The sequence below is a fragment of the Sporosarcina thermotolerans genome, assembly GCF_042658975.1.
GTDB lineage: Bacteria > Bacillota > Bacilli > Bacillales_A > Planococcaceae > Sporosarcina > Sporosarcina thermotolerans.
On record NZ_JBHSRM010000014.1, the window covers coordinates 173,015 to 288,357 of the forward strand.

The window sequence follows — 115,343 nt, forward strand, 5'->3', positions numbered from 1 at the left end:
AAGGAACTGGATTGAATTCGATAATTGAAAAACATCCCCTGCAGGTGAGTGAAGGGGATGTTTTTTGTTTACCAATTTTAATTAATGTAGAGTTGCCGGATATCCTCCGAAAACAAGCGTAGCAATTGTGAAACCGCCAAAGATAACAGCAGCCGCCAAATTGAACACGATGCTTAGGATATTGCGCTCTTTAAAACCTTGTACAGTTCCGACAACGGAAAGAATCGCTACTAAGCCGAAGATTACCATTAAAATCAAACTTGCGTTCATAATGAAGACACTCCTTTCAAATAGAGAAAAAATGAATGCCGATTTAGCAATATTCCTCTCTTATTGTACTGTTTAAAAAAGATTTTGTCGAGGCATATTAGTGACGTTTGTTTGAAAATGGTATCCGAGTTCATTATTATTACTTAAAGGAGGGTGAAAAATGTTGAAAATACGTACATATCCATTAGGTCCGATTCAAACAAATTGCTATATTGTAAAAGACAGTGAAGGCCAATGTCTGGTGGTAGATCCTGGGGAAGAGGGAAGCAGGATTATACAGAAAATCGAAAACATGAATGGTAAACCTTTGGCTATTCTTTTGACGCATGCACATTTTGATCATATTGGAGCTGTAGATGAGGTTAGAGACCACTTTTCCATTCCGGTTTATATTCATCGGGAGGAGCAATATTGGCTGATGAATCCGGATCTTAACGGTTCGTCGAGATATCCCGGACTACCGCTCGTTTCCAATAAGGCGGCCGATCATTTTTTACAGGAAGGCCAAATAACGATAGGACCGTTTCAATTTGAAATCCGACATACACCCGGCCATTCCCCTGGAAGTGTATCATTTATCTTTAAAGATGCACAATTCGCTATCGTTGGGGATACACTTTTCAAACAAAGTATAGGACGAACCGATTTGCCTAACGGCGACACAAATATGCTCCTTAATTCAATTCAAGGGAAGCTTTTGTCATTGCCTGATGATTGCAAAGTATATCCGGGGCACGGCCCATCGACAACGCCGGGCGCCGAAAAAGTATCCAATCCATTTCTGAAATAAAAAAACAGCCATTAGGCTGTTTTTTTTGATGGACGATTAATTAATGTCCGCCTTGTACATGAATGAATGTTGAGTAGTAGCTGAAACCCACCATGAAAATCATTAGGTAAGCTCCGAACATGTACATATACATACGCTCTGTAAGATTCAAATATCCAAGCAATAGGAAGAAAATAGTGCTGGCTACGAAAATGACGGTTGCTGGCATCATTCCACCGATGAAGAACATAACAGCGAAGATACCCGTCCAAAAACCGCATAGCTTGAACATATTATCCATAAGTGCGTCCCTCCTTAACATGAAACAGTTCAAAGATCTCCTATTCATTATAATGGATAGCAACTTGAAAAGTAAACTCTTATCAAGTCAACATTGTGACAAATGGATGGATTGGAGTTGTTTGGAAAGACAGTAAAATTTAAATTTACTATGGAAAAAGCGGTTTAATATTTCTAATGGGCCGAAAACGGCATGTAAACTTCGAGTTTGCTTCAAACTATTCCTTTATAAATAATTTCATCGTATACTCACGATAAGGTGAAAAGCGGTCTTTCACCCCTAAATTCGAAAAAGGGGTGTTCAATGGAAATGCGTACTAACCTCATTGAAATAAAATGCTTTGAACTTTTGGAACGTGCAATATTCAATGATGCGACTGATATCCATCTTGTTCCAATGCGTGAAGGTTATGATGTGCGTTTCAAAAAGAATTCGAAATTAGAGCGGGCTGGCACATATCCCCCACAGTTGGCCACCCGTATGATCTCCTTTTACAAATTCCTTTCATCATTAGATATTAGCGATAAACGTAAACCTCAAAGTGGCTCATTTCATAAAAAAGTTCAGGATAAAAATTATTCATTTCGCGTATCAACTATTCCCTCTGTCCATATGAAAGAAAGTGTCGTAATACGATTGCAAAGGCATGATAGAATCTTGCCCCTTGAAAAACTATGTATCGACCCAATATGGGAACAAAAATTTCGATACGCAACTCAGGAACAGCAGGGGCTGATCATCGTCACGGGGCCTACTGGTAGTGGAAAAACGACTACTATTTATTCACTAACCGCACATTGTGTCAATCATCTTGAAAGGCATGTCATTACATTGGAAGATCCAGTAGAAAATAATCATGCTCATTTGCTGCAAATCGAAGTGAATGAAAGATCCGGCATGACTTATGCCGCTGGTCTGAAAGCAATTCTTAGACATTCACCAGATGTCATTATGATTGGTGAAATTAGAGATGCTGAAACCGCGAAAACAGCCGTGGCGGCGGCTTTGACGGGCCATCTTGTTTTGACGACGGTCCATTCAAAGGATCCGGAAGGTTGTTTTTACAGATTAATGGATTTTGGAATCACTTCGGAAGAGCTACGACAGACAATCGTCTGCATTTCCGCACAGCGGTTGATACAGAAAAAAGATGGTAGTGCAGGCGTGGTGTTTGAAATTGTTCAAGGCAATCTTTTGGAGACTATCGCCGAATCGATCAGTAAAGGCGAAAAGGTATCCATCCCAAGGGAGATAAAAATAGAATCAGTTTTAAAGAAATACAGCAGACAAACCGAAAAGACATATGGCTAAGAAAGGATTTAAGGTTTTCGTCGGTACATCGCAAAATATTGAAAACCGTCCTGCCTTTTTAGAAAGGCTATCGATTTTATTACAGGAAGGTTATACATTTCATGAGAGTCTGGTTCTATTGCTGCCTCATCATTCAAAAAGTTATTCAGAACTACTTGAACGGGTGGAAACTGATCTGAAAAGTGGACAAGGGGTTACGTCAATTCTTGAAAGGCTTGGATTTTCTCAGAGCGTCCTTTTGCCGGTTGTTGTTTCGGAAGTAGATGGGCGATTAGCAGAAACATTGAAGGGGATAGCGGAACGGTTGAAAAAGACCGATGAGAGAAGAAAGAAATTAAGAAATCTCCTTCTTTATCCTCTCGTCCTTTTTTTCTTCATGACCATCTTGCTCCTTGCCTATCGAAACTATTTCCTTCCGAATTTACAGGCATTATCGATATCAAGAAATGAAGAGGGGTCTGGGTTTGTCGATATGTTACCCCTTATCGTCTCCAAAATTCCAGATGTCGTTGTAGGTTCGGTTTTAGTGGTTATTATAGTGGCAACTGCCGGGCTGATATTCTACCGGAAGCTTATGCCGTCGTCAAAAATCAGTTTTTTATTGAAACTGCCTTTAATTCGGTGGTTTTTTACAAAGCTTAAAACACGAGATTTCGCTGGTGAGATAGGAAGCCTGTTGCAATCAGGACTATCCATGCAAGATGCCCTTGAAGTTTTGGTAGTACAAAAAGTAGACCCCATCATGAGTGAAGTTGCAAGCACGATTAAGAAACATGTCGTTTACGGTGAATCTTTCGATCAGGCGATCTATTTGACGAGTGGGTTGCTTGATGAATTAGGTGCATACGCCAAGCATGGTTCTGATACTGGTCACCTTGCGAAAGAACTTATTATCTATAGCGAAAAACTGAATGAGGTGGTAGAAGAAGAGATAGGAAAATGGCTTGCAATGTTGCAGCCGATCCTGTTTACAATACTTGCCATCTGCATTTTATCAGCGTATTTGGCGTTACTTTTACCTGTATATGGCATGTTCGATAAAATTTAGGGGGAGGATAAATTGAAATTTATTAAAGGGGAGAAAGGCTTTACATTAATTGAAATGATGATAGTTTTGTTGATAATCTCTGTTTTAGTATTGATAGCATTACCGAATGTGATGAAGCATGCGGAAAAAATAGATGAAATGGGTTGTGATGCGTATATATCAATGGTTCAGGGGCAAGTTGCGGCGTATATGATGGAGAACCATGAATTACCAGAGTCAGTAAGTGATCTCATCCCCGATTTACTACCTGATCCTGCTGAAGAAGCCATAGAAGCAAAGTGTCCTGATGGAACAGAAATTGAGATAGATAGTAATGGAATTGTAAGTCGAAAAGATGAAAGCAAATAATCAATCAGGCTACACATTCCTTGAAATGCTATTAGTATTAAGTGTAGTTATCATCCTTACGGTCGTCATCATTCCGATTGGCGACCGTTGGATTCAAAAACAAAGTGAGGAAGAGGCACTTCAAATGCTCATAGCAACAATTCACCATGCCCAAGCATATGCGTTAGCTCACGAAGTGCACACTTCTATTTCGTTTCGGAATTCGGGAAGATCCTACAGCCTATTTACCCCCATCAATGTAACGTATTCTACAATTGACTTTCCGGAAGGCATGAGATGGGTTGCTGGTAATAGGTTGAGGGCGGTTGAGTTTCATCCGAATGGCCATATTATTAACCCAGGGACCCTTGTTATCCAGACATCTACTGGGAACAAAGTTATCACCTTGCAGTTACAACATGGGAGGATGCTTGTCTATGATCAATGAAAATGGCTATTCATGGCCTGAATCGATTCTTTCCCTTGGTATTGTAATGGTTATCTTCGGGACGCTTTTTCCTTTTTACTCCCATATGTCAGCGAGGCTCGAGATGAAACGACTGGAAATGCATGCTGCCGAAACCGTATATCATGCCGCTATCCTTCACAAGTCATACGGTTTAAGTGAAGGAGTAAATCGTATAGAAGAGGTTACTTATATATGGACAGTTAACGCTGATTCCATTTGTGTCATGTATAAATCTATCGAAACGGAAGTTATCAAGTGCATAAACTTTTAAAAAATGAAAAAGGATTCACGTTTTTAGAGTCAATCTTTCATTTACTGATTGCTGCTATTTTTCTTCAATTTGTTGTCCTTTTTTTCTACTGGAAATCACCTATTGAACGCCAATTGGAAGATTATTTCGCTACCGAATGGGAGTTATTTGCAATCGATCTTCAAACGTTATTATTGGAAGTTGAGGATTTTAATGTAGCTGCAGGGAATCAATCTATATCGTTTATCAACAAAAGGGGAAAGATTCAAGTTGGGCAAGCGGGTACTTTAATCCGGAAAACGACCCATGATAGTGGCTACATCCCACTTTTCACTAATGTGGCTAACACGACCTTCATAGTAGACGGGCATGAATTGCTCTTGAAGGTAAAGATGCTAGACGGTAGTGTAAGGGAGAGGAGATTTGCAATTGGCTCGTATTCGGAATGAAGAAGGCATAATCCTTGTCGCTGCACTTATTTTACTATTTATCGTAAGCCTCTTTCTTTTTACCCTCGTTTCATGGCATAGTAATTTATACAGAACATTCGATTCAATTGAAACGTATTACGAAAAGGAAACAAAAAAGATTATGGGGCAAGGCGGTTAAAATAATGAAGAAAGTTTACTTGGTCGGTTTCATGGGGAGTGGAAAGAGTGCAATTGGCAAACGGTTAAGCACTTTATTGAATATACCCTTTTATGATATGGATGCTGAGATTTCCGAACAAACCGGGATGACGATACACCAAATATTCGAAACGTATGGGGAAGAGAGTTTTCGGGAAATGGAAACGAATTTTTTACGGAGTTTTCATGATGAGTTTTGTATTATTGCCACAGGCGGGGGAGTGGCGATGCGTGAGGAAAATAGAAGTATTATGAGAAAGACAGGCCTTGTCTTTTATTTGAATGCTAATTTCCGTGATATTTGGCGCAGGGTGTCCACGGATATCAACCGTCCAATCGTTCAACGGTCATCAAGGGGTGAGTTGGAGTCTATTTTCAATCAAAGGATGCCGCTCTATCTCAAAAGTGCTCATATTAAAGTTGAGACTGCGGATCGAACATTGAAAGAAATTACACAGTATATAGCGTTTCAGATTGAACGATTGAAAAATTAATAGCCTATTGATGAATTTTATAGTTATTTGACGAAAATGGACGTAGAAAAATAATTTGAACAAGTTAAACACGAACGTTTTACAATGTTTTATAAAAAATGTTCGTGAAATCACCGTTACATTAAAAAGGATTGCGCTTCCACCTATGAAATGTTAAGATATAAGGCGAAAGGGCATGTAGTTGCCAGAATTTTTTCAGATACCTAACACTTAACAGCATATCGCGGATGATTGGATTGGGGAGAGCACGCATCGGGCGTCGCCGAAGGAGCAAGTAACTAAGGTTATGAATCTCTCAGGTAAAAAGACCCATCCATGACGCATCTCTGGAGAGCGCCATATTAACGGCCACCAACGAGGAAAGCCGCAAGGTCAAACTTTCAGGTACATGGACAGAGGTTCTCTTATTATTAAGGGGACTTCTGTCTTTTTTTATCAATTATCTAAGGGGGAATATGGCTGTGACAGAAACTTTAAAACGTACCGCGCTTTTTGATAGCTATAAGGAGTATGGCGGTAAAACAATCGATTTCGGCGGTTGGGAATTGCCAGTTCAATTCTCAAGCATTAAAGCTGAACATGAAGCGGTTCGAACAAAAGCAGGTCTATTTGATGTATCGCATATGGGTGAAGTCTTCGTATCCGGAGATCGTGCTCTAAATTACTTGCAAAAGCTTGTTACGAATGATGTTTCAAAACTGAAGGACGGTCAGGCGCAATATACTGCAATGTGCTATGAGAACGGCGGAACCGTAGATGATCTATTAATCTATAAAAGAAAAGATAATGACTATTTATTGGTCGTAAATGCTTCAAACATTGAAAAAGACGTTGAGTGGATGAAGAAATATGTAACTGATGATGTAGTTATTGAAGACCGTTCAGACGAATTTGGTTTGATCGCTTTACAAGGACCAAAAGCGCAGGAAGTCCTGCAGAAATTGACATCTCAACCTTTAGATGAAATCAAATTCTTCCGTTTTAAAGAGAATGTCGATGTTTCTGGACACAATGTCCTTATTTCCCGTACAGGTTATACAGGTGAAGATGGCTTTGAAATTTATGGGTCTCCAGAATCCATTGTTGCCCTTTGGCCGATCATCCTGAACGCAGGCAATGAAGAAGGCGTTGTACCTGCTGGATTAGGTTCACGTGATACTCTTCGTTTTGAGGCTGGGTTACCTCTTTATGGTCAGGAATTATCGAAAGATATTTCACCACTTGAAGCAGGCTTAGGCTTTGTTGTGAAGTTGAATAAAGAAGTCGATTTCATAGGAAAAGAAGAACTTGCAAGACAAAAAGAAGAAGGCGTATCAAGAAAACTTGTCGGCCTTGAAATGATTGATAAAGGAATTCCACGTACTGGCTATAAAGTGTATGTCGGTGATCAGGAAATCGGTGAAGTTACTACTGGTACACAATCGCCTACATTGAAAAAGAATATCGGTTTCGCACTACTTGCAACTGAACATACTGCTGTTGGAACAGAAGTAGAGGTTGAAATTCGAGGAAAACGTTTGAAAGCAGTATTAATTGCAACACCATTTTATAAACGATAATTGAATGAAGAGGAGATATGTGGACATGAAGCTCAAGCATCGTTATATTCCTATGACGGATAAAGATCGCGAAGAAATGCTGTCAACAATCGGCGTTGCGACGGTTGATGAACTTTTTGAAGATATTCCCGAAAAAGCCCGTTTTAAGGGTGAATTGAATATTAAGAAGGCAAAATCTGAATCGGCATTGACGAAGGAACTTGCTCAACTTGCGGCTAAGAATGCTGATGCTCGTACATATGCATCATTCCTTGGAGCTGGTGTTTATGATCATTACAAGCCAATCATCGTTGACCATGTAATTTCACGTTCCGAGTTTTACACGGCTTATACACCATATCAGCCTGAAATTTCACAAGGTGAATTGCAAGCGATTTTCGAATTCCAAACAATGATTTGTGAATTGACTGGCATGGACATTGCGAACTCCTCCATGTATGACGGCGGAACTGCACTTGCAGAAGCCGGGACTATGGCAGCAGGTCATACACGCCGCAAGAAAATTCTTGTTTCTGAAACAGTGCATCCTGAATCTCGTGACGTAGTTACGGCTTATGCGGCTGGACAATATATCGAAGTTGTGACTATCCCGCAAAAAGACGGTGTGACGGATATGGCGCAGCTTGAAGAATTACTCGATGACAATACAGCGGGTGTACTCGTACAATATCCTAACTTCTTTGGACAAGTTGAAGATATTCAAAAAATCGGTGAAATGGCTCATGACAAAGGTGGATTGCTCGTCGTCTCAGCGAACCCTCTTGCTCTTGGTGTGTTGACGCCTCCAGGAAAATTGGGTGCAGACATTACTGTAGGGGACGCTCAACCATTCGGCATTGCTGAACAATTTGGCGGACCGCATTGTGGTTATTTCGCATCAACGAAAAAGTTGATGAGAAAAATGCCGGGCCGATTAGTAGGGGAAACGACTGACGAAGAAGGTAGACGCGGTTATGTATTGACGCTTCAAGCAAGGGAGCAGCATATCCGTCGTGACAAAGCGACATCCAATATCTGTTCGAACCAAGCATTGAATGCTCTTGCAGCTTCTGTTGCGATGACTGCTTTAGGTAAAGTCGGTACGAAAGAAATCGCCTACCAAAATATCGCGAAAACGGCTTATGCGAAAAGTGCATTTGAAAAAGCAGGTTTTGAAGTGAAATTCGGTGGAGCGCATTTCAATGAAATTGTTGTTGCAGTTAACAAGTCTGTAAAAGAGATGAACGCTAAACTTCTTGATAAAGGAATCATCGGTGGATATGATCTTGGTTTGACATATCCTGAGCTATCCAACCATTGTTTGATCGCAGTCACTGAACAGCGTACAAAAGAAGAAATCGATGCACTTGTGCAGGAAATGGAGGCCCTTCATGCATAAAGATAACCAACCGCTAATTTTTGAAATTACAAAAGAAGGTCGAATCGGATATAGTCTGACTGAACTTGATGTGCCGGAAATCGATTTGTCCAGCCATTTGCCAAATGGATTTCTAAGGGAGGAATCGGCTGATCTTCCTGAAGTTTCTGAGCTTGATATTATGCGCCATTACACAGCCTTATCCAACCGTAACCATGGTGTTGACACAGGTTTCTATCCGCTTGGATCATGTACAATGAAATATAACCCTAAAATTAATGAAGCTGTTGCACGTATCCCTGGATTCGCGAACATTCACCCTTTACAAGATGAATCGACGGTCCAAGGTGCAATGGAAATGATGTATGACCTTCAACAGCATCTTTCTGAAATTACTGGTATGGATGAAGTGACACTTCAACCAGCAGCAGGTGCACATGGTGAGTGGACTGCATTAATGATGATCCGTGCATTCCATGAAGCAAACGGAGAAGGCAACCGTACAAAAGTTCTTGTGCCGGATTCCGCTCACGGAACGAATCCTGCTTCTGCAACTGTTGCTGGATTTGATACAGTTACGATTAAGACGAATGAATTCGGATTAGTAGATATTGAAGATTTGAAAACGAAGGTTGATCAAGACACAGCAGCATTTATGTTGACGAACCCAAATACACTTGGGCTTTTCGAAAGAGATGTTCTTGAAATTGCTGAAATCGTACATGGAGTTGGCGGTAAGATGTACTATGACGGCGCTAACCTGAATGCGATCATGGCAAAAGTACGCCCGGGAGATATGGGCTTTGATGCTGTTCACTTGAACTTGCATAAGACGTTCACTGGTCCTCACGGTGGCGGTGGCCCAGGTTCAGGCCCTGTCGGTGTAACAAGTGAATTAGCACCATTCCTACCGAAACCGGTACTTGTGAAGAAAGACGATAAATATACATTCGAATTTGACCGTCCACAGTCAATCGGACGAGTTAAACCGTTTTACGGCAACTTCGGCATCTATTTACGTGCATACACATATATCCGTTCCATGGGTCCAGATGGTTTGAAGGCCGTTACGGAATATGCGGTATTAAACGCGAACTATATGATGCGCAAGTTACAGCCTTATTTCGATCTGCCGTATACACAACATTGTATGCATGAGTTTGTTCTTTCCGGCCGTCGTCAAAAGAAATTGGGTGTCCGTACTTTGGATATGGCAAAACGTCTGTTAGACTTCGGTTTCCATCCACCAACAATCTACTTCCCGTTGAATGTTGAAGAAGGAATGATGATCGAGCCGACTGAAACAGAATCGAAGGAAACGCTTGATTCATTCATCGATGCAATGATTCAAATTGCGAAGGAAGTTGAAGAGACTCCTGAAATCGTTCAGGAAGCTCCACATACGACTGTCATCAACCGTCTTGACGAAACGAAAGCAGCTCGTCAACCGGTATTGCGCTACATCAAAGAAGAAGATCTTGTAAATGCATAATAAGTGAAATGCAAAAGGAGAGTCCCGAAAATGGGGCTCTCCTTTCCTTTTAACTCACAGATTAAAATCCGATGGATCCACCATTTTGATCCCATTCTCCTTTTGAAGACCGTCTGTGTTGTTTTTGAAGATCTTCAATTCTGCGCTGATAGACAATCATTCCATCGTAGTGGAAGCTTATCGCGATTGACATGTATAACTCGTTCAATTGGGAAATCGATAACCCTCTTGTTCGGTTTGCCATATCGTCAAGTTGTTCATCATTGAAAAGGTTTTTGATGTCGAGTTGTTTTAAATAGGCCCTTCTTACTTCTGCAGTAGGGGACGGGATTTCGTATGTGCTATCAAAGCGTCCTGCGCGATTGATAAGGGCTGGGTCAATTCGTTCAGGATAATTGGTCGTCCCGATGATGAAAAGTCCATCACGCACCCGTGCGCCATCCAATGTATTCAGGAATGTGCTTCGCGTATGCTCCGGCATTGAATCGATATCTTCAATGACAAGAATCGCAGGCGCCATCCTCGCTACAGTATTGAACACTTCTTCAACTGAATAACTACCCGTATGTTCTGTAATCTGCCAATAGATGACAGGGGCTGACGTTGAACCGGTGATTGAGCGGACGAGAGTCGTTTTTCCGTTGCCTGGAGCACCGTGTAAAAGAATACCGCGTTTATATGGGAGACCGTATTCTTTATAGAAGTTCCCATCGTTTTTGAAGAATTCATCCACGGAACGATATATATCGTTTTTGATTGTTTCCTCAAGAAATACGTCAGCTCGATCAATCGTATTATCTTGCGCAAAGCTCTTTTTCACAACACCACTATCCGTATCGACCAAATAAGTGATTGTCGTTTTCATCAGTTCACGCTGTAATCGGTTTACATCATTTATGAAATTCAGCACTTTTGCAGGTGTTGGGGCAATGATATGGTGCTCCGGCCAGGTGGTCCCGCTGTCTACATAATAGAGAAATTGTGCAAAGGCCACTTCGTATTCGGGGAAATAGAGCAGCTGATTTTCGATTGTTTCAGAAACGCGTAATTCGAAAGCCCGATCTGATTCGGTTTTTTCGACTTTCCCAGACGGACGTGTGCCATATATATGCCCCAATGATTCGAAATGCAATTTCCCTTTTTTCATTAATTCATCAATGACGGATTCCGCATGTGAAATAAGCTCTTCTGCCTGAATGATTTTCCAGTCTTGCATTTTCCGTGCATTAAGGCGTTCAATGACTTTCCTCATAACGAATGCGTAGTTTTCAAAGTTAGGATGCGAGTCATTAAATAATTTCTCGATTGGTAATAAAGTAAAGGATTGTTGGTTATCCATTAAGGTCTCCATTCATTTTTTAGTTATAGAAAAAGTTCCTCCAAAGGAAGAACTTAAACTGGTTGTATTTTGTATTTAGTTACTTGCTTTTCACTTTTCCTGTCCAAGTGCGGAACCCGCCTTGCAATTGGTAAAGTTGAGTATAATCCTTTTTCTTAAGGAATAAAGCAGCACGGGAACTTTTCCCAGTGTTTTGGTCATACAAGTAAACAGGCTTGTCCGGACGGATCTCTTTGTAGCGCTGACGAAATTGGGAATAAGGGATATTACGTGCACCTAAAATATGTCCCGCTTCATAATCCTTGGGCTCTCTAACATCAACCAATTGGGCTTTACGGTACCCTTCGATAAATTGCTCTTGCGTTAAATTGGTAACAGCTTTTCGTAAACGGACCATTGTGATTACGATATATAATATCAAAATTAGTAAAACTGCACCTGAAACATAATAATTACTCACAACCGCTTTCCCCCTTCTATATATAGTTTTATTATATAGAATGACTGTCACTTGTTCAATGGAAATAAAACAATGGTAATTTATAAAACCGCCATTTGTCGAAGTTTGTAAAAATCAATACTTATACGTATGAAGACTTCATGGTATTATAGAAATATTGTTTTGAAAAATGAATGGTGTAAAACTCCGTGTGTAAGCGGGCGATAGTTTAGTCCTTAATGAGGTGTTGTTCAGATTCAGAACGGCGAATAGACTGGAACTTTCGGATTATTTTTCAATGCAAACTGCATGATATCAACTTTTTTATTTCTCATGTCGAAATGTTTTTATTGCAGCGTGTTTCAATATGTAGTAGATTAGGGAATAGATTCAACACAACATGTTGTGTTGCTATAAAATATATCACCAGAAGGAGGATGCGTTAATGGTAATTGTTTCAAAGCATCAAGAACCGATTCTGGACAAGACGCGGTTGAATGCAGATATTGTCGAATTCCCGCAAGTACATCCAATTACAGAAGATATGAAAATCGAACACAGTGGGGTATCCCGACTTGTCATGATTGACCGGTATTCCTTCAAGGATATCGAAAAGAAAACACTTAAAGTTGGTGATTTCGTTGTTCTGACAGTGAAGGAAGATCCGAAATTTCCAGCAAGAGGGCTTGGCTTCATCACAGCACTTGATGAAAAGAATCGAAAAGCAGATATTTGGATCGAAAAAGAATACCGTAGTGCAATCGACAATCCCGAAAGCATGGAAACCGGAATTATTACAAGACCAATCGATGTGATTGAAAAACCACTTGAAGTGTTCTACGAACAGATTGCTAAACGGAATGCAACAGGGCTTGCATCTGTTGAAAAGACAGAAGAACAACGTAAAGCATCTTTCGACAAGTTTTACGGACAATTGTCGAATTTGAATTTTATCCCTGCAGGCCGTGTATTATATGGAGCCGGTTCGGGTACTGAAGTAACGTTTTTCAACTGTTATGTAATGCCGTTTGTTGCGGATTCACGCGAAGGCATTTCTGATCACCGTAAGCAAGTAATGGAAATAATGAGCCGTGGCGGCGGTGTTGGAACGAATGGTTCGACATTACGTCCAAGAAATACATTAGCACGCGGCGTCAACGGAAAATCATCCGGGTCAGTATCATGGCTCGATGACATCGCAAAATTGACACATCTTGTCGAACAAGGTGGATCAAGACGTGGTGCCCAGATGATTATGTTGGCGGACTGGCACCCTGACATTTACGAATTCATCATTTCGAAAATGCAAAATCCAAGGATTCTGCGGTATCTTATTGAAAATACAGAAGACGAATTGATTAAGAAACTTGCAAATGAAAAACTGAAATTCAAACCGCTTACTACACAAGAAGAAGCGATGTACCAAGGAATCCTTAATTATCGGACAATCCCTGGTATGGGCGGTTTCAACGAAGCAATCTTAAGAGACGCTGAAACAAAATTACGTGACGGAGGAACTTATTCCGTTAACAATCCAGAGTTCCTAACTGGTGCTAATATTTCAGTTACATTGACAGATGACTTCATGAAAGCTGTGGAACAGGACGCTTATTATGAGCTTCGTTTCCCAGCGGTTGAGAAATATTCTCCTGAAGAAATGGCAACGTATAATGAAGAATGGCATAAAGTTGGAGATGTAAGAGAATGGGAGCGCCAAGGATATGAAGTCCGTGTATACCGGACGATTAAAGCACGCGCACTTTGGGATCTTATCAACATTTGTGCAACGTACTCTGCAGAACCGGGAATTTTCTTTATCGACAATGCGAACAGCGAAACGAATGCAAAAGCTTACGGCCAGCAAGTCGTAGCGACAAACCCGTGTGGTGGACTTCGCCTCACGTTAAAAATTGCGGGATGAAGCGGGGAAGCTGAGAATGCCAATCCGAACCGAAGGCTGAAGGTAAAGCTTCAGTCAGGGGCAACGCATACCTGGTGATCCTGTTTTACATAGTAAAACAGACTATAATCCAGGCACGAGACCGCAAGGCTGTATTAAACAGTCAAAATGTATGCTGAACTTACAGGAAAACGAACTGTAAGAACTGAATGGATAAAAAACCTTCAGGATAACAAAATTGGAACAACCATTAGCACCATATTCGGTTTGTAACCTTGCTGCTGTAAACCTTGCAGAATTCGCTGATAAAGAAACGAAGACAGTAAACTACGATAAATTGAAAGAAACTGTTCGTGTCGGTGTCCGCATGCAGGACAACGTAATTGACGCAACACCTTATTTCCTTGAAGAAAACAAAGTACAAGCCCTTGGTGAACGCCGTGTAGGACTTGGCGTTATGGGACTTGCCGATCTTCTTATCTACTGTGAAAAAGAATATGGTTCAGAAGAGGGCAACGAACTTGTCGATAAAGTTTTCGAAACGATTGCGACAACCGCTTACCGGGAATCAATTGAACTTGCAAAAGAGAAGGGAAGTTTCCCATTCCTTATTGGCAAGACAGACGAGGAAACAAAAGCGCTTCGTGAAGCATACATCAACACAGGTTTCATGAAAAAAATGCCGGAAGATATCCGTGAGGCAATTCTTCAACATGGAATCAGAAACTCCCACTTATTGACAGTTGCACCAACTGGATCCACTGGAACCATGGTTGGCGTTTCTACCGGCTTAGAACCATACTTCTCCTTCACTTATTACCGTAGCGGACGTCTCGGGAAATTCATCGAGGTGAAAGCGGGTATCGTCGAAGAATATTTAAAACGTAATCCAGAAGCAGATCCGGACAATCTTCCTCATTGGTTCATTTCATCAATGAGTTTGGCACCGGAAGCGCATGCTGATGTACAATGCATTATCCAGCGTTGGATTGACAGCTCGATCTCGAAGACTGTTAACGCACCACGCGGTTATACAGTCGAACAGGTAGAAAGCGTATATGAGCGTCTTTATAAAGGCGGAGCGAAAGGCGGTACTGTGTATGTCGATGGCAGCCGTGACTCGCAAGTACTAACGCTGAAAGCTGAAGAAAACGAAATGGATTCCGATTATGTTGAAGAAGTTGTCGAACAACGTAAAGTCGTACTCGTTAATACGATTCAGGACCTACGTTCAACGAATGTCACAATCGGCTCTGAAGTGGGCGATACATGCCCTGTATGTAGACAAGGCACCGTTGAGGAAATGGGCGGCTGTAATACATGCACGAACTGTAATGCACAGTTGAAATGTGGATTATAATCACAGGAACTAAAAGCATCCCAGTTCCTTTTTACAATTAAATAAAGAAATTGAATTAAATGTAAAAATCGTCCTTTCTAATATGGGTTGGCTGACTCCATTATAAGATAGGACGATTTTTTTGCGTTTTTTAAGTTAGTTTCTACGCTACCTTCATCAAACAAGCCTGATTGCAAACAACTAAGAAACTTATTTAATCTTAATCCGTCTAACCATTCAAGAGGAATTATGTGAGAATAAATACTAATCGGAAAAATAGAGTCCAACTTGAAAGGATTGGTTACATTGAAAAGTAGATATTTGGGCTGGAAAAGTATCCCGATACTAGTTATGGTATTCATACTTACTGCTTGTACGGGAGAAATAAGGCCTTCCGATAATACGAAAAAGGAGGCCGTAAAAGTTGACGCGGTTTCGTCTACTTCATCGGGTCAGAATACGACCGATGTTGAAATTCGCCCTGCTGTAAAAGATGTTGAGCTGCTAACATCTAAGGGGAATCAGTCCCTAACGGCTACTCTACAACATGGGAAAGGATTTTCTTTGTATGTTTTTGAGAACTTTACATTTAATGAAGCGACAGGTCGTCTATCATTGAGTAGTAACCCAGAATATTACGTTGATATTGAGTCACTGCCATCCGAAGATGATTTAGCTCAACTTGAAGTAGCAGGTGAGGAAGAGTTAAGTCAGATCGGTGAGGTGTTTAATTACAGCGGTGAGTTGGTTGAACATCCCCTTGGTTTCGCGGATCTCTACCTTCAAACCTCCGGAGAGGGTGGCATTAGCGATTATATTGTGTGGAAATCGGAATCGGGCGCTGCATTCTTATTCCGTCTTCACAATCCGAAAGGGGTGGAGGCATCTGATTTTGCTGGACCAATTCTCGTTTCCCTTTCAACCGTACAAAGCGAATAAAACATTGCACTTTCTGTACTATTTGAAGAAAATCGACCCTTGAACTAACGAGTATATCAGAAAAGTGAATCGTCAAATAACTAATGAGGGGGGATGGTATGAGAAGATTATTTATTTTAGTAGCAGTACTTAGTTTTGCGCTATTTGGATGTAACCAAGGTTCTTCAAATCAAATTGAGGAAGTTGTAAATAGTCATAATGACATTAAAAACTTGGAGGGTTTAGATAAATTTGTTGAAAGTGTAGAAAATCAAAGTGATGCAAAAATAAACTATATTCAGTATGGTATAGGGACAACGTGGCGTCAAGACATTGGCGTTTGACGGAAAGAGCATTAATGTTTCACAAAGTGTAGATGGTGAATTTATTGAGGAATATGATTGCCAAGGGTTAACAATTGAAATAGAGAAAGATATAAAACAATATATTCTCAGAGATTGTAGTGGAAGTTTTAATGGTGATTCTGTATTGTTATCAATCCCAAATAAATAAATGGCGCTTTACTTAAACAAACAAAATGAAGTAATTGGTAAGTCGGGTTATACTTCAATTATCTTAAAGGCAATGAAGAGCAACCACAGTAATTCATATCTGTTCGATATAAAAAGGAAGTGTCCATTTATCGGGACACTTCCTTTTATTAATTGACCGGAACTGTAGAATTTTGCACTTTTGCATCCGTCGATTTTAAAATCTCGACATTTTCAATTCCTTGCTCTTCAATTTCCAATAACTTATTAAAAGAAGCGATTGCCACTTCTACTTGATTATCCTCGGGTTCTTTTGTAGTCAATAACTGAAGCCACAAACCAGGGTATCCCAAATACTTCAGTACTGGAATATTCCGGAGGCTATTCGTAAATTGTAACACTTCGAAAGATACACCAATCACGACTGGGATTAATAAAATTCGATTGACAATCCGTAGCCAGAATGGATCTGTTGGAACAAGGAAATAGATGAACATCCCGACAATAACGGTGAATAATAAAAAGCTACTTCCGCAACGGAAATGCAGGCGTGACTGCGACTGTACATTTTCCACAGTCAACGGTAATCCGTTTTCATAAGTATTGATTACTTTATGCTCCGCACCATGATATTGAAACACGCGTTTGATAAGAGGTGTCATCGATATAAGAGAAATGTATATCAATAACAACGCAAGCTTGAAGAAGCTTTCCAATAGAATCTGTGCTGTTTTACCGGGAGCTATAAAATCTAACATTTGTGCCAAAAACACGGGAACTAAAGTAAAAGCGAACTTTCCGAACAAGAATGATAGAACACCCACTGCCGCTACACCTAAAACCATAGCCAACTTTGAAGATTCCTGTTCTTCCACAACCTCTTCTCCAGGCATCACGTCATACCGTTCATTTGCGAACGTTAAGTGTCTGGATCCAATGCCTGCTGATTCGACCAATGCTACAATTCCTCTGATAAAAGGTATTTTTTTAAGCTTCGTAGAGATTGGCTTCTGTTCTTTCGGAACATAAAAGTAATCCAGTGAATCATCTTTACGTCTAATTGCTGTCACCGTATGGTTCTTGCTGCCAAACATTACACCTTCTATAAGGGCTTGGCCACCATATGTAGGCGGCTGTTGCTTTTTGGTCATAATTTACCCAACACCTTCTTTTTTTAAATGAGAATCGCATGTACCGCAATCATTGCGATTGAAATTTTAATCGAATCGGAAAGCCTTATCCGCTATTGTGATAACAACTATCTTATCATATTATTGTACAAAAAATCGCATCATTACACCACCTTTTAGGTTTAAAAAACCTAATCTTTCCCGACACTTCTTTTAAGGAGGAATTACAAAATATGAGCAGAACTATGGTATGGACAACTTTATTTGCAGCTTTATTTACATTAATCTCTTTAAAATCATTGCATTTTTTCAATTTCATAAAATGGTCACCTGTTGGTTGGGCGGAAAAATGGTTAATTTTTGGTTCCAAACATGAAGCGCCGAAATGGGCACTATTATTTGTTATTCTACTAATCGCTTTCGGTATTTTTTATTTGGTTTCAAAATTAACAGTCAGCATTTCGCCAGCCATTACAGCTATAGTTATAAGTGTGATTTGCGCAGTAGCCCTCGAGTGGGTCATTTTCTCACCAACATCTCTATCGGAAGGTGTCAAGTCGATTTCAATTCCATTCCTTTCAATTATTGCGGTTGTCAGCAGATTCGTAACAGGTACGGCCGTTTACGAGGTGAAATCTTCAAATAACGACTAAAAATAGGTTGCGACAATGTAGCGATGTGATAAAATGGGAAAGAAAATGGTGAGAGGAATGGTGCGGCGGTGAAACTGCTAGTTCTGAATGGACCGAACTTGAATAGGCTTGGAAAAAGGGAACCGGATATTTATGGAGCAGAGACGTTGGCGGATGTCGAACAAAAACTGCAAACAATTGCTTCAGAGAGCTTCGTTGAACTTTTCTTTTATCAATCTAACAGCGAAGGCGCCTTAATTGATAAAATCCATGAGGCATATGACTTCGGTTACGACGGAATTATTTTTAATCCAGGTGCTTACACACATACAAGCATTGCAATAAGGGATGCTATTGCTTCGGTGGATATTCCGGTTATCGAAATCCATATTTCAAATATACATAGTCGGGAGCCATTCAGACATACTTCTTTAATCGCTCCAGTGTGTATCGGACAGTTATCCGGTTTTGGCACAAGCGGTTATGAGCTTGCACTCCAAGCTTTCCTTCTCCGTAGAAAAGGGGTAAAGCTATGAAACTGTCAAAATTACGTGAATCACTGAAGAAAAGTGGAATCGATGCATTATTGGTAACAAATCCTTATAACCGACGTTATATTACCGGATTTACAGGCAGTGCTGGGGTGGCTGTCATATCTGCTGAAGACGCTGTATTTATCACGGATTTCCGGTATACAGAACAGGCGGCTAAGCAGGTGCAAGGGTTCCGTATCCTGAAACACGAAAAGACACTCATTGAAGAGGTTGCTGTGCAAGTTAAAGAAATGAATGTTAACACGCTTGGATTTGAAAAAGATAATCTTACATTTGGTATGTATGACACGTACAATGAAAAAGTAGATGCGGAATTAAAACCGGTATCCGGTATCATCGAAGAGCTTCGGATGGTAAAAACTACAGAAGAAATTGAAATTCTCAAGCAAGCAGCGAAAATTGCAGATGACGCATTTGCGCATATTTGCACGTTCATAAAACCAGGTGTAACAGAGCTTGAAGTATCTAACGAACTTGAAATGTTCATGAGAAAACAAGGTGCTACATCATCATCTTTCGATACGATTGTAGCTTCAGGTGAGCGGGGAGCTTTACCACATGGTGTCGCTTCCGATAAAGTCATTGAGTCTGGTGACATGGTCACTTTAGATTTTGGGGCTATTTACAACGGTTATATTTCAGACATTACTCGAACAGTTGCAGTTGGAGAACCGTCTGAAAAAATGAAAGAAATCTACGAAGTGACACGTGCCGCACAACAAATGGCTTTAGAACAGATCAAACCGGGTATGACTGGTATAGAAGCTGATGCAGTGGCGCGAGACTACATCAAGTCAAAAGGTTATGGCGATGCATTCGGACATTCGACTGGACATGGTATTGGTTTAGAGGTCCATGAAGGACCAGGATTATCATTCAGATCGGAAACTGTTCTTGTTCCGAATATGGCAGTAACTGTTGAGCCAGGGATTTACCTACCAGGAATTGGCGGTGTCCGTATTGAGGATGATATAATTATCACCGAAGAAGGAAATGTCCGTTTGACACATTCACCAAAAGAATTAATCATCCTATAACGAACATAATGGAGGAAACAGAATGATTTCAGTAAACGAATTTAAAACAGGTCTTACCATCGAAGTGGACGGGGATATTTGGCGCGTCATTGATTTCCAACACGTTAAGCCAGGAAAAGGTGCTGCATTTGTCCGTTCAAAACTACGTAACCTGCGTTCCGGAAACGTGAATGAAAAGACATTCCGTGCGGGTGAAAAAGTGGCAAAGGCACAAATCGACAACCGTCGCATGCAATACTTATATGCAAACGGTGACGACCATGTTTTCATGGATAATGAATCATATGAGCAAATCGAATTGCCTTCAGGACAAATCGAAGAAGAATTGAAATTCTTAAGAGAAAACATGGAAGTTCATATCATTTCCTACAAAGATGAAATCCTTGGGGTTGAACTACCTGCAACAGTAACTCTTGAAGTAACTGAAACTGAACCGGGCATCAAAGGCGACACTGCAAGCGGCGGCTCCAAGCCTGCAACACTCGAAACAGGTCTCATCGTACAAGTACCATTCTTCGTCAACGTTGGTGACAAACTAATCATCAACACAGAAGAAAGTGAATACGTATCAAGAGCATAATTAATTTTAAAAAACACTTCGTTTCCTAAATTAGGAAGCGAAGTGTTTTTGCGTTTATGCTTATCATATTTCACCACGCCCTTTCATAAGTTGTTACATGAAGGGGGAACCCGAATTGGAATTGAATGATTTACTGAGAATAGCCGGTATTGGATTGGTCATTGGATTTTTACACGTTTTCTTCGAACAGACCGGTAAGAAGGAGTTCTCATTCTTTCTTTTCTTCGTAGCCTATATTTACATTGCCGCTGAAATGATCCGTTTCCTCAGAATTTTCTTCTTAGAAATCGCTGAGTTCTTTCAATGGCTTTCTCTGGCATTCTAAATATGGTTACACTCTTTCAACTGATTGTCATTTATCTCCTTCTACTAACCGTGTCATTTGTCACCAAAAGTTTACAACCGATCATTTACGCAGCCATTTTTTTCATCTTCCTGTCGTATGTCGGTATGACAGTCATCGTACCTTTCGGAAAAACTTTTATGCAGCTATTCGCCCCAATACCGGGTCCATTTGTGAAGTTACTGATCGGAAGTGTCCTTCTATTCTACTTCTCGGAAATAATTGTAAAACATGTATCAGAAGCAGGGTACGACTCAATAGCAAAAGTAGCTCATTTCGCTGTCAAAATCGTAATTTTATCACTTTGGCTACCACAATTATCAGCGTTAATTGAATCACTATCCAAATTTATTATTAAATGATCGGATGAAGAATCCATGATAGCTATGCTTGAATCCGTAATCGGAACTGTACTTTCCAGTTTTATCGTCGTTATTATTTCCTCTTTTATGGTATTAGTATTGGATTTTCTATTTCCTTCGTTCAGTAAATGGACGAGAATGTTTCTTTTTTTCATTGTGCTCACAGTTGTCCTTCAACCGGCATTCGAGCATTTTCAAATGATAAGGTCCATTACACAAAATATCGCATCCATGTTCATCTCAATCTATCCATTATTGACGGCAAGCATAATTGCTTCTGGAGGTTCATTCAGTATGTTGAATTTCCAGCCAGCTATGTTGTTATTCGCGAATGGCGCAGTCATACTGGCAGATAAAATCCTGATTCCATTATTGTCCGCTACGATGCTGTTTGACATCCTGTCGAGACTAAATCCTTCAATCCCTTTTACGAAGATGGCCGACTTGTTACGGACATCCCTTATTAGCCTTGTATCTGCAATGGTTGCTGCTTATTCAATCTTCATCACAGCAGGAGGAACAATATCATGGGCATTGACAGGTGTAACAAGCGAACCGATAAAGGAGTTGATCCGTCAAAACATTCCACTAATTGGTTCGTTCATGACGGATAGTTTGGGGGCTATCGGACGTTATTCCTCAGGAGCAAGTGTGTTCATCGGGGCGTGGCTAATTATTACAATCTGGTCTGTTGCCCTATTGCCGACGCTAAAGACCTTGCTGACAGGCTTTCTTTATCGATGGACGGCAGCAATCATTGAACCATTTGCGAACGAAGAAATCACAGGCATACTCGATGACATCGGCAAGACATTGTTTGTACTTTGCGCCGTCTCTTTCTTGGTCGCATTCGCGTTCATCTATACCGCGCTATTTACAGTCATCCTTGTCAAATTAATAACAGTTGTGAAATGAAATGAGGGGTGGCTTGCAGGGGTTTTTAAGCGGATTACTATTACTCTGCATTTTATCTTCCGTCTTGTCACTTATATTGCCCGGGGAGCTGGAAGATGAATTTCTACCTTTAATGAAGATGGCTATAGGAATTTGGATCATTCATTCTATCACCACAATTTTTGGTCATAGCCTCTTCTGAACAAGCATATCATGCAACATAGATGACACGAACCATATCCGGCTCGAAGAATGAAATGGTGATTATATGCAAAAACCAAAACGAAAACTTCATATGCTCTTCATCGGAACGCTACTCGCGATCCTCATAATTTTCATCAATTCTACAATTGGTTCGATGGGAGGGGGAAATAAGAAAGGGGAGGAGAGTCGAGAGGTTTCTGCACTTGAACAAGCGTTGATGAAAATTGAAGGAATTGGGGAAGTGTTCATCTACACACATTCTGAACCGAAAGATGAGTCAAGCCCATTAACAGATTACTTTTCAGTATCCGGCACCAAGTCTGAAAAACAGAACCCGTTGCAAGGGATCCTCGTCGTTGCGGAAGGTGCGGACAATCCCATGACGAAAAACAAAATCAAACGAATCTTATCGGCGGTTCTCCAATTGCCAGAACATCGGATTGTCGTCGAGGAAATGAATAAAAGGGGGATATATATTGAAAGCGAATAAACGAACTGTCTGGTTCCTAACTCTACTAAGTCTCGTAGCGGTGATCTCAATCTATTATTTGAAAAAGGAAGCACCGATGGATTTAGATGCAATGGCAATTTTTGGAGATAATGATAAAGTTACAGTTTCTAAGCCGGATGTCGAAAGTGCAATAAAACCTGTCTATGCGGACGCCATGCAATTTGAGGAAATGAGAATGAATTTGATGAATGAAAGAAGCACGGAGAAAGCCCTGTTGACGACAAAAATGTTAGATTCAGCTTTGTCAGCAGAAGATAAAATAGCGGCATATGAGGAATTAAATGAACTCAACAAACAGACATCTGCGGAAGAAATGATGGAGATTCAAATAAGAAACCTTGGCTTTCCTGATGCATTTGTAAAAATGGAAAAGGGCAAAGTAACTGTTACTGTCATTGCTGAAGATGGACATTCATCTAAAATGGCGGCAGAAATCACACAATATGTAATGACGAGCTGGGAAAATGCACGTACTGTCCAGGTTGAATTTATGGAATAATTCTAAGACTAGGCCCTAAAAGGGTCTTTTTCTTATTAACCGACTCTTTTTCGAAGTAAATCGACTATATCTATTTCAATATGTATGAAAAACGTCTAAAATAGATGTAGTATAGAAAAAAATTAGAGTCAGGAGAATTGTCAATGTTGAAAATTCAAGAAATCCGAGAAATCATTAAATTAATCGACCAATCCTCAATTGAGAAATTTACATTTGAATCAGAAGGCACGAAGATAAAATTGGAAAAAGGTAATTCGAATGCACATGTGCAAACGGAACAAAAAAATGCGGAACCAGTTAAACAAGAAACACCGGCAACGCAAGAAGTTAAACAAGATGAGCCTAAACAAGAAAAAGTTGAAACAACAAACAACGAGAATATATCGAACTCATCTGCCGCAGCAGTTGATCCTTCTTTACACAAAATCACATCTCCGATGGTCGGCACATTCTACCAGTCTTCATCACCGGATACACCTTCATATGTTAAAAAAGGGGACTCCGTCAGCCCAGAGAAAATCGTTTGTATCGTAGAAGCGATGAAGCTCTTCAATGAAATCGAAGCTGAAGTGTCCGGAGAAATCGTGGAGATTCTTGTGGAAGACGGTCAATTGGTTGAATACGGACAACCTCTCTTCCTCGTCAAACAAAACTGAGGGGGGTTACAGAAATGAAAAAAGTATTGATAGCTAACCGCGGGGAAATTGCAGTAAGAATTATCCGCGCATGCAAAGAGATGGATATTAAAACTGTGGCAGTCTATTCAGAAGCTGACCGAGAAGCTCTACACGTTGAGCTTGCAGACGAAGCATATTGCATTGGTCCGAAACTTTCTAAAGACAGCTACTTGAACTTTTCCAATATTATTAGCGTAGCCAAATTGACTGGCTGTGATGGAATTCATCCGGGTTATGGTTTCCTCGCAGAAAATGCAAGTTTCGCTGAACTATGCGAAGAAGTGAATATCGAATTCATTGGCCCAACCTCGGATGCAATTTCGAAAATGGGAACGAAAGATGTCGCGAGAGAAACGATGAAACAAGCCGGAGTTCCGATTGTACCAGGATCCGACGGCCTTGTTGAAGATGAAATCGAAGGGCTTAAAGTAGCTAAAGAAATCGGTTTCCCAGTCATCATTAAAGCAACTGCAGGTGGTGGTGGAAAAGGGATCCGTGTTGCAAGGGATGAAGATGAGTTAGTTAAAGGCATCAAGATCACCCAAAAAGAAGCTGCTGCTGCATTCGGTAATCCAGGAGTATATCTTGAAAAATATATAGAGGTTTTCCGCCACGTAGAAGTACAAGTTCTTGCGGATAAGTATGGCAATACCATTCATTTAGGTGAACGTGATTGCTCAATCCAACGACGAATGCAGAAGCTTGTAGAGGAAGCTCCATCCCCAGCATTAACTCCTAAAATCAGGGAGCAGATGGGTGACGCGGCAGTTAAGGCTGCTAAGGCAGTTAATTACCGTGGAGCGGGAACTGTTGAATTCATATTCGATCATATTAATCAAAAGTTCTATTTCATGGAAATGAACACACGTATCCAGGTAGAACATCCTGTCACAGAGATGATTACTGGAATAGATTTAATCCAACAGCAATTAAAAGTTGCTGCGGGTGAGAAGTTAGCCTTCCGTCAAAAAGATATTAAAATCAATGGATGGTCAATCGAATGCCGTATAAATGCAGAAAACCCATCGAAGAATTTCATGCCGTCCCCAGGTAAAGTTACAATGTATATGCCTCCAGGTGGATACGGAGTAAGGGTTGACTCAGCGGTTTATACTGGATATTCAATCCCGCCTTTCTATGATTCAATGGTCGCAAAACTCATCGTCCATGCCGATACTCGTGAAGAAGCGGTAGCAAGGATGAAACGTGCACTTGACGAATTCATTATTGAAGGCGTGGAAACTACTGTACCGTTCCATTACAACCTAATGAACAACGAAGTGTTCAAATCCGGCGACTTTGATACAAAGTTTCTTGAGAAATACTCCGTAATGGAATAAAAGTAATTTTAGATAGTAGGAGGAGAAGTGGAATGGCTGATAAGACAAATCCTTCATTTGCTGGAAAGAGTTCAAATGGAGACGCGGTTTTAGGACGCGTCCAGTTAGCTCCTGAAGTCCTCGAAGTAATAATTGGCATCGCTACAAACGAAGTAGAAGGTGTCGCAACAACAAAAGGCAATTTTGCAACAGGGGTAGCAGAAAAGTTCGGAAAAGTATTTCATGGTAAAGGTGTTAAGATCGATTGGATCGAAGATAAGCTTATTGTCGATGTTTATTGTGTTGTCCAATACGGCTACCCAATACCTGAAGTAGCTACGGAAATTCAAAAACAGATCCGTCACACCGTACTCAATATGACTTCACTTGAGACTAAAGAAATAAATATCCATGTAACAGGTATCGATTTTGATGTAACAGAGGATAACGAATAAGAAGAAAAGCATCGTCCATCGGATGGTGCTTTTCAACTTGTCCTGCTATATCTTCATCAACCGAATATGCTATGATATAGCCCAAGAGATATAGTAGCGAAGGAGACAAATTTATGAAACGAAGAGAAGCACGTGAAAAAGCGGTACAAACCCTTTTTCAGCTGGATAACACAGAAATGTCAATAGAGGAAGCGATAACGTATATAACAGATGGCCCTATCGACCCTTTCTATGAATCACTTGTCAAAGGAACTACTGAATATCGTGATGAAATCGATGCGGTACTCGCAGACAAACTTGAAAATTGGTCACTTGACCGGTTGCCGAAAATTGAAAGAACGGTCCTCAGACTTGCTGTTTATGAACTTCTTCACCATGTAGATGTACCACATCGAGTAGTACTAAACGAAGCGATTGAACTTTGTAAACAATTTGGGGATGAAAAATCCGGCCGCTTTGTTAATGGCGTCCTATCTAAATTCGAAGAAAAATAACAAACTTATGTGGAGGGGAAATAGATGACTGCTCAATTAATCAATGGTGTAGCAATCGGAAAAGAACTCAGGGAGGAAATTAAGCAAGGTGTCAGCAATTTGAAATCATCTGGCACGACGCCGGGCCTCGCAGTAATACTCGTTGGAGAAAATCCCGCTTCAAAAACATATGTTAGAAATAAAGAGAAATCAAGTGCTGAAGTCGGAATAAGGTCCGAAGTGATCAATTTGCCGGCAACTGTTTCTGAAAAGGAACTTTTGGACCAAGTTGAAAAGTTGAATCAAGACGACTCCATCCATGGCATTTTAGTTCAATTGCCTTTACCAGAACATATCAATGAAGATTTAGTCATCCAAAAGATAGACCCTAATAAGGATGTAGATGGTTTCCACCCTCAAAATGTCGGTAAAATGATGATTGGACAAGTGGCATACCTTCCATGCACGCCCCATGGGATTATGGAAATGCTTGAGCGTACTGGTGTTGAAATTGCAGGAAAACATGTAGTCGTTATTGGAAGAAGTAATATAGTCGGCAAACCGATGGGACAATTGCTGCTTCAAAAAGATGCAACGGTCACATATTGCCATTCGAAAACGAAGGATCTTGCGTCCTACACAAAACAAGCGGATATTCTCATTGTTGCTATCGGCCGCGCTAAATTTGTCACGGACGAGCATATTAAAGAAGGTTCGGTTGTCATTGACGTAGGTATGAACCGAGATGAGAATGGTAAATTATGCGGAGATGTAGATTTTGAAAAAGCGAAAGAGGTAGCTTCCGCTATTACCCCTGTACCTGGTGGAGTAGGTCCGATGACGATTACAATGCTTTTGAAAAACACACTTCAAAGCGCGGAAATTGCAAGTGAAAAGAAGATGAGTAATCTTCAGGTTTGAAGATGCGTGAAGCAATTAAAATACTTATAAAGTAATGGTGTCTGGACGCTGTTTTTCGCAGGAAAGACAGCGTTTATATCGTCGGTGAACTGGAGGTGAAAAGATGACTGAAAATCCCTATCTCTCTGTATTTACATTAACAAAATACATAAAACGGAAATTCGAGGCGGATCCTTACCTTAGGAATGTTTTCGTAAAAGGCGAATTATCCAATGTTAAGATTCATCCAAGTGGGCATATTTATTTTACATTAAAGGATGATAAAAGCAGGATACAATCCGCCATGTTCCGTTCTGCAGCAAATTCACTAAAATTCAAACCTGAAGAAGGGATGAACGTCCTTATTACTGGTGACGTGAATGTTTTCGAATCAAGTGGCCAATATCAACTTTACGTTCAATCTATGCAACCTGATGGTGTCGGTGCTCTTTACCTTGCATTCGAGCAACTAAAGAAAGCGTTAGCAAAAGAAGGACTTTTCGACGAAAGATGGAAGCAAAGATTACCTTCACTTCCAAGGCGAATTGGTGTAATTACTGCACAATCTGGGGCTGCAATTCGGGATATCTGCTCCACCATACAACGACGTTATCCTTTGGCGGAGATCTGTTTATTCCCTGCTATCGTGCAAGGTCCTCAAGCTGCGCCCTCTATTGTCAAGGCAATCAGTTCAGCAGAGTCTTATGGTTCAGTAGATGTACTGATCATAGGTCGTGGTGGTGGCTCTATAGAGGATTTATGGGCATTTAATGAAGAGATAGTAGCGAGGGCGATCTTTTCATGTCGCATACCAATTATTAGTGCAGTTGGTCATGAGACGGATACGACAATTGCGGATTTTGTCGCTGACATGAGAGCCCCGACTCCTACCGCAGCGGCTGAATTAGCCGTCCCTTCGCGTGAGGAATTGTTTGAAAGGATATTGGATCGGAAACGTTCAATTTATAGGTCATTTTCACATCAAATTAAACATGAACGTAAACGACTGACAACTACTCAGCAATCATACCCGTTACAATTCCCAGAGAGACTTTATCGTCCTTTCACTGAAAAAATGGCTAACTTGGACGACAGGTTACTAAGAAACAAAAATGACATAACTGCGAATCGTAAGCACAACCATGAGCGATTGGATAGAATGCTTTCATATTATTCACCACTGCAGCGAATAAAAGAGGAAAGCAGAAATATGGACTTGTTAGTTGAAAGAATGACACGTTCAATTCAAAGCGATATGTGCAAGAATCAGGATAATTTCAATTCCATCATCAGAATGTTAAGGGCCCTAAACCCTTTGGACGTCATGGAACGCGGTTTTTCAATTGTTTATAAAGAGGGAAATGTCGTCAATTCAGTTAATAGCCTTAAAGTGGGTTCAACTGTACAAGTCCGGCTGCCAGATGGAACGGTAGAGGCGGACATCAAGTCAATCAAGATGAAGGACAAGGAGGAAGATTCAAATGAGCAATGAAACACTCCGATTTGAAGAGGCGATGTCTAAATTGGAAGATATCGTTCAAAAGTTGGAATCAGGTGATGTTCCCTTGGAAGATGCCATTACACTTTATAAAAAGGGAATGGAGCTATCTGCATATTGCCATGGGAAATTGCAGGATGCTGAAGAGCAGCTAATTACTATAATTGATAAAGAAGGGAAGCCTACTTCGTTCAATCCGGCGAAAGGACAAGATTCCGATGAATAACTATTTACAACAATTTATCTCAGAAAAGACACCCCTGATTGATGCGGAGATGAATCAATTAATCCAATCGAAAAATTCTCCGATCAATTTGAAAGACTCGATGCTTTATTCTGTCAATGCTGGCGGAAAACGGATAAGACCACTCCTTGTCCTTGCGGTTTTGGCCGATTTCGGAAAGACTACTTCGGAAGATGCTCTGAAAGTTGCTTGTGCAGCCGAACTTATTCATACATATTCCCTTATTCATGACGACTTACCTTGCATGGATGATGACGATTTCAGAAGAGGTAAACCTACGAATCACAAAGTGTATGGGGAAGCTACAGCAGTCCTTGCTGGTGATGCCTTGCAAACGGTTGCTTTTGGGATTTTAGCGTCTTTACAACATACAAGTCCTGAAAAGGTGGTTAAACTAATTGCTCTACTTGCCAATGCTTCAGGTGCAGATGGAATGGTTGGTGGCCAAATACTCGATATGGAAGGCGAAAGCTCAACTTTGACGCTTGATGAGCTTGAAGAAGTGCACCGAAATAAGACGGGCGCATTATTATCATTCTGTATTGAAGCTGGTGCAATTCTTGCTGGTGCGGATGAAGAGGAGTTGAACCAACTCCGGGAATATGCGACAAACATTGGGCTGGCTTTTCAAATCCAAGATGATATTCTTGACGTCACTTCAACTACCGAGCAGCTTGGTAAAACTGCAAACAGTGATACTGCAAGTGATAAGTCTACTTATCCATCGCTTCTTGGTCTTGAGGGTGCTAAGCAACAACTTGAAAAATATCACCAAGACGCAATTGAGTGCCTTTCCTTTATAAAAAAGGAAAACTCTATGTTAAAACATTTCGCCGACTATATCGTGCAAAGAAATGCTTGACCGTTAAAAGTTAAAATAGCCTGTTATGCTGATTTTCGCCAAAAAGTTTCTATTGAAGAGCCTTCTTGATATAATGAAAACATTACTGACGCAAACGTGGCAATCAAATTATGAAGGTGTGTGATAGTAGTGGATCTCACTCAAATAGCGAATCCGTCGTTCTTGAAAAAATTTAATAAAGAACAAATGACGGAATTGGCAAAGGAAATTCGGAAATTCCTTATTCATAACCTGTCGACGACGGGTGGTCATATTGGACCGAATTTAGGCGTTGTTGAATTGACAATCGCATTGCATAAACTGTTTGATAGCCCTCAAGATAAGATTATCTGGGATGTTGGACATCAAGCGTATGTGCATAAGATATTAACAGGCCGAGCGGGACAATTTGATACATTACGTCAATATAAGGGATTATGCGGGTTCCCGAAAATGTCCGAAAGCGCACATGATGTATGGGAAACAGGCCATAGCTCAACATCACTTTCCGCAGCGATGGGTATGGCAGCCGCAAGGGATATGCAAAGCGGCTCGAACTATGTTGTACCGGTCATAGGAGATGGGGCATTGACAGGCGGTATGGCCTTAGAAGCCTTAAATCATATTGGCCATCTTAAAACGAATATGATTGTTGTCCTAAATGACAACGAAATGTCAATTGCGCCTAACGTAGGTGCACTTCACGCTGTACTTGGAAAATTGAGGACAGCTGGGAAGTATAACAGTGCCAAGGATGAACTTGAATATCTTCTCAAAAGAATTCCAGCTGTTGGCGGGAAGGTTGCAGCCGCTGCTGAACGAGTGAAAGATAGCTTGAAATATTTGCTCGTATCAGGAGTGTTTTTTGAGGAGCTTGGATTTACTTATCTTGGTCCAATCGACGGACATGACTTTACTGATTTGGAACGAAACATCCAATACGCTAAAAAAATGGATGGTCCAGTCCTCCTTCATGTAATTACGAAAAAGGGTAAGGGATTTAGACCTGCCGAGGACGATAAAATCGGAACGTGGCATGGAACTGGCCCATATAAGATTGAAACAGGAGATTTTGTGAAATCACCGACAACTGCACCATCTTGGAGTGGACTCGTTTCTGAAACGGTTAGGAAGATTGCTCGAGAGGATAAACGTGTGGCAGCTATCACACCTGCGATGCCTGTAGGTTCGAAACTCGAATCGTTCGCAGCTGAATTCCCGGAACGCTTCTTTGATGTTGGTATTGCGGAACAGCATGCTGCAACAATGGCAGCAGGCCTGGCAACCCAAGGTATGAAGCCGTTTTTGGCAATTTATTCGACATTCTTGCAACGAGCATACGACCAAGTTTTACATGATATAACTCGTCAAAAACTAAATGTATTCATTGGAATTGATCGTGCGGGACTTGTAGGAGCTGACGGAGAAACCCATCAGGGCGTATTCGATATTGCGTTTTTACGGCATATGCCAAACATTGTTATTATGATGCCGAAAGATGAAAACGAAGGTCAGCATATGGTGAAGACTGCATTAAGTTATGATGATGGTCCGATTGCAATGCGCTATCCGCGAGGCAATGGACTTGGAGTCGTAATGGATGAAAAACTGAAAACCATTCCAATCGGGACATGGGAAGTACTTCGTGAAGGTGCAGACGGGACAATTTTGACATTCGGAACAACGATTCCAATGGCTATCGAGGCGGCTGAAACACTTTCTAAAAAAGGCATTGAAGTAAAAGTGGTAAATGCAAGGTTCATCAAACCCCTTGACACAGAAATGCTTGATGAGATATTTAAGGATGGGAAACCAATCATTACGGTTGAAGAGGCCGTATTGGCAGGTGGATTTGGAAGCGCTGTTCTTGAATATGCACATGATGTATCAATGGGGCATATTTCGATTAATAGGTTAGGCATTCCTGACGAATTCATCGAGCACGGAAGTGTTGATAGATTGCTCGAGGAAATAGACTTGACTTGCGAAAACGTTGTGAAAACTATGGAAAAATCAGTTGCCAAGACTAGTGTTGCGAGGGAAATTGTATGACAAACGGCCAACAGAAGGAGCGGGTCGATATCCTGCTTGTCCAAAGAGGGTTAGTGGAAACAAGGGAACAAGCGAAACGCTCGATAATGGCGGGAATCGTATTCTCTGCCGAAACAAGGTTGGATAAACCTGGAGAAAAGATTAAGATTGACGCCCCTTTAATCGTAAAAGGGGCGGTTTTGAAATATGTAAGCCGTGGCGGTTTGAAACTGGAAAAGGCTTTGGAATTATTTGATATGACCGTTGATGGTAAAATCGTTTTGGACATCGGTTCATCCACCGGCGGATTTACCGACTGCGCACTTCAGAATGGAGCTAAGCATTGTTATGCTTTAGACGTGGGCACCAATCAGCTTGCCTGGAAGATACGAAGTGATGATCGGGTTACGGTAATGGAGAAAACAAACTTCAGGCATGCTACTCCTGAACTGTTTAAAGACGGTGTTCCAGAAGTCGCGACCATTGATGTTTCATTCATCTCTTTGAAATTAATCCTACCTCCATTAAAACAAATTCTTGCTCACGGCGGAGATGTAGTTGCACTTGTTAAACCACAGTTCGAAGCAGGAAAGGACAAAGTAGGGAAAAAGGGAATTGTTAGGGACAAATCCGTGCATTTGGAAGTACTGCAGAAAATTGCGGAGGCTTCCTTACGGGAGGGTTTTTTACTTCAAGGCATCTCATATTCACCAGTTACTGGTGGAGAAGGGAACATTGAATTCCTTTACCATTTAAAATCGGTAAGTGAGCCGGCTATAACTTACGCTCAATCTGAATTTGAATCATTGATCGACGAGGCGCATAAAGCCTTTCAGTAACTTACAGTGATAATTAAGCAATGGAGTGATTGAAATGAATAAGGGACAACGGCATTTACGGATTCGTGAGATTATCACCAATAATGAAGTGGAAACTCAGGATCAACTTGTTGATATGTTAAAAAGTTCGGGTGTGGATGTTACACAGGCGACAGTATCCCGTGATATTAAGGAATTACATCTTATTAAAGTCCCTCTTCCTGACGGCCGTTACAAATATAATATCCCGACTGTCAATAAGTTCAATACCGAAGAAAAACTTGGACGGATGTTAAACGACGCATTCGTCAGTGTGGATAGCGCAAGTCATTTTATCATTCTGAAAACCTTGCCAGGAAACGCCCATGCTGTAGGTTCCCTTATCGATAATTTAGGCTGGGATGAAATGCTTGGAACTATTTGTGGGGATGATACTTGCATGATTATTTGCAGGGATGAGTCGCTAACTATTGAAGTGAAGTCCAGGTTATTAGCACTAATATAAGCCTGATTTTCAATAAAGGAGGCTCGTATTTACATGTTAAGTGAACTATCCATTCGTAATTTCGCTATTATCGAACAACTTGAAGTATCGTTTGAAGAAGGTTTAACTGTTTTAACAGGTGAAACAGGTGCCGGAAAGTCTATAATTATTGATGCAATTCAGCTTCTAGTCGGGGGAAGAGGTTCCCAAGAATTTATTCGCCATGGTGCAAATAAAGCGGAGTTGGAAGGCATGTTCATCATCGAAGAAGAAAATCATCCTGTTTTTGAAAAGTTAAATGACTTTGGAATAGATTTCGAGGATGGCAATATTATACTTAGGCGCGATATCAATTCAAATGGTAAGACGTCTTGCAGGGTTAATGGCAAGCTTGTGACTATTGCAAGTTTACGTGAAATAGGTTCTCAGTTAATCGATATCCATGGCCAACATGATAATCAGGAACTTATGCATGAGAGAAGGCATATTCACCTGCTTGATCAATTTGCAGGACAGCCCTTATTTGAAGCCCATAAAAATTACCATGATATTTATGAACGTTATGTAAAACTAAAGCGAAGACTTGAAACAGCTAATGAGAATGAACAACAGGTTGCACAGCGTATAGACCTTTATTCTTTCCAGTTAAAAGAGATTGATGCAGCAGGTCTACAGGTTGGTGAAGAGGAAGAACTTGAGGAGGAAAAGCTAAAACTCCAACATTTTAATCGGCTTTTCGAACGGTTGAATACTGCATTTGAATCCATTGGCGGAGATAATCACGCTTTGGATTGGGTTGGATCGGCAATGAGCGATCTGGAAGATGCCGCTTCAATTGATAAAGAGCTTTCTTCACAGGCTGAAATCATTTCGTCATGTTTCTATTCCCTTCAGGATGTATCTCATGAGCTTAAAAGTATAATTGACAGTATGGAATTCGACCCTATGAGGTTATCTTTTGTAGAAGACCGTCTTGCTTTGCTTCTATCATTAAAAAGAAAATATGGTACAACGATAGAGGATATCCTAATTTATCGGGAAAAGATTTCTGATGAGCTGGATCAGTTGCTGAATCGAGATGCGCGTATTGTGGAAGAACAAGAAAAGCTTGATCAGTTAAAAAAGGACTTGGAGATCGAAGCAAACGAGTTATCCATAATAAGGAAGAAATCTGCTAGTGTGTTGGAAAAAGCGATTATGCAGCAATTAAAAGAACTACATATGGAAAAATCCGATTTTAAGGTTTCTGTTACAAGAAAACCAGCAAATGTATTTGACAGTAACGGAATTGATGATATTGTTTTCCTAATTTCAACAAATGTCGGTGAGCCATTAAAACAACTTGTTAAAATAGCGTCCGGCGGTGAACTATCACGGATTATGTTGGCGTTAAAAACAATTTTTTCAAAACATCAAGGAATTACTTCAATTATTTTTGATGAGGTAGATACTGGTGTAAGTGGACGGGTCGCACAGGCAATCGCTGACAAAATTTCCATGATTGCAGTAAATTCCCAAGTGCTTTGCATTTCCCATCTTCCACAAGTGGCGGCAATGGCCGATCATCATCTTCTTATTAAAAAAGAAGTAACTGATAATCGGACAACAACAGCCGTTGCTGAAATATTTGAAATAGAGCGAACGAAGGAATTATCGAGGATGCTTTCCGGAGCCGAAATTACTTCGTTAACTTTACAGCATGCGGAAGAGCTACTTTCAATGGCTGAAACAAGAAAAGCTACATTTCATTGATATTTAACAATAAAAAACATTATAGGAAACGATTATTTACGCATACTTAATGTATGCGTTTTTTCTTGTTTTACCCTTTCATAAGTTCCGTCAGAACGGACATACCAATAGTATCTTTCAGCTGAGGAGGTGAACCATGGGATGGAGTAGGCGACTGTTGTCCGTTTCGTTTGCCACGCTTTTGTTATTACTGCCTTTCCACGAGAAAGTATCGGCAACTTCAAGAGATCATGTCATTCCAATGGGACATTCCATTGGTATTCAAATGGATTTGTCCGGTGTTTATATTACGAATGACGTACTCGTTCAGGAAGATTATTGGTTGAAGGCAGGCGATTCCATTATCAAAATGGAGGGGATACCTGTCGTTAATCTGAGGGACTTTGAAAAAGTCGTCGGCAAGGCAAAAAAAGATCGAATCCACATGAATATCAATCGGAAAGGAACACCGATTGAAATACTTGCGGATAGGGATGCGGTAAAACGTCTCCTGCCATTCCTCAAAGACCGAACAGAGGGAACAGGAACTTTAACATATGTTGACCCGAATAGTGGAACATATGGCGCCCTCGGCCATCAGATTGTCGATAGTTCCTTAAAATCACCACCATCATTCAAAAAAGGCGCGATTTACCTCTCTGAAATTGAGCAGATTAAGAAAAGTATACCAGGCACTCCGGGTTACAAGATATCTTCCATCATAGATGGTGAAGATTACCTTGGCACAATTAAAACAAATGGCGTATATGGAATTTTCGGCAACTGGAATGCTGCCTATAAGAAAGTTTTATCCGAGCCGCTTGAAATCATGCAGCCCACGGAATTAAAGACTGGGGCAGCGGAAATTTTTACAACCGTAAAAGGGACTGAAGTCGAGACATTCTCCATCCGAATTACGCATATTGAAGAAGAACAATTCCAGTTCATTCTAACGGATCCTGTCTTGTTAGAAGCAACGGGTGGAATTTTGCAGGGGATGAGTGGAAGTCCCGTTATCCAAAATGGAAAGTTTGTTGGTGCCATAACGCATATGTTTGTGGATGAACCAAAGAAAGGTGCCGGTTTATTCTTAGTGACAATGCGTGACGGCGAAGGAAAGTAATTCCATTTTAAAAGGTCAATCCATTGGGGATTGACCTTTTTTTTCTTTATAATCCACCGCCTGTCGAAGCTAAACGCCGCCTTCCACACTTTAATGTCCTGTCAAAGTCCGTCGAAATTTAGGGAAACCCTAATTCATTAGACGCATTTTCAAATTTCTTAAAGGAATGTTAAATCGTTTGTCGAATTTTTACTATACATAAGTTTGCTTAAAGCGAAAAATGTAAAAGGGATAACCAATGGAAAAATACGGGGGGAATTGTGGGATGACGAAAGTGAAAATTGCAATTGCGGATGATAATAAAGAGCTTGTTAAAACGATGACCGCTTATTTTAAACAACATCCGGACCTTGAGGTGATTTGGTCTGCTCATAACGGCAAAGTTTGTCTTTCCATGCTTGAGGAAAACAAACCGGATTTGTTGCTTCTTGATATAATTATGCCCCATTTGGATGGTATAGCTGTTTTGGAAACGATTAAAGGGAATCCAGAAATGTCAGCTATGCATATAATAATGCTAACCGCTTTTGGTCAAGAGGATGTAATGGCTCAAGCTGGAGGCCTTGGTGCATCATATTTCATGTTGAAGCCTTTTGAATTCGATCGATTAATCACACAAATACACCAAGTTGCTGGAACACAAAAACCAGTTAGACCAACGATGCAAGCACCGAAAGAAGAAGTTGAGGATACTGGTATGACACAGCGAGCACTTGATACAACAATAACGACCATCATAAAAGAAATTGGCGTTCCAGCACATATTAAGGGATACGCTTTTTTACGGGAAGCCATTCAAATGGTTTACACAGATAATGATTTACTTGGTTCAGTTACAAAAGTTCTTTATCCGGATATTGCAGAAAGATACAAAACAACCCCGTCACGAGTAGAAAGAGCAATACGGCATGCAATTGAAGTTGCATGGAACAGGGGAAATTATGATACAATTTCCAAAATATTCGGTTATACAGTACATCATTTAAAAAGTAAGCCAACGAATAGTGAATTCATTGCAATGATTGCAGATAAAATTAGACTTGAAAACGTGGCAAGTTGAAATCATACTAAAATTCTTAATCGGACACAGGCCATAGCTTGTGTCCTTTTCATTCGGAAGATCCAATAAAATCTTTTAGGGAGTTCCTTGTTCGATTGGAGTATAATAGTAAAAACTCGAAAGGTGTTTTGAAATTGTCAATTGAATCCCCAAATTATAAACCGCTTGTTTTTGCGCATAGAGGAGCCTCTGGAGTTTGTTTTGAAAATACGATGAGTGCATTCAAGGAAGCATTGAGGCAAGGAGCAGACGGCATTGAGTTGGATGTACAGCTTACTGCCGATGGGATACCTGTAGTTGTTCATGATAAGGATCTATCGAGGGTTGCTGGCATTCGGAAACCCATTTCGTCACTAAGCCTCAGTGAATTGAAAGGAATTAAAGTTGGCAGGAAGTTTATTAGAAATTTTGCCGGTCATGAAATTCCTACATTGAGTGAGGTTGTTTCATTTTGCGCATTGAATCATCTTGCATTGAATATCGAATTGAAAGAAACAGTATCGGAAAGACCCGAATACCTAAGGGATATCCTTAATATGGCTCTTCTTTTGGATCAAGTGCATATATCATCATTTGATGCAGGAATTCTCGAAAGGGTAAAAATGATGGAATCTTCACTTGAAATTGCCTTTTTAGTGAAAAAGAAAACGACTGACTGGGATGATTTAGGGAAATATCATTTCGCGGATGGATTCCATTTATCTAAAAGTCTCATGCAGGAGCCTTATTTGAGTAAGATGGTAGATAGCGGGAAGATATTAAGAGTATACGGAGTGACGGGAAAGGAAGAAAACATACGCAATCCTGCTCCGTCAATAACGGGCTGGATAACCGATTATCCAGGAAGGTTCAAATAATATAAAAAGGGACATCAGCATAACTTGCCGATGTCCCTTTTTATTTGGTTGCATTAATATTTTTTGTTGATTATAGTTGCTCCGTTGATTGGAGCGAAAGGCGGCGACTCCTGCGGGAATAGCATGAGCTGAAGACCCCGCAACGAAGCGTAGTGAAGTGAGGAGGCTGAAGCCATGCCCGCGGAAAGCGTCCGCCTGTAGCGTAAATCAACAGTATCTGCATATTATTTAAATCTTTCCTGAACTCTTCCTTTACGACGGTCGCGGCGTAAAAGGAAGCCTGCGAAAAATGCAAGACCTGCACCAAACATAAGTAAACCGATTACAAATTGTAGCCAAATGAACGGAAGTGGGCTGAATAGAATGCCGAAAAGCGAATCACGCATCAATTTAATGCCACCAGCCGTTATTAAAATGGGTATCAAAAGAACGATGAAAGCTGCCATTCGTGCCATATTATCAATCTCCTTAACATTTTTTATTTTACCTGCTCAACAAATATTGTCAAGAACTGTGCAATCGTGTATGATGAAAATAGATTTGCAAAAGATTGCATGGTGCTAAAAGGAGAATGAATATCCTTGCAAAGTGTTCTTTTAATTGACCTGTTGAAAACTAATGATCAATTCTTTCGAAGGATTCAAACAGAGATGGATAGGCAGCGTTTGATACTCAACTCAATTGATGAAGGTATGATTGGGATTGATCAAAAGGGGATTGTCGATTTCATAAATGAAAGCGCTTGCACAATGTTAGAAGTTTCTGATTTCAACACAATTGGCAAATCGATTTTCGAGATAATTCCCGATAGTAAGTTAGTTAGGGTTCTTAATTCTGGAAAACCTGAACTGAATGACGAATTGGTTCTTCCGAATGGTCTGGCAATAATCAGCTCTCGTTACCCACTTATTTCAGCAACTGGGGAAAGATTTGGTGCGTTTGCAGTTTTCAAGGATGTATCCGAAGTAGTCAAATTAGCTGAGGAAGTTACAGACTTGAAATCAATAAAAACGATGCTCGAAGCCATAATTCAATCAAGTGATGACGCAATTTCAGTCGTAGATGAAAAAGGAAATGGCGTACTTGTCAATCGGGCATATACAAGAATCACAGGCTTGTCTGAAGATGAAGTGATTGGAAAACCCGCCACCGTAGATATTAACGAGGGTGAAAGTATCCATATGAAAGTCTTAGAGACACAAAAACCAATTCGCGGAGTTAATATGCGAATAGGTGAGGAGAATAGGGATGTTATTGTAAATGTAGCTCCTATTATAGTCAACAAGCAGATGAAAGGCAGTGTTGGTGTCATCCATGACATCACAGAAATGCGAAATCTGATGAAAGAGCTTGATTGGGCTAAGCAAATCATTCGGAAATTGGAGTCGACTTTTACATTTTCCGATATTCACGGGAATTCTCCAGATATACGTCTATCAATTGATCAAGCAAAAATTGCTGCGAAGTCGGATATACCTGTTTTATTAAGAGGTGAACCTGGCTCGGGGAAAGAGCTCTTTGCAAATGCTATTCATAGTGAGAGTAGTAGAAAATCCTATAAATTTATACGTGTGAACTGCAGTGCGATTGACCCTTCCGTCATTGAAAGGGAGTTATTTGGGGAATATGACCAAGATAGTTCCAAGCCTGTTAAATCGGGATTATTTGATGAGGCCTTTAGCGGCAGTATTTTTCTTGATGAAGTAACTGACTTGCCTTTAGGCGTTCAACTTAGGTTATTGGATCACTTAAAAGAAAGAACAATTCAAATGAATGAACAGCGTGAATTTAATCCGGTGCGTATCATCGCAGCAACCTCCAAAAACTTGGAGAAAGCCATTCATGAAGGTTCATTCAATATCGATTTGTATTATGCATTAAACCGTATTACCATTCAAATTCCTTCATTGCGAAATAGGAAGGCGGACATTCCTGAAATTGCAGTTCAATTACTGAAGAAATTAAATCAAGAATTTGGGATGAATGTTGGAGAAATATCTGATGAAGCAATGAATAGATTGCAACGATATGAATGGCCAGGAAATGTTCGGGAACTTGAAAATGTACTCAGTCGGGCGATGATTTACATAGGGCCAGGTTCGTCAATTATTCAAGTCGAGGATATTAGAAGGTCACTTTTTACAAACGAAGTTAAAACGACTGAAGAGATTCTTCCAGAGAAGAGTACTCTTGCGTCAGTTATGGATGATTACGAACGATCAGTCCTTGAAAAAGCTCTGGACGAGCATAATGGAAATAAATCATTGACAGCGAATCGTCTCGGTATTTCATTGCGCTCCTTATATTACAAACTAGAGAAATTTAAACTTATCTAATGGTGGAGGGCTGAAATGACGACACTAAATGCACTAGTAGAAAAAACTGCGGCCTCCGGTTTTAGGACAGTAGCTGTGGCAAGTGCGGCGGACCCGGAAGTCCTCCAAGCGGTGGAGATGGCAATGATGAGAGGGATTGCCTCCTTTATTTTAGTTGATAATGAGGAGCTATTAAAGAGACTTATTAAATCGCGTTTCCCGGAATTAGAAAGCAATCCTTATATTTCGATTGAGCATGCCGATACTATTCAGGAGGCAGCTGAGAAAGCTGTCCGTTTCGTTTCGACTGGGGAAGCGCAAGTCTTAATGAAGGGGAATTTGCCCACAGCAATTGTCTTAAAAGCTGTGTTAAACTCTGAATATGGATTGCGAACAGGAAAGGTGCTTTCCCATGTAGCGGCTTTTGAAGTTGATGGATACAATCGCTTGCTATTTGTAACGGACGCCGGGATGAATATTGCCCCTAACCTTGAAGAGAAAGCACAAATCATCCGGAATTCAGTAGCGGTTGCTAAAGCTTGTGGAGTTGCTGTACCAATTGTTGCACCCCTCGCAGCCATTGAGACCATCAATCCTGTCATGATACCTACGACGGATGCTGCGGCGCTTGTCGTTATGAATCAGAGGGGGCAAATCAAAGACTGCATTGTCGATGGACCGCTTGCATTAGATAATGCTGTGTCTGTCAAATCGGCCCAACACAAAGGAATTGTTAGCGATACGGCTGGGAAAGCCGATATCCTTGTCGTTCCGTCCATAGAAGCGGGAAATATTTTGTATAAATCACTTATGTACTTCGCCAATGCTAAAGTCGGAGGAATTATACAAGGAGCAAGAGCGCCAATTGTTCTCACTTCAAGATCTGATAGTGCAGAAACAAAGTTGTATTCTTTGGCGTTAGCTATACAAACTTCAAAAAAATAATACGGATTATCCCAAGGAGGAAATGCATCATGGAATTATTTAAATATATGGAAACTCACGATTATGAACAACTTGTTATCTGTCAGGATAAAACTTCCGGCCTTAAAGCAATCATCGCGATTCATGACACAACACTTGGACCAGCATTGGGTGGAACTCGCATGTGGACTTATGCAAGTGAAGAAGAAGCAATTGAAGATGCACTACGACTTGCAAAAGGTATGACATATAAAAATGCAGCTGCCGGATTGAATCTTGGAGGCGGGAAAACAGTTATCATCGGAAATCCAAGAACGGATAAGAATGATGAAATGTTCCGCGCGTTTGGTCGCTTCATTGAAGGTTTAAATGGTAGATACATTACTGCCGAGGATGTTGGTACAACTGAAGAAGATATGGATTTAATCCATTTAGAAACTGATTATGTTACAGGAGTTTCCGCGGAATTCGGTTCATCAGGAAATCCATCACCAGTTACAGCTTACGGCGTTTACAAAGGAATGAAAGCTGCAGCAAAAGAAGCATTCGGTAGCGATTCCCTTGAAGGCAAGACGATTGCTGTACAAGGCGTCGGTAACGTAGCCTATACACTTTGTGAGTATCTCCATGAAGAAGGCGCTAAATTGATCGTAACGGACATAAACAATGAGGCCGTACAACGTGCTGTTGATGCATTCGGTGCAATTGCTGTCGGAATTGATGAAATCTATTCACAAGACGCAGATATTTTTGCACCATGTGCACTTGGAGCAATCATCAATGACGAAACGATTCCACAATTTAAATGCAAAGTTATCGCTGGCTCTGCAAACAACCAATTGAAAAATCCTGAACATGGCGACATCATTCATGAAATGGGAATCGTTTACGCTCCAGACTACGTCATCAACTCAGGCGGTGTTATCAATGTGGCTGATGAGCTTGCAGGCTATAACCGTGAACGTGCGATGAAACGCGTGGCAGGAATTTACGACACAATCGAACAAATCTTTGCGATTTCAAAACGTGATAATATCCCAACATACGTAGCTGCCGACCGCCTTGCAGAAGAAAGAATTGCAAGAGTTGCCAAATCTCGTAGCCAATTTTTGCAAAATGAAAAAAGTGTTCTTTCAAATAAAAAATAAAAGACGGCGCATCTCAGAAGAGTAGGAGGGATGTTCGTGCATAATGAGATCTTTAGGATCCTTGTTATCAATACGGGGTCAACATCAACGAAAATCGGTGTGTACGATAATGAGCATCTTGTATTTGAAGACACATTGAGACATTCAGCAGAGGAACTTGCACAATATCCTTCGGTTATCGATCAATACGTTTTCAGGAAAGATTCTATTATCGCATCGTTAGAGCGCGGAGGAGTCGCCTTGGATGAACTGCATGCAGTTTGTGGTCGGGGTGGACTTCTCCGTCCAATTGCGGGCGGAACATATATTGTCAATGCCCCAATGATCGAAGACTTGAAAAAGGGCTATTCCGGACAACATGCATCCAATCTTGGTGGCATCATAGCCGAGAAACTCGCAAATGCCACTAAGATTCCGGCATATATTGTAGATCCAGTAGTTGTTGATGAAATGCATCCGCTTGCCCGTATTTCAGGATTTTCATTAATCAATCGAAAATCGATTTTTCATGCTTTAAATCAAAAAGCAGTTGCAAGACGGTATGCCAAACAAATTGGTAAACGTTATAAAGATTTGCGTCTCATTGTCACTCATATGGGTGGAGGCATAACAGTTGGCGCACATCGTTTTGGAAAAGTGATTGATGTTAATAACGGCTTGCACGGAGACGGACCATTCAGCCCGGAACGAGCGGGAACAGTTCCAATCGGTGAATTAGTCGATCTTTGCTATTCAGGAACTTATTTCAGAACAGAAATCATGTCGAAATTGGTAGGAAAAGGCGGACTCGTAGGATACCTTGGAACAAATGATGCTGTCACTGTAGAAAAACGGATTGATGCAGGCGATGAAGAAGCGGCTCTTGTCTACGAAGCGATGGCATACCAGGTGGCAAAGGAAATTGGAAGTGCCGCAACTGTCCTTGAAGGGAAAGTAGATGCCATCATTCTAACCGGAGGGCTTGCTTACGGGAAACAATACGTGGAAATGATAAACTCCCGAGTTCAATGGATTGCAGATGTAGTTGTCTATCCCGGAGAAGATGAATTACAAGCACTTGCAGAAGGTGCTTTACGCGTCTTGAACGGTGAGGAGAAAGCAAAAACCTATCCCGCGTGATGGATAGCAAAGAGGAGGCCATAAACAGATGGCAGTCGAATATGATGTAGTTATTTTAGGCGGCGGAACAGGCGGGTATGTAGCAGCTATTCGTGCAGCACAATTAGGGCTTAAAACAGCTTTAGTTGAAAAGGAGCTACTTGGCGGAACTTGCTTGCATAAAGGATGCATTCCAAGCAAGGCTTTGCTGAAAAGCGCTGAAGTCTACAAAATTGCTAAAACGGATGCTGCGCATTTCGGTGTCGAAACAGCCGGTGCCACGCTAAACTTTACCCGTGTCCAAGCAAGGAAAGAAGAAATCGTCCAACAGCTTCATAAAGGTGTTACTGCCTTGATGAAGAAAGGCAAAATAGATGTCTATGAAGGATTTGGCAGAATGTTAGGCCCATCCATCTTCTCTCCAATGCCGGGCACCATTTCTGTTGAAATGAATAATGGTGAAGAAAATGAAATGCTCATCTTAAAAAACCTTATTTTAGCTACCGGATCAAGACCCCGCACTTTACCGGGACTAGAACTGGATGAAATCCAAGTTCTTTCTTCAGATGGTGCGTTGAAAATGACTAAATTACCGAAGTCGATGTTAATCGTCGGCGGTGGAGTAATCGGAATCGAATGGGCTTCCATGTTATGTGATTTTGGAGTGGAAGTTACAGTAATTGAATACGCTGACAGAATCATCCCAACTGAAGACGAAGATATATCAAAAGAAATGAAAAAACTTCTTTCGAAAAGAGGAGTCACTTTCATCACAGGTGCAAAAGTATTGCCTGAAACGCTTTCAAAATCAGAAGAAGCAGTTACCATTTCAGCTGAAATTGCTGGTGAAACGAAAGAGTTTACTGCGGAGAAATTGCTTGTATCCGTAGGAAGGCAGGCCAATACTGAAGGAATCGGCATCGACAACACCGAAATCCAGTTAGAAAAAGGCTACATACAGACTAAATCGACGTTCCAAACGAAAGAAAGCCATATCTACGCAATCGGCGACGCAATCGGCGGACTTCAATTGGCACATGTTGCCTCACATGAAGGGATAGCTGCTGTTGAACATATTGCTGGACTTTCAACGGAACCGATTAATTATACAAACATTTCCCGATGCATCTATTCAAGCCCTGAAGCTGCAAGTGTCGGGTTGACTGAAGCACAAGCGAAAGAGCAAGGATACAATATAAAAGTAGGTAAATTCCAATTTGCAGCAATCGGCAAAGCACTCGTCAATGGTAACGCAGATGGATTTGTAAAAATTATCGCCGACAAAGATACAAACGACCTATTAGGCATCCATATGATCGGAGCTCATGTTACAGATTTAATATCCGAAGCTGGCCTTGCGATGGTTCTTGACGCCACTCCATGGGAAGTAGCATCTACAATCCACCCACACCCATCCCTTTCCGAAGTAATGGGCGAAGCAGCACTTGCAGTAGACGGAAAAGCTATTCATATGTAATTTTCAATATATCATATCAGATTATATTTATTTCTTGTGATTTCTGTTGCTTGTAGTGGAAGGCGGCGACTCCTGCGGGAATAGCATGAGCTGAAGCCATGCCCGCGGAAAGCGTCCGCCTGGAACGGAAAGCAACAGTTTTATTAATATGACAACCGAAACGAAGGGGGATTCATACAATGGCGAAATTGCGTCATGAAGAATTAGGATTGACGAACGAAAATGTTCTAGAAATCTACGAAACAATGGTAATGGCTAGACGTTTGGACGAACGCATGTGGCTATTAAACCGTGCCGGAAAAATTCCATTCGTCATCTCCTGCCAAGGGCAAGAAGCCGCTCAAGCCGGAGCAGCATACGCACTTGACAAAAACAAAGACTGGATTGCACCATATTACCGCGACATGGGAGTCGTCCTCCACTTCGGAATGACACCAAAAGAACTAATGCTCTCAGCATTCGCAAAAGCAGAAGATCCGAACTCTGGAGGCCGTCAAATGCCTGGTCACTTCGGACAACGAAAAAACCGTATCCTAACAGGATCTTCCCCTGTTACAACACAACTTCCGCACGCTGTCGGAGTTGCACTTGCGGCTAAAATGAAAAAAGAAGACTTCATCACATTTGTCACATTAGGTGAAGGTTCATCCAACCAAGGGGACTTCCACGAAGGGATGAACTTTGCAGGAGTCCATAAATTACCGACTGTAGTAATGGTCGAAAACAATAAATATGCAATTTCAGTGCCTCTTGAAAAACAATTGGCTTGTGAAAACGTTTCGGACCGTGCAGTTGGATACGGCATGCCCGGCGTAACAGTTGATGGTACAGATCCACTCGAAGTCTACCGTGTAGTAAAGGAAGCTGCTGACCGTGCTCGTAGCGGAGAAGGACCAAGCCTTGTTGAAGCAATTTGTTACCGCTTGACTGCTCACTCTTCAGACGATGACCATCGTCTATACCGAGATGCAGAAGAGCTTGAAGCTGAACGAAAAAATGATCCAATCCCTAAATTTGCAGCTTACTTGAAAGAAGCCGGTGTCATGGATGACACGCTTGAGAAAGATATTGACGAACGCATCAAGAGAATCGTCAATGAAGCGACTGACTATGCGGAGAAGGCTCCTTACGCTGAACCGGAATATGCACTTCGCCATGTCTATAAAGAGGAAGGGGGAGACCAATAATGGCTGTACTTTCATATATTGATGCAATTACACTTGCGATGAAGGAAGAAATGGAACGGGATGAAAATGTATTCGTTCTTGGAGAGGACGTTGGTAGAAAGGGTGGCGTATTTAAAGCGACAACTGGCCTTTATGACCAATTTGGTGAATACCGTGCACTCGACACGCCACTCGCAGAATCTGCGATTGCCGGTGTTGGAATTGGAGCTGCAATGTACGGAATGCGTCCAATTGCCGAAATGCAATTCGCGGATTTCATAATGCCTGCGGTGAACCAGATTGTTTCTGAAGCAGCGAAAATCCGTTACCGTTCAAACAATGATTGGTCTTGTCCGATTGTTATCCGCGCTCCATTTGGTGGTGGAATTCATGGTGCGTTATACCATTCCCAATCAGTCGAGTCCATGTTCGCAAGTACACCAGGATTGAAAATCGTTATTCCTTCTACTCCTTACGATGCAAAAGGTCTCTTGAAGGCGGCTATCAGAGATGATGATCCGGTACTTTTCTTTGAGCATAAGCGTGCATACCGTTTGATAAAAGGCGAAGTTCCTGAAGAGGAATACGTTTTGCCGATAGGTAAGGCCGATGTGAAGCGTGAAGGTGATGATATTACGATCATCACATACGGACTATGTGTACATTTTGCACTACAAGCAGCTGAAAGGCTTGCTGAAGATGGAATATCTGCACATATCTTAGACTTGCGTACAATTTATCCACTCGATAAAGAAGCAATCATTGAAGCTGCTTCAAAAACGGGTAAGGTATTGTTAGTGACGGAAGACAACCTGGAAGGTAGCGTAATGAGTGAAGTTTCTGCGATAATCGCAGAGAACTGCCTCTTTGACCTTGATGCACCTATCAAACGTCTTGCGGGACCTGATATTCCTGCTATGCCATATGCTCCAACAATGGAAAAGTTCTTCATGGTCAACCCGGATAAAGTTGAAAAAGCAGCGCGTGAATTAGCAGAATTTTAATCGGAAAGGAGGATTTCGAAGTGGCAATTGAAAAAATCGAAATGCCTAAACTTGGCGAAAGCGTTACAGAAGGAACGATTGAAAAGTGGCTTGTTAAACCCGGCGACACGGTTAATAAATACGATCCATTGGCAGAAGTGAATACGGATAAAGTTACTGCGGAAATCCCTTCATCTTTCGCTGGTGTAATTAAAGAAATTACCGTGCAAGAGGGCGAAACGGTGGAAGTGGGAGTCGTCGTCTGTACGATTGAAACGGAAGGCGGAGCGGAAGGGAATGCTGAACAGGTTAGTCAACCTGCAGCAGTGCCTGCAAAAGAGGAACCTGCGAACGAAATGCCAGCTGCTGGATCTCAAAAACCGGCCTCGCCTCTTAAACGCGGAGCAGGAGCAGCCCGCTTTTCACCAGCAGTTATGAGAATGGCGCAAGAAAACAATATCGACCTTTCGCTCGTTGAAGGATCCGGAAAAGAAGGGCGCATAACGCGTAAAGACCTTCAAGCGATTATCGACAGTGGCGAAATTCCAACAGCGGCTGCACAGAAAGTTGAACCGGTTGCTGAAGTTGTTCAGGCGGCACCCTCCCAAGAGGCGCGTCCAGTTAACAAACCTGCTGCCCCTGAGGCAATTCCTACTGCTGCTGGTGATATCGAAATTCCAATCACTGGTGTGCGCCGAGCAATTGCGACTAACATGCTCCGTTCTAAGCATGAAGCACCTCATGCGTGGACTATGATTGAAGTCGATGTGACGAATCTTGTCCAATACCGTGATTCATTGAAAAATGATTTCAAACAAAAGGAAGGCTTCAATCTGACATACTTCGCTTTCTTCGTGAAGGCTGTATCACAGGCATTGAAAGAATTCCCTATGATGAATTCCATGTGGGCCGGGGACAAAATCATCCAAAAGAAAGACATCAATATTTCCATCGCAGTAGCAACGGAAGATGCTTTGTTTGTACCTGTCATCAAACATGCAGATGAAAAAACAATTAAAGGAATCGGAAGGGAAATCAATGAATTGGCTTCAAAAGTCCGTTCAGGAAAACTCAAATCCGACGAAATGCAAGGCGGTACATTCACTGTAAACAACACAGGATCTTTCGGATCTATCCAATCGATGGGTATTATCAATTATCCGCAAGCTGCCATCCTACAGGTCGAATCCATCGTGAAACGTCCTGTCGTCATGAATGGTGGCATGATCGCTGTAAGAGATATGGTAAACCTTTGCCTATCACTTGATCACCGTGTATTGGACGGACTCGTAGCGGGACGTTTCCTTGCACGCGTTAAAGAAATACTCGAAAATATAACAGCAGATAACACATCTGTCTATTGATGAAATTTCAGCTGTCTCTCTTTTAGGGGGACAGCTTTTTTGTGTATGAAGAGAGTAAATTTGCCATTCTGACTTTCAAAGAAATTGCATGTCAGGTACACTATAAATAGGCTTTAAAGAATTATAAAATAATTTCTACATAGTTTTCACGACTCCTCATGAATAACGAAAGGAGCAATTCCATTGACAGTTGAAAATATGAAAAAAACAACATTTAATAAAGCGGACTTTAAGCAGTGGAAAGAGATTGCTATACAATCACTTAAAGGAAAGCCATATGAAAGTCTAATTGCAAAAACATGGGAGGGCATTAACCTCCAGCCCCTTTATTTCGAAAAAACAGATTATAAAAAAACAAACAATGAAAACACGACAACCATTCAGTCAATGAAAGAAAACCGAGGTTGGACAATTGCACAACAAACCATTGCTGATCATGCATCTTCTTTTATTGCCGAACTGAAAAATTCACTTGATAGAGGAAATGAATCAATCGTTTACGATGGCTCGTTTTCATTTGACTGGGAAGAGGATGAATTACTGCAGTTAGCCTCATTGCTGTCGGAATATCCCGTGTTTTTTATGAACATTAAGAATGATGATCCTATTTTAAGAGCTTTTGATTTTGTTCATCATGAAATTAGGGAAAACGTGAAGGGGGTCGTTCAGTCGGAAGATTGGATAATTTCTGTCGGTTATAAAAATTTAAGGACAATCGGTGCGGATCTTTGGAAAGTACATCATGATGGTGCCGATGCTGTTTTAGAACTTGCCATCGCCCTTTCTGAAGCTGCCCGAATTGCTGAAGGGACAGAATCATTCCAATCGTTTGCGGATAATTTCTTCGTCCGGTTTGCAATTGACACGCATTTTTTCATGGAAATTGCTAAACTACGAGCATTCCGGATTCTATGGAAAGCTTTTTCAAAAGCATATGAAATTGACGATGCACCATATATACCAATAATGGCTGTAACTTCAGTACGATCCTACTCAAAACTGGATCCCTATGTAAATTTGCTGCGTGCAGGAAATGAAACATTTGCAGCAATTTTGGGCGGCTCTGACTTTATAACAGTTCATCCTCATGATTGTTTGACTGGGCCAAATGCAAGTTCGATACGATATGCAAGGAATATTCAACTTGTTTTAAAGGAAGAAACTCATGTAGAAAAAGTGCTTGACCCTGCTGGCGGTTCATACTTCATCGAGGAATTAACTGATGAACTTGTCGAAAAGGCTTGGGATTTATTTTTGGAAATCGAAAATAAGGGTGGACTTGACGTCTTTCTTCAAGGTGGCGAATTGAAGGAACTCTTGTCAAAACGTCAAACAGAAGTGAATACTGGCAAAAGATCACTTACCGGCACAAATGTATATGCCGAACTTGGAACTACAAATTTTGATGATTGGGATGGGTTCAAGCAACTGAATAGGCTAGCGAAACCATTCGAGGATTTTCGGAAATTAGCGAGTGAAAACCAGCCTAAAACAGTGTTAGTTACATTCGGCGAGTTAAAAAACTTCAAGCCTCGTGCAGATTTCGTTACAGGATTCTTGGCTTCAGGCGGTATAAAAAGTGAATGGAGTCCTTCATTCCAAACAGCCGAACAAGCTATTGAATGGTTGAATACAGCGAAACCTGACTACGCAATTATTTGTGCTACGGATGAGGAACTGTCTAATATCGTTGAATCAATCCTTGAAAAAATGCCTGAAGGTCTACTATTGGATGTCGCAGGTAAAGTCGATAAGGAAACTGAACGAAAATGGTGTGCGAAAGGGTTGAACGGCACAATTTTCAGTGGTCAAAACAAAATTGAAAAACTCCATACCATTTTTGATTCATGGCAAGGGGGGGCTACAAATGATGAAACCAGATTTCAATAAAGTTGATATCAACGCGCTGAAAATCACAAATCATTCCGTAAGTAATGAAAAGCCGTTCCTTACGAATGAAGGAATTGAAATTAAAAAAAGCTATTCAATTGAGGATGTTGCGGGAATTTCGCATTTGGATGATCTACCGGGCATCGCACCGAATACGCGTGGGCCTTATCCAACAATGTATGTAGCTCGTCCATGGACTGTTAGGCAGTATGCAGGATTCTCAACTGCAGAAGAGAGTAATGCCTTTTATCGACGGAACTTGGCGATGGGGCAAAAAGGATTATCTGTCGCCTTTGACCTCGCGACACACCGTGGCTATGACTCCGATCATCCACGTGTAACAGGCGATGTTGGAAAGGCCGGTGTCGCAATCGATTCGGTCGAAGATATGAAAATCCTTTTTGACGGGATTCCACTCGATCAAATGTCGGTATCAATGACAATGAATGGTGCGGTTCTTCCAATCATGGCTTTTTATATCGTTGCTGCTGAGGAGCAAGGTGTTTCGCCATCAAAACTCTCTGGGACGATTCAAAATGATATTTTGAAAGAATATATGGTTCGCAATACGTATATTTTCCCGCCTGAAATGTCGATGCGGATTATTGCGGATATTTTTGAGTATACATCAAAGAATATGCCGAAATTCAATTCCATTTCAATCTCTGGCTACCATATGCAAGAAGCCGGGGCAACAGCGGATATCGAGCTTGCTTATACATTGGCGGATGGGTTGGAATATGTCCGGACTGGACTTAAAGCAGGCATTGATATCGATTCATTCGCCCCACGCCTATCTTTCTTCTGGGCAATTGGCATGAATTACTTCATGGAAATCGCCAAGATGCGCGCAGCTCGAAAAATTTGGGCACAAATGATGCAATCATTCAATCCATCAAACCCGAAATCACTCGCCTTACGAACTCATTCCCAAACCTCGGGATGGAGTTTGACAGAGCAGGATCCGTTTAATAACGTAACCCGAACATTGATTGAGGCAAATGCTGCAGCAATGGGCCATACGCAGTCATTACACACAAATGCACTTGACGAAGCGATTGCACTACCGACTGATTTCTCAGCAAGAATAGCGCGTAATACGCAATTATTCCTTCAGGAAGAAACATATATGACGAAAACGATTGACCCATGGGGCGGCTCATATTATGTCGAAAAGCTAACCGCTGAACTAACGGAAAAGGCTTGGGCTTTAATCGAAGAAATCGAAGAATTGGGCGGTATGGCGAAGGCAATCGAAACTGGTTTGCCGAAAATGAAAATCGAGGAAGCAGCTGCAAAACGTCAAGCGAAAATTGACTCGCGTGCAGAAACAATTGTCGGGGTGAATAAATACCGACTTGAAAAAGAAGAGCCGATTGATATTTTGGATATCGACAATTCGCTTGTTCGCCAAAAACAAATCGATCGTATTCATGAAGTGAAAAAGAATCGCAATGAAAATGCAGTCGAAAAAGCGTTGGAAGCACTTACTCATGCCGCACAGGACGGAGAAGGTAATCTTCTTTCGTTATCGGTGGAAGCAGCAAGGGCAAGGGCAACGATAGGGGAAATCTCGGATGCAATCGAGAAAGTGTCGGGCAGACATAAGGCGGTGATTCGTTCGGTGAGTGGCGTATACAGCTCGAACTTCACGAATGCTGAAGAAATCGAAGAAGTGAAAAGAATGTCTGAAGAGTTTTTAGAAAATGAAGGCCGTCGACCGCGGATTCTTATTGCAAAAATGGGACAAGACGGACATGACCGTGGCGCGAAAGTAATTGCCTCATCATTTGCCGACCTCGGATTCGACGTGGATATCGGTCCTTTATTTCAAACTCCGGAAGAGACTGCGTTGCAGGCTGCTGAAAATGATGTGCATGTCATCGGAGTAAGTTCACTTGCGGCAGGACATAAAACACTTGTGCCTACATTGCATAACGAACTGAAGAAAATCGGCCGTGAAGACATCCTGATTGTCGTTGGCGGGGTCATTCCTGCCCAGGACTATGACTTCCTAAGAAGTAATGGCGCGACGGCAATATTCGGTCCTGGAACGGTCATCCCTGTAGCGGCACAGAAAGTGATAGAAGATATTTACAAAGCGCTCGGTTATGAGGAAGTGACAGAGTGAATAAAAAGAATCGTTTACAGGACGACAGCGCATTGCATGTAATGAACGGCATTGAGTCCTCGCATGATGGCATGGTTGCCCCAACTCGCAAACGATTTGTTAAAAAAGAAAGAGCAATTGAGATCGAGGATCTTTACGCAGAAATCTGTAACGGGTCAAGACTTCATTTATCCAAAGCAATCACTCTATTGGAAAGCATAAATGTAACGGATAAGAAGGCGGGTCAAGATCTATTGAAAAAACTGCTTCCTCAGACAGGAAACAGTATTCGAATCGGCATAACGGGAGTACCGGGGGCTGGGAAAAGCACATTCATCGAAGCGTTCGGCCTTCAGTTGGCTGAGCGTGGGTCTAAGGTGGCTGTGCTCGCTATTGACCCAAGCTCAACTGTGACAGGCGGAAGCATATTAGGCGATAAAACAAGAATGGAGACGCTCGCGAGGCATAAGAACGCCTTCATCCGGCCGTCCCCCTCTTCCGGAACACTTGGCGGAGTCCACAGAAAGACACGGGAAACAATGCTCTTATGTGAAGCAGCGGGATACGACATCATCCTCATCGAAACAGTCGGTGTTGGCCAAAGTGAAACCGTCGTAAGGGGAATGGTCGACTTCTTCATGCTTCTTGTTTTAACTGGTGCCGGAGACGAATTACAAGGTATGAAAAAAGGGATAATGGAACTCGCAGACGCCATCATCGTCCATAAAGCGGATGGCGATAACTTGAAGCTTGCTAAAAAGACAGTAAGAGAATACAGTCAATTGCTTCATTTCCTCCAACCCGCAACATTAGGATGGACAACCATCGCCATGCCTGTTTCATCGCTACAAAAAACAGGACTCGACAAAGTCTGGGAAACCATCACCAACTTTCAAGATCAAATGATAGTAAGCGGGGTATGGAACGAACGCAGACAATCCCAAACAAAAGACTGGTTCCACTCCATGATCCGCGACCGACTAATCGACAACTTCTTCTCCGAAAAAGGGAAGAGAGAACTTGTAACTGATCTGGAAGGCCAGTTGTTGTCAGGCGATATCACAGTCGCAAACGCAGTAGACAGGATTTTCTCTAATGAATAACACTATTAGGATTGTAGCGGAAGGTGGCGACTCCAGCAACCCCTGCCTTAATTTCTGCAAAAGGAGCGCAGAAATACGGCAAATCGAACTCTTCGTAGTTCGATTGGAAAGCGTCCACCCGAAGCGAAAATCCGTTTTTTAGAAATTATTCATTTCCAATCTATCTTTTTTGCAACTAAATGTACCACCTGCTATGATAAACTCATACAAAGAAAGGGGACGACTAAAATGACAATGGACTTTAATTTTTATATGGATGACATCACAAAAACAGCACGCAACGAAATGGAAACAAGCGGCTACGAACAACTAACAACACCTGAAGAAGTAGACGCGGCATTCAAACGTTCCGGAACTACTCTAGTAATGGTTAACTCCGTATGTGGTTGTGCAGGAGGCATCGCACGTCCAGCAGCAGCACACGCCGTCCATTACGACAAACGCCCTGATCACCTTGTCACAGTTTTTGCAGGACAAGATAAAGAAGCAACTGCATACGCGCGTATGATTTTCGGCGAAGACCACCTTCCTTCATCGCCATCCTTCGCACTATTAAAAGATGGCAAACTTGTAGCAGAAGTAGGGCGCTATGAAATAGAAGGACATGACCCAATGTCGGTTGTAACAAACCTACAAGGTTATTTCGAAGAATATTGCGAAGAAGTATAATAAAGAAACAGTCCTATGCAGGTGAGGGCACTGAAAAATTCCTCTAAGGCAGATTATCGCGAGAATGGAAACGACTTGTCGTTTTCCATTCTCGCTTTTTTCATCTTGGAAGCCATGGGAACAAGGGGGATGTACTAAAATAGATTAGAAGATGGCGGCGTATACAGCAAGCTGGTCATTTAACGGGCTAAGATTATCGATGTTGTTCATTGTTGCGCGCATTTCCATGTAAGGGAATGCGCCCAGTATCACAATCGGGCCAGATTGGTGGTAGAATAGTATATAAAAAATTATTGGTTCATTTAAAGTTGTTTGGGATTAATCATAGTGAACCGTATCACAAATAGTGGTAAAACAGAGGAGAGAAATAGTCATAAGTAAGAATATTTTAGGAAATTTATAAGTGGACTCACTAATAAACAATGTTATAATTTAGGTAAAATTCATGAGAAACAGACTCCATAAAATCTTTAGGGGTCTGTTTTTTATAAATGAAATGAGGGGGAATCTAAGATAAGAACTCAAACATTTAGACTATTACTGTGTGCTTCAATTTTTGTAGTCTTCTTTTTAGCCTATTCTACTGAGGCTTCCGCAACTATTGATAATTTAGAAGAAAAAATTAAAATGATTGACGAAGAAATTGAATATAACATGAGGACACATAATATTCCGAGTATGGCATTTTCATTAGTGGACAGGAATGGTGTTGTATATTCTAAAGGCTACGGCACTTTAAATGTAGGAGATAAATCTGAACTAATAAACGAAAGCACTAATTTTCATTTAGGTTCAGTATCGAAAGTATTCGTTTCACTTGGTATCCTAAAACTCCAAGAGGAAGGTTACATAGATATTGAACAGCCTGTGGTTGATTATCTTCCTTGGTTTTCTACAAAAGATACTTTGCTTTCTAATGAAATCAAAATTGAGCATTTACTAAACCACTCCAGTGGATTACCTGGTAGGTTAAATGTACATGAGATTAGTAGTTTAGAAAGCAGAGAAATTATAAATAAAATTAAACACAAACTAAAGAATGTTACGTTAGTGGGAAAACCGGGGACTGTTAATGAATACACCAATATGAATACGGACTTACTACAGTTAGTAATAGAAGAGGTAACAGGCAAATCATTCATACAATATATGGAAGAAAACCTCTTTACTCCGCTTCAAATGAACCGGACAGGATATTTCATTTTTGATGATAGTCAATTGTCGAATACCGCAATGGGTCATCGATATCACTGGGGAAAGATAAAGCCTTTTAAAGAAGAATTAGTGTATGCAACATCCGCATCTGCTGGGCTATCATCAAATGTTGATGACTTATCAAAGTTTTTATGTTTACTATTAAACGATGGGCAAGGGGCACAAGGCAAATTACTGGATCGTAGTAGCATAGATCAAATGTTCAAACCCAATCAATACGGTGCAGGATACAACTGGAATGTGTACCCACATAATATTTCTATGGATGGTGGTTTACCAGGCTTTACGTCAACCATTGTACTTTCATCAGACAAAACCTTTGGACTTATCCTTTTAGCAAATTCTAAACAGGATATAACGTATCACTCTGGTTTTAACCTTTATAGAATAATAGATGGTGGAACACCCACGAAATTGTTGGAGAAGGACTTTCCAAAAATCCATTTACTTGTGCAGATAATCCTTTTTATTGTAATTATCTTTAGTATTTTAATCTTATATATAGTGGGATTAACTATTTTTCAACTATTTAAAGGTACGAAAGAGATTTCTTTTAGGAAGCCCAGTTTCAAGAAGATTAGGATCATTAGTTTCATTTTAATAATCTATTTAGGTATCATGTACTTCATATATATCCAAATGCCTTTTTACATTGGAGTACCAGCGTTACAGAATTTTAAAATGGAACCCGACACTGTGGGTTTGTTGTACATCATATCGGTAGTATGGTCGATTTTCACTATCCTGTTATGTGGAAAAATAATATTCATCCAAAAGACATGGCAATCAAGCGCTGGTCAATTAACTTCACCATTAAGAAAAAGTGAACCGTATCACAAGTAATAAGATAAAATGGGTCATCTTTGATAAAGTATTAATAGAGTACTCTACAATAAGGAAAATAAGAGAGATATAATGTATTTACTTAGGGAGGGTGGAGAGGGTGTTATTAAATGAGAGTGCGTGTTTATGATAAAGAAAAGGATACTTATTTTAAATCTGAAGTTTATGCAATAATTAACACTGGATACTATGAAAAGTTATTAGTGTTGACTCCTGAAGATATGGGGAATTGCTTAATGTTTTATGATTATTTGGATAAAACGCACAATGAACTTTCCGCACTTATTAATTCAATCAATTTAGCAAGACCAAGTGACTGGATTTATCTAAAATCACAATCTGTAGATGAGCAACTAGATAGATATAAGGGATTATTAAAATCAAATATCAAATTTTTTGATTATATTGGTTTTCCATGGTTGTGGAATAATACTGATTCCTTAATTAAGTTATTAAATGGCGAAGCAATTCCTCTAAGAGGTAGTATTTTTGAAAAAAATTTATATAGTGATATAAACCATACAGAATGGCATTTTATCGAGACGCAAGATGATGTGAATATGCTTATGAAACAGACGTGCTTTTTTCATGATTCTATTATTAATGAAATCAACTATGTTAGTGGGGGTTTTGTTGATTCCGATAAAATTATGAATTTAACTAATTTAAGAAAAGTAACGGTTAAAGTAGATAGCCAACAGTGTAGTAGTATTGAAATGATTTTTGAAGGAGTCACGGCTCTGAATCTAAGACCACCTTTAGATAATTACTCTGGTGATATTTATGAAGCATCAGTAATTGTAAAAGATGCTTCAGTTTTCTTTTGCGATGGCCAGTCGGAACAGATTGATACTAATTATAATGGGACATGGATTTATGCATATAGCTTGAAATGGCGTTTTTTTGATAGTGAAAATACTAATTAAATACAGATGAATTTAAGCCTGATAAATTACAAGATTTCGCAGTAAAACATTGATGTTAAATAAATTAAAAACCTCATTTGGAAATAATCTGAGGAATCTTATCATAAATCATGTTAATAAACAATAGAGCGCTTTTCCCCGCATAAGGGTGTGCTGTTTTAGGATTAGAATAAATAAGCAGATTCTTAGTTGATTGGAGTGGAAGCCGGCGACTCCGGGAGGATCAGCGGGACAGGTGAAACAACCAACGGAAGCGAAGCGAACGGGTTGGTTCACCGCACGCCCTCCGGAAAGCGTCCGGCTGGAATGCAAATCAACGGTTATTAAAGCAATTCCAGATAAGGGCGCGTTTTCGGATTAAAGGTTAGGACAAAAAAATGCACAGGCATTATAACCTGGGCATTTTTTTTTATTAAAGAAACATGCTTAATCCGAATAAAATACTAGAAGCAACCATTGCCAGAACCATCATATATACAACGAACTTTTGTACTTTTTTATTACTCATTAGGCAATCTCCTCACGATTCGATATACATACATTTTAACAGAAATACAGAATTTCTCAAGGTGTAGCGGAATTATTCACAAAACGTTACAATGAAATAGGGAGGGGGATGCGAGATGAAAAAAGTAGATCATATCGGTATAGCTGTCAGAGATATAACGAATGCGCTTCCACATTACATAGATACGTTGGGGCTTACTTTGCTTGGAATTGAAGAGGTAGAAAATCAGAAAGTGAAAGTGGCATTCATAGATGCTGGCAACGTCAAGCTTGAATTGTTAGAGCCTATTGGTGAAGAAGGCGCAATTGCTAAGTTCATCGAAAAGCGTGGAGAGGGAATCCATCATATTGCTTTCGGTGTAACGGATATTAGAAAACGAATGCTTGAATTGAAGGAAAAAGGTGTTCACCTACTTCAGGAGGAGCCGAATGTTGGTGCAGGAGGTGCCGACGTAGCCTTCCTACATCCGAAATCTTCCTTCGGCGTGCTTTATGAATTATGTGACAAAGGGGACAAGCCAAATGGACATTTATGATAAAATCAATGAATTATATGATAAGAAAAGAGAAATAGAGTTAGGCGGCGGTGACGAGCGAATTGCAAAACAGCATGAAAAGGGAAAATTGACAGCTCGGGAACGCATCAATCTGTTGTTAGATGAAGGGTCTTTTGTTGAATTGAATCCATTTGTCGTCCATCGAACACGCGATTTTGGCATGGATAAACAGACGGGTCCTGGTGACGGGGTAGTTACCGGTTACGGAAAAATCGACGGACGACCAGTCTACCTGTTTTCTCAAGACTTCACTGTGTTTGGTGGAGCACTTGGTGAAATGCATGCCATGAAAATTGCGAACGTCATGGATCTTGCTGCGAAAAACGGAGCACCATTCATCGGATTGAATGATTCGGGCGGAGCGCGTATTCAGGAAGGCGTCGTTTCATTGGATGGATATGGTGAGATTTTTTACCGGAATGCTATCTATTCGGGCGTCATCCCACAAATTTCGGTCATCTTAGGCCCATGCGCGGGCGGAGCTGTTTATTCACCAGCCATCACTGATTTTGTTCTTATGACAGATGAAACGAGCCAAATGTTTATCACAGGGCCTAAAGTGATAGAGACTGTAACAGGTGAAAAAATTTCTTCAGAAGACTTAGGTGGGTCAAAAGTACATAATTCAATTAGTGGAAATGCTCATTTCCGTGGGAAGGATGAAAAGACGGTTTTAGAGCAAGTTCGTCATCTGCTTTCCTATCTTCCACAAAATAATAACGAAAAAACACCGGAGTTGAAGGCGGATTCGAATGACGATTATCGAAATGATTTGGCAGACGTTGTGCCATTTGAAACGATTCGCCCTTATGACATTCGAAAAGTTATTGAGCAGGTTGTCGATGAAGGATCATTCCTTGAAGTACAGGCGGAGTTCGCGAAAAATGCAGTTGTTGGATTTGCGAGGATGAATGGTGAATCGGTCGGCTTGATTTGTAATCAGCCTAAAGTGATGGCAGGGGGGTTAGATATCAACTCTTCCGATAAAATTGCCCGGTTCATCCGGACTTGTGATTCATTCAATATCCCGTTAATCACATTTGAAGATGTGACTGGATTCTTCCCAGGTGTCAAACAGGAGCACGGGGGCATTATTCGTCATGGAGCTAAAATCCTTTATGCCTATTCTGAAGCTACCGTTCCTAAGATTACGGTCATCCTTCGCAAAGCATTTGGTGGAGCATATGTAGCATTGAATTCAAAAGCAATTGGCGCAGATGTCGTCTATGCTTGGCCGAACGCTGAAATTGCAGTGATGGGGGCGGAAGGTGCAGCTAACATTATTTTCGCACGTGAAATCATGAACAGTGAGAATCCGGAAGGTACAAGGGCTGAAAAGATTGAGGAATATCGAACGAAATTCTCGAATCCATATGTGGCAGCCTCGCACGGAATGGTCGACGATGTTATCGACCCAAGAGAAACTCGCATTAAATTATTGCAGGCGCTTGAAATGATGAGAAATAAACAGGAAACCCGACCTCGTAAAAAGCATGGAAATATTCCATTATAATTAAGAATTTAGAAGGAGAGAAACAAAATGAATGAGCAAAGATTATTAGAAGAGTTTTTTGAACTTGTACAAATCGACTCAGAAACAAAACACGAAGAAGTTATCGTAACTGTATTAAAAGAGAAAATGGAGGCGCTTGGTTTCTCCGTTTTTGAAGACGATTCCAAAGAAATTACGGGCCACGGGGCTGGAAACCTAATTGCGACTTTAAAAGGTACTGTCGAAACCGCGGATCCGATTTATTTCACTTGTCATATGGATACGGTAGTGCCAGGGAAGGGCATTAAACCAGAGTTACGAGAAGATGGCTATATTTATTCTGATGGAACGACGATTTTAGGGGCAGATGATAAAGCAGGCCTTGCAGCTTTATTTGAAATGGTAAGAGTTTTGAAAGAAAGTGGCCAGCCACATGGTGATATCCAATTTATCATAACAGCAGGTGAAGAAAGTGGACTTGTTGGGGCAAAAGCAATGGACCCTTCACATTTAAAAGCAAAATATGGCTATGCTGTAGACAGCGACGGTAAAGTTGGAGGCATTGTAACAGCTGCACCTTACCAAGCTAAACTTCATACAACCATTTATGGAAAGACTGCACATGCAGGAGTAGCGCCTGAAAAGGGAATCTCAGCTATTAATATTGCTGCGAAATCGGTTGCCGCAATGACACTTGGCAGAATTGACTCCGAGACGACAGCAAATATTGGTCGATTCGAAGGTGGACAGGCTACCAATATTGTATGCGATGAAGTTCGAATTTTAGCGGAAGCGCGTTCTATCAATCCGGAAAAACTGGATAAACAAACTGCGCATATGGTTGAGACTTTCGAAAAGACTGCAGCTGCAATGGGAGGAAGAGCCGAAACGGAAGTGAAGTTGGCGTATCCTGGCTTTAGTTTTGGAGAAGAGGCAGAAGTCGTTCAGACGGCGATGGAGGCAATCCGTAATATTGGTAGGACTCCAGAATTGATGACAAGTGGAGGCGGAAGTGACGGTAACGTATTTAATGGTACAGGTGTCCCAACTGTCACTTTATCTGTCGGCTATGAAGAAATCCATACGAAGAATGAGCGCATGCCGGTAGCGGAATTGAATAAGCTTACAGAGTTATTGATTGAAATTGTTCGGATTGCAGCTACGAAAGAGGCTTGACGATGGGCAATCTGAAGGCGGTCATCGTTCAATGTGGGCAAGAAGAATACGCCCTGCCCGTGGATATTGTCATTTCCGTTGAAAAGTTGCAGCAGGTGAACCCGATTCCGCATCTACCAGAATATATGCTTGGTTTGATGAAAATAAGGGGAGAACTAGTTCCCATTTTGGATTTTCAATGGATATTATATGATAATTCGGCTAAGGATCATAAAAATGCGAAAGTTGTAGTCGTCCAAACAGAAGGTCTTGATATCGGTTTACTCGTTCTCGATGCAAAGGAAATTCTCGATATATCTGAGGATACATTTACATCATCCGAATTATTAGCCCATTCAAAAACACCTTATTTTACAACGATTGTTAATTTGGAAGAACGGATGATCACAGTTGTTGATCCGCAAATTCTTTCAGAGAGACTTACTGGAATGGAAGTAATTGGAGACTATATTCGTTCGCTAAAAACACAGGAAACGTAAAATACTACCGGATGGTTTGCATCCATCCGGTTTATTTATTTAAATGGAGAGAGGCAAATGACAGAGACCAGAGTGTCACATACTAGAGTCATCCTACATCTTGATATGAATAGTTTTTTTGCTTCGGTCGAACAAGCCCATGACCCGAAATTGAAAGGAGTACCGATGGCGGTAGCAGGGAATCCGAAGGAAAGACGTGGCATCCTTGTCACTTGCTCGTATGAGGCTAGGGCGCTTGGGATTTATACAACGATGTCTGTAGGTGAAGCTAAAAGAATTTGCCCTGAACTTGTCCTTGTCCCACCTGATCACGAGAAATACCGGATCGCTTCTGATGCGGTTTTTTCGATTTTACGGACTTATACCGATCTTGTCGAACCCGTTTCAATCGATGAAGCTTTTATCGATATTACCAATATAGGCGGCTTGACGAATGCTGTACAAATTGCGACGCATATGCAACAGCGCATCTTGTCTGAATTGGATCTGCCTTGCTCCATAGGAATTTCTCCGAATAAATTTCTTGCAAAGACCGCATCTGATATGAAAAAACCGATGGGTATCACTATTTTGCGGAAAAGACAGGTACCTGATATTCTATGGCCACTTCCGGTTATTGAAATGCATGGCGTTGGGCAGAGTACAGAAAAGCGGTTGAATGAAATTGGCATTACGACGATTGGGGATCTTGCTAAAGTTGATGAAGTGCTTATTAAAGCTACGTTAGGTAAAAATGGGTTGCGCCTTCGAAACCGTGCCAACGGTATAGATCATCGACCCGTAGATCCGGAAGCTGCGGAAGAGCGTAAAAGTGTTGGGAGTTCTACAACATTACCAATTGACGAGACTGAATTGGATTCTTGCCTTGAAATATTCAAGCAATTAGCCGTTAAAGTTTCCAAACGGTTGGAGAGGAATGGATTAGCAGGAAATGTTGTTATGATTCAAATCCGTACGTCTGATTGGCGTAACCAAACAAGGAGCCGTACAGTATTGAACCCATTGTATAAATCAAATGATATTTACAAGGAAGCGGCAGATTTATTCAAACGACATTGGGACGGGGAACCCGTTCGGTTATTAGGCATTACCGTTTCAAATACCATTCCGATGAACGAGTTGTATGAACAATTATCTATTGATAATTTTGAGATGCATGCGAAAGATGCTAAAGTGGATGAACTCGTAGCGAAAATTGAGAAGAAATTTGGTCCAAACTCAGTTAAACGAGGAATTTAAGAAGGGAGCGACTCAAATGGAAATCTTTTTTTTAGGGACAGGTGCGGGCATGCCCTCCAAGATACGCAATACTTCTTCATTAATCCTGAACCTTTCAGCTGAACAGGAAGGGTACTGGATGTTTGATTGTGGCGAAGCGACCCAGCATCAGTTGCTTAGAACGTCAATTAAACCAAGGAAAATTAATAAGATTTTCATAACCCATTTACACGGAGATCATATTTTCGGTTTGCCGGGCTTCCTTGGTTCTCGTTCGTTTTTAGGTGGTGAAGAAGAGTTGACTATTTATGGTCCAGTTGGAATAAAGGAATGGGTAATCACCTCGCTAAGAATTACAAAGACTCATTTAACCTATCCGTTAACCATTAATGAGATAGATTCAAGTATACTTTTTGAGGATGATCAATTTAAGGTCACAACGAAGGAACTTGAACACGTAATTGAATGCTTTGGTTTTAGGATTGAACAAAAGTCACTGCCCGGAAAACTGCTCATTGAAAAAGCGGTGGAGGCTGGTGTGCCGAAAGGTCCTTTACTAAAAAGGCTAAAGGATGGGGAAGACGTTCAGTTGGACAATGGACAATACGTCTATAGCAAAGATGTAACTGGCGACCCTCAAAAAGGATTTATTGTTACAATCCTTGGGGATACACGATATTGTGAAGCATCGCTTGAGTTGGCAATGGATGCAGATATTTTAGTTCATGAAGCGACTTTTGATAGTGAAACTGGCGAACTTGCGAAAGAATACGGGCATTCTACAATCGCTGATGCCGCAAGGACTGCAAAAGCTACCAACGTCAAAGCGTTAATCGCAAATCATATCAGTGCCCGTTTCATGCCAAGTGATCTTGCGAAATTAAAAGAACAAGGCTCTACCATCTTCCCGAATCTTTTTATCGCTGAAGATTTCAGCCATTTTGAATGGAAAGATGAACAATTGATGAAAAAATAAGCTGTCGCAGAGTCATAAAAATGACCGCGACAGCTTTTATATATTGAAAAACGTTTAAAAACTCCAACCACGCACGTATTGAACTGGTGGCTCAATCTCTACATCTAATTCCTTTGCAGCTGAATAAGCCCAATACGGATTCCTCAACAATTCGCGCGCCAGTAAGACCAAATCAGCCCGTTCGTTTTTCAAAATTTCTTCCGCTTGAATTCCCGATGTTATTAATCCCACTGCTCCTGTTGCAATTCCTGCACCCTTTTTGATTTCTTCAGCAAAAGGTACTTGATAACCTGGAAATGCATCGATTTTGGCAGGAACGACTGCACCTGAACTCACATCAATCAAATCAACACCTTGTGTTTTCATCCACTTCACCATCTCGACGTATAGAGTTGGTGACATACCGCCTTCTACATAATCCTTTGCAGAAATACGGACGAATAATGGACCGTCCCATACTGAACGGACTGCATCAATAATTTCACGTAAGATGCGGTACCGATTTTCGGATGAACCACCATAAGCGTCATCTCGCTTATTTGATAAAGGGGATAGGAATTCATTGATAAGATAACCGTGTGCGCCATGCAATTCGATTACATCAAAACCAGCCTGTTTCGCTCGGATTGCACCATCTTTGAATGCATTAACCACTGTTTTAATATCTTCCACTGTCATTTCAACAGGAGTTTTATAGTGTTCATTGAATTGAATTGCACTTGGTGCATAAATGTCACCATCTACAGTCGCTTTTCTACCAGCATGGGCAAGTTGAATTCCTGTCTTTGCACCATGCTGTTTCATAAGACGTACAATTTCAGAAAGTCCTTCAAGATGGTCATCATTCCAAATTCCAAGATCCTGGGCTGAAATGCGACCTTCCTGTAAAACTGCTGTTGCTTCGACAATTATCAAACCAACTTGTCCGACAGCGCGGGTGGCATAATGGATTTTATGCCAATCTTCCACTTTCCCGTCCATATTATGAGAAGAGTACATGCACATCGGTGCCATAACAATCCGATTTTTGAACTCCACACCACGAATTGAATATGGTGAAAATAATTTTGCCATTTCCTGACCTCCTTCCGTTACAATAACCAAATTATAGCAAACTGCCTGACAGAATGCGTTTTGTTTGCTCTACTAATGCCAATGCTCACATATAATCTTTGAAGAAATAAACGACGCCTACTACAAGAGCTAACAACATCACTATAATAGATATTTTCCATACACTGACAGGGGCGTGACCACTAACTTTACCTGTTTGGCCATTAACTAAAAAGCGATAAACCTTATTATTATAATTAAATGAAGAAATCCACATTGGCAGTAAAATATGTTTAAATGTGATTCCATCGTAGTTTGTTTGGACATTAACAATCCGAACTTCATCACCGGTTTCCTTGCGAAGAATTCCGTTTCGGATTCGGGAGTCAATTATGTCCCTGGCCGAATACCATCCGTTTTTTAGCGAAATCGAGTACCGTTCAGCAAGAAAACCCGAAAGGTATTCCGTGCGATAGTCAAGAAGGCCAGAGAGTTGGAAAGGCTCAACCCGGTCGATTAATCCGGAAGCGACATTTTTTGATGCCTTTACAAGGACATCATCATAGAATTTCTGGTAATTGCCGCGTTTTGTACGCCATCTGATCTTTCGGACTTGTTCTGTAATCTGTTCGGTCTTACCGTCGCGATGTACCGTCCTGGTTTCCATTACGTAATAATAGGTGCCGATTTTTACAGTGTAGTCGGAATCAGTGTCCGAATCGAAGGTCCAATATGGAATATAAGCACCATTTATCTTCTGTAGTTCATAATTATGTTTTAATTTTGAAGGGGCGAAATATCGTTTTGCAATCCATTTTTTGAATTTATTTACGGCTTCATCTTTTGAAATATGAAACGGAATGACAAGTGCCGGTTTTATGCCGGCATCGTTTTCGGTTACCGTAATATGGGATGACCCACAAAATGTACAGAAATCAGCGACTTTATCCTTATCCAATAAAGTTTCCGCACCGCAGTTGTCACATTTGAATACCCTTTTTTCATCTCCCCAGCTATGATCAGCCTTATCAAGAGCATCCAAGTAATCATGCTCGGTCGTATTTTCCCTCGTTGCTTCGATTTCAACTTCCGTTCCACAAAAAGGGCATTTCAATCCCCGTGTATCTGGATCATAAACCGCATTCCCTCCGCAAGAGGCACACTGGTTCACTTCAGTGTCTTCGTGTTTATTTTCATCCATGAAGTCATCGGCATTATCCAATTTAGTCACCCGGTTTCACCTCTTTACCCTTCAAGTCCCTCTCCACAATCACCGCAAAACTTGGCTGTAGGCCCATTTACCGTACCGCAAGAATTGCATATTTTCTCGGTTACTTGTTTTGTTCCGCATTCACCACAAAATTTTGAGCCTTCTTTAATTTCCGCTTTACAATTAATGCATGGGATCGTCTTCTGTTGTACGGATTTCCCGCAGTCAGGACAGAACTTCGCACTAACTCTAATCTGAGCCTGGCAATGAGGACAGGCCATTTTTGCTGGTTCAGCCGGCGGAGTGGCTTGTTGCTGATTTTGATTTAATGCATTAGCCATCACATTTCCGATTGCGGCTCCTGCGCCAATGCCTGCACCTGTTGCAGCCATTCCACCACCTTCATTGCGCGCAGCATCGCGTAGTGCTTCGGCGGCTTGATATTGCGTGTACGTATTCAAGTTTCCAAGCACACCCATTGTCGTCCGCTTGTCCATAGCTTGCTCGACTTCTTTTGGTAAAGACAAATTCTCAATATATAAGGAAGTGATTTCAAAACCGAATTTTGCAAATCGTTCCTGCATCTTATCTTTACCTTCGTTGCTAAGTTCGTCATAATGCATGGCAAGATCAAGCGCTGGGATTTGTGATTCAGCAAATAGATCCGTCAACCCTGATAAGATCATCTTTTTCAAATGGCCTTCAATGCTGCTTGTATCATACGAAGCATTAGTTCCAAATAACTCTTTTAGAAAGATGACAGGTTCTGATACTCTATAGGAATAGATCCCATACCCACGTAAGCGAATTATCCCGAAATCAGGATCACGCATCATAATAGGATTCGAAGTTCCCCATTTTTGATCAACAAATTGCTTTGTATTAATGAAATAGACTTCCGCCTTGAAAGGGGAGTTGAATCCTGTTTTCCAAGACTTCAGCTTTGTTAAAATCGGCATGTTTTGGGTATATAAAACATGGTGGCCGGGAGTGAATACGTCAGCGATTTCACCTTCATTCACAAAAATCGCTACTTGCGACTCCCTGACAATCAGACTTGCCCCCATTTTGATTTCATTATTTTGCACTGGAAAACGATATACCATTGTATTAGAACTTTGATCTGTCCATTCAATAACTTCGATAAATTGGCTCTTAAAAAAATTGAAAAATCCCATATCGATCCCCCTTGAAAAAAGTTATGGTCATTATATCATATACGTATAAGGGGATAGAAAGTTTCAACGGTTTTATAGGGGATGACATAGGTTTCTAAAAGAGGTAGAATGGACTGAATACCGATTCAGTATGTGAAAATCTGTTGTTAGTTGAGGGAGTTAAAAATATGATACATAAAATTGCTATTCCGACACCATTCGCAGTTGGCGATGTAAATGCATTTGTCGTAAAAGGAGATGCGTTATCACTTGTCGATGCCGGACCGAAAACGCCGAAAGCTTATGAAGCACTAAAACAAGGACTGAATGAAATCGGCTATACATTCAAGGATATCGAACAGGTGATTTTAACCCATCATCATCCTGATCATGCGGGTTGGATGGACGCCTTTGACAAGGCAGAGGTTATCGGTCACCCATATAATGATCTTTGGTTAAAAAGAGATGCAGAATTCATGAAGTACCACGATAAGTTTTATTTGGAACGTCTGATAGAAGAAGGAGTTCCCGAGTCCAAATTCCACTGGCTTGAAAAGATGAAACGTCCAATTAGGTTGATGGGGGAACGGACGCTGGATCGAATAATTGGGGAAGGCGACGAATGGACAGGGCATCCTAACTGGATTGTGATGGAAACACTTGGACACGCCCAAAGTCATATTGCCTTATTTAATGAAAAGACGGGTGAGATGATTGGAGGGGATCTTGTTTTGGAGAAAGTATCTTCCAATCCATTGATCGAACCTCCTGCAAATCCTGAAGCGGATCGACCGAAGTCGTTGTTACAATACAATGCTTCATTGACACGATTATTAGATCTTCCTATAGACATCGTATACGGTGGCCATGGGAATGAAGTGCATAATGTACATGCCCTAGTCGAAACAAGACTACAAAAACAGCATGATCGCGCAATAAAAGTGCATGGCATGCTGAAAGAAGGGCGCAAAACGATTTATGAGCTTACGCAACAATTGTTCCCGGCTGTTTATGAAAAGGAATTAGGACTCACTTTATCCGAAACGATTGGACAAGTGGATTATTTATTATCAAAAGGGCTTATCCGGGAAAATCTCGGAGAAGGCGGCGTCTTGTATTATGACCAAGCGTAAGGTTTTGATTACAGGTGCAACGAGCGGAGTCGGTTTTGCAGTGGCAATGCGCTTACTGGCGGACACGGATAATTTTACGGTCATTGGTACGGGAAGGGCTCCGGATAAGCTATGGGAATTGCAAAACGAAGGGGCAGAAGCTGTACCTGCAGATGTGACGAACATGGAGGACATGGAAAGGGTTTTGGATAAGATCGGCCCTCCGGATATTGTTATCTTTTCCGCAGGTGTCGGCTTTTTCGAGTCAGCCCACCTAATGCCCGAGGAATCAATCCGTGCTATGATGGAAACGAATGTCATAGCTCCGTTTTTATTAACCAAACGCATCTTGCCGCAAATGATGGGACGTCAAAAAGGTCATCTTATCTACATCGGTTCCCAGGCTGGAAAAGTAGCTACGCCCAAAGCGTCAGTTTACGCAGCGACAAAGCATGCATTGATCGGCTATACGAATGCGTTACGCATGGAAGTTGCTGAATTCGGCATTGATGTTAGCGTCATTCATCCCGGGCCGATCGATACTCCATTTATTGATGGGGCAGATCGTACGGGGAGGTATAGGTCATCATTAGGCAAGCATTTGTTGCAAGTAGGTACTGTAGCAGATGCAGTTTTGAAAACGATTGAAAAGCCTGTTCGGGAAGTCAATCTACCTGGGGTTATGGGGTTGACGAGTAAACTATATTCGATTGCACCTAAATTGGTTGAAAAGGTTGGACGTAAATATTTCATGAAAAAATAGCTGTCTTAGAGACAGCTATTTTCATTGAGGTTATTCGTGCAAACGCTCGTTTTTCTACGGAAGCGCTCGTTTAATCGTGAAACCGCTCGTTTACTCGTGAATCCGCTCGTTTATTTCGAAAAGCGCTCGTTTACTTGTGAATCCGCTCGTTTATTCCGAAAAGCGCTCATTAATTCGCAAATCCGCTCGTTTATCCTCACAAGCCCTCGTTTTTCGCCATCTGTTCCTGCGCCAGCCTCACCATTTCTTTCACCATATTTCCTCCAATCGGACCACCGATTTTTCCGGCTTGCTCCGATGTCAATTTTCCATTATATCCATCCGATAACGGAATACCTAATTCCTTTGCGACTTCATATTTCACCGCATCCGGACGCCTATCATCAACATCGTACCCTTTAGCCCGCATGACATCTGCTTTCAATCGATCCAGCTGTTCACGTGCTTGAGGAACTAATATTTTATTTTTTCTTGCCATCTTAACCGCTCCTTTCTTTCATAGTCTTAACCGATCCACTAAAAACATGTAAATAACTATGTAGAATAAGCTAAAATATTCCTTTCCATGTTATACTATTGTCAAATTATACAAGCAGGGAAGTGTGGGAATGAACACAGTTACGATTGCTGACATCGTGAAACGTTTTAAATTGGAAGTGCTGATTGGGCATAACCAACTAAATAAAGTTTTGAAAAAAACAAAAGTGAGAAGGCCAGGATTAGAATTCATGGATAAGTTCGATTTCATCGCTACAGAACATGTGCAAATCCTTGGCAAAAATGAAATTAATTATTTGCATACATTATCGGACGAGGAGTGCAAATTGCGAATCGCTAATATTGTCCAGTATGACCCGCCTTGTATTATTATCACCTCCAATCAGGAAGAGCCGCTTGGGCTTCTGCGCTATTGTACAGATAATCACATACCTGTTTTACGGACACCCGACTCGATGACTGAGATGAGCGCTAAATTAGACGCATATGTTACGAAGGTGATGGCGCCAGAGATTGCAGTTCATGGAGTATGTGTGAATGTAGCAGGAATTGGGATTTTATTACGCGGAAAATCTGGGGTGGGGAAAAGTGAAACCGCCCATACGTTAATCGGAAGAGGGCATCGGCTGATTGCGGATGATATCGTTGTGCTTAAAAAACTGAGTCCGCAGACACTTTTAGGGACGCATAATGAAAAGAATAAAGAATTTCTTGCATTACGAAGCATCGGTTTATTGAACGTCGTACGACTTTACGGACGGGCAGCATTTCAGGATGAAAGCCGAATCGCTCTTGATATTGAATTGACAGAGTGGCAGGAAAATGCGTTGAATAATGAACTTGAACTGGATGAAAAATTCAAGACGTATATGGACGTCCCGATTCCGCATATTCAAATCCAATTGCAGCCGGGAAGAGATGTGGCGGGTTTGATTGAAGCGGCTGCGAATAATTGGTATTTGCAACAGCAAGGATATAGTGCTGCTGATGAATTCATGAAGCGTCTTGAACCGGAATTTGAGGAGGATAATTAAAGAAACCCGCCAATTCGGTATTGGCGGGCTCAAATCGTCTTATTTCCTTTCAAATCCTAAATATCGGGTCCCTTGGAATGCAAGCATACCGATGTCACCTTCCGCAAGCATTCCGTATTCCTTGGCGCTTACACTCAATTCCATCCGATCTCCGCTTTCCACTTGGAATGTTGCATAATACCATGTAGAGGCAGATGAATCGCCGCTTCCACCTGAGGTATGCGCCCGCTTTGTTACAACATGCGCTGGCACTGTCAGTCGAGGTGAATTGTTGTTTTTGGACCATTGTCCGATACTCTTAACAATCACGACAATGAAAAAGCCAATGACTAATGCAAACACAATAAAGAAGAAAATAGGGCCAAAAGAAAACATGAAATCGTCGAATGCATTAAATCCCATGGCGCCACCTCCGTTTGAATCTATTATAGAATACGTCTGTTAGGGAATAAGGTTTCAGCTGACCACTATTGAATAATCGCTTCAACTGTAACTTCTACATTACCTTTTAAGGCTCTGCTAATCATACACGAATCTTCCGCTTTCATAATCAGTCTCTCTGCAATTCTTTTTTTATCTTCTGAAGTGTCCTCATGCAAAACGAGTACAGGCTTATGTATGATCTTCTTATATGTAACAACGCCATTCGTATAGTCGACAACCCCAACGGATTCCATCGTCAAGCTTGTCTTCTCAATGCCGCTTCGCTCAAGCATCGCCGCAAGTGTGATGATATAGCAGGTTGCAGCTGCTCCAAGCAACATTTCATCCGGATTTGTCCCAATTCCAGGGCCATCCATTTCGACTGGTATCGAAACTTTTGTCTTCAAATTCAACGTTTCAATCGACCCTACGTCATTACGTAATCCCGGCCAGTTTGCCTTTAAATGAAATAAATGTTCCGCCATTATAACAACCACCTTTTGTATGAATTAGTTATAGTATAATTCATAATTCTTCTATTTTGTAGTTGTTGGTTTAGTTAGAAAATAGTAAAATTAAGGAAAAAAGCTATTCAGGGAGAGTGGGAGTAAGCGTTATGAAGATAGAATACGGAGAATATGGAGTTCCTGATGAAGTAAAAAAATTGATAGAATTGGAAAATACATTGAAGAAAAAGGGATTAACACTGGATACAATAGGCTTGGTGCCCATCCAAGATTTTTTTTCATATTGGATAACTCCACCAGATGTAATTCCGTTTGCCCATACTGGTGGGGATGGAGTTCATTTTGGGTTTTTAACTGATTTTGGATCAATAACTGATTTGAATGAAGCACCGATTGTTTGTGTTACGCCTACAAATGATCCACCGATACGCTTAACGGCACGAAATATCAATGAGTTTATGACGATAGCCTCGTTTGTTCCGCATGTTGGGCTATTGGATAATTGTTGGCCTTGGAAGGATAAAGAATCCACAGAGCTGATTTTTAAAGATTACCTTACAGACAGTTGGCAAATAAATAGAGATAAGCTTTTGGAACTTCTACAAGAGGTGTTCTGCACGAAGAAGGTGGACGTTGCCGAATATGTTCAAACAGTTCTCCATGAACGTGAAGAAAGTATTGTTTTAAAAACTTATGATGGCCTGGGAATCAAGGGAGCAAATGTTGATCTTCATAGACGCTACTCTTTTGATCCTGAAAGAAGGCAGGATAAGGAACAGATCGTTAGAATGAAACTCTTCTTGAAAGACGCAACATATGAAGAAAAATTGGGTTTTACACGAGATGCAATGTTCTGGTATGTATTAACACCAGATTATGACAGTGAAGTTTTAACCTTGGTTATTGACCTTTTGAAGTCCCTAAATTTAAAGGATGAAGTAAGAAGGCTGACCTTTAGAAACCGTATATGACAGAAAGAAGTACTGTCTATTTCATGAAGAAAAAGGGGGTATCGGTTTGAAAAAGTTTATCGTAACCTCGATGTTTTTGTTTTGCCTATCATTGTATGCTTGTCAGGCTAATAATAAAGAATTGTCATTTATAGGTGAGGTTAAAAACTGGTTTGCAATAGTAACCGTTAATCAGAGTAACGGAAACGAAATCTATCAAATTCAAATTGAATACAAAGGAGATAACCTACAGGATATCAAAACATTTGGTTTCTATGTTAAATCGAAAAATAATGGAGTAATAAGTTTTGGCGGGGATGATTTAACTTTAAACAAAGAAGGCGTATTTTTTAGCGATTTACCAATTTCTAACAGTCCATCAACAAATAAAAATGATAAGTTGGAAATGAAAATAGATTGGAATGGAAGTAGTGAAGAATTTACATTACTAAACGAAAGTAATGATACCAAATAGGAAAACATAGAAAAAGGCAGTAGGGATGAAGTTAACATTCCTACTGCCTTTTAATCGTTATCGCAAGAATCGTCAAAAAACCTCAACTTCGCCTATTGAACGAAATGAGATAGTATGGTAAATTTATAAAGATAGACACTGTGTAATTAATGTGAATATATTAACCCTATTTTAATTATACATCATCATCTATTCATTAGTCAACCCTTTTACTCATTTTTTTAAGGAGTGTTTGCTATGGAATCGACGTTTCAGCACGAACAACAAAGAGTGGATCGTGTAACAGAAATTATTGAAGGACGAATTCTTAAATTAGGGGAAGATACAACCCGGCAACGGAATGAAGTTGTAAAGATCCGAAAATATTTTTGGGATGAAGTTAAGGTCAATGTCGATACGTTCGATGATTATCTTGAAACGATTATTGGATTAAGACAAGAAGCACAAGCCCTTGCTGTTAGTCAAAGCACGCATCGGCTTTCATCCAAAAAGTTGTCCACACTACAACGAATGAAGAAATCACCATATTTTGGTCGAATTGATTTTAGCGAAGAAGGGGTTCCGACTGAAGAACAGATTTATATCGGAATATCCACTTTAACAGATGATAGCGGGGAAGATTTCCTTGTCTATGACTGGAGAGCCCCGATTTCAAGTATTTACTACGATCATCACCCCGGTATGGCTTCTTATGTAACGCCGGGCGGGGTTATCCATGGTAGGTTGGAGAAAAAGTGGCAATATTTAATCCGTGATGGTGTACTCCAATCGATGTTTGATACAAGTCTCACAATTGGAGATGAGATTTTACAGATTGTTTTAGGCAAGGGTACCGATAAGCATATGCATAATATCGTGGCGACGATCCAGCAGGAGCAAAACCGAATCATTCGTCACGATTCGGGTAGGCTTCTTATCGTTCATGGTGCAGCAGGTAGCGGTAAAACGTCTGCGGCCCTACAACGAATCGCCTATTTACTTTACAAATATCGGGATAGTATGAGCGCTGACCAGATTATATTATTTTCGCCGAATTCTTTGTTCAATAATTATGTATCCAATGTCCTACCGGAGCTTGGTGAAGAAAATATGCAGCAAGTCACTTTTCAAGAGTATTTGAACCATCGTCTAAGCGATGGCTTCAAAGTGGAAAATCCATACGAGCAATTGGAATATGTTCTGACTGCTGAAAACACATCATCCTATAGATCAAGGGTGGAGGGCATTCGTTTCAAAGCCTCGACACCGTTTTTTGAAGCGATCGAATCGTATAGAAGAGGGTTAGAGACATCTAAAATGCTGTTTAAGGATATTCTTTTTAGAGGAAAACCGATTGTAACGAAACAGGAAATTGAAGATATATTTTACAGCAGCGATACCTCACTCCGTTTTCATAATCGCCTTGAAAAGTTGAAGGATTGGCTAATGAAGAGGGTGAATGAAGTTCGTAAAAACGAACTTACAAAGCCGTGGGTAGAAGAGGAAATTGAATTACTTAGCGATGAGGCATATCATAAGGCGCATAAGCATCTCGCGAAAAAGAAAGGCTTTAAGGGTGCGGCCGTTGCTGATTATGAAATGGAGCCGACAGAACTTGGCCGATTGATAGTTCAACAAAGATTTAAGCCACTTCGTAAACAAATAGAAGAGAATGCCTTCATAGACATGAAAGGGATTTACAAGCAGCTATTTACAAGTCCTCAGTATATCGAACAATGGATTGAAGGAGATTTGCCGGCAGAGTGGCAGTCTATTTGTCTAACTACACTTAGCACGATAGATGAAGGTAAGTTGTTGTATGAAGATGCCACGCCATATCTACTATTAAACGAGCTCATCCAGGGCTTTCAAACAAATAGGACGATTAAACATATCGTTGTCGATGAGGCGCAAGACTATTCACCATTCCAATTCGAATACTTGCGTCGTCTATTTCCTACCGCGAAGATGACTGTTTTAGGGGATTTTAATCAAGCTATTTTTGCACATGCAAGTGCACGCGTTGATTTCCAAGTACTAACTGGGCTTTTCGGGCCGGAAAACACGGAAGTTGTAAACTTATCACGAAGCTATCGTTCCACAAAGCCGATTATCGAGTTCACACGTCAACTCGTGCCGAACAGTGAGCAGATTATTCCGTTTGAACGTGATGGAGAGCACCCTGTTTTGACAAAACTGGCAAGTTCCGGTGAATTGCATAGCTGTATAACCTCTAAAGTCAGTGAGTTACAAAATGTTGGATACAATACGATTGCAATCATTTGTAAATCGGGAGAGGAAAGTGAGCGCGCTTATAATGCCTTATCCGGCATCGATGGTATCAAGCATGTAAGGAATGGATCGATGGAATATGAACAAGGGGTCGTTGTCATACCATCTTATTTGGCTAAAGGAATTGAATTCGATGCAGTCATTATTTACGATGCTTCAGAGCATGTTTATAACGATGAGAGCTTACGGAGGATTTTTTACACAGCCTGCACGAGAGCTATGCATTATTTACAATTGTACTGTGTGGGTGAACCGACTAATTTGTTGGAAGGCGTTTCGAATGAGAGTTACGTACAGAATTGAAGTGGAATTAAGGCGGTTGGGATGAATGAATCGTTCATTCCAGCTGCTTTTTTGCTTTATGAATTTCTCGCGTCCAAAGTAAATCCCGGCGCGTCCAAAGCAAGCCATTGCGCGTCCAAACAACTCGATTCCACGTCCAAAGCAAGCCCCTGCGCGTCCAAACAACTCGGTTCCACGTCCAAAGCAAGCCACTGCACGTCCAAACAACTCGGTTCCACGTCCAAAGCAAGCCCCTGCACGTCCATAGCAACTCGATGAAAAAAGGAGATTTCATCTTCTATATCGAATAGGTTGGTTAGAAAGTATTAGGGGGAATACTTATGGAATATGATGTCATTGTTGTCGGCGCCGGTCTTGCGGGCCTTGTCACGACTTCCGAATTGATCAAAGGTGGTAAGAAGGTATTACTCTTAGATCAAGAATCCGAAGAGTTTTTAGGCGGACAGGCATGGTGGTCTTTCGGTGGACTTTTTTTAGTCGATTCGCCTGAACAAAGAAGACTCGGCATTAAAGACTCTTTGGAGCTCGCGAGGCAAGATTGGATGGGGAGTGCTGGGTTTGATAGGGAAGAAGATGAGGATTATTGGGCGAAACAGTGGGCTGAGGCTTACCTCGAATTTGCGGCCGGTGAAAAAAGGGAATGGCTGCATTCGTTAGGGGTACGGTTTTTTCCGGTTGTCGGTTGGGCGGAACGTGGAGGATATTTAGCAGAGGGACATGGCAATTCAGTGCCTCGATTCCATATAGTTTGGGGAACTGGACCGGGAATTGTCCAACCATTCGAAAAGGCTGTGCGCGATGGAATGGAAAAAGGGCTTGTCGACTATCACCCACGCCATCAAGTCGACGAATTATTGACAGCGAATGGGGCAGTCATTGGTGTTCAAGGGTCAATCCTTGAGCCAAGTGGTGTCAAAAGAGGGGAATCGAGTTCGAGAACTGTCGTCGGGGAATTTACATATAATGCGCCTGCCGTTGTTGTATGCAGTGGTGGAATCGGAGCGAACTTTGATGTGGTCAGGGAGAATTGGCCAAAACGCCTTGGAAACCCACCGGAAAGGATGATTTCAGGAGTACCAGCCCATGTCGACGGGCGAATGTTGCCAATCACTGAAAAGGCTGGCGGGCGCATCGTCAACAAGGATCGGATGTGGCATTATACGGAAGGTATCAGGAATTGGAATCCAATCTGGCCATCTCACGGTATACGAATTCTCCCGGGACCTTCATCAATATGGTTGAATGCAGAGGGAAAACGTTTCGATGCTCCGAATTTCCCAGGTTTCGATACACTTGGGACGTTACATACGATTCAGGATACAGGCTATGATTATTCATGGTTCATCCTAACTGCAAAGATCATTGAAAAGGAATTTGCGTTATCTGGATCTGAACAGAACCCGGATTTGACAGGAAAAAGTATTAAACAAGTTCTTTCCAGAATATTACCAGGTCCTCCAAAACCCGTTCAGGCTTTTATGGACAAAGGGGAAGATTTTATTGTCGCCAGGACAATTGAAGAGTTAGTAGAGGGAATGAATCTCGTAACAGGCAATGAACTATTAGATGTCAATACAATCGAACGTCAATTGCTCGCGAGGGATCGAGAAATGGATAACAGTTTCACGAAAGACCTTCAAATTACTGCCCTACGAGGGGCCAGGAACTATATTGGGGATAAATTAATACGAGTCGCAAAGCCTCACAAAATACTTGATCCTAAAAACGGACCACTTATAGCGGTGCGGCTTAACATTTTAACAAGGAAAACATTAGGTGGACTTCAAACGGATCTTGAAGGACGCGTTATGAATGAATTCGAAAAAGCCGTGCCTGGATTATATGCAGCGGGTGAAGTCGCTGGGTTCGGCGGTGGAGGAGTACATGGATACCGGGCATTAGAAGGCACTTTTTTGGGTGGATGTCTATTTTCAGGAAGGCAAGTTGGACGGGCACTAAGTCAAATCTAATAGAAGCGCATTTCCCTTAACAATGGGAAATGCGCTTCTTCATAGTGTTAAACCCGGTTTTCTCGCATATTTCAAATAAACGATAAAAAACAAACAGGCGGCGAGTAATCGTAATATCGAATTTATGTACATCGCCGTCTCTACGCCTAAACTATTTAACAACCAAATTCCAATCTGTGGCGCGATAAACGCTACAACTGACAGTAATACGTTATAAGTGGTAATACAATACGTTCTTACTTCAGACGGAGACTGTTCCAATAGCAAGTTAAATAATAATAGCACTACACCAGCGAGGAAAAACCCCGAGGAAGTTTGGATAATTGTAATATAGAATAGGTTCGTAGACAAAACGGTTAGAAAAGGGGTGGTTGCCATCCCGATTGCCGCCCAGACGAAAACCAATGTATTTGACCTTTTTTCTGCCCACTTTTTCCATAATGGAAATGAAATAATTTGAGCTAACATGCTTCCTACTGAAAACATGCTAATCCAAAAGATGGTTACACCGACAACTCTAACGTGATAGATATTAAAAATACCCCATGCCATCTGCCATGCAAAATTAAAGAATAATGCTGCAACTAAAAATGAAACGTAATTTTTATATTTAAAAATCGACCAATCCATTGTTTTCTTTTTAAGCGATGTTTCATCAATCTTTGCGGGTTGCTCATCATGCTTCATCAGGAGGAATACTTCAAGTAAACCGAAGCAAAAGGCGATTCCGAACAATATTTGATACGCAATCACATTTTCAGAAGCGTCCTTCATTAAAATACCGATCAGAAGTGTGGAACAGAGTCCAACAATCGTTAATAATCGGTTTCGGTCACTAAAAAAGGTTCCTCGGTTGGATTCTGGAACGAGCCCGCTTATGAACGTCTGCCATCCTACGTTTGCAACAGTATTCGGCAAGTTCATCAGTGCAATGATGACTAAAAACATCCACGCTTGTGTAGGCTGAGACGGAATAAAAACAAGCGCAATAATTAATAGAAACATTAATCGTGCGAGCAATACGGAAACAGCGACAAGTTTCTTCTGTGTTTGTGCACGATTTAATAGAATTGCTGCTGGAATTGTCATGAGTAGTGCCATTAACGGGGGGAGTGAACTGATTAACCCAACCTGGTAATTGGTTGCTCCTAAAATAGTGATTGCAAAAATCGGGAAAAAGTTACCTGAAAAGTTTACTGCAACTGTTGAAGCCATGCCATGATAGATGCTTATTTTTTCATTGTAAGTACGCATTAGTCACTCCACATTTCTATGTATCTAACCCTTGTATACAGATTATATACTTAGATTTGCAGAAAACAAGTCCAATTTTGAACTACCCCCACTTTCGCTTCGCTTAGAAGTGAGGGATTCCTAAGAACTCCACCCCAATGGGCAGATATTGATTAGGCGATCCCCGTAGTCCCTACGGTTAGCAGTCTCATCGCTTCTTTTCTAATATTTTTCCCTGCGTTAATATCCCGGTCATGATGAGTGCCACAAGTCAGGCAAGTCCAGTCACGGAGATTCAGGTTCTTAACCTCTTTATTCCGGTGACCACAATCCGAACACAGCTGGGAACTTGGATAGATTTTTGATACAGCGACAACCTGCTTGCCGTACCATTCCGCCTTGTACTCCAACATTTTACGGAACTGTGACCAAGATGCTTCACTGATTGCTTTGGCGAGTTTACGGTTTTTTAGCATGTTGGACACCTGCAAATCCTCAATGCCTACAACATCGTGGTTTTTGATGATGTGCGTCGAGATTTTCTGCAGGTAATCCGTCCTGGCATTTGTAATCCGTTCATGTATCTGCGCCACTTTGCGCTTCTGCTTTAGATAGTTCTTCGCCTCGGACAGTGGGCATTGGCGGTTCACTGCTCCCCTTTGCCGCCTGGAAAGAACGCGTTGTGCATCCGCCAGCTTCTTTTCCATGTTTCGGAACCACTTAGGGTTGCCAAATACCTCGCCCGTTGAAAGGACCGCAAAATCGTTCAGTCCCATATCCACGCCAACAGTCGAACTGGTTTTAGGAAGCTCGCTGATTTCCACTTCCGTTAGGACGGATACGAAATATTTCCCGCTCGGTCGGCGTGTAACGGTTGAATTAAGAATGCGTCCATCTACTTCTTGGCTTTTCGCAATACGCACTAGTCCAAGCTTTGGTAATTTAATTTTTTTATCGAGTAGGGCAATGTTTCCATTCGTATGTTTTGTCGTGTAGGATTGTACGTTGTTCATTTTGGATTTGAAACGGGGATGTTTATTCTGCCCTTTAAAGAAACGATTATACGAATCGGCGAGATGCTTCACGGATGTTTGAATGGCTATGCTATCGACTTCACGCAGCCAAGGCAATTCACTTTTCAGAAGAGGTAGCTGTTTGGAACAGACGTTGTAGGACAGCCCTTTTCCGGTTTCTTTATACGCGTCTGTCCATTTCGCCAGAAAATGATTGAAGACAAATCGCGAACAGCCAATTGTTTTTACAATCAATTGTTCCTGCTCCTTGTTTGGATAGAGTCTAAATTTATACGCTTTATGGACCAGCATACCCTTCATCTCCATCTATCTGTGTGATATTTATTATGACTCTGCATAGGAACATAGGTTCCATTTATTTGACTTTACCAATAATTTGACGCAGTGTCAAGGCTGCGCCTAACCGACATTCATCTCCCGCTTACTCATTGGTCTTCGCCCTTCTCATTCCTTGAAGTGGGAGTCTTCTGTTGGATTTTGATAAATATAACCACAAATATTAGTTGAATAAGCATTACCAATAGCTTAGGAAGTTATAAATATACCGATGTTTTTTATAGTCAAAACGTGGAATAGTGAAAAGAAGATACTTTCTTGAATTGTAGTATAATCGATTAGATATTAAAGGAGGTACTTATGTTTTTTATCGAGGCGAAAAGAATTATTGCGGTGATTTTCAGTGCTTTATTGGTAGCAATTTCATTAAACTTCTTCCTCATAAATGCCAATGTTTACGCAAGTGGATTTGCTGGAGCTGCCCAGCTTGTTTCCAGCATTTTGAATGATCATTTTGGAATATCACTAAGTACTGGAATTTTACTTTTGTTATTCAATATTCCTGTATTCATTCTTGGTTGGTTTAAAGTCGGTAGAGGTTTTACTATCTATAGTATAATATCGGTCTTTTTTACAACTTTGTTCCTTGAGTTATTGCCAATACTTTCACTATCCAATGATATTATTCTAAATGCGGTTTTCGGTGGGGTGATTGCAGGAGTTGGAGTTGGGATATCGTTAAAGCTTGGAGCATCCACCGGCGGAATGGATATTGTCGCAATGGTATTGTCCCGTCTACAGGATAAACCTATCGGTACGTATTTCTTATTGTTGAATGGAATTATTATTGTGCTTGCAGGCTTCTTATATGAACCAGAGAATGCACTTTATACGATGGTTGCCCTGTACGTCACTACTTCAGTCATTGATATGCTTCACACAAGACACGAGAAGGTAACGGCAATGATCATCACACATAAGGCAGATGACCTCCAACAAGCAATTCATAACAAAATGGTGCGAGGAATTACGATTGTGCCAGCAAAGGGCGCATATTCCAAAGAAGAGAAAAATATGTTGTATTTAGTAATCACAAGATATGAATTATATGATTTGGAAAAGATCATTAATGAAGTTGATCCGCAAGCCTTTACAAACATTGTTCAAACTGTAGGCATCTTCGGCTTTTTCAGAAGAGAATAAAGAGGCATCCCTTTGTAATCGGGATGCCTTTTTTTATTTATTCGTTAAACTTTCTGTATCCGCTATCTCTTTTTTATCGCTAAGGAAATCATTCAAAGCCTCAATGTTTTGCTCCATATCGATATCAAGGACCGCACCTACATAATCAACTCGTTTATCGGAGTATGAGCCATCAACCGGAAGACGCAATGTCTCGATTTTTTCGGATTTATTGTCCATAATCCCTTTACCGATCGAGAGAATCTTCATCTTATCAAGATTCGTATCGACATATGCATCAGCCGCACCTAAGAGCTTTGGTAGACTTAAAATGCTATGGATACTTACAGCTTCATCTTTCAATTTTGAAAGTACTTCCTGTTGACGATCCACGCGACCAAAATCATTTTTGGAATCATGACGGAAACGGACGTATCCTAATAGTTGGTCACCGTGTAAAATTTGCTTGCCTGGCTTTAGCGTCATATAAATCCCGTGTTCCATCGTATAGGGGATGTCAACCTCTATTCCGTCCGGTGCAATAATATCAGCAATCTTTGGAAAACCTTTAAAGTCAACCATTGCGTAATAGTGTATATCTAACCCGAAGTTTTCTTTAATTGTCTGTCGGACCAATTCTGGACCTCCGACTGTATAGGCAGTGTTAATCTTTTGCTTTCTATAACCGGGTATATCCACGTATACATCTCGCATAATAGAAATTAATTTTACTTTTTTGGTTTCCTGATTGTAATTAGCAATCATTAATGTGTCTGAATGTCCGTCTTCATTTTTACGGGCGTCCGATCCTAAGAGTAATACATTGATCTCTCCGAATTGTGGTTCAGGACCGTCAAAAATACCGAAGTCTTCATTTTGTCCTTTTAATGTCCCATCACCAGAAAGCGATAATCCTTTATTATATTGGTCGACCCAATAATAAACTCCGAAGGCAAGCAACACTAAAATGATGCCGATACCAATTCCGAACTTCTTTTTTCTTTTCTTTTGCGTCCTTATGTCGTGTCTATTCATCTAAGTCACCGCCTTATCTATATAAAATCTTAATTTATTAATATGATTGATTAGCACGCGTATCATATCACCTAATAACTTACTGGGCAAGTATTATTTCAATAGATATAGACGTACAAGGACTTGAAAAGTTTTATAGTTTCCGTAAAAAGTTTATTGTGAAAATAAAGGCAAAACAGAGGATTGTTTAGTTAAAGTCAAAAAATGGTTAAAAATAGCCTTTGCCATAAGTTAGTCGCTCATGGCAAAGGCTATTTATTGATGTCACGATTTATCTTCCGGGCACATCCCGCTCTTCAACAAACACATGTACATCAGGCTCATGCTCCTCATTGATTTCGAGAGCTTTTTTCTCTGCATCCTCCCTGTTCTCATATAATCCTACTTCAAGGTAAAACTCGCTTTCCCATGTGGAAAATAGTATTCCGTTTTCCCGAAGTACTCGCAGTCCTTTTTCTTTTAATAAATATTCTTCATAATAAGGAATATCTCCACCGAATAAATGAGAAGGAGTTCGTACGGTGTATAGTTTTGTTGCGGTCGGTTCCTCATCTGCAGCAACACTGACTACAAGTTGTGCAGGATCGGCATATTCCTCACCTGCAATTTTTACCGGTCCTTTAAAAACGATTGTAAAACGAATGGCTGAATCATCATGTGTGACGAGCCAATAGGCATCCTCAACTAAATCACTGTTTTTCAAATCGATGAATTCATTTGCATCAAATGCCCGTGCCCCGTGTATCGTAAAGGTCATCGTATACGGATTTTCTTGATATTTAATCATATAGACCGGTGCTAAAAGCTGATATTCTTCTTCTTCACCCCTCTGCGTGAAATGGATACTGATATGTTCCACATCATCTTCTTTTTCAAAAGTAATCGATTTGACGTTTACATTATCTGTAATCGTTCCTCCTGTTGCCAATCCATACTCAAACGCAAATGTCTTGACTGGATTCCCAGTATCTGAAATGTCATTGCTTTTGGAATTTGTGGTGGCGACAGCCTCATCTTTCTCCGGTTCCTCGGATACCGGTTCGTTTCCAAATTCAACAGCTTTTACTATATGGCCTAAAACAGGAGTATCCGATATACGTGCTGCGAAGCTTGGTATCGTATTTACTGCAGCAATGAACAGGATGAAAGTCGCGATTAGCCAAGCTAAAAAAGGGAAGCCGTTTTTGCTATTTTGCTTTTTCATTTAGTTTATCCTCCTTTTTAGTTCAATTTTCCGAATTTAGTAGATATATATATCCTATCATTTGAGTTTGAAAAATAGAGCAGATAACTGAAATATATTTTTATGGCAGGAAGGATAAGAAGATTTGCAAGATGAATATAGTAGAGAGTCGCTATGATGATTACAAGGGGAGAAAATGATGCGATTGTCAGAGATTCATCCATTTTTTTATCATGCTCGAATTGAGCAGAAAAGGTTTTTTCGCTACATTAGTAATTTGAAGACTAAGAAACAGTTCGCAAGGCAAAAGGTCGAAACGAATTTTCGATTCACATGTAAAAAACATCAATCCTTATTACGGAGAAGATTAGGGGACAGTGATCCGATTCTGCAGGAGAATAAAATCGTGAACGTAAGAATGGCCGCAAGTAGAATTGACGGTATACTCATTCAACCGGGAGAAGTATTTTCCTTTTGGGAATTGGTTGGGAGGGCCACAAAGAAAAAAGGTTATATCGAAGGGATGCAATTATCAAGAGGAGAAGTGAAAACCGGAATCGGGGGCGGTATTTGTCAGTTGGCAAACCTTCTCTATTGGATGGTGCTACATACACCGATGACTGTTATTGAACGGCATCATCATAGCTTTGATCCTTTCCCTGATGAGGGAAGGGTTCTTCCGTTCGGCAGCGGGGCGAGCGTTTTTTATAATTATGTGGACTTGCGGTTTAAGAATACGACTACTTATACGTTTCAAATCCGTTTATGGCTGACGGATCGACATTTGAAAGGTGCTGTTTTTGTGAATGAAGAAATGGAATATAGTTACCATATTGAAGAAAGGGAACATCAATTTTATCGACAAAAAGAAAAAAACTATAGAAAGAACGAAATTTGGCGGCGGACGATTGATAAGCGCACAGGGGACTGTGTAAGTGAAGAATTAGTCATAAAGAATAATTCAGAAGTGAAGTATGAGGTGAGTGAGAGGGAGTTAGTCACAACAAGTTAAAAAGGCCAGGCGGTCATTTGCCCGCCCGGCCATGCATTAAAATGTCACTGTATAGAAGCAATAATTCCTTCTTCCCTATCCAGCAAAAGTTTTATGCTTGCTGCATAAGGATCACCTTGTAATACTTCCTTTATATAGAAGCGAATTGATTGAATCATTTCGAACGAGCCAATCACGTATTTTTTATCGAAAAATTCCACTTCCGCAGAAAAGCCTTCATCATCGTCATAGATTAACTCAACTTCAACGTTTTCTGGCAACACATTTTCATGTTTCCATGCTTGTTCAAGACAAATCGCATTAATGATATCTTGCTCGGACATCATTAATTCCGCCATTGATTAACTTCCTCTTTTTCTTTCTTCGCTTTTAGAAGCGTGAAGATCTTCCGTATTAGACTAATCGCAAATACAATAGCAAGTACATTGATCATTAAGCCTAAAATTGACCCTAACATTCCCATATTGGCGAATAGGCTACCGAAAAGTAAGCCTGCAAGCCCTCCGATGAACAATCCCCTCATAAGTCCGCCGGAGAAGAAACCGCCCTTCGTGGAAGTGTTTTGGGAAGATTTATTAAATGATGTGTTTTCATCTTGTTTTTTCTTATCCACTTTTGGTTGATTATTGATGCTGTTTTGTTGTGGATTTGTATTAAAGCCTTTCTTTCCTGATTTATACCTTTTCGCTTCAACAGTTGTTGCATGATCATTTAACACTAAGCTGCCGATAGGCGACATAACAATCGTCAAGGCAATTAGCGCAGACAAGATTTTCTTCAATTTCATTTCCCTCCAGTTAGCTGTAAAAAAACTAAGATGTACCTAAAATAGTATAATTCATTTTAAAAGTAAACTATACTAATTTGCCTTATTGTTAGTGGTTAAGTTGATATTCGTAAAACAAATCGATCGGGATGAATAATCCAACTTTGCCATGCTCTTCATGATCCAAAGTAGCAAAGACGACACCGACCACTTGCCCGTATTCATTTATTACCGGACTACCACTATTTCCCCGATATACCGGAGCTTTTATCATAATTACCTCGTCCACCCAGTTTTTTAATGTAATGGGAGCCAATATTGTTCCTTCATTTGCGATTCCTTTAAAGCTTAATGGATTTCCGATAAAAGTAATCGGGTCATTTTCTTCCATTCCGTTGTCCTTTGCAAGAGGTAGGGAAGGAAAGTCGTTCCCTTCAATTTCAAGTACAGCCAAATCGATCTCCGGATATGTTTCTAAAATGGTTGCATTATAACGACCATCCTCCGGAAAAACGACTGTAATAAAATTATTTTCTTCAATTACATGATAATTTGTTAAAATTATGCCTTCTTCGGATATGGAGAACCCCGTCCCTTTTCCGTTCTCGGTCGAAACAACCACAACAGATTTTTTATAGGTAGCTATATTTTCCTGTTTCGAAAGTTTTGCAGACGTTATTAGAAATTCAATCGCCGGAATCGAAAACACTTGAAAAAGTCCAACAAACGTACTCAGCGCTAACGTGATCGACATTAGCCAAACAAACCATTTCGGAATACGTCTCTTTGGTAACGCAACTTCCTCGGACGATCTTAGCAAAGCCTCCCTTTGAGCCTCCAACACAAGTTCATTTATCTCCTCATCACTCATTTGTTCGAACTGATCATTGCTTTCATCGTGGACAAGATTATCTTTTTCAGTAGTCAATTACTATTCACTTCCCCGCAAGTAAGAACTTTCTATTATTATAGCAAAAATTTGAATTAATTTAGAATGAACCTAAACCTGTACCTGATATTTCGTTGCTTGAAGTGGAAGGCGGCGACTCCTGTGGGGTTAAGCGCGAATGGTGAGACCCCGCAGGAGCAAAGCGACGAGGAGGCTCACCCGCGCCCCACGGAAAGCGTCCGCCTGAAACGTAAAGCAACAGTTATAATGTAATCCGTTCACATTTTGTACCTTACCACCATATGTATAAAGGGGAAAGGGGAGAGTAACTTGGTTTCAATGACACCCATTATTATAAACGGTCACACATTTACAGCAGTGACTGTTCTGTTACCTAAAACAACCTTACTTACCGTCTCAAACGACAAAGGATACATCATGTGTGGTGCACTTGATGTAGCTTTACTGAATAACGTCCTTGCAGATCGGAAAATAATCGCTGGAAGAGCTGTCGGGGTAAAAACAATCGAACAATTATTAAAAGCTCCACTCGAATCAATTACAAAAGAAGCAGAAACTTTAGGGATTCATGTAGGCATGATTGGTGAAGAAGCCTTATTAAAAATGGTATAAAGAAAAAGCATCGAATCGGTTGTTGTGAACCGCTTCGATGCTTTTTCTTTTTAAATATTAACGATTGTTGTTGTTATTGTTATTATTGTTGTTATTTCTGTTATTACGGTTATTCTTATTCCTGTCGTCGTTGTTTCTGTTGTTATTATCTTGATTGTTTACATCAAAAAAGTCTTGACCGAATTCAGTATTGTTGTTTCTGTTTTGATTTCGATTGTTTTGGTCGTTCCTGTTGTTATTGTTGTTCCTGTTTTGTCTATTGTCTGGCATATGAGACATCTCCTTAAATAATTGTTAAGTGAAATGGTCACTTACACAATGTATGATGTCCTAAGTTCAAAAAAATATCCTTTAACATAATAAATGTAAAAAACACCATCCAATGGATGGTGTTGAAATTATGTATCAAACAAGCCGCTTTTGCCGTATCGAGTCATAGAAAGTTTTAAACCACCACTCCTCAAAGTGGGTGTTCGCAGAAACGCTCCTGTTCGTCCCGATTAATAATGAATCGGGCATACCATTCCTGTTTCAATGTAAAACTCCCTTTTACAGCTTAAAGGTTAAAACTTAATGTGAATACGTACAATGCAGCCTGTGAATTCATCTTACATGACTTTTTGCTGCGTGGCAATGAAAATAACTTCCAGTTCCAAAAAGGAATGGAAGCCGTTTGCATTTTCGCCTATAGGGAAAGATAAGTTAGCGAAAGGGAGTGAGGAATATGAATCGTGTATTTTTGTTTCTTGCATTCACAGGAGTTCCGTCGGTGTTGATTGGCTCTTTATTAAATTGGCCTGCGATTCCTATTTTTTTAATAAGCTGTGTTAGTATCATTGCGCTTTCGGGGTTTATTGGCAGAGCAACGGAAAGTCTTGCCATTGTGAGTGGACCGAGAATAGGCGGCTTATTGAATGCAACATTCGGCAATGCAGTCGAATTGATCATTTCTATATTCACATTAAAAGCAGGTTTAATCGGGATCGTTCTTGCATCGCTAACAGGGTCCGTCCTTGGGAACTTGTTGCTTGTATTGGGTTTTTCCTTTTTTGCGGGAGGGATTAAATATAAAACGCAAAATTTCAGCATTCGTGATGCCCGATATAATTCAGGTTTGTTAATATTTGCGGTTATTGTTGCATTTGTGATTCCCGAAATCTTTTCGCTGAAGATGAATCCTCAAAATACGGTTACATTAAGTATAGGCGTATCGATCATTTTAATCGCCTTATATTTGGCTGGCCTGTTTTTTAAACTTGTGACACATCGAGGTGTGTTTGCTTCTTCCGATAAAGATGTGGAAAAGGAAATTGAAATTCCAGAATGGTCAAAGAACAAGTCGATCATTGTACTTCTTTTATCAACTGTTGCTGTTGCGTTTGTATCCGAAAAATTAGTGCATACATTCGAAACGCTTGGTGACCGATTCGGTTGGACGGAATTATTCATTGGAGTCATCATCGTTGCAATTGTAGGGAACGCTGCGGAACACTTCTCAGCAATAACGATGGCAATGAAAGATAGGATGGATGTGGCTGTCGAAATTGCGGTTGGTTCAACATTACAGGTAGCTATGTTTGTCGCACCTATACTTGTTATCGTTTCACTATTCATGCCAGTGACGATGCCATTAGTGTTTACAATTCCTGAATTGGTAGCCATGGTAACAGCTACTTTTCTTGTTATCAATTTATGTAATGATGGTGAATCCAATTGGTTTGAGGGTCTAACGTTACTATCTGCGTATCTTATTATTGGTATTGGGTTTTATTTCTTATAAAGAATAAATTTTATCACAATAACTTTAATTTGAATTGTATTCATATTTAAAGCATTTATTTAATTTAAATATAACTGTTTATTATATCTTGTTTGGAATGGTGTTAAAATGAACTACACTCATTAATCCCTTAGTTATAAGGTTTTATTGATAATTCATTTATGATAGTTAATTTTCTAATAATATTTTCAGAATAACTATTCAATAAAAACAGTTTGATTTCAGTTGTTTTCGTTGTATAATATAAAAGTGTTAATTCTTCTGACAATTACAAAGGGAGGTCATCATCATGAAGAGAAACAAAATGCTATTGCTCATGGCCCTTTCTTTAGTGCTTAGTGTCGTTCTTGCAGCTTGTGGAGGGAAAGACGAGGCGCCTAATAAAAGTGGCAGTAATGCAACAGGGCAAAATGAAGGAACCGGAGAGCCGGATGCGGAGCAAGTGCTTAACTTGATTGAAGGGGCGACAATTCCTTCCGTAGACTCTGCTATCGTAGAAGACCAAGTAGGATTCAACGTTTTGAATAACGTTAACGAAGGTCTGTACCGTTTGAACTTGGAAAACGTTGCTGAACCTGCTATCGCTGCTGAAGAAGCAGTAGTAAGCGAAGATGGATTGACTTACACATTCAAACTTCGTGACGCAAAATGGTCTGACGGATCAGAAGTTACTGCTCATGACTTCGTATTTGCATGGCAACGTGCAATCGACCCAGATACTGGATCACCTTATGGTCCATTTATGATGTCTGGTGTTGTTAAAAACGCAACAGCAATTAGTGAAGGGAAAATGGACAAGTCAGAATTAGGCATTGTTGCCGAAGACGACAAAACATTGGTTGTTACTTTGGAGCGTCCAGTGCCATATTTCTTATCTCTAATGTCTTTCGGAACATTCTACCCACAAAAAGAAGAATTTGTAACAGATAAGGGCGATGCCTATGCAGCGAACTCCGATAACCTTCTTTACAACGGTCCATTCATTTTAACTGAGTGGGATGGAACAGGGGATAGCTGGGTTTATAAGAAAAATGAGAACTATTGGGATGCAGAAAATGTTAAACTCGACACGATTAATGTTGATGTAGTAAAAGACTCTGCAACCGCTGTAAAACTATATAATGATGGCAAAAAAGACCGTGCTGGTGTATCCGGTGACTTGGCGCTTCAATATGCCGGACATGCTGAAGCAGTAGTTGAACCTGATACATCTATATTCTTTTTGAAGTTTAACCAAATGAAGGACGGCAAAGAAACGCCGCTTGCAAATGAAAACATTCGTAAGGCTATTGCTAAGTCTTTCCAAAAAGAGGATTTGGCTGATGTAGTCCTTGCGAATGGCTCAAGTGCTGCAAACTTCATCGTACCGAAAGAATTCGCTTTTGATGAAAACGGAAATGATTTCCGTGATATGAACGGCGACCTATTGGTGTACGATACTGAAGAAGCGAAAGACTACTGGCAAAAAGGTTTGGACGAGCTTGGAGTATCTAATTTAGAACTTGAAATCCTTGGTGGGGACAGTGAACTTTCCAAGAAAATGGATGAATATTTCAAAGATCAACTTGAAAGCAATCTTAAAGGATTGAAGATCAAGCTGAAAGAAGTACCGTTTTCAGTTCGATTGGAGCTTGAAACTAATCAAGATTACGATATCGAAGTATCTGGATGGGGGCCTGACTTCCAAGACCCGATTTCATTTATGGATATGTTCGTCACTAATGTGACTAACAATTTGATGTCTTATTCAAATTCGGAGTACGATGCGCTAATCAGTTCAACAAAAGATGAACTTGCATTAGATCCAAAAGCGCGTTACGAAGCATTTGCTAAGGCTGAAAAGATTCTTTTAGAAGACGATGCTGCAATCGCACCGATTTATCAAAAAGGATCCATCCAATTACAAAAGCCTTACTTCAAGGATCTTGGTGTGCATCCATTTGGCGCGGACTATAGCTATAAATGGGCTTATATCTCCGGTAAAAAATAAGGGATACGAGTAAATGCTTAATATGCCAGAGAGTATATGGACGGTAATTTGTTCATATACTCTCTCTTTTTAACTAATCGGTTGGAAATCTTTAAATTGAATGAAATAGGTTATTCTACAATTATTGAGCAATATGGAGGTGCGAAATGGTTAAATATGTTGGTAAGCGTCTAATTTATATGTTCCTCACGATGTTCCTCATTGCGACAGCAACTTTTTTCCTTATGCAAACGCTACCAGGTTCACCGATAGCCTCGTATAACAAGCTAAATGAGTCACAAAGGGCAATCGTTGAGAAAAAATATGGCATCGACAAACCGAAACCGGTGCAATATGCCATCTATATGAAGAATTTGGCGAAAGGGGATTTGGGTACATCATTCGTCTTTAAAGGGAAAAGTGTAAACGACCTTCTTGCAAGTCGCTTTAAACCTTCCTTAATCCTTGGGGCACAAGCGATGGTATTCGGTACAATTATTGGTATCCTTTTAGGTATGCTTGCCGCGCTCCGGCAAAATACATTTTGGGATTACGGAAGTACATTCTTTGCGATATTGGGTATATCGATTCCATCCTTTGTCTTCGCATCATTACTTCAATATTGGATCGCTTCCGAATGGCATCTACTGCCGGTTGGATTATGGAATGATGGCTGGAAATCCAGTATCTTGCCATCTATCGCGTTGGCTATGGGCCCGCTTGCTTTATCTGCGAGGTTCATACGGACGGAAATGATTGAAGTGTTGAGTTCGGACTATATAACGTTGGCAAAAGCTAAAGGTGCAAACGGCTTCGAAATCGCCTTTAAGCACGCACTACGTAATGCGTTGATACCTTTGGTTACAGTATTGGGTCCGGTTGCGGCTGGTCTTGTAACAGGATCGCTTGTTGTAGAGCAGATTTTCGCAATCCCAGGTATCGGGGAGCAATTCGTTTCTTCTATTATGACAAATGATCACGCGACGATTATGGGAACAACTTTATTCTTCTCAGCATTCCTGATTGTCGTTATTTTCATCGTTGATATTTTATACGGAATCATTGATCCACGAATCCGTCTGTCTGGAGGTAAGGGATAATGCAAAATGATAAACAGCAATTACCGCCAGAAAAATTCGAACGTGTAACGATTGATACACATACAGCGGAGAGAATTACAAAACCAAGTTTAAGTTTCTGGCAAGATGCTTGGCTTCGCTTACGCAAAAACAAAGCGGCTATCGTCAGTATGGTTGTCTTGGTATTGTTGGTATTGATGGCGCTTGTGGGACCACATTTAAACGGTCGCTCGGGAGATACTCAAAATCTTCGTCATGCTAACTTGCCACCTAAAATTCCTGGCATCGAGAATTTGGGTATTTTTAATGGTGTCGGTGAATTAGGTGGACAAAAGGTCGATCTGTATGAAGTGAAAAAAGTCGACGAGTATTATTGGTTCGGAACGGATGGGTTAGGACGTGATTTGTTCACCCGACTTTGGGAAGGAACTCAGATCTCGCTATTGATCGCTTTCATTGCGGCGTTGATTGACGTTGTGATTGGAGTAGCTTATGGTGGCATTTCGGGCTACTTCGGTGGTCGGACAGATGACGTCATGCAACGGATTGTGGAAATCCTAATCGGAATTCCGACGTTGATCGTCGTTATTCTCATGATTCTTATTATGGAGCCGGGGATAACTGCAATCATCATTGCGATTTCCATCACGGGTTGGATAGGGATGTCCCGTATCGTACGTGCACAAATTTTGAAATTCAAAGGCCAAGAATTTGTTCTTGCTTCAAGAACCCTGGGAGCCGGCCATAGTCGTATCATTACAAAACATCTATTGCCAAATATATTAGGGATTGTCATCATCAATACAATGTTCACAATTCCGAGTGCAATATTCTTTGAAGCGTTTCTGAGCTTTATCGGGATTGGTCTTCAACCGCCAGCAGCTTCACTTGGTACATTAATTAACGATGGATATAAAGTAATGGAATTCCAACCATATGTACTTTTATTCCCGGCGTTGGTCATTAGTATTTTGATGATCGCGTTCAACTTAATCGGTGACGGTTTACGTGATGCGCTTGATCCGAAAATGAAAGATTGATTGGAGGAAAGCCGAGATGGAAAAAATATTGCAAGTAAAAGACTTGGAGCTTTCCTTCCATACCTTTGCCGGTGAAGTGAAAGCAATCCGTGGAGTAAGCTTTGATTTGAACAAAGGGGAGACGTTGGCGATTGTAGGCGAGTCTGGGTCAGGGAAATCGGTGACCACGAAGTCGATTATGCGATTGCTACCCGAGTCGAGCTCCGAGTTTAAAAACGGAGAAATCCTTTTTGAAAGTAAGGATCTAACGAAGTTGCCTGAAAAGGAAATGCAGAAAATCAGAGGGAAAGACATTTCGATGATTTTCCAGGATCCGATGACATCTCTGAATCCGACGATGCCGATCGGAAAGCAGGTTATGGAACCGATTCTAAAACACCAAAAAGTAAGTAAGTCAAAAGCGATGGAAGTTGCCGTCGACTTATTGAAAATGGTCGGAATTCCAAACGCGGAAAACCGATATAAAATGTACCCGCACCAATTTTCTGGGGGACAAAGACAACGGATAGTTATTGCAATTGCACTTGCATGTAATCCTAAAGTGTTGATCGCCGACGAACCAACAACTGCACTTGACGTTACAATCCAGGCACAAATTTTGGAATTGATGAAAGATATCCAGAAGAAAGTTGATACTTCTATCATCTTCATCACGCATGACCTTGGTGTAGTTGCGAACGTCGCCGATCGTGTTGCGGTTATGTATGGAGGCCGTATTGTGGAAGTCGGTACAGTCGATGAAATATTCTATAACCCTCAACATCCATACACATGGGGACTTTTAAGCTCTATGCCATCGTTGGATCTTGAAGAGGAAAGACTTTATGCGATTCCGGGTACTCCGCCAGATCTATTGAATCCGCCAGTAGGTGATGCATTTGCACTGCGTAGTGAATATGCTTTACAAATTGACTTGGAGCAAGCGCCGCCGATGTTCAAGGTAAGTGATACACATTACGCAGCTACATGGCTGCTTCATCCAAACGCACCAAAAGTCGACCCGCCAGCAACGATCATTGAGCGAATGAAGACTTTCCGTGCAAGCAGATATTATGAAGAGACTAATGGAGGTGAAGCGTAATGGCAGAAAAATTGCTTGAAGTAAAGAACTTGAAACAATACTTTAATGCCGGAAAACCTTCAGAAGTTAAAGCGATTGATAATATTAGCTTTGACATATATCGTGGTGAAACATTCGGCTTAGTTGGTGAGTCGGGTTGCGGTAAATCGACGACGGGCCGGACGATTATCCGACTTTACGACGCTACAGACGGAGAAGTCCTTTATGATGGTGTTAGTGTCCATGGGAGCAAGTCAAATGCTGAAGTGAAATCTTTAAATCAGAAAATGCAAATGATATTCCAAGACCCTTATGCTTCTTTGAACCCAAGGATGAAGGTTATGGATATTATCGCTGAAGGCCTTGATATCCATGGTCTTGTGAAAAATGCCAAGGAACGTAAGCAGAAGGTAATCGAACTGCTTGAAACGGTAGGTTTGAATAAGGAACATGCGGAACGGTATCCCCATGAATTCTCAGGTGGTCAGCGCCAACGGATTGGTATTGCTCGTGCGTTAGCTGTGAACCCTGAATTCATCATTGCGGATGAGCCGATTTCTGCATTAGACGTTTCAATCCAAGCGCAGGTTGTCAATTTATTAAGGGATTTGCAGAAAGAGAAAGGTCTTACATATTTATTCATCGCACATGATTTATCGATGGTTAAATATATTTCAGACCGGATCGGTGTAATGTATTTTGGTAAACTTGTCGAAATGGCGACTGCTGAAGAACTCTACAAGAATCCGATGCACCCATATACAAAATCATTACTTTCTGCTATTCCGTTGCCGGATCCAATCTATGAACGCTCACGTGTCAGAACGCCATATAATCCGGAAGACCATAAATACGGCCCAGATGAAAAAGTGGAGTTCCGTGAAATATCACCTGAACACTTCGTTTTAAGTTCGGATAAAGAATTTGAAGAAATGAAAAAGCAGTTAAAATAAAAAAAGTAAAGCCGCCTCCATCTGATTAGTGATGGAAGGCGGCTTTTATTATATAGAATAGACTAATAAGGCGACTAACATTAGCAGAATGACTGGAACACCAAGACGGAAAAAGAAGTTAGGTTTTATGGTGATAACTTCTGATGGGGGCCTCATCGTCATAATATCTTCCTGGACATGTTTTCTATAAAAGACTTTTTTCATGCTTGTCGAGAAGAAATCAAAGAAACCAGATTGGAAAACAAGAACTGCAAGGCCCATGAATAGTAATGCTGATCCTATATTGAATGAAACATTAATATAGTCTAAAAGCGTTGCTTCTCCATTTAAAACAAACAATAGTAAAATAATTAATAATTGGCTTACAATAACATTAATTACAATTCTCTTCATATTCTAACCTCTTTTTTATTGTTTATATAATTGTTTATTCCTGTATATTATAACAAATAGGAAAAGAAAGCAATTAGTATAAACCTTATTAAATCAATGTTTCTCTCTAAAATATTGACAATATAAAAACTTCTAATTACTTTAACATAATATTGTTTCTGAAAAAATCGTTAAAAAGGCTTTGACTTGAGACGTTTTCAGGGTATAATAAAAAGTGTTAATTCTTCAGACAATTACAAAAGGAGGTCATCATCATGAAGAGAAACAAAATGCTATTGCTTTTAACACTTTCTTTAGTGTTGAGCGTCGTTCTTGCTGCTTGTGGCGGTAAAGACAAGTCAGAAGATAAAAACGCTGCACCTAACAAAGAAAACGACAAAGCTACACAAGAAGAAGTTAGCGAGCCAGATGCAGAACAAGTTCTTAACTTGATCGAAGCTGCTGCTATTCCTTCTGTAGACTCTGCTATCGTAGAAGACGCAGTAGGTTTCAACGTATTGAATAACGTAAACGAAGGTCTGTACCGTTTGAACTTGGAAAACGTTGCTGAACCTGCTATCGCTGCTGAAGAAGCAGTTGTGAGCGAAGATGGATTGACATACACATTCAAACTTCGCGACGCAAAATGGTCTGACGGATCAGAAGTTACTGCTCATGACTTCGTATTTGCATGGCAACGTGCAATCGACCCAGATACTGGATCACCTTATGGTCCATTCATGATGTCAGGTGTTGTTAAAAACGCAACAGCAATTAGTGAAGGGGATATGGACAAGTCGGAATTAGGTATCGTTGCTGAAGACGACAAAACATTGGTTGTTACTTTGGAACGTCCAGTGCCATACTTCTTATCACTTATGTCTTTCGGAACATTCTACCCACAAAAAGAAGAATTTGTAACAGCTAAAGGCGATGCTTATGCTACAAACTCAGACAACCTTCTATACAACGGTCCGTTCGTTCTAACTGAATGGGATGGTACTGGAGATAGCTGGGTTTATAAGAAAAACGAAAATTACTGGGATGCAGAAAACGTTAAACTTGAAACTATTAATGTTGACGTTGTAAAAGACTCTGCAACTGCTATCAAGCTATACAATGACGGCAAGAAAGACCGTGCAGGTGTATCTGGTGATTTAGCATTACAATACAGTTCTCATGCTGAAGCAATCGTACAACCTGAAACTTCTGTATTCTACATGAAGTTTAACCAAGAAAAAGACGGTAAAGAAACACCACTTGCAAACGTGAATATTCGTAAGGCAATCGCTAAGTCTTTCGAAAAACAAGATTTAGCTGATGTAATCCTTGCAAATGGTTCAATTCCTGCAGACTTCATCGTACCTAAAGATTTCGCTTTTGACGAAAATGGAAAAGACTTCCGCGATATCGGCGGCGACCACCTGGTATATGATGCAGAAGAAGCGAAAGATTTCTGGCAAAAAGGTTTGGACGAGCTTGGTGTAACTGAATTGGAACTTGAAATCCTTGGTGGAGACACTGAACTTTCCAAGAAAATGGACGAGTACTTTAAATCTCAACTTGAAAGCAACCTTGAAGGTTTGAAAATCAAATTGAAAGAAGTACCATTCTCCGTTCGTTTGGAACTTGATACAAACCAACAATATGATATCCAAATTTCCGGATGGGGCCCAGACTTCCAAGACCCGATTTCATTCTTGGACATGTTCGTCACTGATGGTACTAACAACTTGATGTCTTATTCTAACCCTGAATACGATGCGTTGATCGAGGCTTCAAAAGCTGAACTTGCATTGGATCCAGTAGCTCGTTATGAAGCATTTGCAAAAGCCGAGAAAATCCTTTTGGAAGATGACGCAGCTATCGCGCCGATTTACCAACGTGGATTGCTTCAATTGCAAAAACCATACTTTAAAGGTCTTGCAGTACATCCATTCGGAGCTGACTATAGCTACAAGTGGGCTTATATCTCCGGTAAATAATACGCATTACGATAAAACAATTTAATATGGAAGAGAGTATATGAACTCGGTTCGTTCGTATACTCTCTCTCTTTTTAGTTGTAGGCAATAATTAGAAAATTTATTGTATTATCAACTTGAAAAAGTATTGAGTATTCAATTTGACATAAATGGAAGACCCTAATTTGGAGGTGCGATATGGTTAAATATGTTAGTAAGCGTCTAATTTATATGTTCCTCACGATGTTCCTCATTGCAACAGCGACATTTTTCCTTATGCAAACGCTACCAGGTTCACCAATAGCTTCATATAACAAGTTAAATGAATCGCAAAGAGCAATAGTAGAAAAGAAGTATGGTATCGACAAACCGAAGCCAGTACAGTACGCAATCTATATGAAGAACTTGGCAAAAGGGGATTTGGGTACATCATTCGTCTTTAAAGGGAAAAGTGTAAACGATCTTCTTGCAAGCCGTTTTAAACCTTCGTTTATCCTTGGGGCACAAGCGATGGTGTTCGGTACGATAATAGGTATCTTATTAGGTATGATTGCCGCGCTACGGCAGAACACATTCTGGGATTACGGAAGTACATTCTTTGCAATCTTAGGAATATCGATTCCATCTTTCGTATTTGCATCTTTACTGCAATATTGGGTTGCTTCAGAATGGCACTTACTACCTGTTGGATTATGGAATGATGGGTGGAAATCCAGTATCTTGCCTTCCATCGCGTTAGCAATGGGTCCGCTTGCATTGTCTGCAAGATTTATCCGTACTGAAATGATTGAAGTATTAAGCTCAGACTATATAACATTAGCAAAAGCTAAAGGTGCAAACGGCTTCGAAATTGCATTCAAACACGCACTTCGAAATGCATTGATTCCTTTAGTTACAGTTTTGGGGCCGGTTGCGGCTGGACTTGTAACAGGATCGCTTGTTGTCGAGCAGATTTTCGCAATCCCAGGTATCGGTGAGCAATTCGTTTCTTCTATTATGTCGAATGACCATGCGACGATTATGGGTACTACATTATTCTTCTCTGCATTCCTGATTGTCGTTATTTTCATCGTTGATATTCTTTACGGAATCATTGATCCAAGAATCCGTCTGTCTGGAGGTAAAAGCTAATGCAACTTGATAAACAACAATTACCGCCGGAAAAATTTGAACGAGTGGTGATCGATAGCGATTCGGCTGAACGTATTACGAAACCAAGTTTAAGTTTCTGGCAAGATGCTTGGCTGCGCTTGCGTAAAAACAAAGCCGCCATTGTCAGTATGGTTGTCCTCGTTTTGTTAGTTTTGATGGCGCTAGTAGGACCGCATTTAAACGGTCGCTCGGGGGATACTCAAAATCTCCGTCATGCTAACTTACCGCCTAAAATTCCCGGTATCGAAAAGTTGGGTATATTTAATGGTGTTGGTGAACTTGGTGGACAAAAACTTGACCTTTATGAAGTTAAAAAAGTTGACGAATATTATTGGTTCGGAACAGACGGATTAGGGCGTGATTTATTCACTCGTCTTTGGGAAGGAACTCAGATTTCGTTATTGATTGCTTTCATTGCGGCTTTGATTGACGTTGTGATCGGAGTAGCTTACGGCGGTATTTCCGGCTATTTCGGTGGACGAACAGATGATGTCATGCAGAGGATCGTTGAAATTCTAATCGGGATTCCTACCTTGATCGTCGTTATTCTTATGATTCTCATTATGGAACCGGGAATAACAGCAATCATCATAGCGATTTCCATCACAGGTTGGATAGGGATGTCCCGTATTGTTCGTGCACAAATATTGAAATTTAAAGGGCAGGAATTCGTACTTGCCTCAAGAACCCTTGGTGCTGGACATAGCCGCATCATTACAAAACATCTATTGCCAAACATATTAGGAATCGTCATCATCAATACGATGTTCACGATTCCAAGTGCGATTTTCTTTGAGGCGTTCCTAAGCTTTATCGGAATTGGTCTTCAACCGCCTGCAGCTTCGCTTGGTACACTTATCAACGATGGCTACAAAGTTATGGAGTTCCAACCATACGTACTATTATTCCCATCGTTGGTCATAAGTATTTTGATGATCGCGTTCAACTTAATCGGTGACGGTTTGCGTGATGCACTTGATCCGAAAATGAAAGATTAATAGGAGGAAAGCCAAGATGGAAAAAATATTGCAAGTAAAAGACTTGGAGCTTTCCTTCCATACGTTTGCCGGTGAAGTGAAAGCAATCCGCGGAGTAAGTTTTGATTTGAACAAAGGGGAGACCCTTGCAATCGTAGGCGAGTCGGGATCCGGTAAATCCGTAACGACGAAATCCATTATGCGATTACTACCTGAATCTAGCTCCGAGTTTAAAAATGGTCAAATTTTATTCAATAATAATGATTTGACAAAACTCCCTGAAAAAGAGATGCAGAAAATCAGGGGTAAAGAGATTTCAATGATTTTCCAGGATCCAATGACATCTCTGAATCCGACGATGCCAATCGGAAAGCAGGTTATGGAACCGATTTTAAAACACCAAAAAGTGGGTAAAGCGAAGGCTAAGGAAGTTGCCATCGACCTATTGAAAATGGTAGGGATTCCGAATGCGGAAAACCGATATAAAATGTACCCTCACCAATTTTCTGGGGGACAAAGGCAAAGGATTGTCATTGCGATTGCACTTGCATGTAATCCAAAAGTGTTGATTGCTGACGAACCTACAACTGCGCTTGACGTTACAATCCAGGCTCAAATTTTGGAATTGATGAAGGATATTCAGAAGAAAGTCGACACTTCCATCATTTTCATCACACATGACCTTGGGGTCGTAGCGAATGTCGCTGATCGCGTCGCGGTTATGTATGGTGGACGTATTGTTGAAGTTGGTACAGTCGATGAAATATTCTATAACCCTCAACATCCGTACACATGGGGACTTTTAAGTTCCATGCCATCGTTGGATCTTGAAGAGGAAAGACTTTATGCAATTCCTGGTACACCGCCGGATTTATTGAATCCACCGGTTGGAGATGCATTTGCACTACGTAGTGAATATGCGTTAAAAATTGACTTGGAGCAAGCCCCACCTATGTTTCAAGTAAGTGAAACACATTTCGCGGCAACATGGCTGCTTCATCCGAATGCACCTAAAGTGGACCCGCCCGCAACGATAATTGAGAGAATGAAGACATTCCGTGGAAGCAGATATTATGTAGAGACTCATGGAGGTGAAGCGTAATGGCAGAAAAATTGCTTGAAGTAAAGAACTTGAAACAATACTTTAATGCCGGAAAACCTTCAGAAGTTAAAGCGATTGATAATATTAGCTTTGACATTTATCGTGGTGAAACATTCGGTTTAGTTGGTGAGTCGGGTTGTGGTAAATCGACTACCGGCCGGACGATTATCCGACTTTACGACGCAACAGACGGTGAAGTCCTCTATGATGGTGTCAGTGTACATGGGAATAAATCGAAGTCTGAAGTAAAATCACTAAATCAAAAGATGCAAATGATATTCCAAGATCCATACGCTTCTTTGAACCCAAGGATGAAGGTTATGGATATTATCGCAGAGGGTCTTGATATCCATGGTCTTGTTAAAAATGCCAAAGAACGTAAACAAAAGGTAATCGAACTACTTGAAACAGTCGGTTTGAATAAAGAACATGCGGAACGGTATCCCCATGAATTCTCAGGCGGTCAGCGCCAGCGGATCGGTATTGCGCGTGCGTTAGCCGTGAACCCTGAATTCATCATTGCGGATGAGCCCATTTCTGCATTAGACGTTTCAATCCAAGCACAGGTTGTCAACTTATTAAGAGATTTGCAGAAAGAGAAAGGTCTTACATATTTATTCATCGCGCATGATTTATCAATGGTTAAATATATTTCAGACCGAATCGGTGTAATGTATTTTGGAAAACTTGTCGAAATGGCAACTGCTGAAGAACTTTACAAGAATCCGATGCACCCATATACAAAATCATTACTTTCCGCTATTCCCTTACCGGATCCAATCTACGAGCGTTCACGCGTCAGAACGCCATATAATCCGGAAGATCATAAATATGGTCCGGATGAAAAGGTGGAATTCCGCGAGATTTCGCCTGAACACTTCGTTTTGTGCTCAGATAGAGAATTTGCACAAATGAAGAAAGAAATAAAGTAAACCAAAGCCGTCCTTGTCGAAATCGATGAAGGCGGCTTTGTATTTTCACCCTTTAGGACGATGGCCATTTGTTTTTCAATCCATTTGATTTATATTGCTTTCACTGATAAGCAGGACTCCTTAAAAGTAGTAAAGTAGTAGGGTAAGAGGCGCTTTCTGTTCGAATTTGAACAGAAGGCGCCTCTATTATAATTTAATCAAAAAATCATGTGCTTTTTACTGTTCTTCCAACATTTGCTTTTTGCAAAATATTATTTTGTTCGCTCACTTTTTTAATATCCAGTTGGATTAAAATGGAGATGATTAATGCAACTACAAAAAGTCCGGCAAAGAAAATAAGGCTGCCTTCATAACTTCCCGTAGTATCCTTCATCCAAGCGGCAAACATAGGTCCTGCTAAACCTGCTGCGGCCCATGCTGTTAATATATATCCATGGATAGCTCCCAACTGCTTTGTGCCGAAAATGTCGCCGATATAGGCAGGGATGCATGAGAAGCCACCGCCATAGCAAGTGTAGATAACGGCAAGCATTACTTGGAAAATAATTGCGTTTGTTGTAAATGGAAGTAGGGCAAACAACGCTATTTGAATAACGAAGAACACCGTGTACGTATGTTTGCGCCCGAGATAATCCGAAATCGAAGCCCATGCTAGTCTTCCGCCACCATTAAAGAGACCAAGGACACCTACAAGAGCAGCAGCTTGCACTGTCGTCATACCGATACTCTCAATTGCAAGCGGTTTGGCTGCCGACAAAATTGCGATTCCGCAAGTGACATTTATGAAAAGCATAAGCCATAAATAATAGAAACGTTTTGTTTTGACGGCCTCGTTTGCCGTCAGTTGCGCAAGATCCACTTTCGCTTCAACTTTTCCAGCTTCGATCTTTTTCAAAAACCCAGCAGGAGCCCATCCTTCTTCAGGTTTTTCAAGATAAAGTGAGGAAAGAAGCATAATTAGAAGGTAACTTGCCCCAAGTATAAAGAAGGTATTTTGCAGTCCAACTGAAGTTATCAGTATTTCCATTATCGGACTGCTAATTGCAGCGGCAAAACCGAACCCCATAATTGCCAAACCGGTTGCCAAGCCTCGACGGTCAGGAAACCATTTAACAAGTGTTGAAACTGGTGCAATGTACCCGACGCCCAATCCGATACCACCTAATACCCCGTAAAAGATATACAGTAGCGTCAGTGATGAAACGCTTACAGCAAATCCGGCACCCATAACGCCTACTCCGAAACAAATAGCAGCGAGCATTCCAGCTTTACGAGGTCCATGCTTTTCGACAAAATGTCCAAGAAACGCAGCAGATAGACCAAGAAAGAGTATGGCTATGCTAAACGTCAGTTGTACTTGGCTGGTCGTCCATCCGAATTGATCAATAAGCGGGTTTGTAAAATTGCTCCACGCATATACCGATCCAATCGAAATATGAATTCCGACAGCAGAAGCGGCGATCAACCATCTGTTCTTTGTTTTCTTCGATTTCACTTTCAATTTTCACATCTCCCTTTGATAATAATATAATATGACAGAAAATTTTTCTCCCTATTATCTCTCGTTTGTAACCCCTATTTTTAAACGGTAGAGTGAAAAGTTTTTCACGATTAAGAATAAGAGAACCATATTTTGTCACATTTTAGTCATATTATCATCATCATTTGGGTTTGTCACTTACTATTTTGTCTAATGTGAAAAAAGTGAAATCAGTGAATTATCCTTTCGGGATGTGTGTAGACGTTGAAAGATTGTCCTCTGATGAACCCTACTGCGGTAATTCCAAGTTCATCAGCAAGATTGATCGCTAAATGTGTAGGTGCTGATTTTGACAGAACGATTTCGCAACCAATTTTGGATACTTTGAGTAAAATTTCCGAAGAAATTCGTCCGCTAAAGACGATGACCTTGTCTTTGACAGAAATATTATTTCTTAAGCAATACCCATATATTTTGTCCAGGGCATTATGCCTGCCGATATCCATCCGGGTTAACATCAGGTTATTCTTATCACACAGGGCTGCGATATGGACACCGCCAGTTTGTTGAAATAAGTCTGCCTGTGTATCCATATTTTCCATCAATGAAATACATTCTTCAGGGGTTAAATGGACATTCTTTTCAATCATTCTTTTTGCAGTTAGCGCATCATTCGCAAACACGAAACCTTGCCGACTCATGCCGCAACAAGATGTAATATACCTTTTATTTTGCAACTGTTCGAAAAACGGAAACGTTTTGTTTGACTCAATCGAGATAAACCCCAATTCTTCCTCCAATCGGATATCCTTGATATCGTCATAGTTTACAATAATCCGTTCGGATGCTAAAAAACCGACAACCATATCCTCTATATATTCGGGTGTGCAAACGATTGTCAATAACTCCTTGCCATTCAATTTCACAGTAATCGGGTATTCGGTTGCAACCACATCCTGTTTTTGCTCAAAACGACCATTTGCAAATCGATAAATAGGTCGTTGATGAATCCGGTTCATATTTTTTCTCCTTTCTCATTCATCAATAGGTTTGTCGAACATGAATACAGATACCGCAATATCATCTTCCAATTTTATGTCTGAAAAAAGATGAACAAATTTCGCACCTACCAATTCTTCAAGTCCATCTGGCGGTGCTATATCATACACTTCTTGAATCATTTTCGTTCTCGCCAAATGTACCATCTCTTTTCCATCGGATTTTCCAGCAATGAACTTTTCAGTAGGCGTCAAATTACCGTATAGGGTTGAAATCGCCATATTATCTACGAAAATAGTATGTATTCTATCTGGTCCTTTTCCGAAAAGATCTTTCCTTAGTTTTCGGATGATGGCATTGAAGTCATGTATTTTTTTTGACATTATCAAACTCTCCTTTTTAATGCAATGGTGAATTATCTTGCAATTTACCGAAAAATCGATTGTATAATAGTTTGTTATAATCTATACTATTAAGTAAGTATGATATCGGCGTATGTGACTGCATCGATATTATAATCTCACTTTATAGTTGGATTGGTTATTTAGCAAGCCCTGCTATTAGACTATTCCACCATAATTCAAAGACACCTCTACAGCAGGTTTATTTGGTTATGGTGGTTTTTTTATTACAAAAAGGAGGCGCTTACATTGTCGATTAAAATTAATGGGACAGCATACCCGTACTCAGAAGGCACGACTGTATTACAAGTGATCAATGAATTAAAAATCGACCATCCGCAAATTTGTTACTTTCCTGAAGTAGATCCGATTGAGACATGTGATACGTGCATCGTAGAAGTGAATGGTCGCCTCGTCCGCGCTTGTTCAACAAAAGCAGAACACGGGATGGATGTGCAGCTATCTTCAACACGCGCCAAAGAAGCGCAAACAGAAGCGATGGATCGTATCCTTGAAAATCATCTGTTATATTGCACAGTTTGTGATAACAACAACGGAAACTGCAAAATACATAACACTGTCGATATGATGGGAATCGAGGAACAGAAGTATCCGTACGAGCCAAAATGCACAAAAGACAGTGTCGATTTCACGCATCCGTTTTATCGATACGATCCAAACCAATGTATCGCTTGCGGACAATGTGTGGAAGCCTGTCAAAATCTGCAGGTCAATGAAACACTAAGCATCGATTGGGAACGAGACCGTCCGATAGTCCTTTGGGATGGCGGCGCCAAGATTAATGAATCCTCTTGTGTCGGCTGCGGCCATTGCGTAACGGTTTGCCCATGTAATGCATTGATGGAAAAATCGATGTTGGGTGAAGCAGGATTTATGACGGACATAAAAGAGGAAATTTTGACACCGATGATTGATCTTGTTAAAAACGTAGAGCCCGGTTATAGCGGAATCATGGCGATTTCCGACGCGGAAGCTGCGATGCGTGATACAAGGACTAAAAAGACGAAAACAGTTTGTACGTTCTGTGGTGTAGGCTGTTCATTCGAAGTATGGACGAAGGACCGCGAAATCCTGAAAATTCAACCAGTTTCCGATGCCCCAGTTAATGCGATCTCAACATGCGTGAAAGGGAAATTCGGATGGGATTTCGTCAATAGCGAAGAACGATTGACAACACCCCTTATTCGAAAAGGCGAAACGTTCGTGGAAGCTACGTGGAAAGAGGCATTGGATCTTGTTGCAGATCGTCTGGGATCGATCCATAAAAAACATGGCAAAGACAGTGTCGGCGTCATTTCATCTTCTAAAATAACGAACGAAGAAAATTATGTAATTCAAAAACTGGCTAGACAAGTTTTCAAGACAAATAATGTTGATAACTGCTCTCGCTACTGCCAGTCACCTGCAACTGACGGGTTGTTTAGGACAGTCGGTATGGGTGGAGACGCAGGTACAATTAAGGATATTGCAAAAGCAGGACTCGTCATTATTATCGGTGCGAATCCTGCAGAAGGCCATCCGGTTTTAGCGACACGCGTAAAACGTGCCCATAAGTTGCATGGTCAGAAGTTGATCGTAGCTGATTTGCGTAAGCATGAAATGGCAGAACGATCGGATATATTCATTAGTCCGAAACAAGGAACAGACCAAGTGTGGCTAATGGCAGTTACAAAATATATGATTGACCAAGGGTGGCACGACGCTGCATTCATCCAAGAAAATGTCCATCATTTTGATGATTTTAAAGAAGTGTTGAAAAAATATACACTTGAATACGCCCAACATGTAACAGGCGTTTCTAAAGAAAAGTTGATCCAGACGGCTGAAATGATCCGTGATGCTGATGGAACATGTATTTTATGGGGGATGGGCGTTACCCAAAATACAGGTGGATCCGATACTTCTGCAGCTATTTCAAATCTACTTCTTGCGACGGGCAATTACCGTAGACCAGGTGCTGGTGCGTATCCACTTAGGGGTCATAACAACGTCCAAGGAGCATGCGATATGGGGACTCTTCCAGGATGGTTGCCTGGATATCAGCATGTCACGGATGACGCAGCACGCACAAAATTCGAGCGAGCATATGGAGTTGCAATTGACGACAAGCCAGGAATGGATAATATTCAAATGCTGCATGCCGTTGACGATGGCATTATGAAAGCGATGTATATCGTAGGGGAAGATATGGCGTTAGTAGACTCGAATTCAAACTATGTCCATGATGTAATATCGAAATTGGACTTCTTAGTCGTCCAAGATATTTTCTTCTCAAGGACTGCGAGGTATGCCGATGTCATTCTGCCAGCGGTGCCTTCCTTAGAAAAAGATGGCACATTCACGAATACGGAAAGAAGAGTGCAGCGTCTATACAAAGCATTGCCGGAATTGGGTGATTCAAAGGCAGATTGGTGGATCGTTCAGGAAATCGCAACCAGGTTGGGAGCAGATTGGAACTTTGCAGGACCAAGAGAAATCTTTGCGGAAATGGCAAGTCTATCACCTTTATTCGGTCAAGCCGATTACAGCAATATGGAAAACTGGGATAGCTTTTTATGGGGAAGTCTCGACGGGTCAAGTACACCATTACTTTATGTGGATGGCTTCAATTTCCCTGATGGTAAAGCAAGATTTGCACTATCAGATTGGGTGGAACCTGTTGAATATCCTGCGGAGTTCGACTTGCATATTAATAACGGACGATTACTTGAACACTTCCATGAAGGGAATCTGACGAATAAATCGGATGGTATCCAGTCGAAAGTGCCAGAAATATTTGTCGAAGTCTCCCCTGAACTTGCCAAAGAGCGTGGAGTCTTAAGCGGATCTCTCGTCCGACTCGTATCTCCGCACGGGGCACTAAGATTACCTGTATTAGTGACGGACCGCGTAAAAGGTAATGAGCTGTTCTTACCGATGAACTCTGTGAAAAAAGAATCGGCCATCAACTTCCTAACAGGTCCAGCGGTTGATCAGAGAACGAATACACCAGCTTACAAGCAAACGAAAGTGCGCATGGAAGTATTGAGGAAGGAAGGCGACAATCCGTTGCCGGCCAATAATCATCGGAATAAAAAGCGGTACCCTCAAGATGGTGTCGAAGTAGAACGGAAATGGGAACGTCCCGGCTATGAGCATCTGACAGATCAACCGGAGAGAGGGTGACAAAAATGGCGGCACCGATTACATCCATTCAAAGAAAACAACTAACGCAGGAAGAGCAGCAACAAGAAAAATTGAACGAACTCCAAACTTTAATTGCTGAACAGCAGCAGTCTTTGAATAAAATTCTAGAACTTACGGCGGAACTGGATAAAGCGGGAGTGCTTGATGCTATTAATGCAATGGTAAAGGCGAAGGATGATCTAATGGGAATCGCTGTGAATCAAGCATCCCGTGAACCGATGACGAATTTAATCAATAATTTAATGAATACAGCGGGGATCTTAACATCGATAAACCCGGAGGTTACCGAGAGTTTGAAAAAAGCAATCGCACACGGGATTGAAGAGGCTGAATTATACAAAGGGAATGGGGATAAAGTATCCATCTTAAAAGTGATGACTGCTCTAAATGATCCAAATATTAATCGGGCAGTGAAATATGGTCTGGATTTCCTAAAAGGGATGGGGAAGGGACTGGAAGATTAATTCAAATCTTTAGTGGGCGCTCGTTAATTTGCACGGGCGTTCGTTTATCTTGGGAACCGCTCGTTTATTTCGTTATCCGCTCGTTTATCTTGATATCCGCTCGTTAATTTACAAAAGCGCTCGTTTATCCTGGAAACCGCTCGTTTATTTGTAAAAGCGCTCATTAATTCCGCGAACCGCTCATTTGCTAACACTCTCTAAAACTATTTGAAACTTTGTTAATATCTATACGTATCTTAGTTAGAGAAACGAAGTAAAAATAGAGAGAGGGGTATTATGCTGAATATTGAAGACGAAAAAAATGTAGAGCCGAAACTAAATCCGTGGACATCTGTTTGGCTTCATCCAAGAAAAACTGTGCAGTATGTTAGTGAATATAAGCCCGAGAGTTTTATTATTATGATTGCTGTCCTGGCTGGACTTGTTCATTTTCTTGATCAAGCAATGAGCAATGATCTTGGCGATATATGGAGCTTAGGTACAATCCTTTTAGTCTCGCTGATTGCAGGACCACTATTAGGAATCCTTGGTTTATATGTTGCATCTGGTTTATACCATATGATTTCAAGGATGTTCAGGGGATCTGGGACTTTTTCTCAAACGAAATCTGCCTATGCGGTTTCAGGAATCATCTTAGTATTAGGCGGACTAATATGGATTCCGGATCTAATCATTTTAGGGCAAGGCAATTTTATGAGTGACTATGACTTTACATTAGGACACTTTGCTTGGCTATTCATTTCATTGCTTGGCAATTTGACAATTGGGGGTTGGTCGTTAGTCGCTCTAATTGCTGCAATTTCAGAAGTTCATAGATTTTCTATAGGGAAGGCCATATTAGTTGTTGTATTGCCAATAATTATTTTGGTTGTTATAATCATAATAATTATCGCATTAACATTACCATTCTTTTAATAATACTTGCATTGCTTTTCATTGCAATGCAAGTTTTCTTATTATCTTCGCAAGGCATTATGGAGAGAAAGAGGGATTTTTTGGAGAAGATCATTAAAGAAATATTCGTTGGAAAGCCACAAACAGTCGGCGATAAAAATGCCGCAAATTATATGGATAAAGAATGGGAAAGTGCTATTTTTAAAAAACCTGTAACCGGGCGCGTTTGGGTTGGAAAAAATGGTTTGGATGGTGACGGCCAAGCAGACACAAAGAATCATGGTGGTCCAGAAAAAGCTATATTCGCTTATCCGAGTGAACATTATGGATATTTTCATGATGAATTTGACTTGACTGCAATGAAAGCAGGGGGAATGGGTGAGAACCTAACACTCGCGAACATGTTGGAAGACGAAGTTTGCATTGGCGATATTTATGAGATAGGTGAAGTCGTTATTCAAGTTTCGCAACCAAGACAACCTTGCTGGAAACCTGCGCGTAGATTTAGAAGAAAGGATCTTTCGTTACTTATTCAAGATTCGGGGAAGACCGGTTGGTATTTCCGCGTTCTTAAAGAAGGATACATCTCCGATGGGCAGAAGCCGAAATTAGTGGATCGACCGGCTCCTGAATGGACAATTGAAAATTGTAATCATGTGATGCATGTTGATAGGGAAAACAAAGAAAAAGCGGCAGCGCTTGCGGCTTGTGAATGGCTGGCAATCAGCTGGAAAAATACTTTGAATAAACGTGTCGGGGTAGGCGTGCAATCCAGTACAGATAAACGATTATATGGAGATGACGACTGAAAGGGCATCCAGCGAAATTCGCTGGACGCCCTTTCATAATGTCGGTTTATCTTTCTCGTTTTGTTTCTGCATTGTTTTCTTATAGACATTTAATACTGCATTCCTATATTCTCCAAGGGATGCAAATTCATGGGCGACTTCTTCGTACATTTCATTTCTTTTTGCGATTTGATTTCGTTTCGTAATTTCCTTTTCAACATGGTCCATATCATTTACCACCCTAACTTTCATTAATGTAGCTGATCATCTACAAATTTCCCGTATTCCGGTACTGCGATGGAATTAAAGTCGGAGACTAATTTTTCTAATCCATCCGCCAACCAATGTCCTTCTCCAGGCACACCATGCCCAGTAACTGCTATTTTGGGATTTAGTGCTTTTAATATATTTACGGATTGCTCTGAAGTTTCCCAGTCGGGGGTTAAGTATCGCGGGGGTCCGTTTACTTCCTTTTCCTGAGTGAATACTTTGTATAGCTCGTCTTGTTTTACCGTCACAAATGCATCACCAACAATCATTGCATGGTCTTCATTTCTGAACATCGAAATATGTCCTTCCGAGTGACCCGGTGTATGAATCCATTTCCAATCCGGCATAAACGGAATCGTATGATCATCCGATAGCGCATGCGCTTTTGTCCCGATGTCAATAGCTTCATTCGGGAACATGAACGACATTTTAGCTACCATTCCTCCCTCTACTGATGTGTCAGGTTTCGGATAGTTTTTTTGTCCAGTTATATATGGAAGTTCCAGTGAATGTGCATATACAGGGACATCCCAAACTTCCAATAGATCAATCAATGCACCGATATGGTCAAAATGGGCATGCGTTAAGATAATTGCCTTTGGTGGGTTGCCTTCTCCAAACCGTTTTTCTGCTTCCTTTTTAATCATCGAAGCAGATTTTGGCATTCCCGCATCAATGAGGACCCAATCATTTCCTTTGCCAGCTATACCGTAAAATACGACATTGACGATTTGAACCGTAAAGCAATATATATCAGGTGCCATTTCAAGTCCAATGCCGTTTGTAACGGATGTAAACGGTTGAAATCTTTCCGTTGATGAACTTCTTTCCATTTCCATTTTTGAATTCCTCCTGAGTGCATTCGCACTTAATATGGTTCTTTTACTAGTATCCATACCTGTTTCAAACATTTATATTGCCCTTTAAGGCCGATTTCTTTATAATAGAAAGGTACTTTATTTTTGTCTCAGTAGCTCAGGGGATAGAGCGGCAGCCTCCTAAGCTGTAGGTCGCAGGTTCGATTCCTGCCTGGGACGTAGAAGTTATAGAAGTGACCATAAACGTTGATACCAAAGCGTTTATGGTCATTATTTGTTTTTTGGTTATACTTTTTCCCAATTACCCTTTCATATGGTTTTGTTATTGTCATCGGAGCCACGCTTGCCGCAGCAACAGGAATCATCCGCTACAGGCCTGAACATGTTCATTCTTATTTATTCCGCATTTTTAGGGACCGTAATTTGAATATTGTTGGTCGAATATAATTCTGAATTGCCTCATGGAGAATATATCTTCGTGGGGCATTATTGTTGTTTCAAATTGTTGTTTCAATTGTTTAATTGGCTTTACACATGGTAGACGAATTTGACTGTTCTATAATAGAAATGTATATATATTTAAAGCTTTGTCTTTAAATAGCATGTCTTTATTACTGTGATTTTTGAAACAATTTTTCCTTTAGAAAACTGATCCATTTTTGTGTAGGAAGTGAAACGTAGCTGTCTTTTTTCCAGCCGATGCCTATTTCCCAAGTTACTTCAGGGTCAACAAGTGGTAATACATTAATCCCTTTATGTTTGACCATAATTATAGTTAGTGTACTTTGCGGTAGAATAGCAATCCCGAGATTAAATGACACAAGTTCTAAAATGAACTTCCATTGGGAAGTCGTGCAAATTATTTCAGGTTGAAAGCCCAACCTCTTGGCTTCCCACATGATCATTTGGTAAACAGAGAATTCCTCACGGAACATGATGTATTTTTCCTCTTTTAATTCATCCCACTTTATGCTCTCCTTATTTGCAAGTTGATGTCTTTCATGAACTAATAGTCGTAGGTCCCCTTTTAAGAAAGGGATGGTCTCAAATTCTTCGTTCGTGGGCAAACTCACTACAACTAAATCAAGTTCTCCCTGAAACAAGAATTCTTTTAAGTTGGCTGCACTATCTTCAACGAAGGTGATGTTAATTTCAGGATATAGTTGATAAAATTCCGTCATGATTTCCGTTAGGATTTCAGTTCCTACTGATGTAAATACCCCCATTTTTATTTGGCCTTTCACTCCACTTTTTATATCATTTAATTCCTCCTGGAAATGGAGCAAAGATCGGGACAAGTTCTCACTGTACTGATACAGAAGACGTCCAGTGTCAGTCAATTCAATTTTTCTTGTTGAACGGTTGAAAAGTTTTGAACCCAGTTCACTCTCAAGTTCTTTTACTACATTACTGATTGTGGGCTGGGAAACAAAAAGTTGCTTAGCTGCTTTTGAAAAACTGCCATGTTTAACGATTTGAGAAAAATAGTGAAGTTGTCTAAAGTCCATACGATCACCTCATTTATAAATTTGATTGATGAATGTTATTAAATATATCTATTTTTATTATAAAGTTTTTGGGTCTATACTGGGAATGCGCAAATAAATGTTGGTTTTTTTATGGGAATTCCACAAAACCCCAATAGTAGGCTGGTCGCCCTCGGCTTATCATCTGCGCTGACATATATCCATCTGGGTGATACATGATGAACCCAGTACAATCTTTCCCCATCGGATATGATTTTTAACAGCACAAAAATTAGTTAAAAAGGAGAAAACAGCATATGGGTACAATCGGTATACTAATTGCGATTGCTTTAATCGTCATTCTAGCTATGAAAGGTTTTAGCATCGTTTTCATAGCACCACTTGCTGCAATAGTTGTAATTGTTACAAATGGAATGGATTTCTTTCCTTCTTTAATAGGAAATGAAAGTTCATTTATGACAGGTTTATCTGGTTTTTTAATCAGTTTTTTTGGAGTGTTTTTATTAGGGGCAATTTTAGCACAGTATATTGAGAAAAGTGGAGCAGCACAAGCCATTGCACAAAAAGTATTATCCATAACAGGAACGAAAAAACCTTTTTCTGTATTGGTTGCAATCTTAATAATTAGTGCAATTTTAACATTCGGCGGAATTAGTTTGTTTGTCGTCTTGTTTGTTGTTATACCATTAGCGAAACCATTATTTAAAGAGTTGAATATCGCATGGAATTTAGTCGTTATTCCAATATTTATAGGTATTGGAACATTCACTATGACGATGTTGCCAGGCACACCATCCATTCAAAACGTTGTCCCAACGAATTACTTAGGGACGACACTAACGGCAGCACCGTTGATGGGGATTGTCGCATCACTAGTCGCAATCATTGTGGGAATTATGTATATGAGATATGCGATGAAAAAAAGCATTGCAGCTGGTAATACATTTGCCCCTTACGAAGATGCAAAAGAAGAGTCACTTGCTTTAAAAGAAAATATTCCCTCTTTCTTGGTAAGTATCTTACCAATTCTTGTACTAATCATCATTATTTTTGCTGGTAGTGCAATGAAAGTGGATAATATCGTATTAATCGGGCTAGGAGCGGGTATTCTTGCAGCGGCAATCTTGTTTCATCCGTTCATACCTTCACATAAAACAGCACTTAGTCTAGGAGCAAATGGTTCTATTACACCTATTTTCTTTACAGCAGCAGCAGTTGCTTTTGGTGTTGTTATTACAATGGCACCAGGGTTCAAATTAATTTCAGACTTCATTTTGGGGATTCCTGGAAACCCATTAATTAGTTTAACAATTGCTTCAGCCTCACTTGGAGCAATGACAGGGTCATCATCAGGTGGACTAGGTATAGCGATGGAAGCATTTGCACAGTCTTATTTGGATATGGGAGTGAATCCTGATGCGATGCACCGAATTTCGGCAATTGCATCGTCAGTATTGACTGGATTACCACATGCTGGAGCAGTTTTATCATTGTTCGCATTGGCGGGGTTGAATCATAAAAATTCCTTTAAGTATGCATTTATTAGTATGACATTGCCAATCTTTTTCGCACTAATCGTTGCATTAATAATGGGTATTACATTGTATTAACAAATACACTGGGGAGAAAGTTTTGAGTCTCTTCCCAGTGAATAAATAACTTAAAGATGGAGGATATTTATTATGAAAACAAATCGTACAGTATTAATCACAGGTGCTGCGCAAGGTATCGGTTATGCAATCGCAGAAGAATTTATTGCAAATGGTGACTTCGTTGCCATCTTCGACATAAATGAAGAAGCAGCTATCGCAGCAGCAGAAAAATTAGGCAATGCAAAAGGCTACAAAGTAAACGTAGCTGACGAAACTTCAGTTAAAACAGCAATCGATACAGTAATTGCTGAACGTGGATCTGTAGACATAGTTGTAAACAACGCTGGTCTACAGTTCATCTCGCAAACAGAAGATTTTCCAGTAGAAAAGTGGGATTTGTTAAACGATGTTATCTTAAAAGGTACATTCTTAATGACGAAACACTCATTAAAATCAATGCAAGCTCAAAATTTCGGTCGTATTATCAACATCGTATCTGCTCATGGTCGTATTCCTGATGCTTACAAATCAGCTTACTGTGCTGCAAAAGCAGGACAAACTGGTTTTACGAAAGTAGTCGCTTTAGAAAACGCGACAAACGGTATCACTTGTAACGCTATTGAGCCAGGTCCAGTTCGTACTGAACTAATTGAAAAACAAATTCCGATTTTAGCTGAAAAAGACGGTACTACTGAAGAAGAAGCAGTAGCCCATCATATCTTAGGAAAACAATGGATCAAGCGTTTACTTGAACCATCTGAAATCGGTAAAACTGCTGTGTTCTTAGCTTCAGAAGGTGCTGCTGCTATCACAGGTGAATCAATCCCTGTAACTGGTGGTATGTAATTTCATATGCGTTTTCAAAATTGTCTCCTATCGTAGGAGGCAATTTTTTTGCTGTTATTTTTACAGGTATTGATTTCACACGAGCCATCAAACAATATTTAATTTGTTCTCAAATTCCCGACTTTTTATTTGCGATAAAAATCAAAGTGGATTTAATTGTTCGTTGACGAATACAGGAAAACAGGTCTATATTAGATAAGATACTATTTAAATATAACCAACTATAAAATTGTCAAACTGATATAATTTTTTGTAAACAATAAATTGAGTATTCACGGGAGGGGTACTATGGATATGCAGACACAGTATAAATTGTTTCTGCAAAACCTACAAAATACGTTCGCTGATTTGACTGGTCTAACTATAATGATTGTTGATAAGCATGGGGAATTGCAGACGGATATTTCTTGGGAACATGAAGCGGCCAAAGAACGATTTAAAAGATATATTGTTCCAAAGGACCTTGTCAATTTCATTAGAAAGCTTGATAACGTCAAAGACACATTACTCTTGGATGCGGCATCTGGAATAAAAATTATCTTTACACCCGTTAAAACGAAAGAAAATCGGTCAATCTATTTCGTTATTGCCGGATATATCGACAAACCCCAGACGGATGAAATGATTGCTAATACGATTCGTGTAATGCCATGGGAAGAAAATCCGAAGGCATATGAGGAGTTATCGAACAAAATTGATCAAATCAAAACGATGACAGAAGCAATCGCGTCTTTTACAAAAATGCTGGATGAAAACAAGGCACGTAAAGACTTTTCAAATCTTATTTCCACTAATTTAAATTCCATAAATAATGGATCGGCATCGATTCAATCATTGTTAGACACGGGAATGTTTTTCGAAGAAATTGATTTTATGGGATTAGCCATTAAAACAGCGAAACATATGTTTACTATTGATACAGTTATTGGGGACCATAATCCGATGCTATTAGGGTATGAATTTGAAACTGGTGAGGGTTTAATGGGTTACTCTGCCGCGACCAAAGAAAATCTTTTTATAGAGAATATGTCCAGTGATGCAAGAAATCGAGTATTCGCCAAAAATAAAATGCATGTTTTTAGCCTATTCTGTTTTCCTTTATTCGATAAGAATGAAGTGATTGGCCTTCTATTTGGTGGGAGCATACGTGAGGTTATTACGAATAATGATTTTTTATACGATAAATTTACGAT

At 40.6% G+C, this 115,343-nt stretch carries 116 protein-coding genes, 1 tRNA gene, 1 other RNA gene, 2 pseudogenes and 1 riboswitch (2 of these 121 running past the window's edge); of the genes and pseudogenes, 91 read left to right on the forward strand and 29 right to left on the reverse strand.

Annotated elements, in window-relative coordinates:
* On the forward strand, window positions 1-28 hold the 3' end of the coding sequence (locus ACFPZG_RS12385) for a YqgU-like beta propeller domain-containing protein (RefSeq protein WP_283732201.1). The gene continues 1,097 nt to the left of window position 1, outside the view; only the last 28 of its 1,125 coding nucleotides appear in the window; the start codon falls outside the window, past its left edge; it ends in the stop codon at window positions 26-28.
* A gap of 53 nt (window positions 29-81) precedes the next feature.
* Here ACFPZG_RS12385 and ACFPZG_RS12390 read toward each other — a convergent pair whose 3' ends face one another.
* Window positions 82-270, reverse strand: coding sequence for a DUF2759 family protein (locus ACFPZG_RS12390; protein ID WP_283732200.1), 189 nt, complete (start codon window positions 268-270; stop codon window positions 82-84).
* 160 nt (window positions 271-430) lie between these two features.
* Between ACFPZG_RS12390 and ACFPZG_RS12395 the strand changes: the two genes are divergently transcribed.
* The gene (locus tag ACFPZG_RS12395; protein WP_283732199.1) at window positions 431-1,060 is read left to right on the forward strand and encodes an MBL fold metallo-hydrolase; all 630 of its coding nucleotides are present in this window, start codon (window positions 431-433) and stop codon (window positions 1,058-1,060) included.
* Between the two features lie 40 nt (window positions 1,061-1,100).
* On the opposite strand, the gene ACFPZG_RS12400 is transcribed toward ACFPZG_RS12395, so the two are convergent.
* Window positions 1,101-1,340 (reverse strand): DUF2626 family protein, encoded by a 240-nt coding sequence (locus ACFPZG_RS12400; protein ID WP_283732198.1) that lies wholly within the window; start codon window positions 1,338-1,340, stop codon window positions 1,101-1,103.
* A gap of 303 nt (window positions 1,341-1,643) precedes the next feature.
* Between ACFPZG_RS12400 and comGA the strand changes: the two genes are divergently transcribed.
* The 11 genes from comGA (at window position 1,644) to gcvPB (ending at window position 10,276) form a co-directional block, all read left to right on the forward strand.
* On the forward strand, window positions 1,644-2,651 hold the full coding sequence (gene comGA, locus ACFPZG_RS12405; RefSeq protein ID WP_317940747.1) for a competence type IV pilus ATPase ComGA: 1,008 nt from the start codon (window positions 1,644-1,646) through the stop codon (window positions 2,649-2,651).
* Window positions 2,644-3,699 carry a competence type IV pilus assembly protein ComGB gene (gene comGB, locus ACFPZG_RS12410; protein WP_283732195.1) on the forward strand — a complete coding sequence of 352 codons (1,056 nt, stop codon included), beginning with the start codon at window positions 2,644-2,646 and terminating at the stop codon, window positions 3,697-3,699. The genes comGA and comGB overlap by 8 nt, the downstream gene beginning before the upstream one ends.
* Window positions 3,700-3,711: 12 nt before the next feature.
* Window positions 3,712-4,047, forward strand: a complete 336-nt coding sequence (comGC, locus tag ACFPZG_RS12415; protein WP_317940746.1) for a competence type IV pilus major pilin ComGC — start codon at window positions 3,712-3,714, stop codon at window positions 4,045-4,047.
* The gene (locus tag ACFPZG_RS12420; protein ID WP_283732194.1) at window positions 4,034-4,474 is read left to right on the forward strand and encodes a hypothetical protein; all 441 of its coding nucleotides are present in this window, start codon (window positions 4,034-4,036) and stop codon (window positions 4,472-4,474) included. The genes comGC and ACFPZG_RS12420 overlap by 14 nt, the downstream gene beginning before the upstream one ends.
* A complete protein-coding gene (locus ACFPZG_RS12425; protein WP_283732193.1) occupies window positions 4,464-4,766 on the forward strand; it encodes a hypothetical protein in 303 nt (100 codons plus the stop codon). The genes ACFPZG_RS12420 and ACFPZG_RS12425 overlap by 11 nt, the downstream gene beginning before the upstream one ends.
* Window positions 4,751-5,194: a competence type IV pilus minor pilin ComGF gene (gene comGF, locus ACFPZG_RS12430; RefSeq protein WP_317940745.1), complete on the forward strand. Its 444-nt coding sequence runs from the start codon at window positions 4,751-4,753 to the stop codon at window positions 5,192-5,194. The genes ACFPZG_RS12425 and comGF overlap by 16 nt, the downstream gene beginning before the upstream one ends.
* The gene (locus ACFPZG_RS12435; RefSeq protein ID WP_283732191.1) at window positions 5,175-5,354 is read left to right on the forward strand and encodes a hypothetical protein; all 180 of its coding nucleotides are present in this window, start codon (window positions 5,175-5,177) and stop codon (window positions 5,352-5,354) included. Before comGF ends, ACFPZG_RS12435 begins: the two co-directional genes overlap by 20 nt.
* Before the next feature lie 4 nt (window positions 5,355-5,358).
* Entirely contained in the window at window positions 5,359-5,868 is a 510-nt protein-coding gene (locus ACFPZG_RS12440; RefSeq protein ID WP_283732190.1) for a shikimate kinase, read from the forward strand.
* A 227-nt stretch (window positions 5,869-6,095) separates the two neighbouring features.
* A riboswitch (glycine riboswitch) is annotated at window positions 6,096-6,189 on the forward strand.
* 140 nt (window positions 6,190-6,329) lie between these two features.
* Entirely contained in the window at window positions 6,330-7,427 is a 1,098-nt protein-coding gene (gcvT, locus tag ACFPZG_RS12445; protein ID WP_283732189.1) for a glycine cleavage system aminomethyltransferase GcvT, read from the forward strand.
* Between the two features lie 25 nt (window positions 7,428-7,452).
* Window positions 7,453-8,805 carry an aminomethyl-transferring glycine dehydrogenase subunit GcvPA gene (gene gcvPA, locus ACFPZG_RS12450; RefSeq protein ID WP_283732188.1) on the forward strand — a complete coding sequence of 451 codons (1,353 nt, stop codon included), beginning with the start codon at window positions 7,453-7,455 and terminating at the stop codon, window positions 8,803-8,805.
* On the forward strand, window positions 8,798-10,276 hold the full coding sequence (gcvPB, locus tag ACFPZG_RS12455; protein WP_283732187.1) for an aminomethyl-transferring glycine dehydrogenase subunit GcvPB: 1,479 nt from the start codon (window positions 8,798-8,800) through the stop codon (window positions 10,274-10,276). Before gcvPA ends, gcvPB begins: the two co-directional genes overlap by 8 nt.
* Window positions 10,277-10,337: 61 nt before the next feature.
* Here the strand turns inward: gcvPB and ACFPZG_RS12460 are convergent, their stop codons facing one another.
* The gene (locus ACFPZG_RS12460; RefSeq protein WP_283732186.1) at window positions 10,338-11,615 is read right to left on the reverse strand and encodes an AAA family ATPase; all 1,278 of its coding nucleotides are present in this window, start codon (window positions 11,613-11,615) and stop codon (window positions 10,338-10,340) included.
* A gap of 79 nt (window positions 11,616-11,694) precedes the next feature.
* Complete coding sequence (locus tag ACFPZG_RS12465; RefSeq protein ID WP_283732185.1) at window positions 11,695-12,075, reverse strand: rhodanese-like domain-containing protein; 381 nt, start codon at window positions 12,073-12,075, stop codon at window positions 11,695-11,697.
* A gap of 424 nt (window positions 12,076-12,499) precedes the next feature.
* Between ACFPZG_RS12465 and ACFPZG_RS12470 the strand changes: the two are divergent.
* The 5 genes and pseudogenes from ACFPZG_RS12470 to ACFPZG_RS12490 all read left to right on the forward strand — a co-directional run.
* Window positions 12,500-13,939 (forward strand): annotated as a pseudogene (locus ACFPZG_RS12470) (vitamin B12-dependent ribonucleotide reductase); the annotation flags it as partial.
* A gap of 256 nt (window positions 13,940-14,195) precedes the next feature.
* Window positions 14,196-15,314 (forward strand): annotated as a pseudogene (locus ACFPZG_RS12475) (vitamin B12-dependent ribonucleotide reductase); the annotation flags it as partial.
* Window positions 15,315-15,599: 285 nt separating this feature from the next.
* The gene (locus ACFPZG_RS12480) at window positions 15,600-16,232 is read left to right on the forward strand and encodes a hypothetical protein (RefSeq protein ID WP_317940744.1); all 633 of its coding nucleotides are present in this window, start codon (window positions 15,600-15,602) and stop codon (window positions 16,230-16,232) included.
* Window positions 16,233-16,330: 98 nt separating this feature from the next.
* Complete coding sequence (locus ACFPZG_RS12485; protein ID WP_283732183.1) at window positions 16,331-16,555, forward strand: DUF4362 domain-containing protein; 225 nt, start codon at window positions 16,331-16,333, stop codon at window positions 16,553-16,555.
* Window positions 16,545-16,724, forward strand: a complete 180-nt coding sequence (locus ACFPZG_RS12490) for a hypothetical protein (protein WP_283732182.1) — start codon at window positions 16,545-16,547, stop codon at window positions 16,722-16,724. Before ACFPZG_RS12485 ends, ACFPZG_RS12490 begins: the two co-directional genes overlap by 11 nt.
* 148 nt (window positions 16,725-16,872) lie before the next feature.
* On the opposite strand, the gene ACFPZG_RS12495 is transcribed toward ACFPZG_RS12490, so the two are convergent.
* Window positions 16,873-17,853, reverse strand: coding sequence for a DUF1385 domain-containing protein (locus ACFPZG_RS12495; protein WP_317940743.1), 981 nt, complete (start codon window positions 17,851-17,853; stop codon window positions 16,873-16,875).
* Window positions 17,854-18,065: 212 nt separating this feature from the next.
* On the opposite strand from ACFPZG_RS12495, the gene ACFPZG_RS12500 reads away from it, so the two are divergent.
* The 24 genes from ACFPZG_RS12500 (at window position 18,066) to ACFPZG_RS12615 (ending at window position 37,959) form a co-directional block, all read left to right on the forward strand.
* Window positions 18,066-18,485 carry a hypothetical protein gene (locus ACFPZG_RS12500; protein ID WP_283732181.1) on the forward strand — a complete coding sequence of 140 codons (420 nt, stop codon included), beginning with the start codon at window positions 18,066-18,068 and terminating at the stop codon, window positions 18,483-18,485.
* 68 nt (window positions 18,486-18,553) lie between these two features.
* Window positions 18,554-19,000, forward strand: a complete 447-nt coding sequence (aroQ, locus tag ACFPZG_RS12505) for a type II 3-dehydroquinate dehydratase (RefSeq protein WP_283732180.1) — start codon at window positions 18,554-18,556, stop codon at window positions 18,998-19,000.
* Window positions 18,997-20,055, forward strand: a complete 1,059-nt coding sequence (locus ACFPZG_RS12510) for a M24 family metallopeptidase (RefSeq protein WP_283732179.1) — start codon at window positions 18,997-18,999, stop codon at window positions 20,053-20,055. The genes aroQ and ACFPZG_RS12510 overlap by 4 nt, the downstream gene beginning before the upstream one ends.
* A 22-nt stretch (window positions 20,056-20,077) precedes the next feature.
* The gene (efp, locus tag ACFPZG_RS12515; protein ID WP_283732178.1) at window positions 20,078-20,635 is read left to right on the forward strand and encodes an elongation factor P; all 558 of its coding nucleotides are present in this window, start codon (window positions 20,078-20,080) and stop codon (window positions 20,633-20,635) included.
* 115 nt (window positions 20,636-20,750) lie between these two features.
* A complete protein-coding gene (locus tag ACFPZG_RS12520) occupies window positions 20,751-20,960 on the forward strand; it encodes a SpoIIIAC/SpoIIIAD family protein (RefSeq protein WP_301243517.1) in 210 nt (69 codons plus the stop codon).
* Between the two features lie 2 nt (window positions 20,961-20,962).
* A complete protein-coding gene (locus ACFPZG_RS12525; protein WP_317940742.1) occupies window positions 20,963-21,340 on the forward strand; it encodes a SpoIIIAC/SpoIIIAD family protein in 378 nt (125 codons plus the stop codon).
* Between the two features lie 15 nt (window positions 21,341-21,355).
* Complete coding sequence (locus tag ACFPZG_RS12530; protein ID WP_283732176.1) at window positions 21,356-22,255, forward strand: stage III sporulation protein AE; 900 nt, start codon at window positions 21,356-21,358, stop codon at window positions 22,253-22,255.
* Between the two features lie 247 nt (window positions 22,256-22,502).
* Entirely contained in the window at window positions 22,503-22,928 is a 426-nt protein-coding gene (locus ACFPZG_RS12535; protein WP_283732175.1) for a hypothetical protein, read from the forward strand.
* The gene (locus ACFPZG_RS12540; RefSeq protein WP_283732174.1) at window positions 22,915-23,448 is read left to right on the forward strand and encodes a SpoIIIAH-like family protein; all 534 of its coding nucleotides are present in this window, start codon (window positions 22,915-22,917) and stop codon (window positions 23,446-23,448) included. Before ACFPZG_RS12535 ends, ACFPZG_RS12540 begins: the two co-directional genes overlap by 14 nt.
* 143 nt (window positions 23,449-23,591) lie before the next feature.
* The gene (gene accB, locus ACFPZG_RS12545) at window positions 23,592-24,104 is read left to right on the forward strand and encodes an acetyl-CoA carboxylase biotin carboxyl carrier protein (RefSeq protein WP_283732173.1); all 513 of its coding nucleotides are present in this window, start codon (window positions 23,592-23,594) and stop codon (window positions 24,102-24,104) included.
* A 14-nt stretch (window positions 24,105-24,118) separates the two neighbouring features.
* Window positions 24,119-25,465 carry an acetyl-CoA carboxylase biotin carboxylase subunit gene (gene accC, locus ACFPZG_RS12550; protein WP_283732172.1) on the forward strand — a complete coding sequence of 449 codons (1,347 nt, stop codon included), beginning with the start codon at window positions 24,119-24,121 and terminating at the stop codon, window positions 25,463-25,465.
* Window positions 25,466-25,497: 32 nt separating this feature from the next.
* Window positions 25,498-25,899, forward strand: coding sequence for an Asp23/Gls24 family envelope stress response protein (locus ACFPZG_RS12555; protein ID WP_283732171.1), 402 nt, complete (start codon window positions 25,498-25,500; stop codon window positions 25,897-25,899).
* A gap of 113 nt (window positions 25,900-26,012) precedes the next feature.
* The gene (nusB, locus tag ACFPZG_RS12560) at window positions 26,013-26,393 is read left to right on the forward strand and encodes a transcription antitermination factor NusB (RefSeq protein WP_317940741.1); all 381 of its coding nucleotides are present in this window, start codon (window positions 26,013-26,015) and stop codon (window positions 26,391-26,393) included.
* Between the two features lie 24 nt (window positions 26,394-26,417).
* Complete coding sequence (gene folD, locus ACFPZG_RS12565; RefSeq protein ID WP_283732170.1) at window positions 26,418-27,293, forward strand: bifunctional methylenetetrahydrofolate dehydrogenase/methenyltetrahydrofolate cyclohydrolase FolD; 876 nt, start codon at window positions 26,418-26,420, stop codon at window positions 27,291-27,293.
* A 103-nt stretch (window positions 27,294-27,396) separates the two neighbouring features.
* Window positions 27,397-28,764 carry an exodeoxyribonuclease VII large subunit gene (xseA, locus tag ACFPZG_RS12570; RefSeq protein WP_283732169.1) on the forward strand — a complete coding sequence of 456 codons (1,368 nt, stop codon included), beginning with the start codon at window positions 27,397-27,399 and terminating at the stop codon, window positions 28,762-28,764.
* Window positions 28,754-28,996, forward strand: a complete 243-nt coding sequence (gene xseB, locus ACFPZG_RS12575; RefSeq protein WP_283732168.1) for an exodeoxyribonuclease VII small subunit — start codon at window positions 28,754-28,756, stop codon at window positions 28,994-28,996. The genes xseA and xseB overlap by 11 nt, the downstream gene beginning before the upstream one ends.
* Window positions 28,989-29,876 (forward strand): polyprenyl synthetase family protein, encoded by an 888-nt coding sequence (locus tag ACFPZG_RS12580; protein ID WP_283732167.1) that lies wholly within the window; start codon window positions 28,989-28,991, stop codon window positions 29,874-29,876. Before xseB ends, ACFPZG_RS12580 begins: the two co-directional genes overlap by 8 nt.
* A gap of 129 nt (window positions 29,877-30,005) precedes the next feature.
* Complete coding sequence (dxs, locus tag ACFPZG_RS12585) at window positions 30,006-31,907, forward strand: 1-deoxy-D-xylulose-5-phosphate synthase (RefSeq protein ID WP_317940740.1); 1,902 nt, start codon at window positions 30,006-30,008, stop codon at window positions 31,905-31,907.
* Window positions 31,904-32,725 carry a TlyA family RNA methyltransferase gene (locus ACFPZG_RS12590; protein ID WP_283732166.1) on the forward strand — a complete coding sequence of 274 codons (822 nt, stop codon included), beginning with the start codon at window positions 31,904-31,906 and terminating at the stop codon, window positions 32,723-32,725. Before dxs ends, ACFPZG_RS12590 begins: the two co-directional genes overlap by 4 nt.
* 34 nt (window positions 32,726-32,759) lie before the next feature.
* Entirely contained in the window at window positions 32,760-33,209 is a 450-nt protein-coding gene (gene ahrC / locus ACFPZG_RS12595) for a transcriptional regulator AhrC/ArgR (RefSeq protein ID WP_283732164.1), read from the forward strand.
* 33 nt (window positions 33,210-33,242) lie between these two features.
* Window positions 33,243-34,940 (forward strand): DNA repair protein RecN, encoded by a 1,698-nt coding sequence (recN, locus tag ACFPZG_RS12600; protein WP_283732163.1) that lies wholly within the window; start codon window positions 33,243-33,245, stop codon window positions 34,938-34,940.
* 136 nt (window positions 34,941-35,076) lie between these two features.
* Entirely contained in the window at window positions 35,077-36,042 is a 966-nt protein-coding gene (locus ACFPZG_RS12605; protein WP_317940739.1) for a SpoIVB peptidase S55 domain-containing protein, read from the forward strand.
* 265 nt (window positions 36,043-36,307) lie between these two features.
* On the forward strand, window positions 36,308-37,102 hold the full coding sequence (gene spo0A, locus ACFPZG_RS12610; RefSeq protein WP_283732161.1) for a sporulation transcription factor Spo0A: 795 nt from the start codon (window positions 36,308-36,310) through the stop codon (window positions 37,100-37,102).
* A gap of 134 nt (window positions 37,103-37,236) precedes the next feature.
* Window positions 37,237-37,959, forward strand: coding sequence for a glycerophosphodiester phosphodiesterase (locus ACFPZG_RS12615; protein WP_283732160.1), 723 nt, complete (start codon window positions 37,237-37,239; stop codon window positions 37,957-37,959).
* 224 nt (window positions 37,960-38,183) lie between these two features.
* Here the strand turns inward: ACFPZG_RS12615 and ACFPZG_RS12620 are convergent, their stop codons facing one another.
* Complete coding sequence (locus tag ACFPZG_RS12620; RefSeq protein ID WP_283732159.1) at window positions 38,184-38,414, reverse strand: DUF2627 domain-containing protein; 231 nt, start codon at window positions 38,412-38,414, stop codon at window positions 38,184-38,186.
* 126 nt (window positions 38,415-38,540) lie between these two features.
* Between ACFPZG_RS12620 and ACFPZG_RS12625 the strand changes: the two genes are divergently transcribed.
* From ACFPZG_RS12625 to ACFPZG_RS12690, 14 genes are all read left to right on the forward strand, one after another.
* The gene (locus ACFPZG_RS12625) at window positions 38,541-40,295 is read left to right on the forward strand and encodes a sigma 54-interacting transcriptional regulator (protein ID WP_317940738.1); all 1,755 of its coding nucleotides are present in this window, start codon (window positions 38,541-38,543) and stop codon (window positions 40,293-40,295) included.
* Between the two features lie 15 nt (window positions 40,296-40,310).
* Window positions 40,311-41,219, forward strand: coding sequence for a phosphate butyryltransferase (gene yqiS, locus ACFPZG_RS12630; protein ID WP_283732157.1), 909 nt, complete (start codon window positions 40,311-40,313; stop codon window positions 41,217-41,219).
* Window positions 41,220-41,248: 29 nt separating this feature from the next.
* The gene (gene bcd / locus ACFPZG_RS12635) at window positions 41,249-42,346 is read left to right on the forward strand and encodes a branched-chain amino acid dehydrogenase (RefSeq protein WP_283732156.1); all 1,098 of its coding nucleotides are present in this window, start codon (window positions 41,249-41,251) and stop codon (window positions 42,344-42,346) included.
* A gap of 36 nt (window positions 42,347-42,382) precedes the next feature.
* Window positions 42,383-43,465, forward strand: a complete 1,083-nt coding sequence (buk, locus tag ACFPZG_RS12640; protein ID WP_317940737.1) for a butyrate kinase — start codon at window positions 42,383-42,385, stop codon at window positions 43,463-43,465.
* A gap of 28 nt (window positions 43,466-43,493) precedes the next feature.
* Window positions 43,494-44,921, forward strand: coding sequence for a dihydrolipoyl dehydrogenase (lpdA, locus tag ACFPZG_RS12645; RefSeq protein ID WP_283732155.1), 1,428 nt, complete (start codon window positions 43,494-43,496; stop codon window positions 44,919-44,921).
* 179 nt (window positions 44,922-45,100) lie between these two features.
* Window positions 45,101-46,108, forward strand: coding sequence for a thiamine pyrophosphate-dependent dehydrogenase E1 component subunit alpha (locus ACFPZG_RS12650; protein WP_317940736.1), 1,008 nt, complete (start codon window positions 45,101-45,103; stop codon window positions 46,106-46,108).
* Entirely contained in the window at window positions 46,108-47,091 is a 984-nt protein-coding gene (locus ACFPZG_RS12655; protein WP_283732154.1) for an alpha-ketoacid dehydrogenase subunit beta, read from the forward strand. Before ACFPZG_RS12650 ends, ACFPZG_RS12655 begins: the two co-directional genes overlap by 1 nt.
* A 20-nt stretch (window positions 47,092-47,111) precedes the next feature.
* Window positions 47,112-48,434, forward strand: a complete 1,323-nt coding sequence (locus ACFPZG_RS12660; protein ID WP_317940735.1) for a dihydrolipoamide acetyltransferase family protein — start codon at window positions 47,112-47,114, stop codon at window positions 48,432-48,434.
* A 183-nt stretch (window positions 48,435-48,617) separates the two neighbouring features.
* Entirely contained in the window at window positions 48,618-50,324 is a 1,707-nt protein-coding gene (locus ACFPZG_RS12665; RefSeq protein ID WP_283732153.1) for a methylmalonyl-CoA mutase family protein, read from the forward strand.
* Window positions 50,302-52,455 carry a methylmalonyl-CoA mutase gene (gene scpA / locus ACFPZG_RS12670; protein ID WP_317940734.1) on the forward strand — a complete coding sequence of 718 codons (2,154 nt, stop codon included), beginning with the start codon at window positions 50,302-50,304 and terminating at the stop codon, window positions 52,453-52,455. The genes ACFPZG_RS12665 and scpA overlap by 23 nt, the downstream gene beginning before the upstream one ends.
* Before the next feature lie 41 nt (window positions 52,456-52,496).
* Complete coding sequence (meaB, locus tag ACFPZG_RS12675) at window positions 52,497-53,537, forward strand: methylmalonyl Co-A mutase-associated GTPase MeaB (RefSeq protein WP_317940783.1); 1,041 nt, start codon at window positions 52,497-52,499, stop codon at window positions 53,535-53,537.
* A 228-nt stretch (window positions 53,538-53,765) separates the two neighbouring features.
* A complete protein-coding gene (locus tag ACFPZG_RS12680) occupies window positions 53,766-54,206 on the forward strand; it encodes a BrxA/BrxB family bacilliredoxin (protein ID WP_283732152.1) in 441 nt (146 codons plus the stop codon).
* A gap of 627 nt (window positions 54,207-54,833) precedes the next feature.
* Entirely contained in the window at window positions 54,834-56,264 is a 1,431-nt protein-coding gene (locus ACFPZG_RS12685) for a serine hydrolase domain-containing protein (protein ID WP_283732151.1), read from the forward strand.
* Window positions 56,265-56,374: 110 nt separating this feature from the next.
* Window positions 56,375-57,190 (forward strand): hypothetical protein, encoded by an 816-nt coding sequence (locus ACFPZG_RS12690; RefSeq protein WP_283732149.1) that lies wholly within the window; start codon window positions 56,375-56,377, stop codon window positions 57,188-57,190.
* A gap of 412 nt (window positions 57,191-57,602) precedes the next feature.
* Here ACFPZG_RS12690 and prli42 read toward each other — a convergent pair whose 3' ends face one another.
* Complete coding sequence (prli42, locus tag ACFPZG_RS12695) at window positions 57,603-57,698, reverse strand: stressosome-associated protein Prli42 (RefSeq protein WP_317940733.1); 96 nt, start codon at window positions 57,696-57,698, stop codon at window positions 57,603-57,605.
* Between the two features lie 115 nt (window positions 57,699-57,813).
* On the opposite strand from prli42, the gene mce reads away from it, so the two are divergent.
* From mce to rnz, 6 genes are read left to right on the forward strand one after another with little or no spacing between them, the layout of a single operon-like run.
* Window positions 57,814-58,233: a methylmalonyl-CoA epimerase gene (gene mce / locus ACFPZG_RS12700; protein ID WP_283732147.1), complete on the forward strand. Its 420-nt coding sequence runs from the start codon at window positions 57,814-57,816 to the stop codon at window positions 58,231-58,233.
* A complete protein-coding gene (locus ACFPZG_RS12705) occupies window positions 58,220-59,767 on the forward strand; it encodes an acyl-CoA carboxylase subunit beta (RefSeq protein ID WP_317940732.1) in 1,548 nt (515 codons plus the stop codon). The genes mce and ACFPZG_RS12705 overlap by 14 nt, the downstream gene beginning before the upstream one ends.
* Window positions 59,768-59,794: 27 nt before the next feature.
* Complete coding sequence (locus tag ACFPZG_RS12710; protein WP_283732146.1) at window positions 59,795-60,922, forward strand: M20/M25/M40 family metallo-hydrolase; 1,128 nt, start codon at window positions 59,795-59,797, stop codon at window positions 60,920-60,922.
* Between the two features lie 2 nt (window positions 60,923-60,924).
* Window positions 60,925-61,401, forward strand: a complete 477-nt coding sequence (locus ACFPZG_RS12715; protein ID WP_317940731.1) for a chemotaxis protein CheW — start codon at window positions 60,925-60,927, stop codon at window positions 61,399-61,401.
* A gap of 57 nt (window positions 61,402-61,458) precedes the next feature.
* A complete protein-coding gene (locus ACFPZG_RS12720) occupies window positions 61,459-62,640 on the forward strand; it encodes a DNA polymerase IV (protein WP_317940730.1) in 1,182 nt (393 codons plus the stop codon).
* A 16-nt stretch (window positions 62,641-62,656) separates the two neighbouring features.
* Window positions 62,657-63,595, forward strand: coding sequence for a ribonuclease Z (gene rnz / locus ACFPZG_RS12725; protein WP_283732143.1), 939 nt, complete (start codon window positions 62,657-62,659; stop codon window positions 63,593-63,595).
* A 54-nt stretch (window positions 63,596-63,649) separates the two neighbouring features.
* Here the strand turns inward: rnz and namA are convergent, their stop codons facing one another.
* From namA to ACFPZG_RS12740, 3 genes are all read right to left on the reverse strand, one after another.
* Window positions 63,650-64,669 carry an NADPH dehydrogenase NamA gene (gene namA, locus ACFPZG_RS12730; RefSeq protein WP_317940729.1) on the reverse strand — a complete coding sequence of 340 codons (1,020 nt, stop codon included), beginning with the start codon at window positions 64,667-64,669 and terminating at the stop codon, window positions 63,650-63,652.
* A gap of 85 nt (window positions 64,670-64,754) precedes the next feature.
* Complete coding sequence (locus ACFPZG_RS12735) at window positions 64,755-65,879, reverse strand: hypothetical protein (protein ID WP_317940728.1); 1,125 nt, start codon at window positions 65,877-65,879, stop codon at window positions 64,755-64,757.
* Between the two features lie 14 nt (window positions 65,880-65,893).
* Window positions 65,894-67,036: an SPFH domain-containing protein gene (locus ACFPZG_RS12740; RefSeq protein ID WP_283732141.1), complete on the reverse strand. Its 1,143-nt coding sequence runs from the start codon at window positions 67,034-67,036 to the stop codon at window positions 65,894-65,896.
* Between the two features lie 167 nt (window positions 67,037-67,203).
* Between ACFPZG_RS12740 and ACFPZG_RS12745 the strand changes: the two genes are divergently transcribed.
* Together ACFPZG_RS12745 and ACFPZG_RS12750 are read left to right on the forward strand one after the other, a co-directional pair.
* Window positions 67,204-68,148 carry an MBL fold metallo-hydrolase gene (locus ACFPZG_RS12745; RefSeq protein WP_283732140.1) on the forward strand — a complete coding sequence of 315 codons (945 nt, stop codon included), beginning with the start codon at window positions 67,204-67,206 and terminating at the stop codon, window positions 68,146-68,148.
* A complete protein-coding gene (locus ACFPZG_RS12750) occupies window positions 68,135-68,890 on the forward strand; it encodes an SDR family NAD(P)-dependent oxidoreductase (RefSeq protein WP_283732139.1) in 756 nt (251 codons plus the stop codon). Before ACFPZG_RS12745 ends, ACFPZG_RS12750 begins: the two co-directional genes overlap by 14 nt.
* 196 nt (window positions 68,891-69,086) lie before the next feature.
* Here ACFPZG_RS12750 and ACFPZG_RS12755 read toward each other — a convergent pair whose 3' ends face one another.
* Entirely contained in the window at window positions 69,087-69,368 is a 282-nt protein-coding gene (locus tag ACFPZG_RS12755) for an alpha/beta-type small acid-soluble spore protein (protein WP_283732138.1), read from the reverse strand.
* A gap of 130 nt (window positions 69,369-69,498) precedes the next feature.
* On the opposite strand from ACFPZG_RS12755, the gene hprK reads away from it, so the two are divergent.
* Window positions 69,499-70,422 (forward strand): HPr(Ser) kinase/phosphatase, encoded by a 924-nt coding sequence (gene hprK, locus ACFPZG_RS12760; RefSeq protein WP_283732137.1) that lies wholly within the window; start codon window positions 69,499-69,501, stop codon window positions 70,420-70,422.
* A 39-nt stretch (window positions 70,423-70,461) separates the two neighbouring features.
* On the opposite strand, the gene ACFPZG_RS12765 is transcribed toward hprK, so the two are convergent.
* Both ACFPZG_RS12765 and ACFPZG_RS12770 read right to left on the reverse strand, forming a co-directional pair.
* Window positions 70,462-70,824 carry a DUF2500 domain-containing protein gene (locus ACFPZG_RS12765; protein ID WP_283732136.1) on the reverse strand — a complete coding sequence of 121 codons (363 nt, stop codon included), beginning with the start codon at window positions 70,822-70,824 and terminating at the stop codon, window positions 70,462-70,464.
* A gap of 65 nt (window positions 70,825-70,889) precedes the next feature.
* The gene (locus tag ACFPZG_RS12770) at window positions 70,890-71,330 is read right to left on the reverse strand and encodes an OsmC family protein (protein WP_283732134.1); all 441 of its coding nucleotides are present in this window, start codon (window positions 71,328-71,330) and stop codon (window positions 70,890-70,892) included.
* A 131-nt stretch (window positions 71,331-71,461) separates the two neighbouring features.
* On the opposite strand from ACFPZG_RS12770, the gene ACFPZG_RS12775 reads away from it, so the two are divergent.
* The 4 genes from ACFPZG_RS12775 (at window position 71,462) to ACFPZG_RS12790 (ending at window position 77,281) form a co-directional block, all read left to right on the forward strand.
* Window positions 71,462-72,283, forward strand: coding sequence for a hypothetical protein (locus tag ACFPZG_RS12775; protein ID WP_283732133.1), 822 nt, complete (start codon window positions 71,462-71,464; stop codon window positions 72,281-72,283).
* Between the two features lie 46 nt (window positions 72,284-72,329).
* A complete protein-coding gene (locus ACFPZG_RS12780; RefSeq protein ID WP_283732132.1) occupies window positions 72,330-72,737 on the forward strand; it encodes a hypothetical protein in 408 nt (135 codons plus the stop codon).
* A gap of 237 nt (window positions 72,738-72,974) precedes the next feature.
* Window positions 72,975-75,311, forward strand: coding sequence for an RNA polymerase recycling motor HelD (gene helD, locus ACFPZG_RS12785; protein ID WP_317940727.1), 2,337 nt, complete (start codon window positions 72,975-72,977; stop codon window positions 75,309-75,311).
* Between the two features lie 320 nt (window positions 75,312-75,631).
* On the forward strand, window positions 75,632-77,281 hold the full coding sequence (locus tag ACFPZG_RS12790) for an FAD-binding dehydrogenase (protein WP_317940726.1): 1,650 nt from the start codon (window positions 75,632-75,634) through the stop codon (window positions 77,279-77,281).
* A 39-nt stretch (window positions 77,282-77,320) separates the two neighbouring features.
* Here the strand turns inward: ACFPZG_RS12790 and ACFPZG_RS12795 are convergent, their stop codons facing one another.
* Together ACFPZG_RS12795 and tnpB are read right to left on the reverse strand one after the other, a co-directional pair.
* Entirely contained in the window at window positions 77,321-78,535 is a 1,215-nt protein-coding gene (locus ACFPZG_RS12795) for an MFS transporter (RefSeq protein ID WP_317940725.1), read from the reverse strand.
* 152 nt (window positions 78,536-78,687) lie between these two features.
* Window positions 78,688-79,839: an IS200/IS605 family element RNA-guided endonuclease TnpB gene (tnpB, locus tag ACFPZG_RS12800; protein ID WP_283732129.1), complete on the reverse strand. Its 1,152-nt coding sequence runs from the start codon at window positions 79,837-79,839 to the stop codon at window positions 78,688-78,690.
* A 345-nt stretch (window positions 79,840-80,184) separates the two neighbouring features.
* On the opposite strand from tnpB, the gene ACFPZG_RS12805 reads away from it, so the two are divergent.
* Complete coding sequence (locus ACFPZG_RS12805) at window positions 80,185-81,027, forward strand: YitT family protein (RefSeq protein ID WP_283732128.1); 843 nt, start codon at window positions 80,185-80,187, stop codon at window positions 81,025-81,027.
* A 33-nt stretch (window positions 81,028-81,060) separates the two neighbouring features.
* Here the strand turns inward: ACFPZG_RS12805 and ACFPZG_RS12810 are convergent, their stop codons facing one another.
* Both ACFPZG_RS12810 and ACFPZG_RS12815 read right to left on the reverse strand, forming a co-directional pair.
* On the reverse strand, window positions 81,061-82,041 hold the full coding sequence (locus ACFPZG_RS12810; protein WP_283732127.1) for an LCP family protein: 981 nt from the start codon (window positions 82,039-82,041) through the stop codon (window positions 81,061-81,063).
* A 271-nt stretch (window positions 82,042-82,312) separates the two neighbouring features.
* Window positions 82,313-83,245 carry a hypothetical protein gene (locus ACFPZG_RS12815; RefSeq protein ID WP_317940724.1) on the reverse strand — a complete coding sequence of 311 codons (933 nt, stop codon included), beginning with the start codon at window positions 83,243-83,245 and terminating at the stop codon, window positions 82,313-82,315.
* 385 nt (window positions 83,246-83,630) lie between these two features.
* Between ACFPZG_RS12815 and ACFPZG_RS12820 the strand changes: the two genes are divergently transcribed.
* A complete protein-coding gene (locus ACFPZG_RS12820; protein WP_283732124.1) occupies window positions 83,631-84,236 on the forward strand; it encodes a VanW family protein in 606 nt (201 codons plus the stop codon).
* 44 nt (window positions 84,237-84,280) lie between these two features.
* Here ACFPZG_RS12820 and ACFPZG_RS12825 read toward each other — a convergent pair whose 3' ends face one another.
* The 3 genes from ACFPZG_RS12825 to ACFPZG_RS12835 form a co-directional block, all read right to left on the reverse strand.
* Complete coding sequence (locus tag ACFPZG_RS12825) at window positions 84,281-84,574, reverse strand: DUF2653 family protein (RefSeq protein WP_283732123.1); 294 nt, start codon at window positions 84,572-84,574, stop codon at window positions 84,281-84,283.
* The gene (locus tag ACFPZG_RS12830; protein ID WP_317940723.1) at window positions 84,562-85,017 is read right to left on the reverse strand and encodes a hypothetical protein; all 456 of its coding nucleotides are present in this window, start codon (window positions 85,015-85,017) and stop codon (window positions 84,562-84,564) included. Before ACFPZG_RS12830 ends, ACFPZG_RS12825 begins: the two co-directional genes overlap by 13 nt.
* 94 nt (window positions 85,018-85,111) lie before the next feature.
* Window positions 85,112-85,930, reverse strand: coding sequence for a S1C family serine protease (locus tag ACFPZG_RS12835; protein ID WP_317940722.1), 819 nt, complete (start codon window positions 85,928-85,930; stop codon window positions 85,112-85,114).
* 300 nt (window positions 85,931-86,230) lie between these two features.
* Here ACFPZG_RS12835 and ACFPZG_RS12840 point away from each other — a divergent pair, with 300 nt between their 5' ends.
* The gene (locus ACFPZG_RS12840) at window positions 86,231-86,524 is read left to right on the forward strand and encodes a YunC family protein (RefSeq protein WP_381427510.1); all 294 of its coding nucleotides are present in this window, start codon (window positions 86,231-86,233) and stop codon (window positions 86,522-86,524) included.
* A gap of 407 nt (window positions 86,525-86,931) precedes the next feature.
* Here the strand turns inward: ACFPZG_RS12840 and ssrS are convergent.
* Window positions 86,932-87,124, reverse strand: a non-coding RNA gene (gene ssrS, locus ACFPZG_RS12845) — 6S RNA.
* 124 nt (window positions 87,125-87,248) lie between these two features.
* On the opposite strand from ssrS, the gene cax reads away from it, so the two are divergent.
* From cax to ACFPZG_RS12875, 6 genes are all read left to right on the forward strand, one after another.
* A complete protein-coding gene (gene cax / locus ACFPZG_RS12850) occupies window positions 87,249-88,304 on the forward strand; it encodes a calcium/proton exchanger (protein WP_317940721.1) in 1,056 nt (351 codons plus the stop codon).
* Window positions 88,305-88,593: 289 nt separating this feature from the next.
* Window positions 88,594-90,294, forward strand: coding sequence for a peptide ABC transporter substrate-binding protein (locus tag ACFPZG_RS12855; RefSeq protein ID WP_283732121.1), 1,701 nt, complete (start codon window positions 88,594-88,596; stop codon window positions 90,292-90,294).
* A gap of 146 nt (window positions 90,295-90,440) precedes the next feature.
* Complete coding sequence (gene opp3b, locus ACFPZG_RS12860) at window positions 90,441-91,373, forward strand: oligopeptide ABC transporter permease (RefSeq protein WP_283732120.1); 933 nt, start codon at window positions 90,441-90,443, stop codon at window positions 91,371-91,373.
* On the forward strand, window positions 91,373-92,392 hold the full coding sequence (opp3C, locus tag ACFPZG_RS12865) for an oligopeptide ABC transporter permease (protein WP_283732119.1): 1,020 nt from the start codon (window positions 91,373-91,375) through the stop codon (window positions 92,390-92,392). The genes opp3b (ACFPZG_RS12860) and opp3C (ACFPZG_RS12865) overlap by 1 nt, the downstream gene beginning before the upstream one ends.
* A gap of 16 nt (window positions 92,393-92,408) precedes the next feature.
* Window positions 92,409-93,473 (forward strand): ABC transporter ATP-binding protein, encoded by a 1,065-nt coding sequence (locus ACFPZG_RS12870; RefSeq protein WP_283732118.1) that lies wholly within the window; start codon window positions 92,409-92,411, stop codon window positions 93,471-93,473.
* Window positions 93,473-94,405, forward strand: coding sequence for an ABC transporter ATP-binding protein (locus ACFPZG_RS12875; protein WP_317940720.1), 933 nt, complete (start codon window positions 93,473-93,475; stop codon window positions 94,403-94,405). The genes ACFPZG_RS12870 and ACFPZG_RS12875 overlap by 1 nt, the downstream gene beginning before the upstream one ends.
* A gap of 48 nt (window positions 94,406-94,453) precedes the next feature.
* On the opposite strand, the gene ACFPZG_RS12880 is transcribed toward ACFPZG_RS12875, so the two are convergent.
* Window positions 94,454-94,798, reverse strand: a complete 345-nt coding sequence (locus tag ACFPZG_RS12880; protein ID WP_283732117.1) for a DUF3899 domain-containing protein — start codon at window positions 94,796-94,798, stop codon at window positions 94,454-94,456.
* Window positions 94,799-95,052: 254 nt separating this feature from the next.
* Here ACFPZG_RS12880 and ACFPZG_RS12885 point away from each other — a divergent pair, with 254 nt between their 5' ends.
* The 5 genes from ACFPZG_RS12885 to ACFPZG_RS12905 all read left to right on the forward strand — a co-directional run bounded on the left by ACFPZG_RS12885 (window position 95,053) and on the right by ACFPZG_RS12905 (window position 100,904).
* Window positions 95,053-96,762 carry a peptide ABC transporter substrate-binding protein gene (locus ACFPZG_RS12885; RefSeq protein ID WP_283732116.1) on the forward strand — a complete coding sequence of 570 codons (1,710 nt, stop codon included), beginning with the start codon at window positions 95,053-95,055 and terminating at the stop codon, window positions 96,760-96,762.
* A 177-nt stretch (window positions 96,763-96,939) separates the two neighbouring features.
* Entirely contained in the window at window positions 96,940-97,872 is a 933-nt protein-coding gene (gene opp3b / locus ACFPZG_RS12890; protein ID WP_283732115.1) for an oligopeptide ABC transporter permease, read from the forward strand.
* A complete protein-coding gene (gene opp3C / locus ACFPZG_RS12895) occupies window positions 97,872-98,891 on the forward strand; it encodes an oligopeptide ABC transporter permease (RefSeq protein WP_317940719.1) in 1,020 nt (339 codons plus the stop codon). The genes opp3b (ACFPZG_RS12890) and opp3C (ACFPZG_RS12895) overlap by 1 nt, the downstream gene beginning before the upstream one ends.
* Window positions 98,892-98,907: 16 nt before the next feature.
* Window positions 98,908-99,972 carry an ABC transporter ATP-binding protein gene (locus tag ACFPZG_RS12900; protein ID WP_317940718.1) on the forward strand — a complete coding sequence of 355 codons (1,065 nt, stop codon included), beginning with the start codon at window positions 98,908-98,910 and terminating at the stop codon, window positions 99,970-99,972.
* Window positions 99,972-100,904, forward strand: coding sequence for an ABC transporter ATP-binding protein (locus tag ACFPZG_RS12905; protein WP_283732114.1), 933 nt, complete (start codon window positions 99,972-99,974; stop codon window positions 100,902-100,904). The genes ACFPZG_RS12900 and ACFPZG_RS12905 overlap by 1 nt, the downstream gene beginning before the upstream one ends.
* A gap of 205 nt (window positions 100,905-101,109) precedes the next feature.
* On the opposite strand, the gene ACFPZG_RS12910 is transcribed toward ACFPZG_RS12905, so the two are convergent.
* The 3 genes from ACFPZG_RS12910 to ACFPZG_RS12920 form a co-directional block, all read right to left on the reverse strand.
* A complete protein-coding gene (locus tag ACFPZG_RS12910; RefSeq protein ID WP_317940782.1) occupies window positions 101,110-102,399 on the reverse strand; it encodes an L-lactate MFS transporter in 1,290 nt (429 codons plus the stop codon).
* 215 nt (window positions 102,400-102,614) lie between these two features.
* Window positions 102,615-103,403 (reverse strand): formate dehydrogenase accessory sulfurtransferase FdhD, encoded by a 789-nt coding sequence (fdhD, locus tag ACFPZG_RS12915; protein WP_317940717.1) that lies wholly within the window; start codon window positions 103,401-103,403, stop codon window positions 102,615-102,617.
* A gap of 15 nt (window positions 103,404-103,418) precedes the next feature.
* Window positions 103,419-103,766: a DUF2294 domain-containing protein gene (locus tag ACFPZG_RS12920; RefSeq protein ID WP_283732113.1), complete on the reverse strand. Its 348-nt coding sequence runs from the start codon at window positions 103,764-103,766 to the stop codon at window positions 103,419-103,421.
* A 273-nt stretch (window positions 103,767-104,039) separates the two neighbouring features.
* Between ACFPZG_RS12920 and fdhF the strand changes: the two genes are divergently transcribed.
* From fdhF to ACFPZG_RS12940, 4 genes are all read left to right on the forward strand, one after another.
* Window positions 104,040-106,970 (forward strand): formate dehydrogenase subunit alpha, encoded by a 2,931-nt coding sequence (gene fdhF / locus ACFPZG_RS12925; RefSeq protein WP_381427513.1) that lies wholly within the window; start codon window positions 104,040-104,042, stop codon window positions 106,968-106,970.
* Between the two features lie 5 nt (window positions 106,971-106,975).
* Window positions 106,976-107,455: a DUF1641 domain-containing protein gene (locus tag ACFPZG_RS12930; protein WP_283732112.1), complete on the forward strand. Its 480-nt coding sequence runs from the start codon at window positions 106,976-106,978 to the stop codon at window positions 107,453-107,455.
* Between the two features lie 276 nt (window positions 107,456-107,731).
* Entirely contained in the window at window positions 107,732-108,370 is a 639-nt protein-coding gene (locus tag ACFPZG_RS12935; RefSeq protein WP_283732111.1) for a Yip1 family protein, read from the forward strand.
* Window positions 108,371-108,450: 80 nt separating this feature from the next.
* A complete protein-coding gene (locus ACFPZG_RS12940; RefSeq protein ID WP_317940716.1) occupies window positions 108,451-109,158 on the forward strand; it encodes an MOSC domain-containing protein in 708 nt (235 codons plus the stop codon).
* Window positions 109,159-109,191: 33 nt separating this feature from the next.
* Here the strand turns inward: ACFPZG_RS12940 and ACFPZG_RS12945 are convergent, their stop codons facing one another.
* Both ACFPZG_RS12945 and ACFPZG_RS12950 read right to left on the reverse strand, forming a co-directional pair.
* Window positions 109,192-109,365: a hypothetical protein gene (locus ACFPZG_RS12945; protein WP_283732110.1), complete on the reverse strand. Its 174-nt coding sequence runs from the start codon at window positions 109,363-109,365 to the stop codon at window positions 109,192-109,194.
* A gap of 23 nt (window positions 109,366-109,388) precedes the next feature.
* Window positions 109,389-110,240, reverse strand: a complete 852-nt coding sequence (locus ACFPZG_RS12950) for an MBL fold metallo-hydrolase (RefSeq protein ID WP_381427516.1) — start codon at window positions 110,238-110,240, stop codon at window positions 109,389-109,391.
* Between the two features lie 131 nt (window positions 110,241-110,371).
* On the opposite strand from ACFPZG_RS12950, the gene ACFPZG_RS12955 reads away from it, so the two are divergent.
* Window positions 110,372-110,444 (forward strand) — tRNA-Arg (locus ACFPZG_RS12955).
* A gap of 392 nt (window positions 110,445-110,836) precedes the next feature.
* On the opposite strand, the gene ACFPZG_RS12960 is transcribed toward ACFPZG_RS12955, so the two are convergent.
* A complete protein-coding gene (locus ACFPZG_RS12960; RefSeq protein WP_317940715.1) occupies window positions 110,837-111,733 on the reverse strand; it encodes a LysR family transcriptional regulator in 897 nt (298 codons plus the stop codon).
* Between the two features lie 109 nt (window positions 111,734-111,842).
* On the reverse strand, window positions 111,843-111,956 hold the full coding sequence (locus ACFPZG_RS12965) for a lipocalin-like domain-containing protein (RefSeq protein ID WP_381427497.1): 114 nt from the start codon (window positions 111,954-111,956) through the stop codon (window positions 111,843-111,845).
* 52 nt (window positions 111,957-112,008) lie between these two features.
* Here ACFPZG_RS12965 and ACFPZG_RS12970 point away from each other — a divergent pair, with 52 nt between their 5' ends.
* The 3 genes from ACFPZG_RS12970 to ACFPZG_RS12980 all read left to right on the forward strand — a co-directional run.
* Entirely contained in the window at window positions 112,009-113,322 is a 1,314-nt protein-coding gene (locus ACFPZG_RS12970; RefSeq protein WP_283732107.1) for a GntP family permease, read from the forward strand.
* Window positions 113,323-113,394: 72 nt separating this feature from the next.
* Window positions 113,395-114,150, forward strand: a complete 756-nt coding sequence (locus ACFPZG_RS12975; RefSeq protein WP_283732106.1) for a 3-hydroxybutyrate dehydrogenase — start codon at window positions 113,395-113,397, stop codon at window positions 114,148-114,150.
* A gap of 288 nt (window positions 114,151-114,438) precedes the next feature.
* Window positions 114,439-115,343, forward strand: partial view of a LuxR C-terminal-related transcriptional regulator gene (locus ACFPZG_RS12980; RefSeq protein WP_317940714.1) — the 5' end (the start) only. The gene runs 1,189 nt beyond the window's last position; the window shows 905 of its 2,094 coding nt (coding positions 1-905); its start codon is at window positions 114,439-114,441; its stop codon lies beyond the right edge, outside the window.

What these genes read in the sequence shown, in the direction of transcription:
- ACFPZG_RS12390 (WP_283732200.1), bottom strand. Translation starts at nt 270, where the DNA reads ATGAACGCAAGTTTGATTTTAATGGTAATCTTCGGCTTAGTAGCGATT.
- ACFPZG_RS12395 (WP_283732199.1), top strand. Translation starts at nt 431, where the DNA reads ATGTTGAAAATACGTACATATCCATTAGGTCCGATTCAAACAAATTGC.
- ACFPZG_RS12400 (WP_283732198.1), bottom strand. Translation starts at nt 1,340, where the DNA reads ATGGATAATATGTTCAAGCTATGCGGTTTTTGGACGGGTATCTTCGCT.
- comGA (WP_317940747.1), top strand. Translation starts at nt 1,644, where the DNA reads ATGGAAATGCGTACTAACCTCATTGAAATAAAATGCTTTGAACTTTTG.
- comGB (WP_283732195.1), top strand. Translation starts at nt 2,644, where the DNA reads ATGGCTAAGAAAGGATTTAAGGTTTTCGTCGGTACATCGCAAAATATT.
- ACFPZG_RS12420 (WP_283732194.1), top strand. Translation starts at nt 4,034, where the DNA reads ATGAAAGCAAATAATCAATCAGGCTACACATTCCTTGAAATGCTATTA.
- ACFPZG_RS12425 (WP_283732193.1), top strand. Translation starts at nt 4,464, where the DNA reads ATGATCAATGAAAATGGCTATTCATGGCCTGAATCGATTCTTTCCCTT.
- ACFPZG_RS12440 (WP_283732190.1), top strand. Translation starts at nt 5,359, where the DNA reads ATGAAGAAAGTTTACTTGGTCGGTTTCATGGGGAGTGGAAAGAGTGCA.
- gcvPA (WP_283732188.1), top strand. Translation starts at nt 7,453, where the DNA reads ATGAAGCTCAAGCATCGTTATATTCCTATGACGGATAAAGATCGCGAA.
- gcvPB (WP_283732187.1), top strand. Translation starts at nt 8,798, where the DNA reads ATGCATAAAGATAACCAACCGCTAATTTTTGAAATTACAAAAGAAGGT.
- ACFPZG_RS12460 (WP_283732186.1), bottom strand. Translation starts at nt 11,615, where the DNA reads ATGGATAACCAACAATCCTTTACTTTATTACCAATCGAGAAATTATTT.
- ACFPZG_RS12485 (WP_283732183.1), top strand. Translation starts at nt 16,331, where the DNA reads ATGAGAAGATTATTTATTTTAGTAGCAGTACTTAGTTTTGCGCTATTT.
- ACFPZG_RS12495 (WP_317940743.1), bottom strand. Translation starts at nt 17,853, where the DNA reads ATGACCAAAAAGCAACAGCCGCCTACATATGGTGGCCAAGCCCTTATA.
- ACFPZG_RS12500 (WP_283732181.1), top strand. Translation starts at nt 18,066, where the DNA reads ATGAGCAGAACTATGGTATGGACAACTTTATTTGCAGCTTTATTTACA.
- ACFPZG_RS12510 (WP_283732179.1), top strand. Translation starts at nt 18,997, where the DNA reads ATGAAACTGTCAAAATTACGTGAATCACTGAAGAAAAGTGGAATCGAT.
- efp (WP_283732178.1), top strand. Translation starts at nt 20,078, where the DNA reads ATGATTTCAGTAAACGAATTTAAAACAGGTCTTACCATCGAAGTGGAC.
- ACFPZG_RS12525 (WP_317940742.1), top strand. Translation starts at nt 20,963, where the DNA reads ATGGTTACACTCTTTCAACTGATTGTCATTTATCTCCTTCTACTAACC.
- ACFPZG_RS12530 (WP_283732176.1), top strand. Translation starts at nt 21,356, where the DNA reads ATGATAGCTATGCTTGAATCCGTAATCGGAACTGTACTTTCCAGTTTT.
- ACFPZG_RS12535 (WP_283732175.1), top strand. Translation starts at nt 22,503, where the DNA reads ATGCAAAAACCAAAACGAAAACTTCATATGCTCTTCATCGGAACGCTA.
- accB (WP_283732173.1), top strand. Translation starts at nt 23,592, where the DNA reads ATGTTGAAAATTCAAGAAATCCGAGAAATCATTAAATTAATCGACCAA.
- accC (WP_283732172.1), top strand. Translation starts at nt 24,119, where the DNA reads ATGAAAAAAGTATTGATAGCTAACCGCGGGGAAATTGCAGTAAGAATT.
- ACFPZG_RS12555 (WP_283732171.1), top strand. Translation starts at nt 25,498, where the DNA reads ATGGCTGATAAGACAAATCCTTCATTTGCTGGAAAGAGTTCAAATGGA.
- nusB (WP_317940741.1), top strand. Translation starts at nt 26,013, where the DNA reads ATGAAACGAAGAGAAGCACGTGAAAAAGCGGTACAAACCCTTTTTCAG.
- folD (WP_283732170.1), top strand. Translation starts at nt 26,418, where the DNA reads ATGACTGCTCAATTAATCAATGGTGTAGCAATCGGAAAAGAACTCAGG.
- xseA (WP_283732169.1), top strand. Translation starts at nt 27,397, where the DNA reads ATGACTGAAAATCCCTATCTCTCTGTATTTACATTAACAAAATACATA.
- xseB (WP_283732168.1), top strand. Translation starts at nt 28,754, where the DNA reads ATGAGCAATGAAACACTCCGATTTGAAGAGGCGATGTCTAAATTGGAA.
- ACFPZG_RS12580 (WP_283732167.1), top strand. Translation starts at nt 28,989, where the DNA reads ATGAATAACTATTTACAACAATTTATCTCAGAAAAGACACCCCTGATT.
- ACFPZG_RS12590 (WP_283732166.1), top strand. Translation starts at nt 31,904, where the DNA reads ATGACAAACGGCCAACAGAAGGAGCGGGTCGATATCCTGCTTGTCCAA.
- ahrC (WP_283732164.1), top strand. Translation starts at nt 32,760, where the DNA reads ATGAATAAGGGACAACGGCATTTACGGATTCGTGAGATTATCACCAAT.
- recN (WP_283732163.1), top strand. Translation starts at nt 33,243, where the DNA reads ATGTTAAGTGAACTATCCATTCGTAATTTCGCTATTATCGAACAACTT.
- ACFPZG_RS12605 (WP_317940739.1), top strand. Translation starts at nt 35,077, where the DNA reads ATGGGATGGAGTAGGCGACTGTTGTCCGTTTCGTTTGCCACGCTTTTG.
- spo0A (WP_283732161.1), top strand. Translation starts at nt 36,308, where the DNA reads ATGACGAAAGTGAAAATTGCAATTGCGGATGATAATAAAGAGCTTGTT.
- ACFPZG_RS12620 (WP_283732159.1), bottom strand. Translation starts at nt 38,414, where the DNA reads ATGGCACGAATGGCAGCTTTCATCGTTCTTTTGATACCCATTTTAATA.
- yqiS (WP_283732157.1), top strand. Translation starts at nt 40,311, where the DNA reads ATGACGACACTAAATGCACTAGTAGAAAAAACTGCGGCCTCCGGTTTT.
- bcd (WP_283732156.1), top strand. Translation starts at nt 41,249, where the DNA reads ATGGAATTATTTAAATATATGGAAACTCACGATTATGAACAACTTGTT.
- lpdA (WP_283732155.1), top strand. Translation starts at nt 43,494, where the DNA reads ATGGCAGTCGAATATGATGTAGTTATTTTAGGCGGCGGAACAGGCGGG.
- ACFPZG_RS12650 (WP_317940736.1), top strand. Translation starts at nt 45,101, where the DNA reads ATGGCGAAATTGCGTCATGAAGAATTAGGATTGACGAACGAAAATGTT.
- ACFPZG_RS12655 (WP_283732154.1), top strand. Translation starts at nt 46,108, where the DNA reads ATGGCTGTACTTTCATATATTGATGCAATTACACTTGCGATGAAGGAA.
- scpA (WP_317940734.1), top strand. Translation starts at nt 50,302, where the DNA reads ATGATGAAACCAGATTTCAATAAAGTTGATATCAACGCGCTGAAAATC.
- meaB (WP_317940783.1), top strand. Translation starts at nt 52,497, where the DNA reads ATGAACGGCATTGAGTCCTCGCATGATGGCATGGTTGCCCCAACTCGC.
- ACFPZG_RS12680 (WP_283732152.1), top strand. Translation starts at nt 53,766, where the DNA reads ATGACAATGGACTTTAATTTTTATATGGATGACATCACAAAAACAGCA.
- ACFPZG_RS12685 (WP_283732151.1), top strand. Translation starts at nt 54,834, where the DNA reads ATGATTGACGAAGAAATTGAATATAACATGAGGACACATAATATTCCG.
- ACFPZG_RS12690 (WP_283732149.1), top strand. Translation starts at nt 56,375, where the DNA reads ATGAGAGTGCGTGTTTATGATAAAGAAAAGGATACTTATTTTAAATCT.
- prli42 (WP_317940733.1), bottom strand. Translation starts at nt 57,698, where the DNA reads ATGAGTAATAAAAAAGTACAAAAGTTCGTTGTATATATGATGGTTCTG.
- mce (WP_283732147.1), top strand. Translation starts at nt 57,814, where the DNA reads ATGAAAAAAGTAGATCATATCGGTATAGCTGTCAGAGATATAACGAAT.
- ACFPZG_RS12705 (WP_317940732.1), top strand. Translation starts at nt 58,220, where the DNA reads ATGGACATTTATGATAAAATCAATGAATTATATGATAAGAAAAGAGAA.
- ACFPZG_RS12710 (WP_283732146.1), top strand. Translation starts at nt 59,795, where the DNA reads ATGAATGAGCAAAGATTATTAGAAGAGTTTTTTGAACTTGTACAAATC.
- ACFPZG_RS12715 (WP_317940731.1), top strand. Translation starts at nt 60,925, where the DNA reads ATGGGCAATCTGAAGGCGGTCATCGTTCAATGTGGGCAAGAAGAATAC.
- ACFPZG_RS12720 (WP_317940730.1), top strand. Translation starts at nt 61,459, where the DNA reads ATGACAGAGACCAGAGTGTCACATACTAGAGTCATCCTACATCTTGAT.
- rnz (WP_283732143.1), top strand. Translation starts at nt 62,657, where the DNA reads ATGGAAATCTTTTTTTTAGGGACAGGTGCGGGCATGCCCTCCAAGATA.
- namA (WP_317940729.1), bottom strand. Translation starts at nt 64,669, where the DNA reads ATGGCAAAATTATTTTCACCATATTCAATTCGTGGTGTGGAGTTCAAA.
- ACFPZG_RS12740 (WP_283732141.1), bottom strand. Translation starts at nt 67,036, where the DNA reads ATGGGATTTTTCAATTTTTTTAAGAGCCAATTTATCGAAGTTATTGAA.
- ACFPZG_RS12745 (WP_283732140.1), top strand. Translation starts at nt 67,204, where the DNA reads ATGATACATAAAATTGCTATTCCGACACCATTCGCAGTTGGCGATGTA.
- ACFPZG_RS12750 (WP_283732139.1), top strand. Translation starts at nt 68,135, where the DNA reads ATGACCAAGCGTAAGGTTTTGATTACAGGTGCAACGAGCGGAGTCGGT.
- ACFPZG_RS12755 (WP_283732138.1), bottom strand. Translation starts at nt 69,368, where the DNA reads ATGGCAAGAAAAAATAAAATATTAGTTCCTCAAGCACGTGAACAGCTG.
- hprK (WP_283732137.1), top strand. Translation starts at nt 69,499, where the DNA reads ATGAACACAGTTACGATTGCTGACATCGTGAAACGTTTTAAATTGGAA.
- ACFPZG_RS12765 (WP_283732136.1), bottom strand. Translation starts at nt 70,824, where the DNA reads ATGGGATTTAATGCATTCGACGATTTCATGTTTTCTTTTGGCCCTATT.
- ACFPZG_RS12770 (WP_283732134.1), bottom strand. Translation starts at nt 71,330, where the DNA reads ATGGCGGAACATTTATTTCATTTAAAGGCAAACTGGCCGGGATTACGT.
- ACFPZG_RS12775 (WP_283732133.1), top strand. Translation starts at nt 71,462, where the DNA reads ATGAAGATAGAATACGGAGAATATGGAGTTCCTGATGAAGTAAAAAAA.
- helD (WP_317940727.1), top strand. Translation starts at nt 72,975, where the DNA reads ATGGAATCGACGTTTCAGCACGAACAACAAAGAGTGGATCGTGTAACA.
- ACFPZG_RS12790 (WP_317940726.1), top strand. Translation starts at nt 75,632, where the DNA reads ATGGAATATGATGTCATTGTTGTCGGCGCCGGTCTTGCGGGCCTTGTC.
- ACFPZG_RS12795 (WP_317940725.1), bottom strand. Translation starts at nt 78,535, where the DNA reads ATGCGTACTTACAATGAAAAAATAAGCATCTATCATGGCATGGCTTCA.
- tnpB (WP_283732129.1), bottom strand. Translation starts at nt 79,839, where the DNA reads ATGCTGGTCCATAAAGCGTATAAATTTAGACTCTATCCAAACAAGGAG.
- ACFPZG_RS12805 (WP_283732128.1), top strand. Translation starts at nt 80,185, where the DNA reads ATGTTTTTTATCGAGGCGAAAAGAATTATTGCGGTGATTTTCAGTGCT.
- ACFPZG_RS12810 (WP_283732127.1), bottom strand. Translation starts at nt 82,041, where the DNA reads ATGAATAGACACGACATAAGGACGCAAAAGAAAAGAAAAAAGAAGTTC.
- ACFPZG_RS12815 (WP_317940724.1), bottom strand. Translation starts at nt 83,245, where the DNA reads ATGAAAAAGCAAAATAGCAAAAACGGCTTCCCTTTTTTAGCTTGGCTA.
- ACFPZG_RS12825 (WP_283732123.1), bottom strand. Translation starts at nt 84,574, where the DNA reads ATGGCGGAATTAATGATGTCCGAGCAAGATATCATTAATGCGATTTGT.
- ACFPZG_RS12840 (WP_381427510.1), top strand. Translation starts at nt 86,231, where the DNA reads ATGACACCCATTATTATAAACGGTCACACATTTACAGCAGTGACTGTT.
- cax (WP_317940721.1), top strand. Translation starts at nt 87,249, where the DNA reads ATGAATCGTGTATTTTTGTTTCTTGCATTCACAGGAGTTCCGTCGGTG.
- ACFPZG_RS12855 (WP_283732121.1), top strand. Translation starts at nt 88,594, where the DNA reads ATGAAGAGAAACAAAATGCTATTGCTCATGGCCCTTTCTTTAGTGCTT.
- opp3b (WP_283732120.1), top strand. Translation starts at nt 90,441, where the DNA reads ATGGTTAAATATGTTGGTAAGCGTCTAATTTATATGTTCCTCACGATG.
- opp3C (WP_283732119.1), top strand. Translation starts at nt 91,373, where the DNA reads ATGCAAAATGATAAACAGCAATTACCGCCAGAAAAATTCGAACGTGTA.
- ACFPZG_RS12870 (WP_283732118.1), top strand. Translation starts at nt 92,409, where the DNA reads ATGGAAAAAATATTGCAAGTAAAAGACTTGGAGCTTTCCTTCCATACC.
- ACFPZG_RS12875 (WP_317940720.1), top strand. Translation starts at nt 93,473, where the DNA reads ATGGCAGAAAAATTGCTTGAAGTAAAGAACTTGAAACAATACTTTAAT.
- ACFPZG_RS12880 (WP_283732117.1), bottom strand. Translation starts at nt 94,798, where the DNA reads ATGAAGAGAATTGTAATTAATGTTATTGTAAGCCAATTATTAATTATT.
- ACFPZG_RS12885 (WP_283732116.1), top strand. Translation starts at nt 95,053, where the DNA reads ATGAAGAGAAACAAAATGCTATTGCTTTTAACACTTTCTTTAGTGTTG.
- opp3b (WP_283732115.1), top strand. Translation starts at nt 96,940, where the DNA reads ATGGTTAAATATGTTAGTAAGCGTCTAATTTATATGTTCCTCACGATG.
- opp3C (WP_317940719.1), top strand. Translation starts at nt 97,872, where the DNA reads ATGCAACTTGATAAACAACAATTACCGCCGGAAAAATTTGAACGAGTG.
- ACFPZG_RS12900 (WP_317940718.1), top strand. Translation starts at nt 98,908, where the DNA reads ATGGAAAAAATATTGCAAGTAAAAGACTTGGAGCTTTCCTTCCATACG.
- ACFPZG_RS12905 (WP_283732114.1), top strand. Translation starts at nt 99,972, where the DNA reads ATGGCAGAAAAATTGCTTGAAGTAAAGAACTTGAAACAATACTTTAAT.
- fdhD (WP_317940717.1), bottom strand. Translation starts at nt 103,403, where the DNA reads ATGAACCGGATTCATCAACGACCTATTTATCGATTTGCAAATGGTCGT.
- ACFPZG_RS12920 (WP_283732113.1), bottom strand. Translation starts at nt 103,766, where the DNA reads ATGTCAAAAAAAATACATGACTTCAATGCCATCATCCGAAAACTAAGG.
- ACFPZG_RS12930 (WP_283732112.1), top strand. Translation starts at nt 106,976, where the DNA reads ATGGCGGCACCGATTACATCCATTCAAAGAAAACAACTAACGCAGGAA.
- ACFPZG_RS12935 (WP_283732111.1), top strand. Translation starts at nt 107,732, where the DNA reads ATGCTGAATATTGAAGACGAAAAAAATGTAGAGCCGAAACTAAATCCG.
- ACFPZG_RS12945 (WP_283732110.1), bottom strand. Translation starts at nt 109,365, where the DNA reads ATGGACCATGTTGAAAAGGAAATTACGAAACGAAATCAAATCGCAAAA.
- ACFPZG_RS12950 (WP_381427516.1), bottom strand. Translation starts at nt 110,240, where the DNA reads ATGGAAAGAAGTTCATCAACGGAAAGATTTCAACCGTTTACATCCGTT.
- ACFPZG_RS12960 (WP_317940715.1), bottom strand. Translation starts at nt 111,733, where the DNA reads ATGGACTTTAGACAACTTCACTATTTTTCTCAAATCGTTAAACATGGC.
- ACFPZG_RS12965 (WP_381427497.1), bottom strand. Translation starts at nt 111,956, where the DNA reads ATGGGGAAAGATTGTACTGGGTTCATCATGTATCACCCAGATGGATAT.
- ACFPZG_RS12970 (WP_283732107.1), top strand. Translation starts at nt 112,009, where the DNA reads ATGGGTACAATCGGTATACTAATTGCGATTGCTTTAATCGTCATTCTA.
- ACFPZG_RS12975 (WP_283732106.1), top strand. Translation starts at nt 113,395, where the DNA reads ATGAAAACAAATCGTACAGTATTAATCACAGGTGCTGCGCAAGGTATC.